This is a genomic window from Njordella aestuarii (assembly GCF_056494165.1).
This window is the reverse complement of the sequence record NZ_CM151397.1, coordinates 3,344,939-3,459,113: the sequence shown is the minus strand read 5'-3', so window position 1 is coordinate 3,459,113 and position 114,175 is coordinate 3,344,939. Positions and strand designations below refer to the sequence as shown.

Below are 114,175 nucleotides of genomic sequence, written 5' to 3'. Positions count from 1 at the left end.
GCCGATAAGTTCCAGGCAAAACGTGACCACTGGAAGGAGCTGGCCGGAATCACGAACGACTGAGAGGCGAGGATAATGCCCGCGATACACAATACCATTCCACCAATGCCGAAGACACCGAAGCCAGGTATTACAAAAATCTCCATTGCGATACAAATCAGTCCGGCAATAAACAAAATGATTTCCAGTGATTCGACTGTTCCGTTCAAGAATTGAAGCCAGAAGAACGTCGTAAAACATAGCAAGGAAATGAACAAAAAAATGATGCTGCCGGGCGCCGTAAGCTCGGTCGTGAACGTCGCGATCCCAACTATCAAAAGAATCGACGTAAACAATTGATTTGAGGCGAGAGCTGTCGCCCATTTTTCAATCTGCGTTAGCTTGCGGGGCGGAGGTAACGCTTCGATATTGAGTTTTGTTACGATCTCGGAACGTTCACGTATCTCGCCGTTAATCCACCTACGCGACAAAGCACTGTTTAAATCCATCTCATTTAAGGGTTTAAACTGTTCGTTCTCGGTCCATCTACCGTTGTTGTCCATCCGATCGAACAGTTCCGGGTTGGCCAGCAGAACGCGACCGTTTCGATCAATATATTCGTGTAGTGGGATTGAGGAACTTATGACCCCGTAAAAGTGCGCCGGAGTCTTATTACTTCTTGCAGCCAGGTTTTCCCAAAGAGTTTTGAGGTCTCGAATTTCGTCGGGTGTAATGTTGACTTGTCCGTCACCTCCGAAGCGAGCGCCTTCAACGGCATAGATAATCTGGCAAGACATCGCAATCATCGCTGCGTCTCCCGATGCCTTCTTGTCAATTATAGCCACCGTTTGAACGCCAGATTTTTGCAAATCGATCAAAAATGTCGCAAGGCGGTTGCTCTGTTCCAAGTTTCCTCCCAACGAATCAATGGCAATGAGACAGACGTTTATATTGTCAAGCCTTCGCGCTTCCCGCAGCGTGCGGATGCACCGGTTTACTTGCACTTGAGTGACTTCGCCTTGCAGCTCGAACAACACCGGAATAGGGTTTTCGATCACGGCCACGGAACTTGAATCCTGAATCCGGTCCAAGTTAAACAGCTCAAGGAGTTCTAATTCGTTGGCCGGCGAAGCATCAGACCATTTGAGGGAACGCAACTGCTGACCGTTGATCGATCCAAGCTGTCCTGTCAGAGTCAGACGCTCCTCTCGTAAGATTTTGCCCAAACGTTGGAGCTCCTGGAGCATATCTGCGTTAACATACAGCGTCTCGGAATCCGTAGTTTGTACTTCAAAGAGTTGCGCTTCGCTCTCCAGCATCGACGCGATCGCCGCCTCAGGGATTTTGCCACGCTGCTTTGCGATTTGGGTATATGTCTGTCGCATCGATTCGTCGACGGACGCTTCGTCAACCGAGGCCAGTCCAATTTCCGCTTGCGGAGCGACAGCCAGTGTTTGGCAGGCGAGAGCAACCAGTACCGCATGTCCTACAACCGACTGCTCGATATAAGCGATGGAGTTAAACTGCCCACCAAGTGGGCCAGTCAGTGTGCGTGCGATTGAAAGCGAAGGTTCGAACTCGGATCCACGGCCGATCAGATTGTCTTCCGATGCCGAGGAAATTTCACGAGACTGAAACTGAATCACCAAGTCAATTTGTTTGTTTCCAGCCTGCTGGCTCAGCTGCTCGAGCGAGTTCCGAAAGCTTAAACTCTCCGCGTAATTGATCGGAGTCTGCACCACGAGTCGATACGCGGTTTTATCAGCGACAACTGGCTCAAGATCGGCATCGATCTCAGTTTGGTTGGCAACCTCCGACGCCTTCGGCAACTCCGTCGCTGCAACATCCGGAGTACTTTTACGCTCGCTGTTAGGAGTGGGTACGTCCGTTTGAGTTGCGGGGTTAGCTGCCCTTCCGTTAGACAACTGCTCGAAATCGCTCAGCAAATCATCTTGCGCCAACGCCATGAAAGTGGCCGACGACGCTTCGAGGAAACACCAAATCAAAAGAACGCTCAAAAACAGGCGTATCCGTGGACGGCCATCTGTCATTTCGTGAACTTCTCTCTTGGTTCGCTCTAGTTAGTGCTCTGTGTGCTGCACCACCATTATGAGCAATTACGAGGCCTGCGTCGAATGCAGCTTGAAAGTCATTCAACAATCTTTGCAGATTAAGTGAGCCAATCGAGAGACTTTTGAACCGAAGCCTTCATTTTCTCCAAGCCAGTTCGGGCAATCTCATTGCGATCTCGTTTCCAATACTCGCGGTTGAAGAGCTCTAGCGACAGAACACCACTAAAACCGTTTTTTATCATTGTCCCCAAAACTAGTGGGATCGGTGCAACCCCATCCCCTGGGAAAACTCGGGCAGCGTCATTAATTTCCGCGCGACTCGGTTCGGCCGGATAGTCGTTCATATGCAACACTTTTACGACGCTACCTGACAAGGCACCGATGTTCGAAAAATCGGAGCCGCCTTTATACATGTGATAGATATCTGGCAAAATGCAAGCGTCTGGATCGTTTGCCGCTGCCCACACGTAGAGCACTTCCGAAAGCTTCGAGAAGTTAGCAGAAAATCCCCACACTTCGAGCTGTGGAAAACAATCACGAGCACGACCAATTTCCATCAGTTGTCGGTATCGCTCCGCTGCCGCATCCAAGTCCAGCCGTTGTCCTTCCGTAGCACCCGTCGGCGGAGCGGCAATCAATCGACCGCCCAATTCTCGAACGATTTCCATATCTCGTCCACAGTCGTCCATGCCTTTCTTCCGTGCTGCGTCATCATTAGTCACCCACTGGCCAAACGCAATCGCGCTTTCAACCCGCAGTCCTGCATCAGCTATCCGTTTCCGCAGGTCGGGCAGCTTGCCACCAGAGCGCGTAAACTTTTCAACGTCCCGTAACCAAATTTCAATTCCATCGTATCCGGCATCCGCCGCTGTCTGAATCTGATCAACAATGTCGACTTCGCTATTGTTGATCGTGCTAACGTTCAGGCAGTAACGAATGTTTTTGGCACGAAGCGAAACTTCATCTTGAGCTGGCGATTCCGACTGTGCGAGCAGATTGGTCGAAGAAACTGCGGTGGCTCCTGCCAAGACTGCGGAAGAGGTACATAAGAAGTTACGCCGATTTGACATTATTCCCTCGAAATTCGTTCGTGCGGTAAGCTGAATTAACTACAGATCATTTGCGTTGCAGCTCTTTACGTCAACTGGTCATCACAAAAGCTGCAAGAGTTGAAACGACGGTGCTTCAACAAAAAATGGGCGATCCTGCGAGCTGTTCTACGTTGGTGAGCCAATGAACTGGACGCAGACGCTATAATTACGATTCCTTCCCACCAAAGTTCTCAGGATTATGACCATGCAACATGATTATAAGCGACGCAAATTCTTCTCTACTAGTTTGATGTCCGCCGCCGCCGCGACAGCTGCCAGTTCCCTACTTATAAATCCTTCAAAACTGTTTGCTGCCCTGCAAGAACCAGATCCGCTACCGATCTTGAAGACGCTCAAAATTGGGATGGTTCGCGAGGGAAAAAACTTGTCGGAAAAGTTCGCCGTGGCCAAAGCGGCTGGATTTCAAGGAATCGAAATCGACTCCCCAGGCTATGAAACCGAAGAAGTTATCCAAGCAGTGCGTGATTCTGGGCTACCCGTGGATGGAAGCGTTTGTTCAACGCATTGGAATGTAAGGCATACAGACCCCGATCCAAAAGTTCGTGAGCAAGCGCTAGCTGACTTGGTCTTTGCGATTCGGCAGACGCGTGCCGTTGGGGGTCACACGACTTTGCTGGTCATTGGGCACGGCAAAGATGGTTCGCTTTCGGAAATTAACGAACGTTCAGTCGAGAATATCCGCAAAGCAATTCCGATCGCGGCGGAGAATGGAATCGTCATTGCCATCGAAAACGTATGGAACCAGTACTTGTACACGCATGACGGACCAAATGACCAGACCGCCGACGCCTTCGCAGCTTACGTCGACCAATTCAATTCGCCGTGGGTCGGCATGCAGTTCGATATTGGCAACCATTGGAAATATGGCCAGCCTGGCGACTGGATTCGCACTCTCGGCAAACGTATCGTTAAGCTCGACATCAAAGGTTTCTCGCGGGCTGACGATAAATTCACTGCGATTACGGAGGGAGATCTTCCGTGGGGCGATGTTCGCGCGGCTTTGCGCGAGATCAACTTTACGGGCTGGTGTGCTGCAGAAGTCGACGGCGGAAATCAAGCTCAACTGACGAAGATTGCCGCCGAGATGGACGAAGCACTTGGCCTAGCCCGCGCTCTTCCGTAGCGGCGTTCGCCTAGAACGCGGGTGAATCTTCTGAAAATTTTCGAGGGCCCATTCCCTAAAAGGGTGCCACTGCTGGCTTGCCCAGCAGTGCTCGTGGCGTAACAGCAACGCTTCCCAACACGACCCCGGCTTCTAGGCAAAGCCAGCTACGATGCCCGTGCCAGGTTGAAACGTCAAAAATCTCAATCGTTTTCTTGCCAAGGATCTTCGTCGTGGTCCATGGCGGCGGCGGTAACCTTAGCTGCCGGTGTGTCCCAACCTTCCTCACGTCGAATACGATTCTTTTTAGGCTGTTCTGCGGCTGGCTCAACAGCAGCACCACCGGTACGCATCGTTTCCCACTGAGCGATCGAGATCGTAACGTCGCGGGCTTGCGAACCATTGTACTGCCCGACAATTCCGTCTTCAGCCATGAAATCGATCAGTCGAGCCGCTCGGCCGTAACCAATTCCTAACGCTCGCTGCAGCAATGAACAGCTGCCACGTCCCTCACGTACGACGACATCGACGGCGGCTTCGTACAAATCGTCCCGTTTGCGGAAGTTGCTCGGCGCTTCCTTCTCTGCTTCAGCACCGCCTGCTTCGACTTGCATCTGCATCAGCTCATGCACAAAACTCTGTTCGCCTTGGCTGCAGTGATCAACTACGCGGTTGATTTCTTCGTCGCTCAAGTACGTTCCCTGACCACGCAGCAGCGTTGACGTGCCCGGCCACAAGAACAGCATATCACCGTTGCCTAACAATTTATCTGCGCCCATTTCGTCAAGCACAACGCGTGAGTCGGTACGGCTGGCTACCTGGAAGCTGATTCGAGCGGGCAGGTTACTCTTGATCAACCCGGTGATAACATCAACAGTTGGTTTTTGAGTCGCAAGAATAAGATGGATGCCGACCGCACGGCTCTTTTGTGCAAGCCGAATGATGTGCTGTTCGACTTCTTTTCCGGCCGTCATCATCATGTCGGCAATTTCGTCCGCGACGATCACGATGTACGGCAAGTGTTCAGGGATATTCTCTTCTTCTTCGGCCGTTTCTGGTTTAATGCGTTCGATCAACTCACCGCGATCCAACTGATTATAGCTTGCCAAGTGACGAACGCCTGCCCGTGCTAACAATCCATAGCGCTCTTCCATCTTATCGACGGCCCAAGCCAAGATCGCTTCGGCTTTCTGCATGTCCGTAACAACCGGATGCATTAGATGTGGGAGTCGGCCGTAACCGCTCAGCTCAACCATTTTAGGGTCGATCATTAACATGCGGACTTCGTCAGGACGACGCGTCATCAAAATTGAAGTGATAATCGTGTTCAAGCAGACCGACTTACCCGTACCGGTCCGGCCAGCGATCAACAAGTGCGGCATCGAAGCAAGATCAACCGCCAAGGATTTCCCGGAGACGTCTTTACCCAGGAAGAGCGGAATCTTCATCTTCTTGATTTCGTCGCCGGTCTCTTCGACTACTTCTCGCAAGCGAACAATCTGCCGCGTCTCATTGGGGACTTCGATTCCGACCGTGTTTTTGCCAGGAATCGGGGCAACGATACGAACGCTCGGTACACGCAACGCAATGGCCATATCGTCCGCCAACGACGTGATCTTGCTCAGCCGTAGTCCTGCCTCGAGTTCAATTTCGTATTGGGCAATAACCGGTCCGGTTTCAATCTCAACGACGCGTACATTGAATCCAAAGTCGGCGAATGTTTGTTCAAGTATTTTGGCTTTACGGCGAATCTCAACCATCTGCTCTTCGTACGAGAAATCTTCTCCAGGAGTCAGCAGGTCTACGCCTGGTAGGACGTACTCATCAGCGCCTTCTGGCAACGTCGTATCATCTAGCGTCTCAAGAAAATTCTTCGCGCCTTCACGTTCTTTGTCACGCGACTTCCGCGTTCGAATTGCAGGACCGCTAAGTGCATGGGGTTCGTCGGCACGAGCGTGAATAACGTCGCCGTCGACTTCAAAGTCATGCGTAATGCTTTCTAGTTCTTCTTCGAAGTCGTCAATTGGCGTTTCGTCTTCGATTTCCTTCGTCTTGCCACTTCCAAGGCCCGTAAGCTTACTTGCGATCTTCGAGACCGCTGAAGCGGTTATGCTGCGACTACGCGTTGCCGATTGCTTAGGTTTCTCTTCAAGCTTTGTCTCAACTTCCGCATCTTTGACGGCGTGTGGCGACTCCACTAGTGGCTGAGTTTTCGCATCCCCATTCTGACGCCCCCCGATTTTGATAGTTGGCCCCGGGATATCACCCAAGTACGGCTCTTTCTCAACTGCTTGTAACTCGACGTCCGTTGCCGCTGCCGCATGTCGCACAGTTACTGACGGTGTGTTAATCGGAGCTAAACGCCTGGTGCCGTAAGTAGCGGTACTCTTGATCGCTTGGGCTACGGGCAGGCCAAGCCGTTTTCCGATGACAATCATGCCAATGGTCATAAAGCTGACTCCTTGGAAGATCGCATACTCAGTGCTTAACATCAAGCCGGCAGTGAGGCAACATAAAGTGATGATGATCCCACCACCCAAAGCAAACTGGGCACGCATCCAATGAGCTCCCATCGCTCCGATCGCTCCGCCCGGCCCCATCGGTACCGAAACCGGGACTGGCATATGTGTCAATTCCATGAGAGTAAGGATCGACGTTAAAACGATCGTCCAGCCCAACGACCTCCCCAGCGGTGATGCGAGCGGCTTTTGGCGGACTGTGACGATTACACCTAACGTAAGCAGTGCAGCTACCAAGAACGAACCGGCTCCAAAAGCATGACGCAGTGCTTGCGAAACGTAAGCTCCGAAGTATCCGCAACGGTTGGTAATCGTTTGGTTGGGCGGAAACGAGATCTGTTCTGCCGGATATGGCTCATACACCATTGCCAATACCGACGGAACTGGCGTCAGAGGGTCGGCGGGATCGTAAGTGATTAAAGAAGTCCAGACAAAGAGCGCGAATGCGGCTAGGATTAGTGCCGCAATATCCAGACGGATGTTTCGCTGATCGGACATAATGCCTTTTTCGCTGCGAAATAGTACGGCTCACCGCCGGCACTGCTCAAATAGAAGATGGTCACCATCGAGTCGTATCGAGCATTCGCAGTGGATCAGTTGAACTATTCCGCATCGATTTAGCTGCCTTAACCATTCTCCGCCCTCCCAAACAGATTCGTCATTAAAATCCTCAATGTTCGGCTTTATAAACTTGAACAAGCCCGTAGGCATGACCAGTCGAGACTGCGTCAACATTGTGTCGAAGAATCTGAATTCGCGACGTGTGGGGCATGCCGGAACACTTGACCCGCTTGCTCAAGGCGTGTTGGTGATCGCCGTAGGTTTCGCAACGAGACTAATCGAGTATGTGCAAGAGATGGAAAAATCGTATCGCGGTACCTTTCGACTCGGACTTGAAAGCCCATCGGTTGACACCGAAACGCCTGCGACAACGATCAATCCTGACGTTGTGCCGACGTTAGAACAATTACAAGCGGCTTGTCAAACACAGTGCGGCACTATTTCACAACAACCTCCGATGTATAGCGCCGTTAAAATTTCAGGCGTCCGCGCTTTCGATTTGGCTCGACGCGGTGTAAGTGTAGACATGCCAGCTCGACAAGTAGAAGTGTACTCTTGCGAAGTACTGCGTTACGATTTTCCCGATGTAGAACTCGCCGTCAGATGCGGTTCAGGGACTTATATTCGTTCGATTGGCCGAGACATTGCAAGTTGGCTTGGGACAGGAGCGATCATGACCGAACTAACGCGTGAAGCGGTCGGGCCGTTTCGAATCGCTGATGCAATAGAAATCGATGCTTTCAGGACGGCAACGCCTTTCTTGGAGTCCATACTGCCAGCAGTTTTGGCTGTGAACAACATTCCAAACATAACCGTTGAACCGAAAATTTTAACAGAACTGCATCAAGGGAAAATTGTCGCCATTTCGAATAGTCCCGACGCACAACGCATTGCGATTCGCGATAACTTTGGTACGCTCCGAGCGATTGTGAAACGGCTAGGTGATCAATGGAAGTCCGAGAAGAACTTCGTAGAATAATTGTCCACAACGCGTCAAGCAGCTCCAGACCAAGAAATTGTAATGCCTGAATTAATTGAAAACTCTGATGACGACCAGTATTGGATGATGCATGCGATCAAGCAAGCCGTGCATGCCGCAGAACTCGACGAAGTGCCAGTTGGTGCGATCATCGTGCATAAAGGCAAGATTGTTGGCACTGGCTATAACCAGCGAGAGCAGCTGAACGATCCGACTGCGCATGCTGAGATGATTGCCATCACACAAGCCGCATCGCAGTTGCAGAGCTGGCGGCTTTCAGACTGTACGATTTACGTTACGCTGGAACCATGTCCAATGTGCGCCGGAGCGATCTTGCAATCGCGATTGACACGCTTGGTTTACGGGGCGTTTGATCAGAAGGCAGGAGCCGTCCAAACGTTGTACAAGCTGCTGGAAGATCCGCGGTTGAATCATCAAACGATGTCGACGGGCGGAGTTTACGGAAAAGAGTGCGGGCAGTTGCTGTCGGACTTCTTCCAAATGAAAAGGGAGCAAGGAAAGAAGTAGGCGCACGTCTACGGATTGGAGTGGCCGTACAGAGGCAGGTGCCGATAGTAGACTTCGAGGCAGTAGATCGCAAAGCAAGTTGAGTAAAGCCGACCACCGCTGCTGCCATGTGCATCGCCTTGTGGAGGCCAGCTTCCTGACTCGCGTCCAGCCTTTTGCTGTAACGCCGGTAGCTGCTCTTTCATTGCAGCGTTCCAATCGTCCCACTGCGGATTTCCGATATGGTGCATCGTTTGAGTCGCATAGTACCAGTAATAGTAGTCGCGTTGATTGATGTCGGTTGTAATGAGAGCTCTCGATAACTCGCCAGCGCCACGACGGATGCGAGGATCAGTCGCCGTCCAGCCTTGGTACATGCGGCATAACAAACCTTCAGCGGTCATGCTTAAGACTGGACGCGAATAGTCGGTATATGCATACGTAGCGCCGCCGTCATGTTGCACGACATCCAAATAAGAGAAACCTCGCTTAAGTACAGCGTCATCGGTGGAGAGCCCCGCCATACGAGCGCTCATGATTGCCATAATATACCAGCCAGTTACGGAAAGATCCGAGCCATCTCGAGGGCTATAGCGCCAACCCCCTAGCGAAGGGTCTTGCCAACTCTGACAATAGTCGAGAGCCCGTTGGGCAGGAGCACGAATGCTTGTATCACCCGTCATCCCATAGAGTTCACACAGTGCAATCGTCGCTTGCGCTTGAGCGTATGCCGTAAATGTAGGATTGTTGCTTTCGTCGTAAAAAGCACCATCCTCCGATTGCAGTTTAAGCAAGCTCTGTAAGCCATTTGTTACGACTTGTAGGTATTCGCCCGACTTATGTGTATGTCCAGCTCCGGCAAATGCAATCAGCGCCATAGCTGTAGCAGCAGGTTTGCATGCGGAAGTCCCGTTGTCGGAAAATTTCCCTTGCAATGACCAGGTTCCATCTTTGCCTTGATTCCGAACCAACCATTCCAGACCAAGCTTTACGGCGTTCTCTGTTTCGGCCGAACCACCGTATGCGCCCAAAAGAATATTTTTCATGTCTCCGCTGCGACCGGAAAGGCCCATCGTGATCGCCGGCTTAAAATCGCTCATCATGGAGGTCACTTCAAGCTTCGACGAATCCAAAGCGGGTTCGATCATGGCGATCTCAAGCGTTTCGCTAGACAACAGCGATTCAGCGGCGAATGCGTCGTCTTCATTAATTTCTCCTGCGCTCAATTCGAACGTCGGGTCTTGGCTATCGCCGTCAAGTCCATCGCCTGTTTGCAGGAACAGATTGAACACTGACTTGGGTTCCGTTAGCACTGGGATCAAGGCGAGGATAAGCAATATGCCGACGTGCACGCACATGGACACGAGCCACGATGGTAGTCGCCGAGTATCGCTTTCGAGGTAGTCGCGGACTTTGAGGCGAAGCTTTTGCCAAAGGCCGCTGAGCGAAAAGTCCCGAGGAGCTTGGTGTTGCTCTGATTGGTCGGAAAGTCTGTCTGTACCTAAATTGAAAGTTCGCGCAGAAATTTGCGGTGGCGCGATGACCGGTGGAGGGACGGGCGAAGCGGCATGACGCCGAGCTTGAAGTGGGGGAGGAACTTGGACGTTTTGGCTGCGAGCTACGTTTGAGGAAGTGGACTGTTTGGGGGCGTTTTTGGCTAAATCGTTTTTGGTTAAATCATTGGGCTTCGGCTTTGGTTTGGACGGGTGGGAATTTGGTGGCGAAGCAGGGAAACTTGGGGGTACCGCAGCGAGGAAATCGGGCGGTTGAATCGATGACGACGATTGCGACGAATTCGACGATGAATTATTGCTAGGTCGCATGGGAAAGCCTAATCAGGCGTTGGCAAGGCTAAGAAGAGGAGCTCAGAACGCAATGAGTTCCCTTAGTTTAGCATTTTGGAAAGGCACGACGGCAGATTCTTGCACGTTAAGTGCCGAGAAAAGGCGGATTAGGGAAAAGAAGATAACGAAATGTAGGTTTGCACTGGACACTGCGGGAGCGATCTGGCATATTTCTTGTGCGGGATGGAGCAGCCCGGTAGCTCGCGAGGCTCATAACCTCGAGGTCGTCAGTTCAAATCTGGCTCCCGCAACTTCTCTGTTTGGTTAGGAAACTGACCGCAGTAGGTTATTCGAAGAAGCCGACGTTTAGCAAACAAGCAAAACGTCGGCTTTTTTCGTATTTTCCTGCAATCTCCCGGGTCTCGACTACTCTCCAGAGACTCGTTTTCCGGTCGCGATTCTCGCCAAATCGGCCGCTCTCTGGGGGCCAAACAGAGACAAGTACTCTCAGAGTCTCTGGGTTATGAAAACCGCCGGGTTAACGACTCTGGGTTATGAACCGTTTGACTGACTCGGGTTTCTTTTTGGTTCATTGATCTGGCTCACTGGGTGGTCCCAAGTTGCGAAATTTCCCAAGGGGTAATGGGACGTGCGTCGGCTGAATTGCATAGATAGATCTGGGAGGGATGCCACTTTGGTTCCCACCAAGGTCTTTCCATGGAGGCAGAACAATCGACACTTATTCTCTCAACTCTCTTCCCACCGACGACGAACTTGCCAGCCATCCGGCGTCCGTTCGCTTTCGATCCATCGCCGAGATATTGCTTCGCGGCATTCGCCGATGTGTGGCAGCAGACCGCGAATTGGAAGACGAATCAAGCCAAATTTCGGCGCAGGAAAAACCTGTTTTGGGCAATCTCGGAGACTCTTTACCCGAGCCGCTTGATTTCGTTTCCGATAAACCCCTCTCTGTGACCGACGTCTCCAAAACGCTGGGTTTTGGAAAAGATCGAGACATTCAGATCGGAGGTAATTCGTGAGTAGCGTAGCGAGAAACAGAGACATTGCAGCTCTGCTAGCTAGAGGGGTCATACGAGTAAAAAAACAACCATTGGTCGCAAAGGCAATCGAGTCCCATATTCCGGATGCCAACGCGTATCCCGCCGACCAGCAATCTCAAGCCGAGCGCTTGCGAGCGAATGACGAAAGCCATGACCAGATTGAGTCAATGACTCCGATTCAGGACGGAGGTGAACAATGAGTCCAAACGTAACAATTGAGATCGCCGGACTGCAGGACAAGACAGTCAGCCAGTTGGTTCAACGCTACGAACAAGTTTTCGAAGAGGAATGTCGTAGCCGCAACAAGCAATATTTAGTCCGGCGCATCGCGTGGCGGTTGCAAGCGAACGATGAAGGTGGACTTTCTAGAGCAGCGATCCAGAAAGCTGAGGAATTGGCTGTCGACGCCGATACACGCGTGACGGCTCCACGAAAATACAGCTCCGACGGTGTGAAGTTGGTTTTGCCCGAGCCTGACTCCTTCGTTGATTGGGACCCGCGACTGCCACCGCCTGGCAACATCGTCGAGCGGCAATACAAAGGCAACATGATCCGCGCGATCGTCTTGAAGGATGGCTTTGAGTATGAGGGGCGGCGTTACAAGTCGCTCACAGCGATCGCGAAAGAAGTTACCGGCTCGCACTGCAATGGATTCTTATTCTTTCGACTCGGGAGGAGAGCATGAGTAACAAACCCACACCACGCCCCAAAACAATCCGCTGCGCGATCTACACTCGAAAGTCGACTGAAGAGGGACTCGATCAACAGTTCAACTCGCTCGACGCCCAGCGTGAAGCAGCCGAAGCGTACATTCGCAGCCAGAAGTGCGAAGGTTGGGAAATCGTTTACGATCGATACGACGACGGCGGATTCCCTGGCGGCAACATCGAACGGCCGGCGCTAAAACGTCTGATGGAAGACATCCAGGCCGGCAAGATCGACTGTGTGGTCGTCTACAAGGTCGATCGACTGAGCCGCTCGCTACTGGATTTCGCGCGAGTGATGGGGACATTTGATAAGTTCAACGTCTCCTTCGTCTCTGTGACACAGCATTTCAACACGACGCATTCAATGGGTCGTTTGACGCTGAACATCCTGCTTTCATTTGCACAGTTCGAACGCGAGATCATTGGCGAACGCATCCGCGACAAACTGGCCGCCCAATGCCGGCGCGGACAATGGACTGGTGGTTATCCGGTTCTGGGCTACGACGTCGATCGGAGCGAACGAACACCGAAGCTGGTAATAAATCCTGAGGAAGCCACCAAGGTTCGTCGAATTTTCTCACTCTACCTCGAGATGAAGAACTTGCTGCCGGTCGTCGAAGAGCTCGACAAGCGTGGCTGGAAAAACAAGCTTTGGCGTTCGAAGAAAGGGCTTCCGAAAGGCGGCAGAATGTTCGATAAGTGCAGTGTGCATGCCTTGCTGACCAACCCAATCTACTGCGGGAAAATCAAACACAAGACCGACCTTTATCCAGGCCAACATCAAGCGATCGTCGACGAAGATATCTTCCAACGTGTGCAGGCGCAGCTAAAGGAAAACAGTTTCAACCGTGGAAATCGGCTGCCAAGTAAACATGGTGGACTTCTGAAAGGGTTGATTCGATGCCCCGCCTGCAATGTTGCGATGGTCCACAATATGACCAAGCGCAACTCGATCGTCTATCGCTATTACACCTGCGTACGTGCGATCAAACGCGGACGGCAATCGTGTAAACACCCGTCTCTCCCTGCCAGTGAAATCGAAGCGGCCGTGGTTGATCAAGTTCGAGCGATCTCGCGAGACACGCGGCTTCGCGACGAGATCATTCGTCAGGCGATGGAGGCCACTGATCAAGGCAGAAAAGAATTAGAGTCCCAACAGACTCAGCTCACTCGCCAACTCAACCGCGACCATGGTGAAGTTCAGCAACTGGCCCTCGACCAACGACCTAATAATTCGATCGTGTATCGAATTGCCGACGTTCAAGAACGGATCGAAGAAGCTGAGCACCAGCTCGCCAAGGTAAATCGACAACTGGTGGATCTTGAGAATCAAGAGTTATCGACGCAGGAGATCGAAGAGGCTTTCATCGATTTTGATCGTATCTGGGACTCTTTGACCACGCGTGAGAAATCACAACTGTTGGCACTACTAGTCTCGAAGGTCGAGTTCGATCAAAGCGACTACACCATTGCAATTTCATTCCACGCAAGCGGCATCGAGTCGCTTGAACAACAAGCCGAGGAGGTTTAATGGTTACCATCAAACGAAAATTGAACGTCAGCGTCGCCTCGCGGGGTCGCATCGCGATTCGGCCTATCGATCCCAACGCTGAACCGCCTCGCCCAAGACCAACGAGTAAGGTACCTCGCATATCACGGCTGATGGCCCTCGCGATTCGCTTCAACGAGATGATTCGAACCGGCGAGGTGTCAGACATGATCGAGTTAGCTCGGCGCGGACACGTGACGCAGCCACGTATGAGCCAGATCATGGCGCTCAATCAACTCGCGCCCGACATTCAGGAAACGTTACTCAATCTGCCGAGTACCAAGGGCAAGCCCATAATCCACGAAAAGCGACTTCGCCCGATTGCCGCCATGCTCAACTGGGATGACCAGCGATTGGCGTGGCGTGAATTGATCAGGGTTGCGTCGATCGATGATGGAAAATCTCTGAAGTAAACTGCCAAAAGGCGAGTTGGTTAGCGCTGCTATAAGCTGGTAATGAAGAAGGAAATTTACCAATCTCTCTCCTAACGATACGTGCAACACAAATGATGGTTCGACCTGGGTCAAGAAAGGCAACTGCAATCGGGCCCGAATTCAAGTCCTTCGCGCATTAGGAGTTCTTAACCGAAGCGCGAAAAACTATCCGGATTCGACGCACCGGTGTGCCAACGTGTTCAAAAGCGTTGTGAAGTAGCGTTTTGAAGAAATCACATCGGTCTCGACAGATCTGGAGATTCTTAGTTCTACGCTACACGCATCGGTCACCCAAACACAGTTAGTAACTTTCTTCAGTCCTAACTAATGTTTTTTAGCAATTCACGTATCACATTAATGTTTGCCGGTTTGACTAAATGGTGGTCAAAACCTGCGTCCCGCGACCGCTGACGATCTTCCTCGTCACCATGTCCAGTTAGAGCGACCAGGGTGACGCCCTTAAGCTTGGGCTCAAGTCGCATTTGCTTTGCCACTTCAAGACCACTCATCCCCGGCATGCTGTTGTCCATCAAAACAACATTAGGCTGAAAGTCTAACGCCAATGAAATTGCAGTGAGGCCGTCAGCCGCAGTTTGCACATCATGGCCGGATGCCTTTAACAACGTCGAGAGCATATGCCTCGCATCACGCATGTCGTCTACAATGAGCACTCGTAATGGACCGCTTTTTCCCGTCGGCGTATATGATAACTTTGGATCACCGAGCAAGAGATTACAAAGATTACTTAGGTCAACTGGCTTGACTAAGTGGTGATCGAACCCTGCTTCCTCCGACTTCTGCCGGTCGTCGTCTTGCCCCCACCCCGTTACAGCGATAAGGACCATTTTCTTGTCCCACGCTTGTTCCTTCATCTGGCGGCACGCCTCATAACCGTTCAGTTTTGGCAGGCCGATGTCGCAGAGCACCACATCGGGCTGAAACTTCTCTGCCGCTGCCACGCCCTCTTCGCCGTCGTGCGCGGTGTGGACGTTGTTGCCCATCGCCGAGAGGAGCATCGCCAAGCTCTGGGCGGCGTCCCGATTGTCGTCCACCACCAAGATGCGGAGGTTGGAGATCGACTTGGCCTTTTCGCCGTCTTTGCTCGCGGGGTGCGGGTAGGTCCGTTCCACGACGATCGGCAGGCGGACCACGAACTCGCTGCCCCGCCCCGGCCCATCGCTCTTGGCCTCGATGCTTCCGCCGTGCATCTCGACAAGCCGCTTCACCAGACACAAGCCGATTCCCAGCCCTCCCTGAGAACGCGACAACGCCCCCTCGACCTGCGAGAACATCTCGAAGAGACTTGGCAACTTGTCGGCGGGAATTCCGATGCCCGTGTCCGTTACCGATACTACAATGTCACTGCCTTGTAGCTCTGCACGCAGGTCGATTCGCCCGCCCCGCTCCGTGTACTTGGCAGCGTTGTTGAGCAGGTTTAGGATCACCTGCGATAGACGAGTCAGATCGGCGTCCACGATCACGGTGCGCGGCGGTAACGTCACCGTCAGCTCGTGGTCCATCTGTTCGATGAGCGGCTGGCTGGTCTCGACAGCCCCCTGCACGATTTTCGCAAATTCGACTTGCTCCCGCTTGAGTGTGACCTTGCCCTGGTTGATGCGGCTAACGTCCATCAAGTCGTCGACGAGCCGTGTCATCGCCTGCGTCTGCCGGTCGATGACATCCCTCGCCCATTGCAACTCCGGAATGTCCGGGCCTTTCATGCGCAGGAGTTCGACGGCGGTCCTAATCGGGGCAAGCGGGTTGCGGAGTTCATGTGCGAGCGTCGCCAGGAACTCGTCCTTGCGGCGGTCGACCTTGGACAACTCGTCAGCCAGTCGCCGCAACGCTTTGTCGGTGCGAAGACGTTCCGAGATGTCCAGAACCACCGAGATCAGCCCGAGGAACTCGCCAGTTAACGATCGGATCGCAGCAACGTTGCTCTGCGCGTGAAGTGTCGAGCCGTCCTTGCGGCAGTAGGCCTTCTCGATTTGGAAGTCCGGCCCGCCCGCAACTAGGCTGCCAACTGCCGTACGGGTCTCATCCACGAACGAGGGGTGCGTGACATCGATGATGCTCCGACCAAGCAGTTCCGCCTCGTCGTATCCTAACATTTCACACCAGCGCGGGTTGACCAGAGTCATGCAGCCTGCGGCGTCGGTTTGGACAATGCCAGCCGGTGATCGCCGCAAAATGCCGCCCAGTTGGGCTTCGCTCTCACGCAGCTTTGCCTCGGACTTCTTGTTCTCGGTGATGTCGAAGTTGACCCCGAACATCCGCTCGGGCCGGCCGTCAGCATCGAATTGAGTTCTCCCCACAGCCGCCAGCCATCGCAGCACGCCATCGGCACGGAAAATCCGGAATTCATTGTTCCAATCCGGCCGCTCAGGCCTGACCTCATCGAGCGAGCGCCGCACGAGCGCGAGATCTTCCGGGTGCACGTGGCGGAAGAATAACTCCGCCGACGCACTGCTATCGCCCTCTTTTAAACCGAGCAGTTGATACTCCATTGCGTTCCAGACGGACTGGCCGCTGCGCACGTCCCACACCCACATACCCATTTTCCCGCCGTTCAACGCCAGGGCGAGCCGCTCCTCGCTCGCCTGGACAGCCGCCTCGGCCACGCGAGCGTCGGTCACGTCACGCGTAACTCCGAGTACGAATTCCACATCCCCGTCCAAACTGAATTCTGGCACCAACCGGGCTGAATAGTGTTGGGTGCCACTGGGAGTGACGTAGGTGAAGTCGAGGGTTTTTTGGTTACCGGACTCAAGTACATCGCGTATGGCCGCGTCCCAAAGATCACAAAGTTCCGTAGGCATGTCGAGTTCGCGGTTGGTCTTACCAATAAACTCCTCCGGCTTACGTCCGGTCCCCCTCTCGACTGCAGCGTTTACGAACACGTGCCGCAAACTCTTGTCGAAGCGGGTTAGAATGTCGGGGGTGTTGTCGGTGATGGTCCGGAGGTCCTGCTCCTTGGCCAGCAAAGCGGCCTCCAATCGCTTCCGCTCGCTTAGGTCGTAGAAGTAGCAGACGACGCCGTACCGGCCCTCGGGAAGCGCAACACGCTCTATCCGCCAGTCGTATGCCTCCACCTCGCCAACGTCGGCTCGTTGTTTGACGGTACTAGGGGCCAAGTACGGCTCGCCAGTCGTCAGCGTGTGACGGAAGAGGGCGGAGACTTCGCGCGCAAACGGCTCTGGCCAAATTATTCGGAGCACTTCATCAAAATCTCGGCCAAGCAGTGGATGGACATTAGCGAATACCATTTGCGTTCCGCGACTTACTTGTCGGAGCCGAAAGTCGGCATCCACCACATACATGCCGAAAGGATTGTTTTCGATGAGGCGGGCAAATGTCTCGTGGTTCTGGCGGAGTAGGTCTTCGGCGACTTTGCGTTCGGTAATGTCAACGACCGTACCAACGATCCTAAGTAGCTTTCCGTCGGAGTCGTGCACAGGCGCGGCATTATCTTCCACCCAAAGCGTACGACCATCTTTGTGGCGAACACGATATTGGAGCGTGTGAACGCCAGGGTTGTTGCACATTTGCTTAAACGCCGTATGACACTTCGCCAAGTCAACTGGGTCGATCTGTTCGTCCCACCACTCAAGAGTTCGGCGGGTTTCACTTTCAACGTACCCAACCAGGTGATCCAGTCCGTGGAACGAATTGACTTTCATCGATTGGACGTCGAGTTCGTAAACCATTGCGTGTGTCGTAGCGGCAGCAAGTCGGAACCTCGACTCGCTGGCTCTTAGTGCCCTCTCGCGGTCGTTTAGTTCTTGGGTCATTGCCCAACGTTCAGCAGCGTTCTCGATTGCCCTAGTCATGCTCTCCGGAGTCATCCATCCTTTGCCCAAGTAATCTTGCGCGCCGGCTCGGAGAACTTCACGAGTATGTTCATGCCCGTCGGTACCGGTAAGAACGACAACCGGACATGCCAGCAAGCCGTCAAGCCCTCGCAAGGCTTCGAGTACCTCGACCGCGTCCATGTCCGGCAGGTGATAGTCAAGTACTACGCAGTCAGGGAGGCCCTCAGCAGCATCGAGGATTATCCTAATCCCATCTGCTCCAGTTTCGGCTTCAACCAACTTGTACCGCCGCTCAGACCCCTTAAGGAGCAGCCGCCGGACCTCTGACCTATCATCTGGGCTATCGTCGATGATGATCACGCGCCAAACATGTGTTAGAACAGAAGTTGAGACAAGAGTCATTGGTTTGTGCCTCCTGGGTCCGGTAGCGCGACCCGTCCAAGCCAATAAGTAAGTAGGTCGATAACGATTTGAAGATGTTCCGGGTACCTGACAGGTTTTACGTGATAGGCGTTTGCTCCAGCCGCGTAGCAGAAGGTCAAGTCTTTCGGATTTGACGACGTGCTAAACACAACAACGGGATAAATTTTGAGCGCTGGGTCGGTCTTAATCGCGGCGAGCGCTTCCCGGCCGTCGGTACCTGGTGTGTTCAGATCCATTAGCACGACCGCCGGACGGATCGCTGCGGCACCACGGAGCAAATCTAAACATCCGCCGCCAGTGGTGGCCCGGCGTATCTCGGCGACGATACCGGCTTTCTTGATCGCCTGCTGAACGGTATCAAAATCCTCGTCTGAGTCCTCGACGATAACGATGGGTGGAAGCTTATGGATGCTCATGATCGGCCCTCCTGGCCAGAAAGGGTGAAATAAAACGTTGAGCCCTCCCCGTAAACCGACTCAACCCACATATGGCCACCATGCCTCTCAACTATTTTGCGAGCAAGGGCGAGTCCGGCCCCGGTCCCTCCGCCAAACTCATCTCGACTGTGCAACCGACGGAACATTTGGAATACCGTCTCTCGGTGTCCCTCGGCAATGCCGATGCCATTATCGCGGACGAACACACACACAACTTCAGGGGACTCACCCGCATTCGCCCCGATCTCGATTCGCTTGTCAAGTTTGTCATTATATTTCACAGCGTTAGTGAGAAGATTCACCAACACCTCGCGAATCCAGGCCTGATCGCACCGAGCTGTCGGAAGCGGCCCGACAGTTACCACCGCACCGGCTTCGCGGAGGCGTAAGCCAGCGACCTCGACAGCATCAGCCGCTACCTCGCCCAGGTCGGCATCGGCCAAAGTCAGATCCATTCGTCCGACACGCGAGTAATGAAGTAGGGCCTCGATCAGTCCTCCCATCCGGTCTGTCAGGCGGATCAGTCCATCGAGCCTAGCTCGCTCACCCGCATCGAGCTTTGCGCCAGCTTCTTCAATTAATTGGTGAGCATATTTGTGAATTCCTCGGATCGGTTCCTTAAGGTCATGGCTAGCCACATAAACGAACGCATCGAGTTCTTTTCTGTCTGCAGCCAGCTCTGCCCGCAGCCTATCAACTTGTGCCGCCTGAGACCGGACTCGAGTTAGGATGGCACGTCGCAGCCCTGTCGCCGCCGCCAATTCGGCTTGTCGCCACGGAAGGCTTTTTCCCTGTACCGTCTCAACCCATCTCTCGAATGACTTTCGCGGTGATAAATATTCTCCCAAGGGGCCGGTGACGACTGGCTTACGTGGATCGCCGGCCCAGGTTACAGTTTGGGCCTCTTCTTGCCGAAACCAGAGAATGCTCGCATTTAGGGCTGGTCCGAAAGCGACAGCCAGTACGCTGGCGGCTGCGTCAGTAAATCCCGTTGCCGGGGAATACTCTTCGGCCAGTCGGTCGGTTGCAAATACTTCATCGCCATGATTTTTCTCTAGCCATTCGAGTAACCCCTGGATCTCCGCATCGGACGGCGTCTGTCCGTGTTGCACGATTCGACCTGCTCCGCATATTGCAACTCCGTCCGCCGGAAGGAATGTTTCAAGCTCGGCTGCGTGCTCAACCAGCCAGAGGACTGGTTCGTTCGTGCCGTCTAGTCCCGCCAGCAACTCGTCGCGGTCGGCGAGAAGCCGGTCCCGCTCCAATGCCGCCTCCCGGTCCTCTGCTGCGGCAACCTGCAGCGACGCGACCTGCGCGAACACTTCACACGCTGCACGCACTGCGAACGGTACGTAACGCGGCTCGGTGTGGTGGCAACTCACCAGTCCCCAAAGCACGCCGTTACGCAGCAACGGCATAACCATTTGACTAGCAGTGCCCATGTTCTTCAGGTAGGTTGTGCACATGGGAGACGCATGCCGCAGCAAGCAATGGCTCATGTCCAGCGCGCGGCCAGTTTCCGGGTTGAGTTCCGGTATAACAGGTACTGGTTCGTACTCGACATTCGAGACAAGACGAAGCCAGTTTCGAGCCATCAGATCACGCGCAGGTTTTGGCACATCCCCAGCCGGAAAGTGCTTGTCGAGGTAGGATGTGAGGTCCTCCCTTTTTGACTCGGCAATCACGTGACCAGTCCAGTCCGGTGCAAACCGATAAGCCATTACGCGGTCAAACCCAGTTAGGCATCGCACTTCATCGGCGACTGTTTGGCAAAAGGCTCGAACGTCAGTGGCCGATTGCAGACGGGCGACCGCGTCCCGAACTAACGCATAGGGATCGACGGCATCCGGGTTCGAACGACCAGCGGCCTCAAATTCAAGTACTAAAAGTCCTTCAGCTGCATGGACTGTAACGTCAAGCGGCGGTATGTCTCCTCGGGATGGTAGGGTCAGAGCAAACCGAGGCCCTGCGTCGAGCCGCTCCCTTGCCAAAGTCGAACGCAGTCGGCCGGCTCCGTCGGGCCCGATAACGTCTGCCACTGGCCGGCCGAGCAGGGCTTCTATAGGAATACCAAGCCAGTGGTCGGTATTGCCGCTAGCTTGTACCATCACTTCTCCGTCAGCGCGCAGCACAATCAAGGCTCCATGCGGTTGAATGAGGCTCGGCGTGTGGATGGACATGCGGTCGCAATCTGCAGGATCGAATCTCAACTTGATGTTCGGGGAGTTAGTTTCCATGCCGTTCTCCCTCGGAGACTATCTCGTCGACGCGCGGTAAGGTGAAGTAAAAAACAGTGCCGATTCCGGGCGTGGATTCGAGCCAGACTCGGCCGCGGTGTCGTTCTACTAACTTCTTAACAATGGTGAGGCCAGCTCCAGTCCCACCACCATACTCATCTCTACCATGCAGCCGCTTGAACATCTTGAAAACTTGCTCGTGGTGCTTCGGTTGAATTCCAATCCCGTTGTCCCGGATGTAATAGATCGTGTGGCCGATAGTCTCTTGGGGGCGTACTAGCTGAGGTTCGTGGGGTTCAATCCACCCTATTTCTATTCTCTTCACTGGCTTATCACTATACTTCAGAGCGTTGGACAACAGGTTGACGAACACTTCACGAACCCGCACTCGATCGCAATGGGTATGGGGAAGGACCCTGGGAACAACGAATTCGACCTGACCCTCAGTTGTTCGGGAACCGACCATCTCTTGGGCCTCGGCCAGCAGGTCGTTCAGATCTGTTTCCTCCAACTGCAAAGCGGCCCGTCCGACGCGAGAGAAATGCAAGAGCGAGTCGAGCAGGCTATCCATGCGGATTGTTAACCGCATCAACCCCTCAAGTTTGTTGCGTTGCTCTTTGTCCGCGATGGCCGCGTCATTAAGTAGTTGGTGCGCGTATTTGTGAATGCCGCGAAGAGGCTCTTTAAGGTCATGAGAAGCAACGTATGCAAATGCGTCAAGTTCCTCGTTCGAACGCTCCAAGTCGGCATTCAGATCGGCAAGCCGCTCGGCACGACTTATGACTAAGTCCATTATCAGTAGCCGCAACCTAGCAACAGCTTCGACTTCGACAACATGCCAAGGTAGAGCTCGCCCACGAACCGACTCTGCGAATAGTTCGAAACTGGCTCGCGGGGTAAGCCGAGGGCCATGCGGACCAGGCACCGTTGGCTTCTCGTATGGGTTGCCTCCCCAGTTAACCGTCTGGATGGTCTCCGGACGGAACCAAAGCAGAAGGTTACGATGTCCCCGCGACAAAGACACTGCCAGCAGTCCGCTTGCAACGTCGGCGAAGTCGACCGCAGGCGTGTAGTCACGCCCGAGTGCATCGGTTGTGTAAATAGGGAGCGAGGTGGATTCGAATTCGGGCCGAGCTACGAGCCACTCTCCAAGCGATTCAAGCTGGGCGTCTGTCGGTGTTTTCCCGACCCGCCACCAACGATCTCGGTGGTACAGGGCGGCACCGCCGGCGGCCAAACCGTCTATGAGGGCAGGCTTGCCGTCAGTCATTGCGGCGAGTCCACCTTCTTGCGCCGCTTGAGCAACGAGTTGTTGGTGAATGCCGTCCAGCCTGAGACGGTAGTGAACGTGTTCCCGTTCCTCCGCAGCTTGATATTGCAACGACACGACCTGGGCCAAAAACTCGCACGCGGCCCGGACTTGGTATGGGACGGGCTTCGCCCCGGAGTAGTGGTGGCAAGCGATCAATCCCCACAATTCCTCACCCCTACGGATCGGCATGGTCAGTCCGGCTGTCACTGTCATGTTCCGCAGGTACTCGGTGTACATGACGGACGGACCACGCAGAGCGCAGTATGTCATGTTGAGTGGCTTGCCAGTGTCCGGGTTCACGAGCGGAATAAGTTCGGCCAAGCCCCCTTCAACATCGGGCATCGGGCGTACCCAAATTTTCGTAAAGATGTCGCGGGCTGGCTTTGGGATATCCTCCGCAGGATAATGCAGACCGAGCCATGGCGACAGATCATCGCGCTTGTTCTCCGCAACCACTTCGCCGTGATTGTCTGAATGGAATCGGTAAATCATCACCCGGTCGAACTCCGTAAGCGCACGGAATTCGTCGACAACGACGTCGCAGAAGCTTTGCAAACTTGCGGCCGTCTGGAGTCGTGCTACGGTCTTTTTGACGAGGGCGTAATAATCCGGTTCGACAACATCGCTTCGCCGCGTCGCGTCGAACTCAACGACAACCAACCCGTCGACCGTGTGTACGATCAGGTCTAGCGGAGACATGTCGCCGCGAGGGGGAAGAGTAAATACGTAAAGCGGGTTGCGTTCGGTTGGTTCATTAGAAAGAAAAGTTCGAAGTCGCGTCTCACCATCATTACCGACGGTTACGCTAACACTCTTCCCAAGGACACTATGAGGCTCGATCCCCAGCAAAGCTTCTAAGTTCTCGCTTGCTTGCAAAATGATTAGATCGTTCGGTCTTAGAACCAGCAACGCCCCATGGGCCTGGATGCAGCCAGGCGTCTGAATGGGTTCGGAATCACAATTAGTAATGGTCACTCCATGCCGCTTCACGCTATATGGCTGACGGTCCCAGGGTCCTGATGTATCAACTGATGCATCACTCACACGGATTTTCCTTGTACGAACCAATTGCGAAGCGTGCTGAAAGTCTCAAGTGCCGCACTAATGACCTGATCTTGAGTTTCTGGCGTCGAAGCGAAAGCATCCAAGGTGGCTCGAAAAGTTTGCCACATTTCGCCCGTACGCTGACCGTAGCAGTGAAAAAAACGTCCGCCAGTCTCTTGAGTTACATTGAGGACTTGTTGAATGTGACGACTGATATGTTGGCCACCGAGGGTTGCTCCTTCCATGACGTAAAGGCTACCGAACACCGACTCTGCGGAAATAATCTGCGGACTTTGATCACAAAGTGGCAAGGATTCGGGCGAAGCAATGCCGAGTGAGCACAAATCCTGCTCGAGCAGCGAAGTCTTGCGTCGCCCTTCAAGTACGACCCATTCCGCTTCTCCATCTCGTTCCGCAAAAACCGCTTGTTCTAGAGGGCGGTAGTATCCGTAGAAACGCTCCAAGATCTTCTGATAAGTATCCCGTGTGAGTGTATCGCTCATCAAATCTAGCACTCCTTCGACAGCATTGTGTTCCGCTCGCGTCTCGAATTTAAGACGCGCGAGTATGGAAGTTGTCGGTTTGGAGCTTGCACCCCCCGTATAGGATTCTGAAGTCATTTTCGTTAGCATTCGAGTCGAAGAAGCCCGTAGCAACCAGGAATGAGTTGTCAACACCCAAAAAAACAGATGTGACATAATAGCACAATCACTTTGGGAAGTGGACTGCGTTAACGAAATTCTTGCTGCCTCATCGCGCAGTCTGGTACTTTGTCATCCGCCGCTGCACAAACAAGCGAGAAATGGCAGGTCAGTCGATAAATGCGCTCTGTACGCAACAATGGATACGTCGCCAATTTCTCAAGAGCTCCCAGCCGTTTCTGCTCCTACACTCGAGCTTTTACTCAAGCGAGCTGTTCTTCTGGTGATCCACCTGGACCTGAATACTTGATAAAGTAGATATTTGAGCGAGTCCAACATCCTAATCTGGCTGACGACGAAACGTTTGCCAACATTGCGACAGCTGCAACTTCATGAGTCGTTGGATGACGATTATCCCTTTTAAAGGGCCATCCACGATGGCTGCGCGTTCTACTTGTAAAGGCAGTCTAAAGCTCTCGCTCGTCTCGGTTCCAGCAAAAGCGTTCACCGTGGCAGACAGTACCAAGAGCGATATTACGCTACACCATTTACATTTTGAATGTCATCGCCACGTCCAGAACAAAAGGCTTATTCGGACCATGGTGAATTGCCTTACGACGAACTCAGTTTGGGCTACCAAATCGGCGAACGTTCAGTTCGTGCCTGTCGACAAAGACGAACTGTCGGCAATTGGCAACGACCAGTCAGATGGTGCTTATGAATGCAGAAACGTAAATCTGCGTTGGACTGGTCGCCCTGAGCGTTCAGGACTTTGAAGAAAGTCCCGCTTGCTTTGATAGTCTTCAAGCGATCATAGGTAATTAAGAATCCCTTTTCCGAATGGCCCAACATCGCAACTGCAAGTTCAGGGACACGCTGGCCGGAGTAGGTTGCACAGTCCAGTGCTTTGAAGGTCATGACTTTGCCGATTGCTTGGCTTCGTCAAGAAGTCTTTTGGTTGAAACGTGAGGCGTGTTGCGGTAACGCGTGCGTGGGGTCGGCGGTTTCTTGGGTCCTCGTTTATGCTTGCGGAATTTGCGGATGTCTAAATGGTGAGCAATCGCCTTCAGGTCAATTGCTAACTCCGCTGCGTTTTGGCCACTGTAATGCTTCACCCAGAATGTGTCGTCAACCAGCATGGTTCCTTCCCAGCCACTGGCCAAGCTATGGGCCACATAATACGAAGACAGATTCTCGGGCGATGCTGCCTCCCCATGGGCTGATCGAAGGGACGCCTGAACCACGGCCAGCGCGTTGTAAGCGACCAGCGAGATGCAAAACGCAAACAATGTCGCTGGCGGATGCCCTAACGCCTTCTGTTCGCTCGCAAAATGCTTGACGAGTTCCAAGTTCACGTTCTCGACTTTCCAACGGTCACGGTAGCTTGCGGCGATGATGGCCGCACTGACTATCGACGGAAGGTTGCTCAAAATCTGAATCTGGCGATCTCCGTCTCGAGTCGGATTGGTGAGCTCAATCGTGATCAGACGACAGGTCAGTTGCCCACCGCTAGAATCCGTGATGACGGCTTGTTGCTCATAGATGTGGCCCGTTTCACAACATCCACGATCGATGACGGGCCCTTGCCGATCAAGAGTCAATTGCGAATGGTGCCGGATCACAAAGAAGGCATGATGCAATGCGAGTTCAAACAGCACGGTGCAGGTGCAAAAATTGCGATCAGCAATCCACACCAGTCCCGGCGTGACGGGATCAAGCAGTTCCGTGACGATGGCACGTTCCTGAGTGTGTCCATCTTCACACGGGACACAATCGACCACCAATCGACGAATGGGATCAAAAACGACGAGTGTCTGTCCTGGTAACGGCCCCGCTGCCACGTCGCGTAACACTTTCAAACGATGGTGGCTCGCCGGATGGTGATTGCCGTCGAGAATTCGGACTTCGTACCCAGGAATGGGCGAAGTTTCGAAGACCTGCAACTCGTTGATGATGTCGCTGATTTTTTGTGCGGTTTCCATCACGAGCCCTCGTGAAACCTGGGGTTCGACTAGGTTGAGCTTGTTGTAAAGGGACTTCGCTGACACGCCGAGTGATTCACTCAAATGCGTGAAGGCCGAGAAAACAGATGGTTTTAGCCGGCAAACGACCAGCAACATGACTTCGACGACGCTGGAGAAAAGCAACACACGTTGCGACTGCGAGACCGCGTGTTCCACAAAGATACGATTGACGGCCTCGGGTGAGAGAACGTTCTCGAGCGTGGCCCGTACCATGACAGGAATCGGTGAAACGTGACTCAAGCGATTGAGCAAGGCTTGCATGATGAGGCTCTGGGCAACTGCAATCTGACAAGCCATTCACTAGCGTCCGGCGTACCGGCGATCCCTGGTAACCGCAAAATGATTGACAAGCACTCGACCAAAGGCAATCCCGGCGTACTATTTCCCAACAACTTCAACGACCTTCAAAGCACTGGTTGCACAGTCTTCATGCGGTTCTTTCAGTTGCCTATTCGATATCGGGATAAAAATCGTAGGCGGTGCAGAAAACGCCGAACTTATTTCTTCTTCGCAACCTTTTTCTTCGCCTCAACTAATGCGTCAGCTAATTTGGCTAACTCAGGGTCGAGTCCAGGCGCAAACTCCTCTGGTCGCTCCGGGGCGTTGGGGATCGGATACTTCTCTGCGGGCTCTGCTAACGTGGTTAGTTCTGTGCCATCGTTTGCCGGGGCTGATCCGCTAAATATCTTATCCATTTGAGACTCGTCTAGCCGGAAGTGATACTGCTCTCGGTTGATCCCGGCCTTGATAAGCTTTTCAACCTCTGGATATTGCGATGCATCGAATTTTGGTATCGGCAAAAGCTTATTCCAGTCTACTCCTAAGGTCTCCAGAGCTTTAGCAAATGCCATTTCATGCGCTTCGTCTCTGGCAATCAGAAATGCAACGGTCGCCCTAAGGGTTTTATTCTCGGACATTTGATAGATTCGGCACTTCTGAAGCCGACCGGTCGATTCCAATACCAGATTATCTAAAAGGTCCAGAACGAGGTTTCCGTTGCAATGGACATAGCTACCAGACCAGGGATTACCCGCCGCATCAACTGGCATCGAGCCCTGTGCGCCCACGATAAAATGATGTGGATTCTGTTGCTCTTTGGCCATTTCCATTGTTGCTTTGCCACCCTTGCCGGGAGTATCAAATCGCTTGCCGTGGTATTCTGGGGCTCCATCTAGGAGCTTTGATATTGTTTTCGAGATTAGTTCCACATGGCTAATTTCTTCAATGGCAATGCCTTGAATTAAATCCATATAGGGCTTTCCATCGCCTCGAAAATTGAAGCTCTGAAAGAGATACTGCATCATCGTTCGCATTTCACCGAACTGCCCGCCTAGTCCTTCTTGCAGGGCATTTGCAGCAGACGGATCTGGTTCATCGTCGACAATAGGATTTATCAAAGTTTGATAATGATAGAACATTCGGACCGACTCCTGAATACTGTTAGCAAGTTAGTGCTTAAAACTGGAGTTCGCACATCGACAGCAATAATCGTGCCTTTTAGGTTCGATTTCTTGGAATGGGATGAGGCGCAAGCAAATTGCTCGCTGTAGCGAACCAAAGAGAATATCTTTAAAAACCCCGGTTGCGAACGCATCCCCAACTTTAAATCGTCACTCCTATTTGACGCGAAAATCTGCATTCCCGTCCGACGTCTTTTTAGCGGAATTTCGTTCAGCCAGCGTGACTCAATCTACCGGCCACCTAATGCAGGCCGACTGGGGAGACCAGCGGGGAGGCCTGTCAGTGGATTTGCCACGACGGCCAGCTTCGAATCAATCAACTGAAAAAGTCCGTCCACGAGGTTTAGGAATATGTTTGTCCCGAGTTTTACGTAGCAAATTGCGGACAGCTGAAATATTTTTTCCCAAGATGACCAAAGGTGTCACGCCGGTAGAATTCAATACTCCCACTACATTAGTCAAAGCTAGCAATTCGGAGACGCTGGTCTTAAACGATTCTCAAGGATGCGTTTCAACATGAGTGGAAGTGTGATCGCCTATGCCTATTTACAGCCCCAAATTACTCGGTGAACCAGAGGTCATCCGAGAAATCAACCCAACTTTTCTCTTTGCATTTTTGCAGCCATTCGAAGGCTATCTTCGAACGCGCGGACTTGTGATCAAACAGGAGGGTCGAATCGACAACGCTGCCATCGAGAAGTTGGTAGATATCTTGACCAACCCAACGATGAAAACACCACAAGCACTGCTGAATGCAGTTTTCTATGTGGAAGAGATGGCGACGCCTTCGGCCGCAGACTTGCTGTTGAACGCAGCGCTGCAAGCCGGAATGCCTTTCGACGAAGAGGGTAAGCATTCGCTCGCTGACATCGTCATGCAGGTGTGGCTGTTTGATTCGAAGCTGGTCGAAGCCCAACATGCCTGGCACACGTGGAAAATGCCCAGGCGAATGGAATGTTTCCAACCCGCGAATCTCAGCGGCATCGCACCAATCGCAATTACGGAAGATCGATTGGCCCAAGCAATCAAGGATGCCGGCGACTGGTTTGCCAAGCATAATCGTGGACGGAAGCTATTCATGACTCCTCGTGTTGTGGATAACGAAATTCAAATCAGTATTCGGCGCGGCGATCCGTTCAGCCGCAAATCGACGATTGATGACGATGGCATTGACACGATCACGTTTCGCGAGGCTCGCAAGGACTCGATGGTCTACTGCCTGAACGACGAAGTGTTGATGCTCAACTCAAGCCTCAAGAGCGCCTATCCAATCTACTGTCGGATCTTCAGCAAGTTGCTCTATGACGATCCCAATCATTTTGGGCTCGTCACACGTTATACATTGGCACCGCTGTCGGAGCTCGGCGAGGACGCTTTGTCTCCAGGTGAGATTGATGCAATCGAAGAGATCGTTCTGCTGAATTATCGAGTCCGGCTGGGCGGGCCGTTCAATAGTTACATCATCCATGGAGCGGATGATTACTTCGCAGACCTCAAGTGGCGTGGTGGGTCATTTCAGGCAGAAGGTTCATTGGATCGGGCAACCTTTCGAATCAAGTATCGTCACGTGAAAGCACCTCGGACGCTGACACTGTTTGCAGGCAGTTCATCGTCATATACACGCGATGAGAATGCGCATTACGCAGAGCAATGGATGGTTCTGCGTGATTTCGTCATGAAGACTGGTGCAAGAGCGGCAAAAGGAGTGAACAAGGATGACCAAGCTGTGGCGAGCTATTGAGGAATCGCCATTGCTCATGGATGTCAAGGAGGTTTGGCGTGAGCGGTTCGAGAAGGATTTCGAGCCGCTAAGCCGCTTTCTCGAGGCGACCAATGTTGTCGCGACGAGATTGCCAGGTCGCACTCCATGGTGCTCATTGAAGGTCGTTGAAAACGACGACGGCTTCGTGGCGTTCTGTGAAAGTACCGGTGAATCGAAAGAGGTTCCCCGCGCCGATGTGATTTGCCATCAGCTCAACAGCAGGCAACTCGCAGCAGAGTTGAACGCTGCGCTTAGCCTGGGGCGAAAGCCGGAATGGCTCGACAGAAATCGTCGAGTCTGGTTCCTCGGCAACTTATCGCTGGAGCTTCAGTCGAGGCCGGTCTACATGTCGCTGCACATTGCGAGCGACTTGATCACTGAAGCACTACACGCCGCAGCTGCCCACGCGGGATCCACGTTTCTATTGTTGGATCTCAACAGCAAACGACGCGACCAAAAGTTTGACGCGAGTGCCAAGATCGTCGATTGCAAACCCGTGGAGATCGAGCAACTCATCAGCGTGACCGCAGACGGTCGCCTGCTGGCCAAGTCGAAATCTCGAGAACTCATCGCATCGATTCTTGGCATGACACTCGAAAGTCGCTTGTCTGGCTACGTGTTCCAACGCAAAGGCAAACATCGGATGCTCGCGTTCAACAGCGAGATCGAGATTACATCTGAAACGAATGGCAACTGGTACATCGAGCAACTGCTCGCAAAGCCCAACGTTGCGTTTCGTTGCACGCACCTTGAATCGTTGCTGGCCGGTTTTGCTGAGGAGACGTCCACTGGGTCAATCGGCGAAGTGGTCGACATGGAGACTCTCAAAGGCTACCGCGATCGCATGTTGGAGATCGACGAAGAACTTGAGGAAGCAGTCAGCTACAACGATCCAGCTCGTCAGGAGAAGCTTGGCAGTGAACGTGAAGCCATTCTAAATCAGATCAGATCTGCCCAAGGGCTCGGTGGACGCGTTCGGCAAAAGTTCGATGCCGAGCGTTCGCGGAAGACGGTTTGTAAAGCGATCTCGCGATCGATCGAAGCGATTGAAAAGGTGCATCCGGAAATGGGACTGCATCTTCACAAGTCCATCAATCTCGGCCTTGAGGTCAGCTACAGCCCTGACGTCGTCATCGACTGGTTGTTTTGAAGTCGAGATGAAAACGCGTATTGATCGCTAGAACTAACGGCCTGCTTTCGCGTTTCTGGCAGTTTTCCCACTTGGGAAAACTTGGCTTAGTACGCAAACAGCTTGAGCTGACTTCATCTTCCAAAAAGCTCCTCACGCACGGCGTCCCATGCTTCGCCCTTGTCCGGATCAGCAAAGAACGCTTGCTCACGCCGCAAGAATTCCGTCTTGAGCTGCTCAATCGAACCGTGTCCACCCGCCCGGGTGACACTCGGATTTGCAGAAAACTCAGGCAAATTCAGGTTATCCAAGTTGCGACACGTTCTGTCGCGATGCGTCACGACTTGTCGCGGCTCGTCCTCGGTTGAGAGGACGTGAATCGCCCGACTGACCGTTACCTGCGTTTTCCGCGAGCCGGTCTCCGGCGCATTTCTGGTAACGGTCTGAGCGGCTGTGGTCATGCCATTCCTCCAGCCGGAGGAAGAAAATTGACTGCATCTGATTACCAAAGCCAGATGGTTCCCTTCGCAATGGAGCTGGCAAGTCGCATTTCGCTGCGGCTCGAACATCACAACTCGCTGACGTCATTTGAGACCGAGGACATCGAACAAGAACTGATCACCTACGTTCTTGAACGAGCGTCGCAATTCGACCCGATCAAGGGAAGTGTCGAAGCGTTTGTCACGCGACTCATGCGAACGGCTGCCGCAGGTCTTATTCGCGGATCGAATCGACAGCGAAGCAATCCGCCAGCCGGCTCTGGAATCGAATCACTTTCGAAGATGGTTGAAAGCCCTGATCGCAAATCCGAGGAGCTCAATCGCGGGCTCACCTCCTCGGACGGCAATCGACGCCGGCAGACTGAGCATCGAGATCCGCTTCGTGACGTCGAACTGGCTGATGCCGTCGAGCATCAGATCAACACTCTGCCTCGCCGCTACCGTCGCATTGCGAGGCTTCTGCGAACGCACAACCAAAACGAGATCGCAAACAAACTCGGTTTATCGAAGCGAAAAGTTTCGCAGGTTTTAGCAGGGATTCGTGAACATTTTGCGAGTGTCGACTGGAGTGAATCCGGATTTTCTTGGGACGTCGTTTCTCCAAATTGCATAGCTAGTTCTGGAGAGGACAACGATTTTCAAACCACCCAAGAATCTGAAATGGAGAAATCAGCATGAGCGCACCCGCCATGAATATCGAACAGCGCGTCACTGTCTCGCTCGCTTTGCAGCGATACCTGCGAGCGGTCGAACGCTTCGAAGCCGCTTCCAACGAATTCAACGAATCCTGCCAAACGATCCGGCAGGCACTTCCTCGTGAAAGCCGCTTCGTCGCCAACATCATGCATCAGCACTATCTGGTGACAAGCGACAACGAAGGCAACTTCGAGGTCGAGTCTGTCGACACGGTTTGATTTGCAACCCTTCATCCCCCTCTTCACCACCTCGCTGAAAGATCCGCAGGCGATGTCAACACGACTTTTACCTCATGAACCCGGAGATCGGAAGTGCCTGAAGTGCAACGAAACGTTTCGTTCTAAGAGTGCAGCCAATCGCATTTGCAAGAAGTGCTCGCAAGTCAACGCTTCACTGAAATTGAGTGAAGCACAAATCGCTCGCGAACGCGGCGCGAAACGCCTCAATGGCATTCCGATCGAGGAGCAAGACACCTACGAGATGAAATTCTTCTAGGCATCGATTTTCAGAGCAAAGCACCCCAAGACTGTAACCCCAAGCACCCATGTCCCAAGTAATTGCACAAACCGAAGCGAACGATAAGACGCTGCTGACCTACTCGGCCCTGAATACATTTCGCAATTGTCCGCGAAAGTACAAGAACCGCTATCTCGATAACCTGCGCCCGCGTGAGCGTGCAGAGGCGTTGTCGTTCGGCAGCGTGATCCATACAGCGATCGAACTATGGTATCGATCGTCAAATACAGAGTCGCGGCTTCGCGATGTACTCGCCTACATTGACGATGCCTTTGAGAATCGCGTCGTCGATTCAAATCTAATGGTCCAGTGGCATTTGGCAACGGCGATGATCCGTGGTTACGCCGAACGCTACGCAACTGAAGATTTCGAAGTCGTCGAAGTTGAAAAGGAGTTCGTCGGCGAGATCCGCAATCCAGATACTGGTCGGCAGAGTCAAACATTCCGAATCGCGGGCAAGGTCGATGGCATCGTTCGCTGCCACGATGGTTTGTATCTGATAGAGCATAAGACGGCATCAACCGTTGATGCGAATTATCTAGACAAGCTGTGGACCGACACGCAAATCGCCTTGTACTGCTACTACCTACGGGAACTTGGCTATCCGATCGTTGGCGTGATCTACAACGTGCTGCTCAAGAGCCGCCTTAAGCAAGGCAAAGGCGAAACGCAGGAAGAGTATGAAGTTCGCCACGCGGAACTCGCGGCCAAAAACAAAAGCGGTAAGTCGACTGCGAAACGACAGATGCCAGAGACGGATGATGAGTTCCAAGCTCGGCTGACTGAATGGTATTCACGTCCCGAAGCATTCCATCGCGAATTCATTTATCTCTCCGAGGATCGTCTGGCCATGTTGCAAGACGAGGTGTGGGAAATCACGCAGCAGTACCTCGATGCCCGTCGCCGTGGCAAATGGCTGCTGAATACATCGAACTGTTTCTCGTACCAACGCCCATGCGAGTACTTGGCATATTGCCAGTCGGGATTCAATCCAAACGTCGCTGACAACCTGTACGAGATCGCTCTCCCTAACGAAGAGCTATCTCCGTGTTGATTCTGAAGCACCCCCGTTCTGATTTTAAAGGAAACCTTATTTATGACAGTGACACTACCAACCACTAAGACCAAACCGACCACCGACTTGGCAAAGCAATCAATCTTGCTCTATGGCGTTCCTAAGCTCGGCAAGAGCTCGTTCGCTTCCCAGTTCCCCGAGGCCATGTTCTTTGAATGCGAACCAGGGCTCAATCACTTGGAAGTGTTCAAGGTGCCGACCTACTCGTGGGAAGCATTCTTGGAAGCTTGCAAGTTGCTTGCCAAGGGCGATCACAACTTCAAGACGCTGGTGATCGACACGGTTGACAACGCGTTCAAGATGTGCTCGGACTATGTCTGTGCCAAGCATGGCATCGAGTACGAAGGGGACATGGGCCACGGCAAAGGCTGGGCTCTCGTGAAAAACGAATGGCATCGCGTGCTGACTCGTTTGGCCAGCTTGCCCTATGGCTTGATCCTCATCTCGCACGCGGTCGATAAGACGATCGAAACGCGAACGGGCGAGTACACCAAGACCACGCCGAGCTTACCCGATCGTGCTCGAAACGTTGTATTAGGCCTGGTCGACATCATCCTCTACGGCGACTCGGTATCTCGTAAAGACGCTGCCGGCAATCTCGTCGTCGATCGAGTACTCCGAACCAAACCTCATCCAACATACGAGGCCGGCGATCGAACAGGTCGCTTGCCCGAGATGCTGCCACTGGATTACTCCGCCTTCAATTCGGCATTCAGCGGCACCGCTTCGAATTCACCCGCACAGAGCCCTGCGCCCGGCAAAGGCACTGCTGCGTCTTCTTCCACTCCGGGCAGCACCCCAGCAGGAAAGGCTGTTAAGCAATGAGCGATTACGAAGAATACGAAACCACCAACCAATCCGTTGATCTCACGTCGTTCGATGATGATTTCGCAACCGCGGAAGCACCAGAGTATGACGAGGTCCCCGACGGCAAGTATCAGGCTCGTATCGAGTCAGTGAAACTTGAGAGCAGTCAAAAAGGCGACCCGATGATCAAGTTCGATTTGGAGGTGCTGTCTGGCTCACATGCCGGCCGTCACATCTTCAAGAACTCGGTCATCACACAAGCATCGATCCCTTATGTGAAGGGCGATCTGAAGACGTTGGGTCTGGAACTTTCCAAATTCAGCGAACTGTCCGGGCGACTTGAAGAACTGCTCGATGTGACCTTGGAAGTCACGAAGCGGACTCGCGGTGACTACACCAACGTCTACTTCAATCGACGCATTCGTCTCGCGGCCACTTCGAACGGTGAAGTTCCATCATCACCGGACATGCCGTTCTGATCGTTTGCCGCTTGATGTCGCACGGGTGCGGCTGGGACGGAACAAGCGAATGAGTCGGTGTTAATTGGCCATTCGCTCCGTCCCGGCTTTCTTTGTTTCGATTTCCCACTGAGGCGATTTGGATGTCGTTGATTGTTCTTGTCATCTGCGTATGGATGCTTCGATTGCTATTGATCGCAGTCTCCCTGCTACTCGTTGTACAGATCATCGGCATGCTCTTGTCCCGAGGTCACTGATAGGAAAGAGACAGCCATGATCGAATTGGCGTTGCCATATCCACCTAGTGTCAATCACTACTTCAGCTATTACCAGGGGCGTCCCGTTCTCTCCAAGGATGCACGTACCTATCGGCACCAAGTTCGCCGCATTGCGATCGCCAAAAGCATCAAGCCACTGATGGGTCCACTTGCGATTCGCATAGACATCGCACCGCCCGATGATCGTCGTCGTGATTGTGACAACGTGCAAAAGGCTGTTCTCGACGCCTTGCAACACGCCGGTGCGTTCTGGGACGACTCGCAAGTCGTCTGGCTTTTGTCGATCAAGCACGAATCGCGACCAAGCGGCAGCATCCGAGTGCGGCTCGACGACGCGGCTTCTCAGACGCTTTCTCCTGCCATGGAGATCGCTTAGCCATGTCGCAGCTCACCCGTTTCAGTCGCCCCATCGTTCGGCATATTCCAAGTCTCAATCTCGTTGTCCGGTTTGACGATTCGGGCATCGCAATTCGTGCGTATCGTTGTCGTAAATGGAAAAGAGTCACATGGGCTCAGCTCGCCTCTCTAGCTGATGACAACGAACCGGTAGTCCAGTTTTGTGAGACTGATCACGGGTCAAGAGTTTTGAAGGCGATGGGAGTGCGTCTACCGTTGGGTGAGGAACCAAATAAAGGTGGCGCAGCTTGAGTCACCCAGCTATCACTTTATTGACGACTCTGTTCGAGCCGTCAGACCTCATTCTCTTTCGTCCTGTAGAAGCATGGACTGAAGGTGGACGGAAACGCAGCCGTGTCGACTATAGCAACGTATGCTACCGGCCCGCCAAGTCGACGACACTCGAACAAACGCTGGCTCGGCTAAAAGCAAGTTCCGAGTCTGAACGCACGAACTTGTTTTTCGGCGTCTGTCCACGAGTTGGTAACAAGGGACGGTTCGACCTAGCTTGGCAGATTCGTATTGTCCGATGTCTCTGGGCTGATCTCGATGGATGCAATGTTGCTCAAGCTATTGAACGTTGTAATTCACAGGCGATCCCTGCGCCCACTGCTATCGTCAATAGCGGAAACGGCGTGCATCTGTATTGGCGTTTGGATCGCCCACTGCTGATCGACGATGTTGGCGATCCACCACCCGTCGAAACGGAATGGTCAATTGGAAGCGACGGACGCAAAAAGCCAAGGCGATACATCCTTAATGGCAAAGATCGCGTTTTCTTAGATCGACGCCATCATTTGACCAAAACAAGCCCGAAAGCGCTGCAGGCCCAAGACCTACTTATGGGCATCGCAGCAGCGATCAACGCTGACCATACAACTGACCTCACTCGGTTACTCCGACTGCCCGGCACATTGAATCGAAAAGATCAACGCAATGGTCGCGATCCAGTCAAGGCAGAGTTGATCGAATGCGATAGCAACCGGCGTTATTCCCTTGATGCCTTTCAGAAGTTCGCAAAGTCATGTGAAGCCACCAAACGCCAGAGGCAGATTGAGGCGATGCCGTTGCCGGCCGTTCGTAAGTTATCGGCTGGAAAGTCCGACAAGCTCTCGGAGCTAATCGCCGCTAGTACGATCGCTTCGGAAGGAACTCGTTCTGAGGCCGACTTCGCTGTTTGCTGCTACGCGATTCGAAGTGGGATTGCGAAGGATGAAGTTTGGACACGGCTGCAATCTGTCGGCAAGTTCGCAGAGCAAGGTCGCCGGTATTTCGACTTAACCTGGGAAAGTGGCGAGTACGATGTGCGGGCTACTTTGTGCGATCGCTTGCAGAAGCGTTTGCCAAATGAGCCTACAACGGTAGCTGCCCCTTCCGGTGACCAACAGGCAGAGGAGTCGGAAGAACGGCGAACCATTACGATCGACTCGCGATCAACGCCAGTGGCCTCAACCATGGGCCAGATCACGGATCGATTGCTTGCCACTGGCTCTTGTTTCAATCGGGTGGAGCAATTGGTTGTGGTGCGAGAGCAATCGATCTCGCCGGTGCTCTCATCTGCGGAATTGACGGGACTGCTCAATCAGCACGTCGAATTCTACTTCGTCAACGAAGATGGAGGCGAGTACAAGCCGTTGCCAACTTCATATGCGAACACATGGCTTAACAACGTTGGCCAACGTGAACGTTTGCCCGCAATCCGACTGTTTAGCCACAATCCGATCTACACGGAGGACTGGCGGATGGTCAGTCCGGGTTTCGATCACCAGTCCGGTTTCTACTACGCTGGTCCACATATTGAGCCAGTCGAAGGGACCAAGCATCTCGACGCGTTGTTGCGAGATTTCTGTTGGCGGAAGCCGGCAGACCGCACCAATTACATAGGCATCTTGTTAACGGGGCTACTGGTCTCACGTTTCATTGGCTCCAAGCCGGCTGCACTGTTCAACGGGAATCAACCTGAGCTTGGCAAATCGGTTCTTGCACAGATTCTGGCAATTCTTCGGGATGGTCATCATGTGGAAACCGCATCGTACAACGCGAACGACGAAGAGTTCGAGAAGCGTCTGGGAACAATCGTCAGGCGTGGCGTAACGACAATCATCATCGATAACGCCAAGGCCCGAGGCCGCAATCCAAAGATTGATTCCGCCTGTCTTGAGCGATCCATCACCGATCCGATTCTATCTTTTCGTTTATTAGGCTTCTCACAAGAGATTCGGGCTGAGAACTCGCATCTATTTTGCATCACCGCCAATTCGCCCGATGTGAGTCGCGACCTTATCACTCGCTGTGTGGTCATCAATCTGCATCACGAGGGCGATCCACGGAAGCGATCGTTTTCGATGGACGATCCAGAGGCGTACGTTCAGACGCATCGGCTGCAACTGCTTGGTGAGCTGGTAAACATGGTCGAACGCTGGAAAGCCAGCGGCATGCCCCTAGCCAAGATTCAAACTCGGTTCAACAAGAAGGGCTGGGGCAACATCATTGGTGGCATTCTTGCAGCCAACGGTGAACCGGACTTCATGGCCAATGCCGAGGATGCTGCCAGCGAGATGGACGATACCCGCCGCGAGTTCGAAGAACTCGTCACGGCGCTCGCAAAGCATCCTCAAGGGATCTGGTCGGGCTCTGAGTTAACTGACCTCGCAAACAAAAACTTTGTGCTTCAATCCGAACTTGGCGACGGGACTCCACGATCTCAAACCACGCGCATGGGCAAACTCGCAGGTCGCTTCGTCGGCGAGCGATTCAGTCTCGATGACGGCACCTACGCAGTATTCAAACGAATCTCTGGAGGGCGTCACACCCAGTATCAGGTCTTTCTAGAGTCGTCGCAAAGCGAACGCTCCGGACATGCAGACGTCGAGAATCACACGTCTGCAACGTCTGCAGAAATGGAGCTGTTTTCATGATCAATATCAAGAATGCAAATACTGCCGGTCGTTTGTATCGCTTTGGCTGCTTCCACGCTGGAGTCATGACTTTGGCCTGCAGACGTTTCGGACGTTTTGCAGACATAAAGATTTTCAAACGTCTGCAAATTTCATCCTGCAATTTCGTTGGTGGAAGCAGACGTTGCAGACGTTTCAGACGTTTATCCCCAGTTAGTTATTGGGAGGGTAAACAACGTGTTTTTCCCCGTATGTAGATCGTATAGGGAAACACGTCCGCAACGTCTGCAACGTCTGCAAGCCAACTAATCCACCGTTTTCAACCGCTCAAAAATCAAAAGGCACCTACGCTATGAATCACGCATTTGCATCTCGCCCAACCGTCTACAACGGCGTCCAGTTCCGTTCCCGCTTAGAAGCTCAATGGGCGTGCTTCTTCGATCTAGCGAAATGGAAGTGGGACTATGAGCCTATGGACCTCCTAGGATGGACGCCAACCTTCCGTGTGGAGTTTCCATGCAGTCACACCGAGTGCTCTGACACCCATGTGCTTTTGATCGATGTGCAACCGTTCGATTGTCTCGCCGCGTTTGCTGGCCATCGTTGCATGGACTTCGCATTCGGCGCTAGTAACAAGCCAAACGGAGAAGAGGAAACGATTCCTGCCGACGCATCAGCGGCATTCGGTATCAATCCTGATGTGACCTACTGGCAGATGTCTCATGGTGCCGGCGGTGGTGAAGAGAACATCCGCAATTGGACGCCTACGAATGCCCACCAACTTTGGAAGCAAGCGGGCAACATCATCCGAGGCTGCTCATGAGTAACCAATCGCAATCGAAAGTCATCGCACACGTTAGCGCACGTCGCAACCGTTGCACTGCGTTCGAGTGCAACGCCCAGCACACTACAGAACGCGTCAGTGGGCCAACAGTGGCCCAACGTTGCGTCTGCCACTATGGCACTCGCAAGCCCCAAACGATGGGTCCTCCCCCAAAAACCAACGCGTTCTTGGGCCGCGGGAACAGCCGCGCGATTAGACACAGTTTGTTTGTTTTGTCCGACCCCCAGCTCCCTAGCCAAAGGATTGCATTATGACCACCACTGCCCTGCAGATTGAAATGTGGACGCTCGATCGCGTTCGTCCCTATGAAAACAACCCTCGCAACAACGACAAAGCGGTCGACGCGGTTGCGGCTTCGATCAAGGAATTTGGCTTCTCGCAGCCAATTGTTGTCGACACCGACAGCGTCATCATCGTCGGCCACACGCGTTTGAAGGCGGCGCAGAAGCTTGGGCTTGATCGCGTACCAGTCGTGGTCGCTTCGCATCTCACGCCCGAGCAGGTGCGTGCGTACCGGATCGCCGACAACAAGACTGCTGAGATCGCGGAATGGAATTACGATCTGTTGCCCATCGAACTGTCTGCCTTGCAAGAAGCGAACTACGATCTAGGGCTCCTCGGCTTCAACGCTGAGGAACTCGCGAAGCTGATGGATACCGGCGTCAACGAAGGTTTGACCGATCCGGATGACATTCCCGAGCCGCCGGACGAAGCGGTCACTCAACCGGGCGACCTTTGGATCCTCGGCAACCATCGTTTGCTATGTGGTGACTCGTCGTCGCCGGCAGACCTGGATCGTTTGCTGGCCGGCGCTGCCATCCACCTCGTCAACACAGATCCGCCTTACAACGTGAAGGTTGAACCACGATCGAACAATGCGATCGCTGCTGGCCTCTCTTCGTTCACCAACGATGGGGCAGCTTCGAGGCTTAAAGGTGGCCAAGGAAACGCTGCTTCCTTCGGTGTCGATCACGAGACCGGCAAACCGAAGCATGCGGCGACGCACAAAAAGCTTCGTGCGAAAGATCGTCCGTTAGCAAACGACTTCGTCAGCGATGAGGCATTCGATCAATTGCTCGAAGATTGGTTCGGAAACATTGCCCGAGTATTGCTTCCTGGTCGTTGCTTCTACATCTGGGGTGGTTACGCCAACTGTGGCAATTATCCACCAGTGCTGAAGAAGCATGGTTTGTACTTCTCACAGTCGATCATTTGGGACAAGCAGCATCCTGTTCTAACGCGCAAAGATTTTATGGGTGCCCATGAATGGGCGTTCTACGGCTGGAAAGAAGGAGCCGGGCATAAGTACTACGGTCCCAAGAATGCGACGGACCTATGGCAGGTCAAGAAGATCAATCCGCAGTCCATGTCGCATTTGACTCAGAAGCCTGCGGAGCTCGCCGTTCGCGCGATGCAGTACTCGTCAGTGCAAGGTGAGAACGTGCTCGACCTCTTCGGTGGAAGTGGCTCGACGATGATCGGTGCCGAGCAATGTGGTCGCAATTCGTTCTTGATGGAACTCGACACGCTGTATTGCGATGTCATTGTGGATCGCTTCCAGCGTTTCACAGGTATCCCAGCTGTCTTGGAACGAACGGGCGCATCTCCAATCCCCATGAAGGCGCGAGAGGAGAACATGCGATGAGCATGTCAGTTCGATTGATGCGTCCCAAAAAACTGTGCTATCTCTGGTTTGCCGGCGCTGCCCATCGAGACAGCGAGGGTGAGATCGGAGAGCTCGCCATTTTTGGCTTCAATCGAAATGCCATTGATGTCAAGAAAGACCAATGCTGCTGCAGTACCAGTCCGTTTATTCCCATCAACGAATGGATGGTTCATCACTATGTGGAACAGGTACGCGGCAGCCATCTCAAAGGGAAACGCGTGAAGATAAACACCATCGAAGCTTGCTCGAGGTTGCTCGATTGCCGACTCCAAAAGGTTCACATCGCGAATCTCACTCGCGCCGCCATAGATCGCGGTTTGATTCGCGTGAATCTGCATTACGTCGCTGAGTTCAAGAAAGTCGACGTCTGCCATCTATTGAGCCAGCCTGCGCAAGTCGTCTTCAAACTTCGCGTTGATCTTTTCGAGACTCGCTTCGATTTTCTTTTGACGTGTTTTATCACGGCATGGAGTAACAAGGAGCTGGTCGCCATTCGTGCTTATTTCGAGCGGGGTATCGGCGGAAATTTGGAGCATATCCAGGATTGGCTTGTCTATCACGAGAGCCAAACTGTTCCCGTGTTTGATCAACATTTTTTGCATCGTTTTGTCCCCTTTTGTATGGTATCACAAAGTGTATACCGTAATTCGGGGGAAGTCAAGCTGAGCCTAAATCCGCATGCAATCCCAACTGCCGTTCTCGAACAAATACACATACTCGGTGCCGCAGTTCCTCGCGAACTCGTGGAGAGCTGCACGCGTCGGCATGACAACCGTGCGATTACCGTCGGTGAATCGTTCCGGCGTTCCGTCGTTGGCGAGCGAACGAATATCGCCGCCTGCGACCAACGTTCGTGCCGACTCGATCGATGTGTAATGTTCTTTGAGGACTCTGCCGGCATGGTCTTGGTAGCCGTCGAAGTGAAGATAGATCGCTGCGTAGCGACCATCCTCTTGCTTGCAGGCAATCGTTGCTCTTGTGGACATAGGATGGTTTCCTTACTTCGATGGTTCGTGGTGGTTGGGTTCGACGATGGCGACACAATCGTCGGGCATCGTCAGCATGAGCGAGCGGCCGTTGTCCCAGTCGACATCGACCTGCGTCCAATCGTGATGCTCGTGAACGTCAACGACGGTACCGAGCGATCCAACAGGTATCGGGTCTGGATCTTGTGGCATCGATACCAAGCGGATGCGATCGCCTTTCTTCAATCGTGTTTGCATAGTTATTGGTTCCTTGTCTCATTTCGTAGGTGCGGTGTGCTTGTCGAGCACAACGAGGTGAAGGTTCTCGTAGGGAGCTGCCGGCTCAAGGGTTGGTTTGGCAATGGTTGGTTCCTAGTTGTTGGAGAAACGAAAGACGATCGCCAACAGTCAGCCAGCAAGTCCCGAAAACATCAAGCCAACATGCGAGCATGTTTTGCGAAATTTCTGGAAACATGTGGATGCGCCGGCGAATCGCAGTTTCGCGACGTGTCGCGTTGTGTTGCTCTTTGGGCTTATATTCGCATCAACGAGAAAACGCCCACACGGTATAAACGTGGGGCGATTGGTGGGAAGCTTTCCGTGCTTCGGTCTTGTCTACAAGTCGTGCGGTACCAAGATGGCAGCGCCGTGGTCGAAGACGGGAATCGAGTCTCCGTTAGTCGTTCGGGCGAACAGGGTTGGACCTTGGCGGATCACATCCACCACGCTGCTGACGTCGAGCTTGCGATTGTTGATCGTTCGCAGGTCGTAGGTGATGCCTGGCTCTGGCGTTGCGGTCTCGCCGTCGGCCAGGTCATCCACCGTTCGCAAATCGTAAAAGTATTTCACCGGCTTGGTCTCCTAGCCTCGAACCGTGAATCGTCCGCGTTCGGTCTTTACGAACTTGCTGTCGTCGCCCTTGGCCAAGTCGCGAAGGATCGCGCTGTACAGCGTCGCGTGTGGAGTCTTGCCTCCAGGGCTTGTCCAATAGCCCTTCGATTCCATCGCCGTGATCAACTCTTGTGCGTTCATCGGTTCACTCGATTCGCCAAGGACTTTCAAGGCCGCAGCGACGCAGCTCAAACGCTTCTCACCGGCGTCGCCCGTTTCCGTCGTCGCTGCTTTTGCCTTGCGTGGCTTCTTGAGGACCGCAACCGCTGTGGACGAATCGCCCCCGATCGTTTCGACCGTGGCCGGCTCGTTCTCAACCACCGTTACGTTGCCTTCGGTGGTGACCTTCGCGCGTCCGCGCTTCGCACCCACTTCGCCCAGAAGGCGTTGAGCGCTCTTAATGAGAATCTTCTTGCCGGTTGCGAGGTTGGTTGCATCCCAGCCACCGCGAGGTTTCTCGGCATCGATTTGAATCTCGCATCGGTTGCCCGAAACGTTCGCGTAGTACTTGCCACCAATCTTTACTTCTGCCTTCTTCATCTTCGTTTCTCCAAATCTGTGTTCGTGGTTGGCTGCCATCGTCAGGCCGATCGAACCACCGATCGGCTACGCGCGTCCGTGCTGCGTTTCGGCTTATTGACCAAAGACCAAGTCCGACAATCCCTCGCAGAGAAAGTCGACTATCACTTGGACCTCCGTAGCGACCGCCGGCACATCCAAGCCACGGTCGAAGTTGAACATCACTTTGCGGTCGGCCAGGCGTTGAACCCAAAGCTTCGAAATCTTGCTTTGGTTCAACTCGTACGATTCGTGTTCTGCGTGCTCGGCGAAGACCAACGCGTCGAAACGGTATTCGTCGTTGATCTGGCCTTGCACCCAAGATCCGCCAGCGCCGCGGTTGCGATTGCTGATCTTGGTGATCTTCAGGTCGAGGTCGTGTTGGGTCATCTGCTGGTCTCCGTTGCTTGGTTGGTGAATCGTTCTCGCGTTAACACACATGAGCCATGCGGTTTGAACCGCATCAAGCCGGATTCAAAAGGAATTCGAAATCTTTTCTTCGGTGCATACCTGCGTTCGGAAGTGTTGGGCGAGCTTCGCTGCGGTGGCTTGCACATCAGCCAATTCGTCGAAAAAGCGCTTCATGGTCGCTGGGTCGGAAGCGGCGAGGATCGGCATCTCTTCATCTGCTGCATACAAGTCGCTGATCGTCTCGAGCGCTCGTCGGTGTGCGCTGAGGAACTGGGCCGAGGTCAGGCGTGGTCGGTTGGTCATGGTTCGCATCGTGTTGGTCTCCGGTTATTCGTGTTTGATGTGTCGTATGCGATGACACACATGAGCCATGCGGTTCAAACCGCATCAAGCCGACGGGGAAAAGATTCTGAAGGTTTTCCAGAATCTTTCCCCCGGCGCATCGGCGTGTCGCGATCAGCTATCGCGACATGTTTCCCAAGCCCGTTTGCTGCCGTAGCAGATCTGCCCGCCTTCGACGATGTAGACTGTGTTGTCGTCGGCAACGTCTTGGGCGTCGTCGTCTTCATCCTCATCGTCGGACGCTTCGTTCATGTCGCGGCCGCTGGTAACGCCGCAGATCCGGTTTTCGAAGGGCCAGTTCTGCTGGGTCATCAGCCGCACTTCGGCGTCGCCTCCGAACTCTTCGCGGTAGTCGTTGAGGATTTCGATCAGGGTGTCGAGATTCATGTTTGGTTCTCCGTTTGGGTGAATGAAAATTGGTTATGCGATAACACACATGAGCCATGCGGTTTGAATAACCTCAAGCCGATTCCAGCAGCTTTTTTCCATGTTCTTCCATGTTTTTCGGGAGGCCTCACGGGGCCCGACGATGGCCCGTGTTGCGATGCTTTGAAAGTTGGGTACTTGGTCGAAGGTGCTAAGAAGAACGCGACTGTGAACGAGTGTCGCGATCAAGCGGAAGAACGCCGCGATTCCGTTCGCGGCGTCCGTGGCATTCCGCTGGTCTGTGGTTTAGAGGATCTTTCCAAGGCGGCTGTTCTTCATCGCGTCCAGGGCTTGGACCGCGTTGAAGTGTTCGGTGAGAAGCGGGCCGGCGCTGGGTGTTTGTTGTGCGTCGGCGATCTCAAGGGTTTCTGCCAAGGTCATCAAACCCTCGATTGCCTTGTAGTAGGCTTCGCGGATCTCTTGGGCTTGGTGGGCATCCATCGCCTTGAAGATCTGGCGAAGAAATGCGTCGGTCGCTGCGTGTGGGTTGTTTGCGTTGGTCATGTTTGTGTCTCCGTTTCGGAAAGAGGTTTGAATCGTTTACGCGATGACACACATGAGCCATGCGGTTTCGAAAACCTCAAGCCGAGCATGCGAGAATTCGGGAAAGATCCTGCAGCTTTCTTTCCCGATTGTCCGCCGTCGCGAATGTTCGCGTATTGGGAGGACACATATGCAGGCCCTCTACTAACTATCTATGCAAAAGAGGTTGAACGAGGTCCCAAAGAAAATCGCGAGCACGTCGCCGGCAGCGCTTGGCCGCCGGCGAATCCGCGTTGTTCGTTAGTCTTTCCGCAAGAAGAACTCGAGCAGTTTCTGTTGCTCGAGAAGTTTTGCAAGTTCCGCTTTGGCCTCGCGTGCGGCGCGGAGGTCACCCTCGGCGAAATCGACCCAGGACATGCTGCATGGTTGGTCGGCCAGCAATGCCTCGGTGTCTTTGACCGCACCTTGAGCGCGACGAAGCATGCATTGAGCCGCCTCGTCCATGCGGCGCATTGCATCGGGGATCATCCATTTGAGCCGTCGCAGTTGGTCCTGGATCGCTTGTTCGGCGCTCGTTTGATTCGTGTCGTTCATCTGTGTTTCTCCGTTTGGGAAAGGGAATGGAATCGATTACGTGATGACACACATGAGCCATGCGGTTGGCGAATGCTCAAGCCGATTCCAGCAGCATTTTCGAATGTTTTTCCATGTTTTTGCGAACGTCCCACGGTTCGCAACGTTGGCCCGTGTCGCGTCATTCTGGTTGTTGGGTACTTGGTCGAAGATGCTCACAAGAACGTGACACCGCGCAAATGTCGCGACGAAACGAAAGAACGCCTCGATTCCGTTCGCGGCGCTCTATGTGGTTGCGGCTCAGGCCGCGCGGTCGTATTTGCGGGCGAGGTCGAGGAGTTTTGTTTTGATCGTCTTCCATTCCGGTTTGGTTTCGCAGGCGACCTCTCCGTAGACCTTATCGCGAAGGGCACCCTTGTACCAACCTTTGGTCCATCCGAGTCGGTAGAACAATCGGTTGAGTTCGGTTTCGCCAAGGCCGGCACCAGGGCGATCCCAGCAACTCTTAGTTCCTTCCTTCTTGATGTAATCCCATTCGCTGCATCGTTTGGTATTGAGGGCGAGTTCAACCAAACCCAAAACCATCATCAGGTATCCGACCACCTTGGTCTTGTTGAGCGTTCCGCCGAAGGCTCGGAATTCGATTCGGTTTTTGCCGCGGGTCAGGTGGGTCAAGTTCAGCAGGTGGTAGCGATCCGATTCGCATCGGCTCTTGGCGTTGTCTTTGTTGCCGTATTGTTTGATTCGCTTGGCGTACATCATCTGTTCGCGTTTGCGGGTTCCGGTCGAAGCGTAGATCGCTCGTTCGTGGTTGCCGACCAAGGAGATCAATCTTGCCAAGGCGGCTGCGTCTCCGTTCCAGCTAACCGTTATGTGCAGGCCGCAGCTCGAATTTACTCGGCCCCCGCGAGCGTTGATTTGGTCGATCGCGTTCTCGATCTGGCGTACGCCTTCAGCCCCTTTGAGTATCGGGCTCACAAACTCGCATCCTTTGCGAGAGGTGTTCTCGGGTCGGATACTTCCATCGCGTTCTGCTTTCCATCCGGTTGGCAGCCAAGGTACTTGGTATCCGCTGTGGTAAGGTCCGATCGGTGTGTTGTCGGTGCTTGGGAGTGTGGTTTCGAATTCAATTCCGAAGGCGATTGCGTTTGCGTTCATCGTTCTGTTCCTTTGTGGTTCGAGGAGTGTTTTGCGTCGCGTTTTCTGCGTCGCGATGACACACATGAGCCATGCGTTTCGAGGAACATCCAGCCGATTCCTGCATGTTTTTCCAGTAATTCTGCATGTTTTCTGGGAGGCCATCGGTGCCCCAACATTACGCCACCGTCGCGTCCAAACATGCTCCGCATAACGAGGCGAACATGCGGCTAGAACGCGACAGTGCGAAAACGGTGGCCCCACGTTTCGAGATGCCAAACCATGGAGGAATGCGATGAGTGAAGGAAACAACCAGGTCGATCCGACGAGGCTCTCGGTAGAACAAGCAGCGAAGCTTTTGTCAGCCGCTTACCGAGAACGCATCGAGCCAGAGAAGATCCGACTAGACCTACAAGACGGTGCGCCGGTGAACGTTGATGGAACGATCAACCTCGTGCACTACAGCGCATGGCAAGCAAAGGAGATGGGACGTGGCGAGTGATCCAAGGAAACTAAAACCAAGCGAGCTATGCCGACTGCTCAACTCGACGCCACTGGGCGAGGTGATCAGCGAACGACAACTCTATCGGCATCGTCAACGCGCCGGCGCACGCATCGGCGACAACAAGACCGTTGACTTGCTTCGCTATTGTGCATGGATGCATGTCGTACGACATACGCCTCGCACGACAAACGGTGTCGATCCATATGATGCGATGAAGGAACGAGCGCGTGCGAGAAATGCAGCGCTCGCACTTGCCGGCCGCGACATTGGTGAACTACCTGAGGTCGATAACCCAGATCGCAAGGATCGTGCATCGCGTGACTTCAGGTACTTTTGTGAGACATACTTTCCGCTCACGTTTCATCTTGCCTGGTCGCCGGACCATATCAAGGTCATCAATAAGATTGAGCAAGCCGTTGTGCATGGAGGTTTATTTGCACTAGCGATGGCCCGCGGCAGTGGTAAAAGCTCGATTGCTGAAGTCGCATGTATTTGGGCAGTGCTCTATGGTCATCGCAACTTCGTATGTTTGATCGGCAGCGATGAAGGGCACGCATGTGATATGCTCGACTCAATCAAAACCGAACTTGACAGCAACGAACTGCTCTTAGCCGACTTCCCCGAGGTCTGCTTCCCGATTCAAGCCCTCGATGGAATCTCGAATCGCGCAAATGGTCAGCTCTACAAAGGCAAACGCACGCAGATCGGATGGACCGCAAAAGAAGTCGTACTGCCAACGATCGAAGGCAGCAGCGCCAGCGGAGCGATTATCAAGGTCGCCGGCCTAACTGGCCGCATCCGAGGTATGAAGTTCAAACGTCCCGACGGCAGAACAGTTCGTCCGAGTCTCGTGGTACTCGATGACCCGCAAACGGATGAGAGTGCTCGTTCGCTTTCGCAATGCGCGAATCGCGAAAGTATCCTCGCCGGCGCGGTGCTTGGCCTAGCTGGTCCTGGCAAGAAGATCTCTGGCATCATGCCCTGCACGGTTATTCGCCCAGGTGACATGGCAGACAATATCCTCGATAGAAATCGACACCCGGAGTGGAATGGCGAACGCACCAAGATGGTATATGCGTTTCCCAAGAATGAATTGTTATGGGAACGCTATGCCGAGATCCGCGCAGAAGGGATGCGTGGCGGTGATGGTGGTGAAGCTGCCACCGAGTTCTATCGTCAGAACCAAGCCGCGATGGACGATGGGGCTGTAGTCGCTTGGCAGGAGCGATTCAACTACGACGAACTCTCGGCGATTCAGCACGCGATGAATCTCAAATTGCAAGACGAAGCAGCGTTCTTCGCCGAATATCAAAACCAACCTCTTCCGGCGGAGACCGTTGTCGATGGGATGCTCAAACCAGAAGAGGTCGCCAGCAAGATCAACCGCATGGATCGTGGCTTGGTATCGATCGGCGCGAATCATCTCACTGCCTTCATCGACGTCCAGCAGAAGTTGCTCTTCTATGTGGTCACCGCTTGGGAAGACGATTTCACGGGTTATGTGATCGACTACGGTTGCTACCCCGACCAGCAACGTCCGTACTTCACGCTACGTGAGGCTCGGCAGACGTTGAGCTCCGAAGCGACTGGAACCGGACTCGAGGGATCGATCTACGCTGGCCTCGAATCGCTGACATCGAAACTGCTCGAACACGAGTGGCAACGCGATGATGGTGCTGCGATGCGTATCGGTCGCTGTTTGATCGATGCCAACTGGGGGCAATCGACAGATGTGGTCTACCAATTCTGCCGGCAGTCCAAGCACGCCGCTGTGATCATTCCCAGCCACGGTCGGTTCGTCGGCGCTTCGAGCTTGCCGTTTAGCGAGTATCGTCGCCGGCCAGGTGATCGCGTAGGACTCAACTGGCGTATCCCGAACGTACATGGCAAACGAGCTATACGACACGTGGTCTACGATACCAACTGGTGGAAGTCGTTTATCAATGCTCGCCTTCGTGTCTCTATGGGAGATCGCGGCTGCCTGTCGCTCTTTGGCACAAACGCTGAAACGCATCGTATGTTCGCCGAGCATTTAACCTCAGAGTACTTCATCAAGACCGAGGCCCGCGGACGGAACGTTGATGAATGGAAGCAGCGACCGGAGCAGCCGGACAACCACTGGTTCGACTGCCTTGTGGGTTCCGCAGTTGCGGCATCGATGCAAGGAGCAATTTTATTTGGAATTGATTCAACACGCGAAATAGCCCCAAAACGCTTGAGTTTTAAGGACATCCAGCAGAACCGACGCAAATAGTTTTGGGACGTCGTTCGGACAAATTGCATAGTTAGTACTGGAAGAGGCAATCGAGTTTCTTTTTCACTCGAAGAGGGTTTCCAGATGTCAGACAACTTGCAAGAGACGATTCGCGAAAGTGCGAAAGCACCTGCAAAGGCATCTGGAGATGCCGGTAGCGTCGAGCAGCACAAGCTCACTGAGCAGATCGCTGCTGACAAGTATCTGGCATCCAAGGCGGCCGCCTCTCAACCGAAGCGTGGCCTTCGATTTAACAAGCTCGTGCCACCGGGTGCGGACTAATCGGTTCGCAACTGATCGAGCTTGATTCTATAGGCAGGGGTGTCGGGTTTAACAGAAGGGATTGATTCACGGATGTTTAAGTTGTTGTCAGGGATTCTGAGCAAGAACGGCGATCGCAAAGATCGATCGCTCGTCCGTGGACGCTCGGCCCGACACCCCTGGTCGTTGGTGAGAATGCTTGGACGCTACGACGCTGCGACCACTACGGTCGACAACGTTCGCCACTGGGCGGCCGCTGACGGACTATCGGCCAATGCGGCCAATAGCCCTGAAGTGCGCCGCACGCTACGCAACCGTTCGCGATACGAGATCGCGAACAACTCTTATGCCCGAGGCATTTCGCTGACTCTGGCCAACGACTGTGTTGGTACCGGACCTCGATTGCAAATGCTGACTGCGGATGCGTTTGCCAACCGCTTCGTTGAACAGGAGTTCTTTGCTTGGGCTGATGCAGTTGGCCTCGCAGAGAAGCTACGCACGATGCGGCTCGCTCGCGTATCAGATGGTGAATCATTTGGGTTGCTGACCAGTAACCCGAGAATCGATTCGCCTGTTCAACTTGATTTGAAGCTGGTCGAAGCCGAACAAGTTACTTCGCCAATCTTGGCTCTCGACAGTTATCGCTACCTCGATGGCATTCGCTTCGATGAGCATGGCAACGCGATCTCTTATGATGTCCTTCGAGAACATCCAGGAGACGACGCTTTCTCGTTAACCGAGAACTTTGACACCATCGATGCCAGTTCAATCCTTCACTACTTCCGGAGCGATCGATCAGGGCAGATCCGTGGTATTCCCGATATCACTCCGGCGCTGCCACTGTTTGCCCAACTGCGTCGATTCACCCTTGCCGTTTTAGCGGCTGCGGAAACGGCGGCTGACTTTGCTGGGATTCTTTACACCGATGCGCCGGCAGGTGGCGAAGCCGATGCGGCTGAACCGTTCGAGCCGATCGAACTGGAGAAGCGAGCTCTACTGACGATGCCAGGCGGTTGGAAGATGGCTCAGATGCACGCTGAGCAGCCAGCGTGCGCTGAGCTATTGCGTTTTCCAATGTAGCAAGTGAACGCAAAACCCCCAGTAAAATTTTCCGGTGCTAGCTCCGTCAATTTTCGCGGCATTGGGGTATTTATAAGAATAGGCAAGTCGGATTCACCATGCCTGCGAAATCAAGAACATGATTCCACAGGTACTTTTTTGTAAATTCTCGGATTGCTGACCGTCATTTCGATGACCTTCGGTGTAACCCTACAGATAGGGAAACATTACTTTGCATGTTCGGCCGTCCGGCGCTTCACGCGATCTCATAAATTTTCAATCGGATTTCACCACTTAATCGAAGTTCTTTGGGACGCAGATATTGCAAATTGCATAGTTATTAATGGGGGGGGCGTTTGATCATAGACCCTAGATTTCAATTCGACACTTTAGGAAGCGAGAGGACATGGAAGCTACGAAAGTGGAGATATCCGATGATGCGAGCATTCCAGAAGAGATCGCGTCGGCTTGGGCAGCCGTACTCATCAACCTGTACGATCGAACGAAATCGGACGTAGGCGCTAGAGCAGACCGTGAATCAACTTCAATGAATCTTTATAGATGCAAAGGCAGTCCTCAATTTGATCAGGATTCAACGAACGGAATGGCATTGGAAGATCATTAACCTCAATGTGCTCTCGTCCCGACCCTAATCCAATGTATTTCGCGCCAGTTCTTACTCCCGCGTGGAGATAGATACGCGTTGGACGAAGCTTTAAGTAACTACCAAGTCGATTTGCAGTGTCGTAGATCATCAGTGTGCCAATTCCAATTATGTCGCCAATCGAATCGTTCACCAAGTCAAACAGTTGATCGAATGTCTCACACGAATGAAATTCAAGACGTTTTAGACGCAAGTAAACCTTGTCAAGTGCAACTTTTTGTAACCGCCTTTGGTGCGGATGACGTTTTCCATCAGGAGCTTTTGCATAGGCAACGCATCGCAACATATCATCGAAATTTTGAAAGGAAGCATAGTAGGCCCATTCCTCGCGCGAAAGGTGACTGAAGTTGTCCAAGTAGTGCTTCACAATTGTCTTGTAGTTTGTCAGGTTCTTTCGATCTGTACTCGACTCGGCGCAAGCGATTTGTAGCGGCTTCGTTTTCTTAGTGGCGCGGACAGTCATCAAATACCTCGTATTCAAAGATTGAAAAAAGTCGCTGTGATTATAACCGACAAGATCCCTCGATGCTTACTCGAAAAAAACCAGTGGGTTTGCTGGAAGTATGCGAAACGTAACGGTGTGATTACGAAAATACCGCTGTCTGCGGATACCGGAGAAGCGATCGATGGTACGAAGTTGTCATCATGCACTTCTTCCGAAAACGTTTTAAAGGCGACCGAGCGCAACAAACAGATCTCTGGTATTGCTTTTGTATTTTCCGTTGACGATCCCTATGCGGGCGTAGATCTCGACGATTGTCTCGACGGCGAAGGCAAGTTTATCTGGGGTGAAGACATCGTCCGAAGCCTCAATACTTATTGCGAAATCTCCCCGTCAGGGACTGGCGTGAAACTGTTCCTTCGTGGTAGGAAGCCTGAGTGGGCCTCGTGCCGATCTGATGGTCATGGTCCAGATGGCATTGGCAAGTTGGAAGTCTATGACCGCGCTCGCTGTTTTGCAGTAACGGGAAGGCGACTCGAAGGCTATCCGAGCGACGTGATGGATCGCCAGGACGAACTGATCGCTTTGTGCGAACAACTTTGGCCCTCAAAGGCGTCCACGCTCACGAGTCGGCAAAATGCACCGCAAAGTGCGTCAACGCCACCACAAGCGAACGTTGCCAAGATTGAAGCGTGCTGGAAATCGATACTTGCTATGACCTTAACAGATCATGGCGATGGGTCGCATCGCTTGTTTTCGGCTTGCTGTCGCTGTATCGAGCATGATCTTAACGACGACGAAGCTGTGCGGCTTATTCATAAGTATGCAGTAGCCGAACCGTTTCCTAGATTTTGGTCGGCCAATCAAATTGTTAAACGGCTACGAGACGCCGAACGTCGAGTTGAACGAGGAACTGCTGCTAGTTCTGATGCCAAGCCATCCATGTCGAGTATCGGCCAACTATTAAAGGACCATCCACAAATGCGATCGCCAGTGATTCATGGTTTGCTTCGATCAGGCGAAACGATGAACATTATTGCGCCGCCCAAGTACGGTAAAAGCTGGCTGGTAACAGATCTGGCACTATCAGTTGCTTCGGGCCGTCGATGGCTGGACACCTTTGAAATTGAAAAAGGAAACGCGCTGATACTTGACAACGAATTGCATCCGGAAACTTCGGCGAATAGAATTCCAAAAGTAGCATTTTCGCGCGGCATTACGCTGCCCATGATTGCCGACTCTTTGTTCATCGACAACTTGCGTGGTCGACTGCAAGACGTGCACTCTCTGCAATCATACTTTCAAGCACTGGAGAAGGATTTCTTCAAAGTCATCGTGATGGATGCGTTCTATCGCTTTCTGCCAAAAGACAGCGACGAAAACAGCAACTCTAACATGACGGACGTTTATAACCGCTTGGATTCGTACGCTGCTATGCTCGGATGCTGCTTTGTTTTGGTGCATCATGCGAGCAAGGGAAATCAATCAAGCAAAGCCGTGACGGATGTCGGTGCTGGCGCAGGAAGTCAAGCTAGGGCCACCGATACGCATCTCATTCTTCGACAGCACCAAGAGGACGATTGCGTAGTGATGGACGCGTCTGTTCGCTCCTGGCATCCGATCGACCCAATCTGCTTGCGGTGGTCATTTCCTGTTTGGAATGTCGACGAATCACTTGACCCTGCCGAGTTACGACCAGAACGAGCTCGGAAGAAGCCAAAACCAACGGATGTAGCTGAACCGAAGCCAGCATGGACACCAGAGCGTTTCGTTGATGAATTTGCATCGGCCGAACCGCAGATGACACAATCAATCCTAGCCAAAGCCGCCCAAGCGGGCATGTCTCAACGGCAAGCGAAAGATTATTTGGCGCTAGCAGAAGATGTGGGACTCATTTTTCGCTGGTCGTTTGGCGCAAACAAGCCTGTCCGATTCGCTACGACGCGACAGCCTGAACTGGCATATCCATGATCGAGTCGGCGTGCTGTGTGTGTGTGTGCGCGCCCCCCTATAACCCCCCAGGTCCAGTGCGCTCACGCACGGCCTGGGGCTGGGGGTTCCTAGATGGGACACACGCAAAAATTTACAAGGTCGATTACACGCGTACGAATTCATCAGCCCCGCTGAGCGTCGATGTCCAAAGTCGTCCAGGTTCTTGTTGGTCAGGAACATCTGTGACGAGATGCCAGAGTGTCTTGATCGTGGGATTTGTCATCTCATCTACAAGCTGCCCTGTCCATGCTGTGATTGACCCTTTGGGCCATAGAACCATGAACGAAATCAAATCGCCAGTTACAAATCCGATCAATCGCCCTCTTATAGGTCCGCCACCTGAGCTATTAGCACTCATGTATTCCCCGGAAATGTCATTTCCGGAAATTTCGAACGTCATTTCAGACCCCATTTGATTCCGCCAACTACCACGCCAAAAGGCCAGTTCCGGACCAACGTTGTTTGCTGAACTATTTGCTAACGCGACTGCTTCTTCCAATGCCATTTCAATATCTCCTTCACAACACACCATCATAAAAACTGGTCCGAAAAAACACATGCATTCATTCACTACTGCTTTCGCCAGCGAAAGCGGATTGTATCAAGTACCAAAGGTTGGAACACAGTATAGGTACTACAAAAAGTTTTGTCCTGTTCCAGGGCCCCCGGAGAAGCCCCCAATATAGAGTCAGTTTGTTACCGGTGCGAAAAACATTCAACATCTTACCCTACAACAACTTACGTCAGGAGATCGGACAGTGAGTCGGACAATCGACATGGATCAGTTTTTGAAGAACGCAAAAGAGATGTGCTACCGAGTAGCCCCTCTTGAGCTGAGCGGCCAAAGCCTACGGATTGTGCCGCAGACGCAGTTACCACCGCTTCTCGGCGGTGAAACGAATTGCTACGGGTACACGTCTCCAAGCCTCGATTTGCACCTGCATCATACGTTTAAGGATTGGGACGGTCAGCGCGGGCCAGTGATTGTACTTGGCCATTTGAACATCCGTCGCGACTACCCAACGCGATATACGAACAAGATGCAGGGTACTATTCTGCACGAACTGGCGCACTGTCTTGAGCGGCCGAGTCTTTTCCAGCCGCGTGCATACAACCATCAACAGATGCGCATGGAAGCAATCAAGATTGCGGAAGCGGTGTCGACAACAGTCGAGGGCGATGGTTCGACTCCGCCATGGACAACGCACGAAGCGCGTTTCATGCGGATTGCTTACCACCTGCGTTATCGAGCCGCCCGGCTTCACTACGACATTCGGCCGAACGAAGTCTACTTCCCCGAAAAGTTCGGCATGACGGCGGCCAAAGATTATGCAGCCACGTTTCAAGCTGAAGCGGAAGTAATGATCGACATGACGTTTCGCGAAATCTGCCAGCGTCCATATCCGCTTCGCTTCGAGCAAATTTATGCTCGCGATAAATCCACCTGGTTCCGATCCCAATCCCTTAGCCAAAGGAATGATTATGAGTCTGATATCGTTACTTGAGAAGATCTCTCGTCGGCAACAAGAACGCCAATCGACAAAGTGGTCTGAATATCGACAACTAGTTGCAGACATCTGTGACGGCCGTGAGCCCGAGGCCGATCGGATCGCGCAGCTACTGGCAGACAATGAGCGAACTCTTGAGGAGTTAGAGCACGATGTGAAGCTGCTTGCCAAGCGGCGCAAGCTCCGAGCTGAAATGGACGCTGCGCCGCCACTCGAAAACGAGCGACAGAAGGTCGAGCAACTCATTGTGGATGGCGAGAAGCAGATCGAAATGACCATCGAAGCACATCGAGAGAAAATGTCGCCGCATTACGCACGTCGTTTCGAGCTCAATCAGATTCGCAAGCTGGCTCTGCAGTCGCAAGACGAATTGCGTGATACATGTGAAGACCGCGAAGTCATCGCTCGATTCCAAGCCGTGAATGAAGAGTTAACGCAGCTATCAAATGAGCGAGCCAAGCTGCAAGCTGATTTAAAACAGATGCAGATTTGGATGGATGGCGATAGGCATGAGTCGAAAATAACTGCCTATCCAAGTGAATCGATGCGGTTGACAGAACGCGCAGATGATTACGACCAGCGAATCGCTCGAGTGCAGGAAAAGCTTCCAGTAATCAATGCTCGCATCGACGAACTGAACAAGCAGATGAACCAGATCGAACTAGAGATACTCGAGCCGTAGTGGCTTCACGCTGTCGTCGATCTTTGTTCTTTGACAATATGGTTGACTCATCCATGAGCCGTCGGGCGTCGCGCACTCGGCGGCTCTTTGGAGCATTTAAGGATCAACTTGTCTGTTGCCCCCAGATTCGCTTCAGCCCATTGTAATTGAGCGGACCAAGATCTACATCCGCATGAAAGAACGCACTTGTTCGCATCATCCTTGATATCGGCTCCGAATCCATTCGCTCAACCAATTCTTTGGGCGACTTCATTGATAACATTTCGGCAAGTGGCTTAAAACCCTCGACGGTCTGTGCTCGCAAGAAAAGTTCGAGTTTTCCAATACCTCGTGAATAAATCATACTCCTCGGGTACCAACGACTTCCGCCTGCGGCAAGGCAAAGAACAGCCTCGGCTTGGAATAAGTCGCTGTATCTTATGTCTTTGCGTGTCGCGCGATCGTGAAGCAGATCCGCCATCACGCTCAAGCGGCGACTATTACCTTGTTGTGAGCAAAACTCTTCAAGCGATTTCGCAAACTGGTTGAATGACGTAAAGCTATGGGATTCCAAATACTCGCCACCGTAGGTGTTCGCCGACACATACTGATGTGTCATGAGCTGCTTTACACCGGTATAATTTTTCGACTTAATCAGCGACGCAACTGTATACAAGAACATTTCGTATACGAGGAACTTGTAGTTGTCTTGAGAAATCTCGTAAGGTGTTCCAAGTCCTTCGGGTTTCTCGGTAAGTGAGAGAATCTTCTCAAAGAAATCAACAACTAGTGGGACAAGATTGCTTGCGACAGAGCTGCTCGCCGCCACCAACACCGCATCTACAAAAACGTCTCGATGTAATATCGCCGAATCGATGTTCTGCTTGATCACCTCGCACCAAGTATCCTTGAGCTCGTGAGAGTATGTAAGGCGTAGCTCTTCCAGGTTGGCGATGAACTCTTCGGCGAAATCATTCAATGCTATCTTCGGCTCGCCTTTTCCTAACGAGACAATCTCACGGAATCGCTTTGCCTTCTGAGCGGACGAAACGGAAACTGCCGAATCGTCGAAGATGTGTGCAGGTGGTTTACCCAGAGCTGGCTTTCGAAGCTTTGGACGCTCAAAAATGTTGCGGATTAGCTGATCGTAAGCATCGGATTCTTGATCCGCGTCTGAGAAATCAATGTACTTCCGCGACTTCAGATATATTGGCAAGCACGCTTTGCCATGCTCGTCGCGTTCTATTACGACAGGTATGAACTTGTTCTGGTCAACAGAGTCGTAAACCTCCTTGGATATGATCTGTGTTTCGGTACCGACGCCACCTGTCCGACCATCTGCTTTGGACGCGTAGGCAGAGTCAGAGATGATCACAACTCGCTTGATTGATGGATCACTGACCATCTTCTCCATAAAGGCATTCACATCGTGACCGTCTTCAAGCGACCATTGATCTAGTACGACATCGATCCCATCGCTCAAAAGTTGCTTGCCAAGGTCCGCGACCCAAACTGTGTGCTCCTCGCTCGACCAAGAATACGAGATAAAGATTTTCGGTGTTGAGCTAGTCATAAGATACTCTCCAACCCTTCGTTTTAATGTGTCTTCGAATTCTACGCCATCAACGATTCTGGCAATCTACTCAGTGAGTCTGTTTCATAACGTGGTAGGCTCCCAGACTTCAATACCACCGCAAACTCGCACCTTTCAAAGCTTTGCGGGCCACGGTCGATTTTCGGCCGATATCAGTGCTTGGTAGATGCTGTCCGCAAGTGTTCCTTCTCGCAAGTCGAATCGCTTGAGGGCGAAATTCAAATTAATTCGAACGCAGACTGCTAACCTCGCGTTGGCTAAATTGTGCTGCAAGGTACAATATGCTAGAGTGACAAAATCTGAATTTCTTTCAGTGGTTCATCGTATCGACTACAGTGAATCCGTGGGATTTGCTCCCGTCAGCTTCTGTAACCATTGCCCAACGGTATAGGTAGTACTTCCCGAATGGATTCCGTCAAGATCAAGGAACTGAAATCAAAATCTCCTGTGCATTTCGTGAAATACATGGGATCGAAATCAAAGATCATTGATCAAGTGATCGCCGCGATTGCTGGTATCGAGCCGCTAGGAACAATTTGCGACTTGTTCGCTGGCTCATGCACCCTTTCTGGAGTACTCGGTTCGAAGTATCCAATCGCTTCGAATGATATTCAGCACTACTCGGCAACACTCGCCCGAGCGTACCTAACAGACTGGCGGTTGGAATCGGAAAGCGTAGCTGTCAGTAAAGTTATTTCTGGCGCCAAGCGGTATTTTGATCGTAACTATGCGGAACTAGTCGCGCCATTCACTTACGAAAAGGGGATGTCGTTAAGAAGATTCCAAAGAGTTGATAAAGCAAACCTCGATCTAATAGATATGGAGTTCGATAACGACTGGCATTTATTCACAAAGAACTACTCCGGAACATGGTGGAGTGCTGAGCAGTGCGCATGGATCGATTCCCTCCGCCAGGAGATTGAAAAGCACGTTGAGACTCCCTACTATTCGACGATGTTAGCTTCTCTTATGTACGCTATGGCTTACGCGAGTCAAGGTACCGGCCATTTTGCGCAATACCGCGACGCAAAAACAGAGTCTGCTAAGAATGATATCGAAATCTACAGGACGCGTAACTTGGTCGCGTATTTTGAACGGAAACTAATCGAGGCATTTACTGCTCTTCCAACAGAACCGCCAAAGTTCAATCACCGTGTAACGATCCTGGACTATGAAGAATGTCTGAGAACGGTTCAGGCATCTGTTGTCTATGCGGACCCACCTTACTGTTTTGTGCATTACAGTCGCTTTTACCACGCGTTAGAAACTCTTGTTCTTTACGACTACCCGGAACTGCAGATCAAGAGCGGGAAGATTGTGAAAGGGAGATATCGCGAAGTACGCCATCAATCGCCCTTCTGTATTCGAACTCAGGTCGCAGATTCATTCTCTCGACTCTTTGACGGAATCAACCGCAATGAGAATTCTCTTGTCTTAAGCTATAGCAATACAGGGATGATTGCACTCCCGGACTTGATGAGGCTTGCACACCAACATCTTCCGAAATACGAAATCTCAACGCAAACCATTGAGCACTTGCACATGACTATGGGACGACGACAAGACCGGGACAGAGACGTAAACGAAATGCTCATTTCAATGAGGCGAAAATAAATGACGGATGGTATTGAAAACCACAATGTTTCGCTTACCAAGCAAAACTACATACAGCTAATTAATTTGATTCAGAAATACCCAAAGCACGAGATTCTGGCAAACGTCGATGAAGTGAGCGCAGATAGAACTCAAGCTGTAAAAATGCTCGCCGGCAACGTTTCAACAGAGGAACTTCCCGACGCATGGGATCAAATTAAGCAATATTCAAAGGAAAGTCAGTGGTCTTTATTCTTTATTTCAATCCTATTTAGTCATCACGAATTGATCAATGCTTTCGTAAAATCTACCAATGCAGAAATGAGAGGAATAATAAAGCGATCTGAATTAGGAGAAAAGCCATTCACAAATCTCGCTAATTCGCTCAATCAGGCTGGAATAGTAGAGAAGTTGGAAAGGGGGATGACTGAACTTAGATATAACCTAACACCCGTCTTCCGCGACATGTCGATTGGTCCCCTAGCAAAACAAATTATTGAAGGGCAGCTTCGTCGAATGGGTTGGGCCCCCCCAACCGAAAGCGAAATTTGGAAACGAACGTTTTATGAACAATGTGAAAACTACAATTTCCACCGAGCATTAGGTCTAACCAATGCGCAGTTCAGGGATTGGCTTGAAGGAAAGAGAGTTCAACTTTTCGAATTACCAGACGCTCATCCAGTAGTCGGAAACATTGAGACCAGCGCTCGACTAGTTGCAGCACTGGCTGCCAAGAAATTTGTCTTACTCGCGGGGAGCACTGGAACGGGCAAAACGCAGACCGTCCTTCGATTGGTTGAATCCCTCAATCCATGTCGGAATGAAGATGCTGAATTCAACTCAGCTTTTATTCCTGTCGGAGCTGGCTGGACCGACGCCCGACATTTACTAGGGTATCGAAATCCCTTTGGTGAGGCAGGAGCATCATACGCTGTTACGCCAGTGATTAAACTCTTGCTACGGGCAAATTGTTCGAAGTACCGAGAAATTCCCTTTTTTCTGATACTCGACGAAATGAACCTTTCGTACGTTGAACTTTATTTCTCGAAGTTCTTGTCACTAATGGAGTCAAACGTCGACGGCACTGCCCAACCCATTGTCGACGCAGTGGATCTGGAATTGATGGCAAAGACTTCAGGTTTGTCGGCGTTGGAATTAACTTTGGTAGATGAGGCAATATCCAAAGGCGGCATATTTTTATCTGACAATGTGTCTATCGTTGGAACGGTCAATGTAGATGAAACAACGCACAATTTCTCGCCGAAAGTTCTTGATCGTGCATTTGTTCTTGAATATTCACCAGTGAAACCATCTGCCGTTTCAAAGACATTCCAAATCGCTGACAACGATAGACTGAATGCGGAAGCAACTTTAATCGGATCGATATTAAGGGGATGCTCTACAATGAGTATAGATACCGCTGAAATAGATTCGTATCTCGATGAAGTCTTTGTTTTGCTCGGACGTTTTAAGTTTGGTCCACGAGTTACGCATGAAGCTAGAAGATATTGGCAAGTTATTAATGAGTCGTTTGATGGGCAGGTACTCACATGTCCGGATAGCATAAGTGGTAACGCCGCAATCTTGGACAACATTATTTTTCAGAAGATTCTTCCCAAGTTGCATGGCAATAAATCGCAGCTATCCGAAACGCTTGCCCAGCTCTATAAGTATGCAGAAACTAATGTGCTTCCACAATGCGTGGCAAAAATCAAAGCCATGCAGTCAGACACTAATCTTCTTGGTTTTGCTAATTTCTTTTCGATGCAATGATAATTTTACAGCAAGTTGAAATAGGCAACTTCAACAAAACTTTGCTGACGATTCGTCCTTCTCAAGTCGAAGGCGTCTCAGACTCAGTCAGCAGAGTTGTGCTAACTCCCGGAATCGAAGGAATTCAGATCTCGACCGGACCTGCAGTTGAAATCTGGCCGTTAGTCTGGAGTCCTGACGACGAATTATTCCAACCTTTGCAACTCTTGGAAGAAAGCAATTACGATTTTTCAATTGAAGTTCCGCAGACGATTGAACAGATTGCTCAGTTACGTAGGACCAAGAACAATCGGCTTTATCCATTTTTAAATGATCAACTAATTGGGAAAGTCGCATTCAACGAGATTGCAACAAGAGATTCCGACGGAACGTCGACGTTGTTTGGAACACTACGCATTGCAAGTGACTCAGGCGCCATGGATCTTCGGATCGAAGGTATCGACCTCGATATGGTCGTTGAAGTCAGGACAAGAAAGATTGACTATCGGGACGAGTTTCAAGAGCTACTTAGCCGGCTCGCGACATACCACGAAGAGCTAATCTTGAACTTAGACGGTGCTACGGAAGCACGGCTCAAATCTTGTGACCTGCATCAGGTGACGATGCAAAGCAGAATTCTTCATCTACGTCGTTTGATGCGAGATGGTCGACTCACTTCCGCCTTGGCAACGATAACAAACCAGCCAGCTTTTCGTTTCACCGCAAAGACAGTTGCCGAAGACCTTGCATTCGCTATCAATGTCGATCTTGCTGAGTTGGCTACTAACGCGTCGACTTACGACTGGATGAATCGTGGGCTCTTAAGCTCGCAATTTTGTGGATTTTCGCCGCTAACCGTTCCTGAGAACGTAACCATATCAAGCTTTGACATCCCAGAGAATAGATTTGTAAAAGCAAAACTTCTGTGGCTCACATCCATAATCATAGATGTAGAGGATTGGTTACCAAAATCTGGATGGGAATCTGTTCGTGCGTCCGTCTACCGTTGGGCGGCAGAACTGCAGCAATTCCGACATAGTGTTTTTTTTGAAGAAATTGGCGAAGACATTGGAGCATTTAATTCGGTATTAATGCAACGACGGCACGGTTACCGTGAGTTCTACGAAGCAATAACGCTCTTTGAACTGGGACTTTTGCTAGATACTGACCTTGGGGAATTGACAGACTCTGGAAGCTTAAAGCGAGTCTCAGAACTATATGAGATCTGGTGTTTCTTTGAGATCCACCATCTGCTGACAACCATTTGCGGGCCATCGAGCGACAAAATTGAACACGCGATAAAGGATCAACGATATCATGTTACGCTGAAGTGCGAGAATAAGTCTGGTTTTGAGTTCGTGTGGAATGACCTTCGCCTGAAGCTGTACTATACACGACATTTCAACCCTCCAACGAGCGAAGATGACTACTGGATCGAGTCATATTCTACGATTTTCAAACCAGACATCACGGTAGAAATTTTTCTCAAAGATGGAAAACAATTGTTTCTGTTTTTTGATGCAAAATATCGGCTAGACTCAAAGCGATGGGCAGAGCAGTTCGCCGACAATGATAAAGACGACGCTAGGTATAAGAATGCTGACCTCCATGTGATGCATTGCTATCGCGATGCGATCCTAAATTCGTCAGGAAGCTATGTTCTCTTCCCTGGCAACTCATTGTCCGATCTTTTTACGCGTAGTCGTAAACGTGAAGATCGCGTTGTAAACTCACTGCCGAGCGTGGGTGCCTTTCCGCTTAAACCTCAATCAGACGGCATCGAGAGCCAACGAAAACATATTGCAGATTTTCTCATTAAAGCCTTTCGCGAAATTAACATTTAAACTTTCTTTAACCAGACAACTCGCATCAATCACAATATGGGCGGACGATTGTGTCGTTTGCACTCATTTTACTGATTTCGTACAACAACGCTTGCGAGTTAATCAGACTGGATGGCGGTACAGTCGTCGAAGGGTGTTCACTTCAATTCAACACCAACAGCGAGGCTAGTCGCGTTCAATGCATTTATCTGGCGTTGCTTGGCTGGATATGTTTCTCAATCCGAGGTAACTGTGTGTTCAATGTTAGCGATTGTCGCTAACGCGAACAAACAGGTATCCAAGAGCTAAAAGGAACACGAACATGGCTACAAAGAAAACCGCCACAGCGACTAAGACCGCCGCAGCAAAGAACGCCAAGGTCGCAACCACCACAAAAGTCAAGAAAACGGCCGCGACGAACGCCAAGGTCCCGGCGATGACGCGAGTCGCAACGAAGCCGTCGAAAACTACAACGACGGAGAAGGACGCGACTGACGCCAAAACGGTGGACAAGAAACGTACGAGCCAAATAGATGCAGCATTGATAATTTTGGCTAGATCTAAAGGACCATTGACCTGCAAAGAAATGGTCGAGGCGATGTCAACGCAAGGTCTGTGGACTTCACCAGGGGGCAAGACGCCAGAAGCAACTCTTTACGCTGCAATTCTACGCGACCTCCGCAAAGGCAACGACGCTCGCTTTACGAAGTCCGCGCCTGGTCGCTTCACCGTCGCCTAGCTAGCACCAACGGCTGCACCTAACTCCGCGAGGTATCCAACGCCTCGCGGTTTTCTTTTCGTTATGCCGCACAAACAAGGAAACCGGTCCATGCAAACGTATTTTGTTGCAACGTTCGCTCGCTACATCCTCGTCGATGCACACGTCGAATCCGAAGCGCGACAACTTGGCTACGACGCCTTGTACGAACTCTATGCCGACTTGCGATCCAAGTTCGGGCGTGAGCACCCAATAGAAATCTTAACCATCCGCCTTGCCACGGATAGCGAAATCGAACTCCGGCAATTCCACCAACGCATGATTCGTGAAGAAGGAGAAAAAAATTGATCAGATCAGAACGAAATGAAAAACCTGCAGTCGGATATATTCGCATGAGTACTGACCGCCAAGAGAATAGCCCCGAGCGGCAGCGCAGGGAAATACAGTCTTTGGCTGATCGCGAAGGCTATCGTATTAGCAAATGGTACGAAGATCATGGCATGACTGGTACCGAATCCGCTAATCGACCGGAGTTCCAGTCGCTGCTGCGCGATGCAGAACGAGGTCGATTCGAGGCGATCCTGTTGCACGAACAGAGCCGTTTCTCCCGCGAAGACATTTTCGACGTAATGGCGCACTGGAGATTGCTGCGTGAGGCCGGTGTCGAGATTGTTACATGCCAACGCGGTCGTCTACGCTTCGATGATCTCGGTGGTATCATCACGGCGATCATCGATCAGCATGGTGCTCGCGAGGAATCGATCAAGCTAGCTAGCCGGGTAGTGAGCGGACAGCGAACTCGAGCGTTGCAAGGCCGACGTATCGGTGGAACCGTGTTCGGTTACGATCGCCAGCTCTATGATGATTCTGATAAGCCGGTACAACGCGTAAGTTTCCGACAGAAATTTCGCAAACCCGCGACTTGGCGATCTGAACTCGTACCAAGTGATGAACATACGGCAGTTGAAGCAGTGCGATGGATATTTGATTCGATTCATTCGGGTGAATCGATTGGCTATGTCGTGCGTGGCTTGAAGGAACGTGGTATCCAGCCAGTTGCAAGTAACGCATTCACGTTCAATTCGGTTAAAAGCATGCTCCGTAATCCTGCCTATGCCGGTATCTTAAGAGCCGGTAAATACTCGCGAGCTAAATTCTGCCGCTTGGACGATGAAGGACTGATTTTTGTAGAAGACGCACACGAAGCAATCATCGAACCTGATGTATTTCAAGCGGTACAGAAGATTCTTGATCGACGAAACAGGAAGCATCGTCGCGCCCAAGCCGGAAAGTACTTGTTAAGCGGATTAGTCCGTTGCAGCCATTGCGGCAATAAAATGCATGGAGTAGATCGCGAACAGCGGGGTAAGTCCCCGCAGCGATTCTATCAGTGCATGAATTCACCGCTCACACCCGGTTATGATGCTAGTTGCCCGCACCCCGCCGTCCGCGTTGATAGGCTCGAGGCTTTTGTCCTGCTAACGATGCGTGATTATTTGCTTTCGTCAAATGTTGCAGAACGCATTAGGGCCACCATAAATCGTACCCAGTCCAAACGAAGCAAACAGACATCGAGCGACGAACGCAAGCTGGCGACTGTACGCCAGAAAATCGAGCGGGGCAGCGAGAATTTAGCTTTGGCGGATCGTGCGGACTTTGCGGCTATCTCAAAGCTTCTCAATCAATGGCGTGAAGAAGAAGCCAGGTTAATCGAACTTATCGAGAATGCTAACAAGCATTTGGAACCGTTACCCGAAGCAATCAATGTGATTCAGCAATATGGTGCATTGGTTGGCAATTTGCAAAACGCCGACCGTGTGAAGCTTGCGCACGCTATATCGCTGACTGTGTCATCGATTGAAATCAAAACCCGCAAAGCGACGACCGGACAAATTGAGCATCGCGAGTTGCTAGGTGAATTACATTTGAACGAATCGATTTCTTCGAGAACGATCCAGATACCTGATGAAGCTATTGGCACTCGCAAAATCTGGCGTGAGATCGCAGAGCTCGCTCGGCAATCGAAAACTCCCATTCACCTTAAAGACGTCTGTCAGCTAATCGGCAGCAAAGATGCGTCACGCGCCGCACATAACATCCGCCGCGCCGAAGCGGCGGAGTTAGTCAAGAAGATCGGCCATCAGGGAGGCTGGGTGGCGAAATACGCAGCTCGCGGCAAATGAGTCTTTGTATTTTCGAAAACTCTAATGCAATAAATAAAGATTCAATTGTTAGTATCACAATGCCAAAGACAATGATTGGCGAGATTCCGCTGCAATAGCCCAGCCAAAATGCAGTAGCTAGAGGAAACAATATCGCTATGAGCAAAAAAGTGATCCGCGATGCCCAGTCAGTGTATAGCCCGAACCAAGGAACATCGTTTACGACGCTATTTGCGTCTAATTCACGTCGAAGCCTAGATAAATGTATAAGCAAGTACCAGTTCATCGCACAGATCAAAAGAATGCCGAAACGACTGACAAACAAGCCTGGAAATGAAAGTCCGAAAATGGAAAGTTCTTTATCTGCGAAAGTTACATATAGCTCGAGCTTTCGTTCCAAATCATTAATCGGAAGATGACGATCTTCCTTGGAAATCTCCCATAGGTTTCGAAAAGTGGAGTCAAATGTCTTTTCGCCGTATATGAACGGGTGGAGTCGCTCTGGCAGATTTGCAATTAAAATGGGCTTTAGATCAACAAAGTGTTCGTCAAACGCGAACTCTGATTCCAAATAGGGGGGGGGGGGCACCTCCTTTTTTATGTCGAAATGATCTATATCGAACCCTATTAATTTTAACACATTAGGCTCAGTCGAGTTGAATGTAAAGTAGTGCCTGCCGTAGTGACTAAGCTTTGCAAAGCTGGTTCCCAGTGCTACGTTACTTCCGTCTGGACTTACCTTGAGCTGGGAGAATCGGAGAGACGATCTTTGCTGCCGGACGACATTCAAATGCTCATCAAAAAGATTTACCAGTCCATCGGACCCGCAAGAGATGATGGAAGAAGATGCTGAAGGTGTCGCTAGGCCTGTTACAGAATCGGCATGAAGATTCGCACTTTGCACAGGAACAACTTTCGAACTATCATTTTGGATGTCCCAGCTTTCAACATGGCCATCTAGATGTCCAGTGATAATCTGTGATTCTTTCGGGCCAAAGCATATGGAAGTAATTCGCGCGAAGTTGTTTCGCGTGTCTTGATAACGTGCAATCTCACTGCCAGTTTTGAAGCTGAAAACGGCGATCTGAAACGTTATTGGGGAAAATAGTCCGCTTTCGATGGTGCTTCCCACAGCAAGTCTTTCGCCCTTCGGGTCAACGGCAAATGCTTCTATTCCGTTTGAATCTCCGAACCCGAAGCTCTCAGAATCTGAAAGGCCATCTATATCAAATCTCCCTACGACCGTTTCGTAATTTGCAATTCTTTCAAACGATGTTGATCGTTGAATAACCAGTTCTGAGTTGGTAGGTCTGAAAAAAATATCGCCGACTGGATATCGAAAAAATTCGAATTCCGATCTTTCAAAATGTGCTTTGGCTTGGCCATTCGAATCAAAAATGCGTACCCCTTTGTCGTGTACGACTGCGAACGCGTTGTCAGCTTTATTGTAGGCAATTGCCCGAGGCTTTAATGACGTGAGAGGTCTTGGTGCTGGGTCGTAATCACTGTTTATGTCAAGTGTAACAATCTCACTCTTGTCGTCTCGGTCAACAAGTATGGCAAGCCGTTGACTATCGTCGAGAAATGTTATGTCTCTCAGCATTCCACTTGTTTGTAAGTACTTTGTGATAATTTCCAGACGAAGCTCTGAGTCGACGGCCGCAAGTGCGATCCGACCATCTATCGGGGACATTCGATTACGGCTTATATTCTGGTTTTTGTCCAGCTCGACAAGCCAGGAGTTGATTCTTTTACTAGGGATGGCAACTTTGAGAGGCTTGATATGAGTATCCCATACTATTTTCGCCTCATCTAGAGAAGCGATTGCATCAATAGATTTGGGCGCTGGAAGCTTGTTGCTAAGTTCGAATTTTGAGCGCAGTGTTGGGAACAGTTCTTTAAACTCTTGGGTAACCACGGGATAAATAGAGTAGTCCACGCGGAATGTCTGCGTTTTGTCTGGTCTCTCCGCCAAAACAAACGCTGGTGAATCTTGTGGTGGTGCTACAAGCGAATTTAATTTATCAGCAATTGCACTTTGGTTCCAAGTTGCATAGAGCTTGCGTAGGTCTCGAAGTTCGTCAAGAGCAAGACGTACAGTACTCTTCTGAATTAATAAACTAAAAGCTAGTAGTGCCGTGCAAAAGATCAACAGCGTGATTTGCGATTTCTGTGTATGTCCAGCAAGTGCCGACGCGTCATGCCGATGCTGAGCTGCGACGGCCGACGCTTCGATCGAAATGTACTGATTGGGCTTGTTTAACACTATTCCTGAATTGGTTTCTAAAGAGGCTGAGGATTGATCACGCTGTATCCGTTCGTTGGTTTGTACAGTCTCGCAATTGGCTAATGCGTTCTCAGATTCTTTGCTGCCGGTTCTTCGACGTTTTGAGTTCCTTTTTGAAACCATTAGTTACTCATGAATCTAAGAACCTCAGCGAATCCGAAAAACTTGTCGCGAACCTTGTTCTTTTCCGCAAGCGTCAAGGTTCCATTTCATCCACATCTCGAGGGTGCATGTTTATGTCGAACGCTCGGAAGTTGGAGACGTCAAAAGCCATGCGGGGCCTGCCGCGCACGGCCGGGTCGGGTCTTTGCATTAAACCATGCAATGGAGAGGCGGACAAGGTTAGAGATCGTCTTCATGCCTCTTTCGAATTGCTATTTCCATCGCGAAGAGTAGTTCAGAGAATAGAGTTGAGTGGTTGTTTCCCGATAGAGAACGGACATTTTGAGTTGAAACCGATTGAAAAGCGGTCGTCATATGGTATGTCGTGACGAGTACATCAATGCACTGATTGAGCTAGATTCAATCTGACCCAGGTTTCTGCATGCAGAACAACCGGCGACCACGTACGCCGAGTTCAAACGCGAAATTCTCAATGAAATCGCACGTTGTTTGAACATGCCGTTCAATGTCGCTGCTGGTAATTCGTCGGGTTACAACTATGCCTCCGGGCGACTCGACCACCAAACCTACTTCAAGTCGATCCGTGTCGAGCAGTCTCAAATGGCTCGCACCGTTCTGGATCGCATTCTGTATGCATGGCTTAGCGAAGCGATTCTCATCGAAGGCTATCTGCCTCATTCGCTTCGCACGCTCGATTCTACCTTCGAGCACCAATGGTTCTGGGACGGACATGAACATGTCGACCCGGCCAAAGAAGCCAATGCCCAGAAAATCCGCCTCGCCAATCATACGACAACTCTGGCCCATGAATACGCGAGGCAGGGGCGTGATTGGGAGGCGGAACTTAAACAACGCGCGAAAGCGATCTCGCTCATGCGTGAGCTCGGACTCTCGACCGATTCAACTTCACTTTCTCCAGGAGATGTAACGGATGACGAAGACATTGCAGTCGAACCAGCAGAGTGAGGTGGATGCCGAATCGGTACCCAGTTCGCTGCGAATCGTTTGTGACGATGCCAGTTCGATCAATTTACAAGCCGCTGAGGCTGCCGAAGAAGGCAAGCCGGCGTTGCGAAAGTTTTCAATGGTCGCTTACACCGGTGGCGCGATGCGTCTTGGTGGCTGGCCATATCCCGTAGTCGTTGACTTAGCGGGCATGCGAGTGACTCGCAAGTCGCGCCCTATTCTCAAGGACCATGATCGTGCCAGTATCGTTGGTCATACCGATGACATCATGGTCGGCGATTCGCGGCTCGAAGTCGCAGGCGTGATCTCAGGCGTGGGCAACACCGCTCAGGAAGTCATCGCAACCAGCGAGAACGGTTTCCCTTGGCAAGCATCACTTGGTGCGAACGCCGACAAGGTTGTCTTCATTCCTGAAGGCAAGACCGCAACCGCCAATAGTCGCGAGTTCAAGGGTCCTGTCTACATCGCACGCAAGTCAACGCTGGGTGAAGTCTCGTTCGTAGCCCTTGGTGCCGACGATGACACCACCGCCAGGCTTGAGGCGGGAGGCGTGAGGCCTGAGGAAGAGGACGCAGACGAAGCAGAGGATGACACGGACGAGCTCGAACCAGTGAATGCATCGCTGGATCTCAACAAAAACCTCAAGTCTCAAGCCTCAGGCCTCTCGCCTGTTCAAAAGATGCGTATCGAAGCCGCTGCTGAATCCAAACGTATCGCCGGCATTCGCAAAGTGTGTGCTGGCAAGCATCCAGAGATCGAAGCTCGCGCCATTGAAGAAGGCTGGAGCGTTACCAAAACGGAGTTGGCAGTGCTACGAATCGAACGACCTAAGGCCCCTGACCAACAGGCAAGCCAACCGATGTACCGACGCGAAGTCCTCGAGGCAGCTTGCTGCTTATCGGTAGGACTCGACGAAACCAAGTTGCTCAAGGCCTACGGAGAGCGAACGCTCAACGCTGCCGATCCGCTTCGGCACATTGGCTTGCGTGAGCTCGTCGCCGAGTGCGCGCGGCTCGAAGGCTTCGATGTTCCGCGCGTCTTCGGCGATGGAACGGCAACGATTCGTGCCGGATTCTCGACGATGTCGCTTCCTGGCATCCTCGAGAATGTCATGAACAAGACGCTCCTGTCTGCCTATGAATCGACGCCGATCGCCGCGTTTGATTTGTGCAGCATCGGAACTGTGAGCGACTTCAAGGAGATCTCTCGTTATCGACTGCTCGGTACCGGTGGTTTCGAAAAGGTTGCGCCCGATGGTGAATTGAAGCATGGCAAGCTCTCCGACCAAAAGTACAGCAACAAGGCTGATACTTACGGTCAGATCCTTGCACTGACTCGCCACGACATCATCAACGATGACCTCAACGCGTTCATGGACATCCCACGTCAAATGGGACGTAGCGGAGCGGAGTCGATTGACGAGCTGTTCTTCACGCTGCTGCTCAAGAACACCGCGTTCTTTTCCTCAGCCAATGGCAACTTGCTCACAGGTCCAGACACCAAGTTCGGTCCCGAGTCTCTCACCGTGGCCAAGACCACCTTCCGCAAACAGAAGGTTGGGCCAGGCAACAAAGCCAAGGATCAAAAGCCGATCAACATTCGGCCTGAGTTCCTGGTCGTTCCCGTCGAGATCGAAACCGATGCGGAACTGCTCATGGGGTCGGCACAGCTCATGATGGACGCGCAGGGGACGCCGACCAAGATTCCGGTCGACAACCCTCACCGCAACAAGTATCGCGTCATTTCAACGCCGCACTTGTCGGACAGCTACTACCAGGGAGCCAGCGGCTCGGCCTGGTATCTGTTCGCCAATCCGAATGTGCTGCCCGCGTTTGAGATCGTGTTCCTCAATGGTCGACGCACGCCTGTCATCGAACGCGTTGAGATGCCGGCCAACACGCTCGGCATGGGCTTCCGTTCTTACATCGACTTCGGTGTGAACTCGCAAGACCCACGCGCCGCTGTGAAGGTCACTGGCGAGTAAGCCTCGTCTACTGACCGCTCTGAAACCAACCCTTCTTTGTCCTCAAGGATTCCATAATCCATGCAAGCTCAATTCGTTCATGACGGTAAGGCCGTCGATTTCACTCCCACCGTTGATGTTGCCGTTGGATCAATCGTGATCCAAGGCGACTTGGTGGGGATCACCAAACGCGACATCAAAGCCGGCTCGCTTGGCTCAATCGCTGTGGAAGGCGTCTTTGACATTCCCAAAGACCCGGCGGATGCCGAGGTCTATGCGGCTGGCCAGAAGATCTACGCGACGACCGACGGAATCGTCACCGACGTCGATGCGGGAACCGTATACCTCGGCAAAGTCGTCAATGACGCTGCCGCCACTGATTCCTTCGTCCGCGTTCGCCTGAGCCAGTGATGAGACGCCGTGAGCAACAACGCACAAATCATAAATGCAGGAGCCATCTTCGTCGCGGATGGTAACACCTTGCCGATCGTCCCCGAGTCCGACGTGGCCGCTGGCTCAGTGGTTGTCGTCGACCGGCTCGTGGGCATCGCAAAGTTTGGGATTAGTGCGGGCTCACGTGGCAGCATCACGATGCGGGGCGTCTTCGATGTCGTGAAAGATCCAACCACTAACATTCCCGCTGGCACGATCCTTTACTGGTCGGAGATCAGTTGGCATGTGGTCAAGAACGCTTACGCCCATCCGATGATGGGCAAAGCCATCGAATCCGCGCCGCCAGGAACCCGCTGTGTCCGTTTACGACTGAGTCAATAAGCCATGGGATCAATCGCAAAAGTAACTGTCGATCGCGCACGCTCTGTTCAGCCACTGCGTCTGGCAAACGGCCAAGTCAGCCAGTGGATCTCGGTGGGCGAGTTCCGCAGTTGCTTTTGTATTGCCAAGCAATCGACGCCATCGCAGTGGACCATCGAGGGCTGGCTTCCCAACGGAGAGGTCGCAGAACTCGCCAAGTATGAGAGCGAGTTATTCGATCCAACCAATCCGCGCTACGTCACGATGAAGGCGATGTGCGGACTGCCCATTCGCTTCGTGGCTTCGACGCCTCAGTTGAATCCGCAGCTGTGGGTGGTGTTCAAGAGTTAGCGACGCCTACCGCTGGCCCGCACCAGGGGCACGAGTTGCACCTCGGTGCTCCAAACGATCCCTGCGTTTGCGGTCCAGCGTTAGTCGTCACCGTCAATAGTTTTAGCAACGAGCTCAATATGATTCATAAACAATTGATTTCAGCCTGTGCACTGATGCTGCTCGTATTGGCTGGCTGCGATTCGGGCGTCGTCAACGTTCGTGCATTGCCAACGCCTGAACCGGAGCAACCACCAGCGAACCTGCCAGTGCAATTGCATCAGCGCAATTGGACAGGATCACTTGGTCAGGGGAGCTGCGTTCACGCCTCGCTTGTGAACCACTTGCGTTGGCTCAATAGATTCGAGCTTGGCGAACGCTGGCGAGCGACCTATGCCGACGGCGAGTGGGACTCACGTCTGCGTGATCGCTTGGATGCTGCCGGCATTGACTACAGCTACACGCTCAAAGCCGATCCGCGATTCCTCGATTGGGCCAGCGCAACTAGGCGAGGAGCCATCCTCTGGTGGAAGCCTTCGCACTGTTGCACTTTCGTCGGTTGGGTCGAGCGCGACGGTCAGCAGTACGCAGCGATCCTCGACAACAACTATCCGGGACGATTTGAGTTAACTCCACGCGAACAGTTTATCCGTCTGTGGGCAGGTTACGGTGGCTTTGCCCTGACCGTCCTGAACGATCCCAACAGTTCACTTCCCTATCGCAGTTACGAGGTTCTTTAACAATGAATGATTCGATTCGCATCCGCCTTAGTTTAGGACTCATCATCGTGGCCATAGTTCATGCGGTTCTCTTGGGCGCTGTGTTCACCGCTTTGCATAGGCCGACCGATGTACATACAGCGAACCAGAGTTGGACAGTACCAGACTATCAACTGCCAGCGCCAAGTATTGGAACCATTGAAAAGCTGCAGCAACCTCAGTCGGTGAATCTTCAAGCACAGGGCGAAATTAAACAACAGTCTGCCGCGTGTACTCCCAATTGCCTGCCGAGTCGCGTAGTAAATCAGCCAGTCGTCATTGTGCCACCGAGCGCCGTACCAGTTCAACCAGCACCTAGCTTCATCAATGCCCCTGCTGTGAACAGACCTGCTGTAACACCACCAGTGGCCGCTCCAGCATCACCGCCTCAGAAGAAGAGCTACCAGATTGCACTATTCGTAGGCACCGATGCAACTAGCCGAAGTTTACAGAATTGGTTTACTCAGAACAAGCAACTTGCGTCCCTCAAAGAAAGCTGTGAATTCCAAGTCTACACTGCAGCAAATCCCATCTATAAGACGCGTTACGCGGACATTGTCCCGGTCGATCAGTTCCCAGTTGTTCTCTTCCAAGATGCAACTGGTGGACACATCCACGCCGCCGGTCGCACTATGATCCCCAGCTCACCGGAAGAACTTTACTCGGACCTAAAGCATGGTCATACACTCTACAAACAAGCCAAGGAAGCTCAGAAAACTGGCGCAGTCAAAACACGCGGTTACTCTTGGGACGATGCAATTTCGCCCAAGCTCTACTTGGCCGCTGAAGACTGCAACGATGAATACTGTCCCACGCCAGCTCCAGACGCTCAGCGTCCGCTAGATCGTGTTCGGGATTTGTTTGACGGTGCTGAAGATACTCGTAATGCGCTCATGTGGCTATCTGCGGGTGAGATTGCCACTGTTGGGCTATTCGTCATCGCAATTTTCTTAGTTGGCTTCATTCTCATCAAACGAGGTTTATAACAACCATGCTATTAACAGTTGCCGTTTTCGTGGTGGTGGTTCTCTTGGTGGTTGCTCTACTGCCAACGCGAAGACCAGAGCCACAACTGAAGCAAAGTCTTGCTTCGCAGTCGATCCTTCCCCTCGTCAGTTCTGCAGCGCCACAGCGTACTCTTCGTCAGCAGCAGCTGAATGAAGAAGCTACGGCTGTATCGGACGAGTACCAGCGCCGCGCTACCGAAGTGTGGCTCGACGAAGTTCGTTCTAAAGCGACTACGCTGCTCGGTACCGACAAGAAGACCACGAAATAGAGATGGACATTCTGCGGGCTGGTCAGCAGTGGCTTTCCGAACAACTAACGCAGTTCGTCTCGCGCGAGGTCACCTACAAGCGAGATGAACATGCGGTTGTACTCCAAGCCACGCTCGGAAAAACCCAGGGCGAGCAAGATGTGGGCGATGGACTCGTACTCCGGATGGAAATCCGAGACTACCTGATCAACGCTGATGCCCTGATCCTCAATGGTCAGCGTACTCTCCCGGAGCGTGGCGACCTAATCCTCGAACTCCAAGACGGTTTGTTGTTTACCTACGAGGTGCTGCCCATTGGTAATCAAAAACCTTGGCGGTACAGCGACCCGTATCGCTTAAAACTCCGCATTCATACCAAATTGATCAACACCGAAGAGGTTTAACTTAAGCGTGTCAACTGTCATCCAAATCGCCGATGCCGTCGTGGCCGAACTCAATGCAGCGTCCATGACTTTAACTGTGCAAGCGGTGCGGCTCTACGTACCGAACTTTGACATCAAAGAGATGAAAGAGTTGCACGTGAGTGTGGTGCCTTGCGAGTTGCATGTTCGCGGCCTTGATCGTCATCGTAATAGCTTCGATGCCGCGATTGATCTGGCTGTCCAGAAGAAGTTTAAAAAGGGCGATGCGGCAGAAATTGATCCACTCGTATCCTTAGTCGAAGAAATCTCGGACCATTTTCGATTGAAGCGCCTTGCAAGCTTCCCGAATGCGATCTGGACGACAACCCAGCACCGCGTGCTCTATTCCCAGGAGCACTGGGCACAGATGAATCAGTTTACAAGTTTGCTCACGTTGAACTTCCGTGTGGCTAAATGACCATCGCTCTGCTGCAAGCCAGAGTTCGCTTTGATGATCGCAAGCTGAAAGACAAACTTCAGAAGGCAAGCTTCAAGAGCTTGAAACACGCTAGTGGAGCGATTCGCTTGACGGCAGTTCGAAGTATCCGTAGATCAAAGAAACCATCCCGGCCGGGAACTGCGCCCCACACACCCACAGGGCACTTGAAACGGGTCGTTACCTACGATGTCAATGAACGTAATAGCGAAGCCGTCATTGGCCCGACGAACGAATACGCGCAAACGATTTGGAACTTGCACGAGTTTGGTGGCACGACCAGGTCCAAGCTCAAGCTACTCAAAGCCCACAAGTTCCAGGTTGGTGAGTACGGACCAATACGCCGCAGCGGTAACATGCTGCGTGATAAACGGGGCAGGTACGCACGGCGAAGTAAAACCTTTGCTCGAATTCAACTTCGTACTCAAGCCCAGGCCAAGCGAGCATCGGCCATCGTAGAAAACGAAAATCAGTTGCGGCAGGCTGACGCAAAGAAAACAAAACACTATCCAAAGCGACCATTTATGGGGCCTGCTTTAGAGAAGATGCGCGACCGTTTGCCCAAGCATTGGGCTGACTCGGTTCATGATTAACTTGGAAGGAGTAGCTGGTTATGTCAGTTCGACTCGGTTTAGATGCGAGACTCTACTATGGTCCTGCCGGAGGCGGTGCGCCCACGGAATTAACCAACGTCAAGGACGTGACGTTGAACTTGGAGAAGGCCGAGGCGGATGTCACTACACGTGCTAACAACGGCTGGCGCGCGACGGTAGGTACGCTAAAAGATGCGTCGATCGAGTTCCAGATGGTCTGGGATACTGAGGATCCAGGCTTTACGTCAATTCGGGAATCGTTCTTAACCGACACGCCACTCGATTTCAAGATCTTGTCAGGCCCAGCGACGGATCCACTGGCGGAAGGCTTACTTGCGACCTGTGAAGTGTTTTCATTCACCCGCACCGAAGCGCTCGAAGAGGCCATCACGGTGGACGTAACGATCAAACCAACCTATGCAGCCACTCCACCGCAGTGGGTTAATGGAGGACCTCCGTAATGCGTACCTTTACCGACAATGCGGGACGCAGTTGGACCATCACTGTGAATGTTGATTGTATTCGACGACTTCGTGCAATCTTAAGCATCGATCTCTTGGAAGCCGTCGAAGGCAAGTTGATAGAACGCTTGGTCGGAGATCCCATTCTACTTTGCGACTGCATCTACGTGATATGCAAACCGGAAGCTGATCAACGCAATGTAAGCGACGAAGACTTTGGACGAGCCATGGCCGGCGATGCAATTGACCATGCAACAACCAGCTTGTTGGAGGAGCTGGTCGATTTTTTCCCCAGGAACCGGCGCGAGCTACTGGGAAAAGCGCTGCAGAAGTTTCGCAACCTGGAAACCAAAGCGATCGAGCTAGCAGACCAAGAGCTCGACAATCCACAACTCGAGAGCAAACTGATGAACCTACTGCGTCAAAAAATCTCAACGCACGCGATATCTGGAAGCTGATCTGGCAACTCGCAGGCGTTGTCGGTGTGCATCCAGGTCCACTTACGCTGCGCGAATTGGTTTGGATGGCAGAGGCGCATCGCAAAGAAGCATGGCAGCATACTTCCACGATCATTGCCACGCTGGCAAATATCCATCGCGATCCCAAGAAAAAACCGAAACCGTTCACGCCAGCGGATTTTCAGCCTGTGCCGGTGAGTAAGTCTGAAGCCAAGCATCCGAAAACTGACATCAACGTGCTTAAACAGGTTTTCATTCCCAAGCGTTAGTTCCACATGGCCACAACTCGACAAGTCAAAGCAGGAGCTGCCTACGTCGAGCTAACGACCAAGGATGCGGCATTCCTTAAAGGCCTAGCAGCCGCCAAGAAACGGCTGGAAGCCTTCGGAGCTGCCACGCGAGCTGTGGGCATGCGGATGTTAAGTGTCGGGGCGACCTCCGCTGTACCACTCGCTGCAAGCGTTGCTGTCTATGCATCATTCGATGACCAGATGCTGGCTGTCAAAGGCGTGACTCAGGCGACTGCTGAAGAGTTTGACCGTCTGCGTGATAAAGCTAAACTCCTCGGTGCCACGACTAGCTATACCGCATCGCAAGTTGGATCATTAATGACGGAACTGGGGCGGGCAGGCTTTAAGCCCGACCAGATCATCGAAATGACCGGCGCTGTGATGGACATGGCTCGTGCAACAGGCACCGATGCCACGCTAGCCTCGGGGATCATGGCCGCAACGATTCGCCAGTTCGGGCTCGAGGCAACCGATGCAACGCGTGTGGCCGATGGTTTTACCGCCGCTGCCAATAAGACCTTCAACAGTGTGGAAGCGCTGGGTGAAGCCTTCCAATACGCTGGACCCGTGGCAGCCGACGCTGGACTCAGTCTGGAAGAAACGCTGGCAGTACTAGGTGCGCTTGGCAATGTGGGCATCCAAGGGAGTGAAGCGGGCACGGCGCTGCGTCGTCTACTAACATTGAGCGCAGCGGAAGCCAAGAAGTTCGCCGATGTCTTCGGTGTGCAAACGGCAGATGCAGCCGGTAACACTCGCAAACTCGTCGATGTACTGGCTGATGTGGCGGAAGCAACTAAGAACCTTCCAACGGGTCAGCGCATGGCCAAGTTCAACGAAGTCTTTGGTCTGCTCGGTATTACTGCCGCTAGCGCGATCGGTAAATCTGTTGCCAACACACGTCAGCTTTTTGACGAATTGCAGAATGCTCAAGGAACTGCTGCGAAGACAGCCAAAGAAATGGACTCTGGTCTAGGCGGATCGTTTCGCATCTTGCTGAGTAGCATCGAAGGAGTCGCCATCGCTCTTGGCGAGGCGCTCGCAGGTTCGCTGCAGAAATTCTCGGCCGCCGTTTCTGGAACACTTGGCACCATCATCCAGTGGATCGAAGCGAACCACAAAGTCATTCGCACCATGGCGCTCGTACTGGCTGGCATTGCCGCAGCAGGAGCAACGCTGATCGCGGTGGGTATTGCATTTAGTTTCATTGGCTTGGCACTCGGTGGATTCGGAACAGTCATGGGCATCGTCGCTGGTGCTATCACCGTGGTTGGAAGTTTGCTCGGTGCACTGCTCACTCCGATCGGTCTGTTGCTCATTTCGGTTTTAAGCCTGGGTGCGTATTTGCTTTACGCCAGCGACGTCGGCACGCAAGCTCTCTCGTGGCTCGCTGCAAAGTTTACAATCCTCAAGGAGGATGCACTAGCATCATGGAATGCGATTGCCACGGCTCTGGCTTCCGGGAACATTGCACTGGCTGCAAAGGTCCTGTGGGCACTGCTCAAGCTGGAGTGGCAGCGTGGTGTCAACTTTCTCACCGGCGTGTGGCTTAACTTCAAAAAAGCATTTCTGGACATAGCTAGTTCCGCATCCTTTGGCGTGGCTCGGGTGCTCACTGATGCTACGTCCGGTCTGGAAGCAACCTGGATCGAGTCGATTGCGTTCTTAGCCGACTCTTGGTCTTTGTTCCAGAACATGCTCACGAAGACTTGGCATACCACCGTCGGCTTTATTCGTAAAGCCTGGACGCGTCTCAAGTCACTCTTCGATGCCGACATTGACCTGGAAGCCGAAATCAAGGAGATCGACGCTGAGACGGAGGCTAAGAATCAAGCCAGTAAAACGGCGATGCTCGAATCGATCGGCAAACGCGACAGCGAGCGTCAACAATCGCGCCAGCAGATCGAGGACCGACGGACCGGCGTCCAGCAGGGGCTCGATCAACTGCAGGACATTGATCAAAAGAAACGCGACCAACAATTCCAAAGCGATATGCAGGCCAGCCAGCGTGAAGTCGACGAAGCAAGACGAGCCTGGCAGGCGTCTGTCGATGAAGTAGCAAACGGCGCGAAGGAAGGAAATAAAGACGAAGATGGCAAACCCAAACGTCCCTCTGTACCTGAGATCCAGTCGACCTTGGCTGCCAGCCGCAGTCTTCTAGGCGACCAGCAAGCGAAAGTGGAAAGCAAGGGTGGCTTTAACGCTCTTGCTCTAGCAGGCCTCGGATCCGATTCTCTTTCGCAGCGCACCGCCAAAGCAACCGAACAAGTCGCATTCAATACCAAGATGCTGGCCGATCAGGCTAAACGCGGGCGACTTGTTTTCACAGAGTAATTTTATAACATGCCGATTACGATCGATGAAACCTACCGCAGTCGCGAAGGCAGTGAAGGGGACCAGCCTTCGGCCGAACTGCGTTATGTCATCCAAGGCACCGACGATGATGCCGTGGTTCGTGCGTTGCTGCTGGCTACATCACCGGCCGCATATCTTGGCCTACGCCGAAGCGATGTAACCTTCGATCCGATTGGCGGTGACGTTTGGGAATGTGCGGCACGCTATGAAACCAAAGGCGAACCGCAGTTTACGTTCGACACCGGCGGCGGAACACAGCATGTCTCTCAGAGTCTCACTACGGTTGGTCGACACGCAGCACCAGGTTTTACGGCGCCAAATTTCCAGGGTGCGATTGGTGTTAACGACGACCAAGTGGTCGGAACCGATATTACAGTTCCGGTCTATAACTTTACCGAGACACACTTCATTGACAATCTGCTCGTCAGTCAAGCTTACAAGCTGCAATTGTTTCGCTTGACTGGCCGCGTAAACGGAGCCCCGTTCAAAGGCTTTGCCAAGGGTGAGCTTCTCTTCTTAGGAGCCAGCGGTTCCAAACGAGGTAAGGACGATTGGGAGATCACGTTCCGCTTTGCAGCTAGTCCGAATGCGGCCAACTTGCAACTAGGGAATATTACCGGCATTGTCAAAGAAGGCTGGCACTACCTGTGGGTACGCTTCGTTGACGATACCGATACTAGTTCGCAGACGCTGGTGAAAAAGCCGATTGCGGCCTATGTGGAGCAAGTTTACCACTATGGAGACTTCTCCTTGTTAGGACTGGCAGGTTAGCCATGGCAGGCGATAAGTTTAAAAAGGTCCAGGCAGGCAAACCACTAGAGATCCCTGCCAATACTTGGAACTCGATGGTCGATGCTGCCCGCAGCTTTAGTGAAGGCCAGCATAATCAATCGGGCGAAGCAGCTAACGTCTTCCGCCAAGGCGATATAGTAAAGGTTCGCAACAAAACCGGCCTAGACATCGCACGTTTCGGCATCGTGGGTTTAAACGATGTGATCATCAAGCCCAGCGATAACTTGCTGGAGTTCTCCAACCGCCCGGCCTTTGATGGGGTCGTACCAACTGACACCTCTGCTGGCCGTTTCGCTGTTGCACTTTCGCCTGCCAAGCCCGATGCAATTATCCCGTGCATGGTTAGTGGCGTAACTCCGGTCCGCGTCAATGTTCTTCATGCGGAAGCTCCGAATTGGTTTGCGGATGTAAGCGCTGGATCTTCCCAACATCTACAAGTCAACGACCAGGTCGGTTCCGCTCGCATCTTATGGCGCGCACATCAAAACGCAGGTGTGCAGTGGGCCGTCATCCGACTTAGCAACAACCGCTTACCACTCACTCTTACCGCAGAACTACAGCAAGACCTGTATAGTTCCCAGTTCATGGCCAATGTAAAGCCGTACGATCTATCAGGTTTGGCTCTTCCCGTAATCCCCGCGTGGAATGCTTTTCGCTTGGCTGCCAACCAGCTTGAACGCGTTGCGATCTATTGGGACGACTCGCCCCAAGTCAAGAACTGGGTGATTGTGCAAGTTGTTCACAAGTCGCAATACGTGGTGGAATCACTGCGTCTTAGCGGTGGAGCCTACGGAGGCTCCAGTTCGGGATGCGATTGCCAGACGCTGATTGCAATGCGTCGTAAAGTTCAAGTCGCTTTCTGTGACAACGAGTCGAAGTTAGAACCCTTCGCAGTCGGACAAGTCTGCGCGTGTGGCTCATACTCCAGTGGCGGGAATGGCAATCTCGAGATGATGCAGATCGAAATGCCAGAGTGAGAAAGGATTCCATGAAGCGATTGTGCGTGTGTGATATCGTGGGCGTCCGTCATGGTCAGCCTAATGCCGAACATGAGCTAACTCGTGAGAACCATCGGCGATACGCGGACTGGGTGGGAGCTGATTATCGCGCCGAGATCGTGGAGATCGGTGATGACCTGCGCTGCTGCTGGTGGAAGTGGCGAGCAGGAGAAGTTGCAGCGGAATACGATATCACCTTGCATCTGGACAACGACACGATCGTGACTCGGAAATGTCCGACATTTGAAAACGTTGTTCCACCGGGACATTGGGGCGTTGTCGACGAGTATTACCGCTTGCGCAAAGACTGTCGCGAGTTTGTGGCCCAGTGTGCTGATGTTAGCGCCGACGAATTAGCGCTGAGTACCAACAACGGCGTGTTGATCATGCCGACCGATGCGCAGCGGATCTACTACCCAGATTATGATTCGGTATCGTTGAATTGGCTCACCGATCAATCGCTGCTGAGTCGCAAGCTATACGCAGGCGAAGCGCCCTATCGAGCGATCGATCGCCGCTGGAACTGGAGCTTCATGAGCCATGTAGACTTTATTGCAGGGCGTGACCAAGCGTTTGTGATCCACCATGCCGGCCGCAGCTTTTGGGAAACGCCTGCCAAGAAGTTAAAAGCCATCGAGCGTGATCTACGGGAGCTCGGTCTATGAAGCGAGCGCTGTTAAACATTGTGGCTGGTGATAAAGCCCGCGCCGAACACGCTGTCACCGGTGACAATCACCGCGAATACGCCGAGCGCTGCAGTGCTGAGTATGTGATAATTGAACGTGAACACGCACCGCCATACACTCCAGCAATCAAGTACTTGGCCAACACGGTCACACCGCAATACGATCAGACTCTGTTTTTGGATCTGGACTGTGTGGTTACCCCACAATGTCCAAACATCTTCGACGAAGTTCCCCTAGGATCCTGGGGCGTCATCGATGAGAACGGTCTGGCTCGCTTCCACGAGCTTGAGAACGACCAGACTCAGCGCCACGCCAACGCACTTTGCGATGCACTTCATCTGCCCTACGTCTACCTGACCCGGCACATCAACTCCGGTGTGATGGTTATGCCGCCCAACAGCGCCGAGTACTATTTTCCGCCGAAGTATCCAGTCCCGGCAAACTACTGGGCCGTCGAACAGTTGTATCTATCGCTCAACTTACAACTCCACGAAGCACCGCTGAAAGAGTTAGACCGCCGCTTCAACTGGTGCTGGTGCCATAAGCGATTTGAGCAAGACATGCACCGCGCCTTCATTATTCACTATGCTGGGAAACACGATCGACTTGCTGATCTCAGAAACTCGCTTCTACTTTTGAACGAGTTAAGCCCTCATTTGTGATTTCGACTACGACGAATATTGTCGAGTACATTTCAATCGCTTCAGGGTTTATAGATATGCAAGTTTGAAAAGTTTTAATCTTTTTGCGAACCAGGTTGCGTTGCTCGCGTCTATTACCACGCACAAGCAAACAACAAGTGCGACGGACACCGAGTTTAGGAGTTAGAAAAATGGTTTATCAATTGCCAAGTAATCAACGGTTTGAGTGTAACGGACGTCAAATAGCGCCCAATGGCGGTAATGCGATCGACTTACATTCGCTCTGTACGTAACACTTGGCAAGAACCATCAGCAACGTTGGCCAGCCCGGTGTTACCCCAAAGTGACACCGGGTTTTTTCGTGCCTTTTTCCAACGTTTTACATGCAGATGGACTGGTAGCTGAGACGGTATAGCGGCGGTCTGAAGAACCGCAGAGGAGGGTTCGAGCACTTCCCAGTCCACTGGACGCGCACCTGGTAAAAACTCACATGAGAACAACTGCGCTAGAGGTGCGCACCTACATAACCAAAAACGGCTCGTTCGACTTCTGGTGAGGTCATTGGTCTTTCAAGCCAGCTAGGTCGGGTTCGAATCCCACACGAGTCACTGACATAACTAATGGGCTTGCCGACGGGTCGGCGCTTTGACTTGCAGTCAAGGCTACAGGGTTCAACTCCCTGCTTGTCCACTGGCGGCAAAGCCGCAGAGCAGTAGATAGGAGAAAGTAGATAGTAGAGAAAACCATTCATCTACTGCGGTCTACTTTCTACTCACTACTCTCTTACAACAACTATCGGGCGTGAGGTGTAATGGCTGGCACAGGTCGTTTGGGGCGATCGAGAGCGGTTCGATTCCGACACACCCGACTTTACGAGATGGTAGTCGAGGGCTGGAGCCCATATCCGTCTGATAAGCGGATCGCGCTGAGTTCAATTCTCAGGGCTACCACTGAAGAACAAACAACACAAAGGAGAACACGATGCAAACGCTTAATCGCTTGAAACGCATACCCATAACCATTCATGAGGTTGTGGTGTAGCGGTAGCACAGCGGACTTTTAATCCGCAAAGCGTGGGTTCGAATCCCACCGGCCTCACTTGTTCGGCGTGCAGTTCGATGGTCCGAGCAGCGTCCTTATAAGACGAAGGTCGAAGGTTCGATTCCTTCCATGCCGACTGGGAAGACAAAACAAAAATGGGATTGTGGCAGACAAGGTAATGCACCGGTCTCTTAAACCGGCCGATGTGGGTTCGATACCCACCGATCCCACTGAAACGAGGTATGAGCATTGAGGGATGAGTTTTGAGGTGAAAACCTCGCGACTCACAACTCAATCCTCACCCCTCAACTGATCTTTGACAATTTGGTTGAGCCAACAAAAGGCGTCCATGGTGTAGTGGTAACCCATCTCCTTGCCAAGGAGAAATTGCGAGTTCGATTCTCGCTGGACGCTTTGAATTTATAGGGTGCGAAGGCTACGGCTTTTCGTCAGCAAGAAAATCGACGAGCTCCGCTTCTAGCTGCTCGCCGCTTTCAAATCCAACCACATAACGCACAACTTTACCAAGTTGATTAACCCAGAATGTTGTTGGGTACGCTGCAACACCATAGCTTGACCGTGCCACAGAATTGCCACCAACGACGATCTGATGCCCAAGCTTCTCTTTTGCGACATAGGCAGAAACTTCTTCATCAGTTTCAGGATAGGCATTAATTCCAATGATTGCGATTTGATGGCCATACTTGTGGTGCAATCGTGATAGATGAGGAGCTTCTAAGCGGCATGGCCCACAAGCAACTCCCCAAAAAGTTATGAGGGCGGGCCTCCCGTTACGCCATTCCTCCCATTTGACCAGATTGCCATCTAAACTTTTCAACTCGAAGTCAGGAGCCTGTTTTTCCAGCAGTAACTCAGGTTCTCCGCCGTTGGAAGAATGAGAATAACTGATATCCTGAAAGCCTAGCTCCTGGGCAAGTTCAAGGGCAGGAGACTTCTTGAAGCTTTCGAGTTCCTTTGACAGAAGTTCCTTTATGACTTTTGGTGCGTCCTCGGGAATTGCTGGAGGTTGGCGATTTGAAAAAAGCTCGTCAACGGCTCCTGCTCCAGCGCTAGTGCTATCTAGTTGGAAGTGGATTTTACTCCTTGAACTCAATTCCATCGATTGAACTGCGTTCCTTATGGCATCTTTAGTTTGGTCGGACAAGTTCAGATTGTAAGCGTCAAAAGGTTGTCTAAGTTTGATGCAGACATCAGCCATTCCCGCGTGCAATTTAGATATACGTGTTCGTACCGGTACGGCAACCAATTCTTTGCTAATATACAGATTCTCTTCTCCTGAATCGTCCAACAATCCTGTCCCCAAGGAACCCATGCTTGACATCCAGTCACTGGAAGTCCATCCCTCCGAAAATTTCAGTTCGAGATAATCACATTTGTTAGCAAGTTGCTTGAGTTGATCTTTCAGTCGAACGATTACGTCTTTCTCCAACTGTGTGCCTAAAGAGTATTGAATGCGAATCAGTAGCACCGTCCCGGTCTTCTGAGAAAGCCCTTGCAAGTCAGCGTCTAATTGTGTGCGACACGTTTCCAACAAGTCGTCACCGCGAATTGCCGCAGTTGAGTTGGCATTCCAAATAAGGATCGCAGAAGCACTTGAAGAAATCTCGGACCGATGGAACTCTGTCTGAAGCGGAGCCAAAACATAACCCAGCTCGTCATCGCCAAGTGATCCAGGTAAACGCAAGGATAGAACTAGAAGCAGACCTGCAATCTGCATAATTCGTTGAATGGCTTTCATAGATCCACGCGAGTTAATAGTACGGTGCTAAAGTCAAGCTCATCAATTTATGCGTTGATAGACAGAATTACAATTGATTTGGATAGAAGGACATAACCAAAACGCGTCAAACGGCATCACTTCAACACATGCAAAAGCTCCGCTAGCTCGAAAACGGCATTTTGGAAGTCTTGAAACATATTCCGGTGTAGCCAACCTGGTAAGGCGCCTCCCTGTTAAGGAGATCAATGTGGGTTCGAATCCTACCACCGGAGCCTTTAATTGTGGAAGGCCGATTGGCGACGGCACTCCGTTCGAAGCGGAATGAGCGTAAATGCCTTGCGAGTTCAACTCTCGCTCCTTCCGCCTTGTGTTAGATGAATGTGCCGTTGGCCGAGCGGTAAAGGTACTGGACTTCCAATCCGGTGAGGTCGGTTCGACTCCGACATGGCACTCTGTTTCGAGTAGTAATTTACAGGTGTAGGCCAACGGTAAGCCAGCTGCCTTTGAAGCAGTTCATTGGAGGTTCGAATCCTTCCGCCTGTGCTGCATCAACAGATCAATACTCCGGAGTAGCAACTGTTGGTCGTTGCGTCTGGCTCTGAACCAGAAGCTCGCAGGTTCGATTCCTGCCTCCGGTGCTGTGGCCGTCCTGTATTGGTTCAGGAACTTGGCTGTGAACCAAGTTTATGTCGGTTCAATTCCGATCGGTCACCTTTGAATGGAAGACATCCGGCTGGATGAGGGCGCTGTCTTGAAAACAGCTGGCGTTAACGCGCTTCGGGGTTCGAGTCCCTGGTCTTCCGCTTCAGAAGCTTTGAGGAGTAAGGAATAAGCGTTAAGCAAGTCACTTAATCCTTACACCTTACTGCTCACCGCTTTTTACAGTCCTGTGGCCCAGCGGCGAAGGCACCTGTCTTACAAACAGTCGATCGACGGTTCGAGTCCGTCCAGGACTACTCATTGGAATGGCGCTAATCCGCTTGGTGCGGGGCATGCCTGCAAAACATGCTGACTTGAGTTCGAATCTCACTAGCGCCTCTTTCGTTAATGGCCCATCGGTCCAGCCAGGAGTGGACGCTGCCCTGTCACGGCAGAGATCACCGGTTCAAATCCGGTATGGGTCGCTTGAATCAAATGGTGTGGTACGCCAACGGCTGAGCGGCTTGTTTTAGAAGCAAGTGTTTGTGGGTTCGAATCCCACCTGCACCACTGTGAATATGTCTGTGAAGTGTAGTGGATACGCACGCGACCCTGCGAAGGTCGAAGATCAGGTTCGATTCCTGACATGGACACTGACGAACAACATGGCTTGCGAGTGTGATGGAGCGCACGACAGTCTTCGAAACTGTTAGACAAGGTTCGATTCCTTGGCGAGCTACTTTCTGTAAATGGTGCGGTGCGCGAATTGGCATAGCGACTGAGCTCAAACCTCAGTGTTTGTGGGTTCGAGTCCCACTCGCACCACTAGTGCATGACGTGGTACGCGAACTGGTACAGCGGCGAAGCTTAAACCTTCGCGATTGCGGGTTCGAATCCCGCCTGCGTCACTCGGTTATTTCATGGGTCGATTGGACTTGGGAGTCCAAGCTGTCTGTAAAACAGTCGCTCGTCGATGAGCAATGTAGGTTCGATTCCTTCTCGGCCCACTGATGTAACCATGGCTCGGTGCGATGTTGGTATGTGCAGTCAGCCCCTCAAGCTGGCGCTCGCCGGTTCGATCCCGGTCCGAGTCACTCCTTAATCACGATGTGGTGGAACTGGTAGACACACGACGCTCAGAATATCGTGCCATCAAGGCGTAGGAGTTCGACTCTCCTCTTCGTGACTTTTATTGCAGGCTAGTTGGGACTGAGCTGACTTTCATAAGGTCGGTAACCCGGTTCGATTCCGGGGCTTGCAACTTGCGGCCAGAAAACGACATAGATCAGTGCGCATCGGCGAGCCTCATAAGCTCGGACTGCCAGGTGCGACTCCTGGACCCGCCATTTTCCAAATTGGTTGAGTACGCAAACCGGAAAAGCGACTTGGTCGAGAGCCAAGTGATTTTGCAGGTTCGACTCCTGTCTCAACCACCTTGTTTGACGATCGCGTGGTCCAGCGGCTAAGACACCTGCATGACGCGCAGGAAATCGAAGGTTCGATTCCTTCCGCGATCACTGGTAGTAATGGTTTGTAAGTGTTCCGGGAGCACGCGTTCTTGGTAAGAACGAAGATCGAGTTCGATTCTCGAACGAACCTCTGTATGAAATGGGGTCATGGTCCAGCGGGAAGACATCGTCATGGCATGGCGAAAACCCGAGTTCGAATCTCGGTGACTCCACTCAATAGCTTGGAAGGTAGCCAGATACGGTTTGCTGGGCTGCACTGCTAACGCAGTTCTCGAATAGAGATGAGGGTTCGACTCCCTTGCCTTCCGCTAAGTTGACTCAATCAACATTCAAAGGCCATATGGCTCGATGGTGAAGCGGATATCACCTCTCGCTTCTAACGAGAAGTTCCAGGTTCGATTCCTGGTCGAGCTACTTTGGTGACTGTGAAGTTGGACTACATATGGGCCGGTCAAATGAGAATTGAAGGCGATATAATTCGTCGTTGGGTTCGATTCCCTTCCGGAGCTAGTCTGGCTTAAATACCTCGTCGCCAATAATACAACGATCGACTGCCGAGTTGGAGTACATGCTTAGGGAGCCGGATGTCGTGGGTTCGAATCCCACCGGCGCGACTTTGATGCAAATCATTGCGCCGTAGCTCAGTGGTAGAGCGCCGTAAATCCTCTGACACATAACTTCGTCGATCGTTTTTTCGTACAACACTTGACTGCCGGTTCAGAGTACATGGCTTAGCAGGTTCGAATCCCGCCCGGCCCGCTCGTATAGATTAAGATTACGGGCCGGATCTCTGGCCCCAACTTCGTTAGGTGTTTTTCGCTTTCAAAGGAGATAACCATGATCGCTTGCATCGACGTCGGATATCAAGAAAAATCCGCACTGGCTGCTTGCGTCACCATCTCCGACTGGAAGGCCAGTGCGCCCGTTGCTAGCCATTCTGTGGTAATCCAGAACGTAGAGGAATATGTGCCTGGTTTGTTCTACAAACGGGAGCTGCCTTGCATCGAAGCGGTGCTAAATGATCTTGTAGCTAAGCCGGATATGATCGTAATCGATGGTTATGTTTGGTTGGATGCTCAAGGAAAGAAAGGGCTGGGTGCTCATCTATTCGAACTTTTGAATGGTGAAATCCCTGTAATTGGTGTTGCCAAGACATCGTTTGCGACTGCAAGTAACGCGATCGAAGTTTTTCGAGGCCAAAGCTCGCGACCGCTTTGGGTCACAGCCATTGAAACCAACGAATTCGACGCCGCTAAACTTGTTAGGTCCATGCATGGAAATCACAGAATCCCAACAATTCTGACGCTTGTTGACCGCCTAAGTAAAAGCAGTAGCAAAACTTCCCCGCAAACTAGGTAAACGGGATGAACCAAAGCCAACTGAGACTGTTCTTGTAACTGACGTTTCGAAAACCTTTTTTAACGGACGCCGTCCATGGACTAAACATGAGCACTATCGCAGCAACCCTCGACAACTACATAACGCCTATCGGACTGAGCCCAACGCTTCAGCGTCCAACGTTGGTGCTGAACCGTAACTGGCAGCCGATCAACGTGGCGACGGTTGCGCGTGCTTTGATCATGCTGTGGAACGACTCGGCCAAGATCGTCGATCCAGTGGATTACCAATTGTATGACTGGAGCGACTGGAGCCGGCTTGTACCGGATCGCGACGAGCCGTTCATTCAGTCGGTACGCCAACGCATCCGCATCCCGGAAGTCATCACCTTGACGAAATTCGATGCGATGCCGACGCAGACGGTTACCTTCAGCCGCAGAAACGTATTCAAGCGTGACAAGATGACCTGCCAATACTGTGGAAAGCAGCCTGGCAGCGAAGAACTCACGATTGACCACGTTGTGCCGCGTGCCCAAGGTGGTCTGTCGAGTTGGACGAACTGCGTGTTGGCTTGTATCGATTGCAATTCGAAGAAGGCTGACCGAAGTCCGGCTCAGGCGCACATGAAGCTTCGCAAGGAGCCAGTGCGTCCAGCTTGGAAGCCGATCTACGCCGATCGAATGAATCGCGAGAAGAGCTGGTCCAAGTTCATTAGCGAGGCCTACTGGACGGTCGAATTGGAGAAGTAAGAAGTGTGAAGTTTGAAAAAGACCAGCGTCATGTGTCGCGTCCCTCTTTCAAACTTCTAACCTCATAATTCAAACTTCTGAGGGCCTCCAAAGCCGATGGACAGTGTTCGAATCACTGCGTTCCTGCTGACCTGCCGAACTGCTTTAGCTGCAGAGTTGGGAGAAAACACGGCCGGTCAGGATCAACCCGTGATGTTTCTGGTATTGAACAAAACGCCAGACTTTTGGGTGCTTTGTAGCGTTTCGGGTGGTTTTTTCGCGTCATTCGTCGCAGGTTTAGGCTTGATTCGTGAAAAGAAAATGACGATACTTGACTTGCGAGGCGTGAGAGATATCATTTCTTGCGCCACCTGAAAACATTCCCCGGAGATCGGGGTGATCAATATATCCGGGCTTCAGAGTTCAGTTTAATGTTGTTCGCAACCTCTTACTTCTGAATCTAAGCCCTAAGTACAGAGCGACGTCAGTTAAAAGCTGACGTCGTTTTTTTTGCGATGTGGACACCCGAAGTATCCCAACTTGTTCCTGGAAATGATGCTAGCAATTTTCTGATTGCTGCTTGGCATGAGCTATTTGATGCGTTAACTCCAGACACATTTCAACCTCGCATTCACAATATCCCCTCTCTCGTCTCTGAACTTGAGAATTTGTCTTCCCGCCTTTGTGGGGAACTAGGCGACACAAGATGGAAACAGCATATTCAGCTAGTTAAGGAAGAGTGCAGAGAGTTAGTTACCGAATCTCAGCATGTATTGCAGCAACTTCCTGAGTACAATTGGCATTTGCATCGATTACTATCGGACGATGACCCGCGACAGATTCAACTCAACGCGGCTATTTTGCAGCAACACCAAGTTCTCTTTGAAAATCAACTTTTCGAGCAACTTGAATCAACCATTTCTACCATGCCGAAAACAAAGGAGGCATGCCACAAGGCTCTGAGGTCGGTCGCAACGCTTGCACTACAGCAGGGAAAGGAAGACGACGATTTACTTGAGGACGAGAGTTTTGAAACCAGCTCGCCAGTGTCTGAAATAGCATGTAGGATGAGACTGATTGTCGAGAGAAACGATCGTGATTTTGATTGTGTGTTTGTGGTTATTGGCAAGAGTGTTCCGTTCCTATCACAAGTTGGATTCCACAGCTTCAAACGCAGACTGCTACCGCAGGAAGAAATCAACCACTTCAAAACCATTTACGGTAATGATGGCTTTCACTGCCTTTCATTTACTGCGAAGGCAAGATCGTATCGCAACGCCCAATCCAACGCTGCGACACGACTGGCAACCGTACTTAATGTCTTCAACTTACACGCAAACGCCAAAGAGTTGTGGATTTGCCCTAAGTCCTTTGTCCGAGTTTCTAACGCGCCTAAGTTTCGCATTTTCAATCAAGAGGAACCAGCGTATCGAAGACTAAACCGTAGAAATCGCGTGATCGAAGATACCGAAGAATCGCTTGACTTGTTTTTTCGGAAGCAAGTTGATGAACGAATTCTTAATGCGCTCGAATTGCACGCAACCGCACTCGGTAGCTCAGAGTACCGAGTGCGCCTCGTCAACCTTTGGTCGGCTTTGGAATGTTTGTCTGCAACCTGTAAAGGTAGCTCAGTTATTGAGAGGGTGTGTGAACTCGTCACGCCAATACTTGTGTGGAGAAGGCCAGACAAGTTGGTACGCTACTTGGCAATTGAAACACAAAGATTTGCTGATTTCTCGGGGAATCACAAATATGGCGTTGGATTTCCGCGATCAAAACCTGATTTTGTTCACCCCTGGGACCTTATGTTGACACTCGCGAAACCTAATGGGAATTCTGGCCTTAACGAGTATTTTGATTTAATAGGATCACACCCATATTTGCGATTTCGCGCAAAGAGGCTTTGGGATTTACTGAGCGATCCCAATGAACTATTGAAGTCCCAGGAAGCGTCATCGAAACGCGTTCGTTGGCAGCTCTATCGGATCTATCGGGCGAGAAACATCTTAGTTCATCAGGGGGAGGAAGCTCCGCAGTTTAATGCACTACTTGACAGCTTGATGTATTACACTTCAGTGGTCATATCTCGAGTACTTCACGGACTTAAAGTCAACAAATCTTGGCACGTACGAGAGGCATGGGAGTACTGGAGGCTAAAAAGCGAATACGTCAGCGATTCGCTGAAGAACCAAGCTTCAGTTCTTACAGTCGGGGACTTCTTCCCCCGATCATACGACAAAGGACACACAGAGCCACTTTGGCCCAAGACGTGAACAACATCTGAACTTCGATGCGACTAGATTTTCTTTCGCACACATTCTGCGCATCCCAACTGCATTGTTTTGCGTCAACTATAACCTCGCCCTTGCGGGGATACTCGGCGCGATCAAATGAAGCACGTCGTCATGGCGATCTGGTAACACTTCTTCGGTTGCTTTCTAGTGAACCTTGGATATTGATCCGGGTCTTTAAACGCAATCAAGAAACAAATGAATGAACAAGGGGAAGCGGATTGAGCGATGTGCTTAATCTGCTTTGCGATTCTCGTTCGACTGCCAGTTGGGATTACATCGTCTGTTAAACGATGGCGAAAGCTATATTCTCAACAACCCTTCGTCGAACAGTTTTAATTGAGGAGGTCACACGGATGGCCAACAAGTCTCTATTCGCAAGTCTTACCAACCGATTGCCGCGAGCGAATGCAGTCAACGAAGCGGGTGGCCGCGCGTACAAACTCGAGCCGAAGCACGCGCTGGCTCAAGTTGCCGCAACGGGTACGTTCGGTAACGCGTTCTACAGCACGGCTGAGATGCAGCTCGACGAAGTCCTGAAGTTGATCGACGAAGTCGACGACAACCAGTACTTGGCGAAGCTGGCGCTGTACGCTCGTGAGAAGGCGTTCATGAAGGACATGCCGGCTGCTTTGCTGGTCGCGCTGTCGGTTCGTGATACCGAGCTGATGCACCGAGTGTTCGATCGCGTGGTCGACAATGGTCGCGTTCTGCGAACTGTGTTCCAGATGATTCGATCTGGCCAGTTCAAGAACAAGGCTGGTAAGGGCCGCGTTGGCTTGTCAAGCTCTGTGCAGCGAGCATTCCAGCGTTGGTTGAACACCGCTTCGGTTGGAAAGCTGTTGAGCGCGTCGATCGGTAACGATCCGAGCTTGCGGGATATCCTGCGTATGGCTCGGCCGACTCCGAAAGATAACGCTCGCCGAGCAATGTTCGGTTGGTTGACTGATAAGAGTATCGACAAGTGGGCACCGGCAACGGAAGCCGACTTGCCGGTTGAAGTTCAGTCGCTGATCGCATACCGCAACTCGGAAAGCGAAGAAGCACAAGCGTTGATTGCTGGTGGACTCGACAGCGTCCGATGGGACTTGTTGTCCGATGCTGCCAAGGGACCGACGGTTTGGGCTGCACTGGCTCGTAAGATGGGTCCGCAGGCACTGCGTATGAACTTGAACACTTTGCTGCGACACGATGTGTTGGCGACAAGTGCGATGGTCGATTACGTCGCTGACCGGATCGCTGACGAGTCGGAGATTCGACGATCGAAGCAGTTCCCGTACCAGTACTTTGCTGCGTACTTGAACGCGGATGACAATGTGCCGCAGAAGATCAAGACTGCACTGCATAAGGCAGCCGAGATCGCCTGTGGAAACGTACCGGAGTTACCGGGACCGGTTGTGATTGGTTTAGATACGTCTGGATCGATGAGCAGCGCGGTAACGGGTAATCGTGGCCCCAGAAAAGGAACACAGTGTGCAACTTCGAAGATGCGATGCATCGACGTGGCTGCACTTTTCGCGGCAGCAATCCTGCGACGCAACCCGGACAGCGTTGTAGTTCCGTTCGATACGTCGGCTTACGATGCCAAGATCGATCCGAACGATTCGATCCTGAGCATTGCTGAGCGATTGGCAAAGTACGGTGGTGGTGGAACAGATTGTTCGCTGCCGCTGGTAGCTGCCAACCAGAAGTATGCGAAGCGAAAGTTCGCCGGCATTGTTCTCGTTAGCGATAACGAGAGCTGGGTCGGAACAGGACGGCACGGTTCGACCGGTGTGATGACGGCTTGGGAAGCTTTTACATCGAACCAGCGAAAGCTGAACGGTGGAGCCGCTTCACCAAAGCTAATCAACATCGATCTGCAACCGTACCAGACGGTTCAGGCTTGCGAGCGAGCTGACATCATGAACATCGGTGGCTTCAGTGACTCCGTGTTCAACGTAATCAGTGCGTTCCTGGCGGACAACAACCAGCGATTCGTCGCTGAAGTCGAAGCGATCGAACTGTAAACGCGAGTTGGACTCCGGTCCAACTGCGGTACACTTGACACCATACACCCGCGGGTCGTATTTCCGGCTCGCGGGTGTTTGTTCGATTCGATCTTAAACTTTTCTATAAGCATTGGTGGCAATGAATCCATGATTGCATAAGAATGCGATCAGGATTCAAGGTCTTCAGCGGTCACAACATCCTGGCTCGCTCGCCTTACAGTCAAGACAAGAACGTCACGCGATTTGATCGTAAAGACGGCGCGATAGCTTGGACGACTACTAACGCCAAGCGGCATTTCTCGAATTTCGACCTCGACTGAACTATTCTCAGGTGCGAGAGGAAATCGCTCCGGCATCATGCGGAGGCTTTCAAGTTGCTCATAGATCGAGTCGAACCAAGCGATCGCCTTATTGGGTGAATGATTTTCCGCCCACCATTCTGCATTACGAAGAATATCAGCTCTCGCCCGAGCTGTTAGGACCAAACCATAGTTCATTGAGTAAAACGCTCAACCAGCAAAGCTCGATCGGTCGTTTTCGCCTGATCGATGGGAACGGAACGTCCCGCCTGCATGTCAGCGACACCTTCTCGAATAGCATCCAAATCGGAGCGGCGTTCCAATTCGGCTAACAAACCGCTGTCGATCACGTAATAAACGCGACTTGTTGTTGGATCGACAATTTGCATCGGGGCGTTGCCGCTTGCCTGCAGTGCTGACACTTGTTCTGGAGTTAGGTAAGAAATCATGCAACTAAGTTTAAAGGAACATGAGATCAGATGCAACTATCTCAGTCATAGGTCAAACCAAGGACCTGACGCGAAAATTCGCCGGCATCGTTCTCGTTAGCGACATTGAGAGCTGGGTCGGAACAGGATGGCACCGCTGAAGCTTGAAGTTTGAATGGCGAAGTTTGAAAACAAGAGGTTTCATCGTGATCGCTTTTGCAACCTTCGAACTTCTCAATTCAAACTTTTCCTGACTCCGCGTTCGCTCGTGTCAGTGCGTTCCTCGCCGACAACAACCAGCGATTCGTCGCTGAAGTCGAAGCGATCGAACTGTAAACGTGAGCTGGACTCCGGTCTAACCGCGGTATACTTGAAACTCAACACCCGTGGGTCGCATCGGCTCGCGGGTGTTGTTATTTGCAAGCATGACCTTCAGGATTGAATAAGATCGCGGCTGGCGTTAGTAATGCCGCTTGGCTACTGAGGCCTACTCGACGAGAACGGCTTGGCTCGATTCCTTGAGCGTGCCGACGATAAAACCCGGCAGCATGTCAACGCCCTCTGCGATGCCTTGCACTTGCCACCTATTTTCTCAACCCAACAAGTCGACTCCGGCGTGATGATCATGCCGCTAAACAGTGGCGAGTATTACATCCTAACGAAGTACCCAGTTCCGTCAAACTAATGGGTCGTCGAGCAAATCTACTTATCTATCAACGGGCACTGCACGACGCGCACTTCAAGCAACTCGAGCGTCGACGTGCGGAATCTTTGTTCTGAATTGCTGCAATTGGAAGTGGATTGTGTACAATCTCAAGCTTTCCGCATTCGCAGCACATATTAGTTGTGATGAATTCCACATCTGTCAATCTTCTGGAACGTTTGCGCACATCGTCGATCGACTCCGACTGGAAATTGTTTGTTGAGATCTACTCGCCATTACTTTTCAAATGGGCCAGGAGTAAGGGACTCTCTAGCGAGGATAGCGTCGATCTCGTCCAAGATGTCCTTCTAACGCTCGTCAACAAAATGAAGGACTTCGAGTATGATCCCGGGAAGAGTTTCCGAGCGTGGCTAAAGACCATTGTTGTAAATCGTGCCATCGATCTGCAAAGAAGGAAATCACGCGAGAAACGTGAATCGTCACTGGATAGCTATGGATTGAATTGCATCGCAGAGAATACAACGTTCATTGATGAAAATGAATATCGTCAATTGCTAGTTTACAGATCGCTTGAACTTCTGCGACAGTCAATGTCGGCGGTTCCTTTTGAAGCAGCATGGCTGCAGCTTGTTGAAGGTGTTAGTGCGGAGGAAGTTTCTAAAAGGCTAGGCATTTCCCTAAACTCCGTCTATTTGGCAAAATCCAGGCTTCTAAATCGCCTTAGGCTGCAACTCGATCATTTGCTTGACTGACGGAAAAATCAATTCTTGGATTCTTGCATGACAGGAAATGACAAAGCCTTCGTATTAATCTCAGAGTTGAGTCTGTTCCACTGTGAAAACCATTACTTGCCGAGGTTTTTCGTGATAGTGTCGCGCCACTCGTCCGACTGTCCATCGCCGGAAGTTTTGCAGAATCTGCTACTTGGTAAGCACTTCGCTTCTGATCTAGATGTTTTAGAGGTTCACCTTGAGCATTGCGGGACGTGCCTTGATAAGGCGAGACAACTTACGTGCGAGGATGCACTTGTGAGGTATTGCAAACGGGAATCAACTACGTGTCAGTTTGCACTCAAAACCAGCCAGTAGTTTGCAGGTGAAAACCGGCCACTTGGGAGCGATTTTGTGGGGGCCTCCAAGCACGATTAGTGCTGGAGGTACCCAGCATGTCGAATCACACGTCTATGGCCAATATCAACGCAATTGCAAGCCTGCATCGTAGCGGGCATTCCAATCGCCAAATCGCAAAAATTCTACAGCTCAATCGCGAAACGGTCGGCAAGTTTGTTCATCAATTAATAGCCGACGTAACCCAAAACCAGCCAAACTCGCAAACCGGCTCAGGCGATTGGGCTCAGCCCCAATCGCACAACCTCGGCGGCGCTCAAAGCGGACCGCGAAGTTCGTGCATACAGTTCGCCGATACGATTAAAGCAAAGCTCGAAGTAGGGCTTTCCGTGCAACGGATTCTCCAAGATCTGAAAGCCGAACATGGCTTTACAGGCAGCTATCATTGCGTGTATCGCTTTGTTAAAACGCTTGCCCTCACAACACCGCTTCCGCATCGACGCATGGAAGTCGAACCAGGCGAAGAAGCTCAGATCGACTTTGGTACTGGCGCACTGATCTTCAACTCCGAAGGTAAGAAGCGGCGACCGTGGATGTTTCGCATCGTACTGAGCCATTCGCGCAAGGCCTACAGTGAAGTAGTCTATCGCCAAACAACCGACAATTTCATCAGTGCCATCGAGAATGCGTTGCATTACTTTGGAGGTGTCCCTAAACGCTTAGTGATCGACAACTTGAAAGCGGCAGTCAAGCAAGCCGATTGGTACGATCCGGAGATTCATCCTAAGTTGCAATCGTTTGCCGCTCACTATGGGACCGTGATTGTTCCGACCAAGCCCTACACGCCACAGCACAAGGGCAAGGTAGAAAGCAGCGTCAAGTTCGCCAAGAACAACGCACTCAAGGCGCGGCGGTTCAGTAGTATTGTAGAGCAGAACAACTTCCTTTTAGAGTGGGAAGCCAAAGTTGCTGATACACGCATCCACGGTACCACCAAAGAACAAGTCAAGAAACGTTTCGATGAAGCTGAACAAGCGGCTTTGATTCCGCTTCCAAGTGAACGATTCGTCAACTTCAAGGAAGCTCGTCGCAGCGTTTCGCGCGATGGTCATTTAGAAGTCGATAAAGCGTATTACTCCACACCACCGGAGTATGTCGGTCGTCGCTTGTGGGTGCGTTGGGATGCTCGCTTGGTACGCATTTTTAATGAGCGTTTTGCATTGATCGCCACACATAGCAAGTGTGAACCAGGTCGTTTTCGCACCGATAATGCTCATATTCCCAGGGAAAAAGTCTCTTCAGTCGAACGTGGCACCGATGCGCTACTGCGTCAAACGGCAGCCATTGGCCCCCATACAAAGGCTTGGAGTGAAGCGATGATGGCCGCTCGCGGTGTCGAGGGCGTGCGTGTGCTCGTAGGGCTTAAGCGGCTGGCGGGAACACACCGCAGTTGCGAATTGGAAACTGCTTGCAAGATCGCTTTATCGCATGGCGCTTTTCGACTGCGGTCGCTTCGCAACTTGCTCAAGCAGAAGGTGGCAGCGGAGGAACAGTTGCAGATGGACTTCATCGAAGAACATCCGATCATTCGTCCGCTGTCGGATTATTCACTTAGTTCTTTAGAAAGTTTCAGGAGGGAACGATGAACGGAAGATTGCGTGAACAGTTGAAAGAGTTACGCTTGAGCGGTCTCGCGACATCATTGGATGTACGGCTAGAGGAAGCGAAGTCGACAAGACTAGATCATAGTGAGTTCTTGGAGACGATTCTACAAGATGAACTGGTGGTGCGACGTGACCGCCAGATCGAACGCTGGACCAAACAAGCTTGCTTTCGAGATTTGAAATCGCTGGATGATTTTGATTTCGAATTCAATCCTGCCACCAAAAAGAAGGAGTTCTATGATCTAGCTGCCGGTGATTTCATTCGCAAGGCGCAAGATGCGTTGTTGCTCGGACCACCCGGAGTTGGCAAGAGCCATTTAGTTCAAGCGATTGGTCGTCAACTGATTCGCGATGGGTACACGGTATATTACCGAAGTATCTTTGATTGTACACGAGACTTCTTACATGACGAAGCTTTTGAGGGACATGATCGCATTCTGAATCGTTATCTGAAACCAGACCTATTGATCTTGGATGACATGGGGATGAAGCATTTGCCCAAGGGTAGTGGCGAGTACTTGTTCGAGATAGTGATGCGTCGCCACGAGCTCCGCAGCACGATGATGACGAGCAATCGGCCTTTGGAGGATTGGGGAAAATTGCTAGGAGATGTACCGAGCGCGACAGCGATCCTAGATCGCTTTTTGCAAAGTGCCAAAGTGATCGAAATCACGGGGCGAAGCTACAGACTTCGAGGCCAAGCAGCCGATAAGTTCAGTAAGGCTGATTCTTCCAAAACCAGCCAAACTCGCAAACCGGCTGGAGCTACGGCAACCGCAAAAACAGAGAATCCATCGAGTTAAAAACAGCGTCCAAAGTCCACTTAATTAACCACCTTCATTGGCTGGTTTTGACTCGCAAACAAGTGGCTGGTTTTAACCTGCAAAATGACACTCAACTTCATCGATCGGTTGAAGACTCCAGATGCGAGTACTATGCAACATCGGCCACCTCCTGAATTTCAGTCGATGTCGCTTCAAGTTCCGTTAGGATCTTTGATGCAACGTTACGAATGAGCTCAAGCGATTGCATGAGCACTTTGTCATCGCCGTTCCACAATTGGATATAGTCACTTGCTTTCGTTGAGCAATCGAGCCCAACAGATCGGCAAACGACATATGCAACTGCTTCAGCTTCCGTTTCTCGGATGACCTTCGTCGTCGATTCACGTCGATCTCCCCAATGCAGAAGTTCATGAGCAAGCTCGTGAACCATCGTTGAGAACATCTGAGGCCGTGGTCGCGTCGAGTTGATCGAAATCTTCCCTCCAGCCGACATCCCATTAGAGTCGAATGGAAGACTATCAACGTACTCAAGCTCAATACCCTTGCTGCGAATAATCGCATCAAGTCTTTCAAGCTTGTCACCTGGATCACCATCAAGGCTTGCGAACTTAGGAAGTTCTTGGCCCTCGGTTTGGGTAACATCAAAGACGTAAACAACGCGGAATCCGTAAAGAACTTTCGCAGACTCGCCCTCGACCTTCTCACTAGAAGACTTGGTCGCTGGATCGTCCTTTGAGTCCTCTTTTCGTCGCTTGCTTACAAGTGGAGCTAGGATCGCAATCCCCTTCTCCCCTTTCTTAACGAAGCGATTCAACTCTTTCCATCTTCCGAATCCAGCTACCAGTGTTGCATCCGGCTTTTGCATCGAAATAAGAATGCAATTACCGAACGAGTACTGATAGAATTTCGCCATGGTGCCAAGATACTCAAGAAGTTTCTCGCTCTTACCTTGTTTCAAGGATTCAGCAAGCTCCTTAAGCGCATCATCACTCTTCTTCAACGCATCATCTCTATTCATGATCAATTCCTCCATTGGTGATCGATCCGACTGAATCGATCTAAGGGGTAAACGTGGAGCCCGTCGGCGGCTTTCAGGGGCATTGGTAAACACACGAAGACAAGGTGGAGCCTTTGTTCGACTAAAGAACAAAGCCGCTCAGATCGATGCTCCGAATAGGAGGCATCGAGTGGACCTTGGATCGTGTGTTATGCTCCAGAGAAGAGCCGCAGACAGATATAAATGAACAATGGAAAACCTTTGGATGCACGCCACCGGTCTCCGCTGATTGCTCGATGCGTGTTGATACGTTGCACTGAGTCAATCAAAGGAGCCGAAGGCGCAGGTCTTCTACCCGCTTGAAGAATGGACGAGAGGCAGGTGATGCGTGTAACCGAAAACTGAACGTAAAATGTTCAGAGAACCTCTCGCCTTGATGAACAGTGTAAGCAGAACACAAACCATGCGTTCGCTTAACGTATCGACTGCCTGAAGTAGCTAACTACCCAGGACTATCGAGTGCTCGCCTTCTCACGTCGCCCTGTAGAACTCTTCTGCGGTTGATTTGCAGATTTATCCTGTTGGGCTTCGCTCTTATCGTTTTGTTGGTAGATCCAGGTATGGGCCATATCGGCAACCTTTCCCACCAACGGCAACTCATCTCGACCGAAAGACGTGCTGGAATCCCAACCTTCATCGGTCTTATAAATCCGGGAAATTGTCACACTAAAGCGAACGCCACTTTCCGTGTCATTGCGCCATATAGCAGCTTTAATTTTCCCTAAACGCACTTCGTGAACAGGACGACTTTGGGCCATGGTACGGCTCCTCGACTTTCTTTGTTTTTGAGAAGAAACAAACCGTTCACGCATCACCATTTCTCTCGGTCATGGGATCTGAGGAACTTCCAATCACCGAGTTCATGAGCGATAAGCAAAAAATACCACGATTAGAATCCTTAAGGAAATCTAGCGTTGCGACAGTGACCAGAGGGCTAAACGAAGAAGTTCTGTGCGTTATTGAGTGCCGCGTACTCGTGCCGCGCATTGGAGTCAGTTGATCGACCGTTTAGCCTTGCCCAGCTCAAGAAGTCATCGATCGTGATCTTTACGCGGATAACCTGGAGTGCAGATTGCGATTGAATGCGGAGTTTTTGTTGTTGGTCCCAAGTCTTGAACGACGGCGCGAAGAACTCAGGGCCGTCAATAGTGCTGTAGCGCCACCTGCTCCACTCTGATTCGTGATAAGAAGCAACAACAATTTGTTCTTTAGAATTCAAAGCCATGGGGCCAGAATAGCGCGACTTATATGGTTGAATCAAGTTTCAACGAGAGCTTGTTAGAAACAAAAAGTTCTTGACTTTGTCCACGGAACGCGCGCAGTAGCCGACCTTTTGGTAAGTCAGTCACTTTGATTAGCATTTCAGAATGTGGGAATATTATCCAGCTTGATGAAACAGAGTTGGCTCTGCTGGGAAGCAACCAACGAGGGATAGTCAAGCCGAAGGGGTCGAAGAGTTTCTCTTTGGTCTTTGCGAGCGGTGGGGGAATGCTTTTTATCCTTCCCTCACCGCTCGGTTTTTGCTGTGGTTTATTGATAGCGGTTCTTTGTTTGAGTGCGGTCCAAACACTAGAAGGTATCAATTAAGAGGCCGCACATTCTTCTGTCATGCGAAACGTCAAATAGTCCATGATGTCCACCGCGTGCGCAATGTATTTCATGCAGCCACCGGCTATTGCTTCAGCGGTTGTGCATCGGTAGCGAGATGCCGTCTCCCGCCATGCTTGACTGTCATGTGCTTCCAAGAAATTTGTCAAAACATGGCAAATGTATTTCCAGTCTTTTTGCATTTCAAACGAGAAATCAAGCTCCTGCTGGGCAACTTGCGTCAGCCTTGCAGCGAGGTACTCATTCTTAGTGAGTCCTTTCTCTTCGGATAACTCCCTCCATCTTTTCGGAGTCTTCCGGACCGATTCAATCTCTCCAGCCATGGAGTCATACAAAACATCCCATCGATAACGAGTCGTCATAGTTTCCCTCAGGCTTTGATAAGAAAAACACTTTGATCCAGAGCATATGCCTTAGAAAATCCCGGGGGTTCTGGGGGCAGAGCCTCCGGGTTTGGCAGTCGCAATCGACAGTTCGAAGGAGTGAAAAAACGACATCGAGGTCGCTCCCGACAAGCAATTAAACGGAGTTGGTAGCTTTAGCAATGTATTCATTTGCAAGCTGGTGCCGAAGGTAGGCAACTTGAAACAACAATCGAAAAGTCGTTTCCAGTTGGCTGGCTTTCGGCGGGCCCTGATTAAATAGAACCGCCGTCAACTCTTCTCGTTGTTGTTCAAAGCGAAGAGTCTCCTGGATGCTTTGGATTAGTTCTGAGTCAAAGCCCTTTCGCTTTTTTTGCCACCGATTGAATGATGCTAGGAGAGTTGCAAGAAAGGCTGATTTGATTGGATCGGTGTTCTGTTCTGAACGCAAAATATCGCACGTACTTGCAAATTTAAAGAGCTCGAGAAACTCTTCGGGGCTGGTTGTTGAGAAGTCGTGAGAGTGATCGCTATAAGTGTTCATGTTGATTAGGCGGTACCTGTATAGAAGTCGTGAGATGAATAAGGCCTTTTCGATTCGAACTGCCGCTAAGAGATAGTCGCGATCGGCGCAAGGAAAAGCAGTCGTGGGTCAGAAATTTGCAAAGATTTTCTGGCGACGTACGCAAATGGCGCAATCTGTCCAGGCAGATAGCTTGTTGGGTTTGCTCCGATAAAAGAGTGGCGTGGCGGATGTATTGCCAACAGTTAAGCGGTGGCAAGCACCTTAGGGCTTATTACCGGTGGAGCCCGCTATTGGCAATTCGGGTGCAGGAGCGAAATCGTGGCTCGCTAGCAAGTAGATTGTCATCTGCCTCAGCGTGAAATATCGCTTTTCTAGCTTAAGAATTTCACATCATGTAAAGTCTGTCACAGCATTAGCTGAGCACTCAGTGCTTACTTCATTGGAGAGACTCATGATAAAGGCCAACAACCCAACCGATTCACGCGCTGAAGCGATCAGAGATCTGATGGACTCTTCAATGCCAAACCTTGAACTCAATTCTGCTCTAATTGGAGTGATCGTATCGGCGGATTTAAAAGTCGAGGATCGCCGTCAATTACTTAAGCAGTCCATTGGCGACGCCACGGCTAACATAAATGCAATCAAGGAGTGGGATTCTGAGTTGTCTTTTAGCAAACATGCATTGTCGGACAAAGTGACATCCATTGCTAATCTAGTGTACTATCCAGGCTTGGTGCTTGATGTTTTTGACTTCATGGTGAGCACAAAGCAGTATCACGTAGAGAACAGTTTTTACGGAATTACTGACTTCAATCCCCACACTCCAGGACGCAAGCTCCTCACAGCATTCGCCGCATGCATGCCTGACGGCGCGCCAGAAATAGTCCACCTACTAAAGCAGGAAAGTAAGGAAGCGAACTATGTGAGCCTTTGGTTTTTGGCTGCTGAGTCGGAGCGGTACCAAGAAATATTCCCTCAACAGAAAGATCGTGATGAAGTTGAACAGCTCATCCTAGGTAAGGCTTTCTCGAAGGATGACACTACGAGTTCGCTGGCAATCAGAGCGGCTCTTGAAATCAAAATGTCGGCTGATAAGCTTTTGCCCCACTTACTGGAGCTCGGTGAAAGGGTTTCTATTCGCAATTTATGGTTTGTGGCAAAACAGTATGGCATTGAGGCTCAGATACTAGTCCCTCGGCTGCAAGCCCACCTAAGTAGGCTCGCACCAGAGGTTCTTGCAATTACTCGCAAAGTCGTTCGCGAAGAGAAACCGAGAGAGGCAATTATCGACACGGGTGACGTCGCGAAATCCTTGAAAGAAGTCGGAGGATTAACCCGTACCAATCGACAATTGATAGACAAAATGCTGCGTCACCTCGATAAGTTTCAAACTAGTTTTAGCTTCTATTAGTCACTGTCTGCTTGCGCCTCGTGAAGATCGAAATTCCGGCCCGCTCGCTAAAGTTGAAGCTGTTCACACGTCAATTTTCAATTGTGTACGCAGTGCGTATACAATTCTCTCCACAGTGCGGAGACAAAGTGACTCTCCCAAGAATTGTATTATTTTCGCTACATGTTGTGACGAATGTTCAAATCGCATGAAGTCGAACAAGTGAGAGGATGGTCGCACGAACAGGTTCGGGCAATTGCTTCCACGACTGAACCAGGATTCGCAAATCCGTGTCGTCAACTAGTGTCATGCAGGGACAAGTCTGGTCAGCGAGATACTCCCCATTTACTCCCAACTTGGAGGTATCAAATAGCAAACCATTGCAGATACATGAGTTAGGGCAATGTTCATTCGGTCTCCAAAGCCGATGGACAGTGTTCGAATCACTGCGTTCCTGCTGACCTGCCGATGTGGCTCGACTGAGAAAGGCTCCTGTCTTGTAAACAGGTCCATGCTGGCGCGAATCCAGTCATCGGCTCTGGCAACTGAACTGCATGTTTGGAATACATCTTTACCAAAACGAAGGATCTAAACCAATTCCTCGCTCAGTTCCATTTTTCTGACATGTCGCAATCGGAAACCGTTGCGGCAAGTCTTTTGACTGACTGCCAAATCGGAGTACATAGATGAAGTTTGAGGTAGGAAGTTCGAAGTTTGAAATCCAGATTACAAATATCTTTCAGCTTCACACTTCGAACCTCAAACTTCAAACAATCGACTGCCGATTCGGAGTACATCCACCACCCTTGCCGCGATAGTGGGAACTATCGAATGACGCATGTCGTCATGGCGCTCTGGTCACACTTCGTCGGTTGTTTTTTTATGATAAGAGGCGGACTGTTCACACGAAGTTTGTAGCTGAATGTCTGAGGTTGCAGGAATCGCCAATGGTGCTCCAATCGGCCCATTTCGCGTCGCATCACGAAGTTCACGTGCAAACTCACGAAGTTCATCAACTACATCTAGTCTACGACTGATCGCATCAGGAGTCATCTCTCGACTTGCGCCGCGCGATATTGATTTCGACGTATCAGCTTTAGTATCAAGAGGGTTATTCATTACTCGTCTTCCAGCGTTCGCAAGGCATCGATATCCGCGAGATCTTGTGGTCGTCCAGCAACATCCTTCATTCTAATGAGTCCTTTCTTAGAAACAACCTTGATAACGCTTGCACCAATCGAGACAGATTCTCGATCACTCCAAACTGGCTCAAAAACTGGTGCGACTAGCATCAAATCCAAAGTTACCAATTCAGTGCCTTCTGCTCGTGAAACCCGATACATCTGACTTTCTTTGTCGGTATTCGGATTGAATCGAAAAAGACCTGACTCAAGGTCATACTGTATAGTAGCCAACGCCGCTTTGGCTTCTTCGAGCGATTCAAAACGTATAAGGATGTCAATATCCTTTGTCATACGAGGATGACCATGGACTGCAACAGCCAGTCCTCCGCACAATGCATAATCAATTCCCGCTTTATCAAGACATGCAACGATTCTTATTAACTCGTCTTTAAGCTTCATTCGAAAAACCTTTCCATCGATTTCGCGAACCTACGATCCGCCCTCGTATCTTATACCTCAATAAAGAACAAAAACAAACAAGGGGAAGCGAATGAAGTTTGAAGTCTGAAAGGAGAAGTGTGAAAGCTATTCCCGAGACTTCTTCACAATAGTCGTCAGGATAGCAACTAGCTCGTTAGCTTCATCCGTCAGCGGGACTAGTCGTTCAGATGGAACAAGCTCAATGGCCACGAGTAAACGAAGCCAATAATGAGATTCGCGAGCCTCTTTTCAGGCAATCGAATACTTATGAACAAAATCCTTTCGACTTTCAGAGGCAATTCCCTCCTCGACGTTTGCACCAATGGACGTGCCAGCGCGCAGCAACTGCGTTGCCAATGGTGTTGAGACTCGTCCATGCTGTTCCAGGTAGGTGCAGAGCCTAACAATCCTCTCCGCAAAAGCAAAGGTTCGATCTGGAAGATCACTTTTCATTTACATTCCCCTTTCAAACTTCACCCTTCAAATTTCACAATTCTACCATGGCAAATAGGTCTCTATTCGCAAGCATGCTTGGCCGAGTACCGAATGCTAATGCAACCGACGAAGCGGGTGGCCGCGCGTACAAGCTTGAGCCGAAGCACGCGCTGGCGCAAGTTGCCGCTACGTGTACGTTGGCGAAGTTGGAAGTTTGAATTTAGAAGTTTGAAATAGCGCTTTTCAAACTTCAAACTTCTCAATTCAAACTTCTTCTGACTCCGTGTTCAACGTGATCAGTGCGTTCCTCGCCGACAACAACCAGCGATTCGTCGCTGAAGTCGAAGCGATCGAACTGTAAACGCGATTTGGACTCCGGTCCAACTGCTGTATACTTGAAACTCAACACCTGCGGGTCGCATTTCCGGCTCGCGGGTGTCTGTTGAATAAGCATTGGAATTGCTTCGTTTACATAATGAGAGTGATTACGTCGCTGCATATCTTAATCACCAAGGCGAACGTCAATCCAAGCATACACGTCTTACGATTTCAGCAGGCAAGACCAGCACCCACCCTTGTTGTCGACCTGCAATTGCGATTCCGATTGCTCGGCCATCAAAGTTTATAACTGGACCGCCGAAGAGATTAACGTCTGAGTTTGCTGAGAAACTGGCAACTGCAGCAAAGTTTGAACATCGTGCACTTTGCCCCTTATTTATCGGAAACTGTCGCGGGCCGAGCGTGAGATGCAATTCTTGCTGCTTTCCTGCTCGCTGCACGAGCAATCTCATTTTGTCTCCCGCCACTGCAATCGGCATCTTCTCGTCATCGAGCAGTGCATCCAACTCAGCTAAAGTGGCAATTGATCGATCGTCGACACCTAATAGAATGTCACCCTTCTGAAGCGGTTGAGGACCAAACCGAGCGAGGTCTGTATCGAAAATGGCTTCGTCAATCACTTGATCTACGACAAGCCCATTTTGGGACTCAATAAAGCTTGCCCTGAGATGCCCAAGTCTTGGCGCGAATGGTTGCAAGGGCAACGCGATTGTTCCCAAGGCAGGCTTTGGTCCAGCAGCCACCGCAAGCATACCGGGCACGTAAGCCGTCTCGTCAGCCCAAGCAACCGGCTTCAATTCAGACGACTGAACCTTAAGCACCGCTAGGTCGTGCTCCCGTGCAATCTTGGTTACTTTCGCTTGCACGACGCTACCGCTGGGCAACTTGCATGGAATGAGACTGGCTGCAGGCAAAACGCTTGCCTTGGTAACGATCGTGCCAGAGGCATCCACAATTGTTCCTAATGCAATGGTTTCGTCGGCATGTTGCAACTCGACAATGCAATCGTGAATTTCATCGGCTTCTACAACACCTTTTTCTAAATCAGCAAACAACTCGGACTTTTCGGCTTGATGAAACTCAGCATGCAGACTGTCCCACTGTGTGCGGAAGACTTCAATGCGAGGACTCTCGTACGGACGAGCAACCCCCTGATTCGGACTCGCAACTGCCACCAAATTCCCACTAACATCGAACACTCCACTGCCGCAATCACCGCCAACAAACGCTTCTTCCTGTTCGAAAGGTAGGGTGTACGACCAACGTCCTTCGAACGGCTCGACAATCGTCGGCCGCCGGATCTGAGGAATTCGTGATTCAGCCGCCACTGGTCCATAGCCAATGACGATACATGGATCTCCGACTTGCAATTTTGTAGAGTGTCCCATATCGACAAACGGGAACTCGACATCTGCTTCAATGCGTACTAATCCAATGTCGCTCGGAAAACTGCTACCGATTACCTTACCTCGAAAGTCACGGCCGTCCGGCAAAGAGACGTTAACGATGCCACCGGGCATTACGAAGTGATGCGCAACCGTTGCCACAATTCCATCTTTGGAAACGATGGTGCCGCTAAAACCTGTATTGCCAGTCAGAGATCGAACACGCACACTCGCGGCCACCGCACGTTGAAGCGACGCTTTTGAAATTTCTGAAACCTTGGCTCGCGACTCTTCCGTTAATTGCAAGTTGTCCGCTCTCTCGCGATCAATGTTCTTTCCTGCTAAAAGATCATTCCACAACGTATGTACTAATATTGTGTCAGCGAACACGGTACCCTCATAGGGATACCCTGCACTTTCAATGCCTAGAAGATTTCCATTGAGATCGAAAGCAACGCTCCCTTGCTTCCAAAACAGTTTTGTTCCGTTTGGGTGCATAAACCACAAGCTCGGAGCAGCTCTGTGAACCCATTGCAAGTCCATCAACGGGATCGTCGCATCCGCATCATTAATGGAATATGCGAAGGTCAGTATGTCCTGGCCCGCTCGAACACTTTTGGAAGCGTCAATCTTGACATGAGGCCAAGGTCCTTCGCCTTCAAGCTTCGCTAAAGCGATTCCCCATTCTCTTGACCATCCAAGTGCATTCGCCGTAGTTTGACTGCCATCTGGAAGATGAACCGTTAGAGTTTGATTTGCGACTTGCGATGAAACAAGGACGTGTCCTTGCTCCGTGACGATTACTCCCGTGCAAGCATTCAAACCTCGTTCCGTAGATTGTCCGTACACTCGCACTAGGGCAGGGAATGCAACGGAATGGGCCTTCGCAAGTCGCCTTTCAAGCGAGTCGAACCGTTCTTTGACTGTGTCCGTTGTCTCGGCAACAGTTGTGATTGGATTTCCACTTACCGATTCTTGTGCCAGCAAAGTTGCGGCAAAGTTTATTGATAACAGGCTTACCAGTACAAATTGTAATGGTATAACGCAATTGAATTTCCTACACATTTCTATCCTATTGGCTCCCGGCCAAGCAATTGTATGTTTTCGCGATCAATGACTGTCGAGCACATATAGCACATTCGAAATGTCGATACCAGCATAGAACTATTTCTCAATTGGGCTCCGTTTGAGGCATTGCCTCTTGTTCCCGCATAACTCCAGAACCACGCTGATTCGACGATGCATCCGGTAAGAACAATGCTCCAGTCGGCCCGGATCGCTTTGGCGCTGGAATTCCATCACCCCAGCCGAGGCCATCGGCTTCCTGAATCAAATAGTCGATACGTTTTTTGACGATCTCAGACTTCGTTGCGGCACGTTGCTCGAGAGTCGCTTTAAGTTTCTGCACTCGAGCTTCTAATTCACGCAGTTCATTGACTCGCTGTTGATGTCGGAGGTCAAAGATCGTGTTAAGTCCTTTGGCAATCTCCTCTCGCTGCTGAACGCGTGATTCTTGGTCGGCGGTTTGAGCGTAGATGCTCAAAGCTCGGCTGATCCAGGTTTCTAAGTGTTCTTCTTCGGGAACACCCACCTCGCCCTCTATCATGATCCCCAGAACGTCGCGCCCCTCGCTACCTCCAGTCGTTGTCAGAGCAATATTCGCCGAGTTGTTTAATTCTTCGTTCGTTTGCAGTCTGAGGCGATCAGTCGGAAGACGTAAAAACTCTGCCGGCACCGTGCGTGCATTTGCATCGTCTGCTTGTTGAGCAAGCGCTATAGTTGGCATCGCACCCGTCAAAACCAGTGTTACAAGTAACGAACTGGTAGCGGTAATTTTTCGAATTTGCATAAGACTCTCCTAAATGGGGTTAAAACTGAAACTTAAAACTCTGATGAATTTGGAGCCAACTTCAGCTCCAGGTCACGCGCAGCCTTGCGGGCTGCATTCCATGGATCCTCGATTTCAGAAAGATCAATGGATCGAGGCGTTACCATTTGACGCTCTAATGCTTCGACTGCGGTTCGCAGCTCTGAGATTTCCATCGCTGTGGGATCGTTTGGCAAAATGCTTCCAGCAGAGCGCATGAATTCCGGCGTTTCTGATGAGGAGTTGGCCACATGCAGTCTTAATGGGTTTTCGGCAGTTCCATTAGTAACTTCAAAATTTTCGATCCCGGTTAATTCATATTCCTGTGAAGGAAATAACTCCGCTGGCGACCACACCCTGTTCGCAAACAACAGTAAACTAACGGCCGCGATTCCCGCCACTACAGCGAATCGTGCAGCGTTCAACTTCCACTTCTTTCTCGCCCATGTACGATCTGGACGCATAACACCGACAGGATTCTGTAAGTGAGCTAACTCTTTCTCCAGAATCTGAGCCACCTCCGCAGCGGACTGAAATCTGCAGACCAAGTCTTTTGACATTAGTCTCGCAATAAACGCGTCAAGCCATTCTGGTACTGATGCGTTGATCTCCCTCAGCGTCCGCGGCATATCGTTGCATATCCGAGTCAACAGACCCAAGACAGACTCAGCTCGAAACGGCGGATGCCCAGCACACATCGTATACATGACACTGCCAAGACTAAACAAGTCGCTTCGATGGTCGATCATATCACCACGGGCTTGTTCTGGTGACATAAATTGCGGCGTACCTGCCACCATGCCACTGTGCGTTAGACTCGCATCATCCGCTGCCCGAGCTAGCCCAAAGTCTGTGACAAGTACTCGCTCAATGCCATTCTCAAGAAGTATATTGCCTGGCTTAACATCACGATGCACTAAACCTTGGGCGTGAGCTGCATCAAGAGCCGTTGCGATCTGACGTCCGATTCGCAACACTTGTTCAACAGACAGTGCTCCATCGCGCGATATTCGTTCCTGCAACGAACGACCTGGCACGTATTGCATGACGATGTAGGGAATGCCTTGAAATTCATCCACTGCATAAATCGGTACAACATGTTCGTGTACGACCGCAGCGGCAGCTCGTGCTTCACGTGCAAAACGTTGGCGAGCTGCACCATTTACGGCCAAATGCGGCCACAAGATCTTCAAGGCAACGTAGCGATTGAGTGACGGTTCGAGTGCCTTCAGTATGACTCCCATACCGCCGTATCCGACAACACCGGACACTTCGTAAACACCCATGCGACCAATCATGCGAGGATCGTCCGTGGGGGCGAGGAACGTCAATCGATTCGCAACTAGAAACGAATCGACAGGCAACCGGATATTCTCGACTTGTTCATCCGCCGTCGGATCACACTCAGCGTCCGACAGTAAGTCTTGCACCTGCCCGAGCCATTTCACTCCGCCAGCATTCTCCTCTAATGCAGTTCGACAAACCTCGCACAGATCCAAGTGTGCAACGACAGCGTGGTCTTCATCGAGCGTCGATTGACCGTCGAGGAAAGTGCGAATATCGTCAAATGAAAGGCAGTGTTGAGTTCTGTTCATTGTGTTAAGCCCATTGCGAGTCATCCAGTTCCTCAATCGTTTTTTTCAGCCTTGCCAGGATTCGGCAGCGAGCGGCATAGGCAGCACCGATGGACAGCCTAAGTTCTCTTGCCACTTCTGCAATCTCTTCACCATCAACGCTCGTTCTCCAGAAAAGACTCCACGACGATGTCTGAAACTCGGGACGGATCTTGCGAGCGGCCCAGTGGAAAAGCTCGCGTCGAAATTCCAGTATGTATGCGCTGTTTTCCTGCGGACTTATATCTGGTTGTTGTTCAAGTTGCTGGCAAATATCAGTGTCGCCGTTCCCGATCACGATGCGCTGTCGTTTCTCGATTGCGTTGACGATCAGATTGCGCGAAATCCGAAACAGCCAGCCTCGGAAGCGACCTTTATCAGCGCCGATTTCAAATCGATCGATGCCTTTCGAAACCGCCACCAGAACGTCCTGTAGCAAGTCTTGAGCGTCGGCATGTTGCATCCCTTTGCGAGCGGCAAGTCTGTAAATCAGCGGTTCGTACAGCGACGCAAATTCCTGCCACGCTTCCTGATTTCCAGGCTGACGCAGACGAACAATCAGGCTGTTTCGTGTTTCCGGTATTTCTTGCATAGGCTTTCTCCACCAGGTTACACAATTGATAATGCGAGATCTTACGCGAGTCGTCCGAAATTTCTTATGTATTGCTTTAATCGCCGTTCTTGCGACTATGTTCTCTCCAGTATATTGCCAGATGAGGGTTGAGTTCTGCTACACCCAAGGCGTGGGAAAGAGGATCCCCAAAAACCGTCAGCTTTGCGGGCCAAATCTCAGGTGATTGAGGGATTAACGAAGGCTCGTGCCTCCCCAAGATTTTCGGTTGTATGCTCGGCCCGCTTCTTAATGACGATCGATTTGAAAGTGATGGTGACTCTTCCAGATTCGCCGTCGTAGTCGACTTGATTGACGACAACATGTACCCAGCGGATCTGATCGCGGAGCGTCATCGATTCCCAGATTGGATCGAAGGTGCTCATCGCGATCTCGATGTATTGCTGGGTAAGTAGGTTGTTATTGATCTTGTTGATGTCGCTTAGTACGGTGTCGATCCCGGGTTCGTCGTGACCGATTCGTTCCTGCAAGTCAGCCAATCTGGCGATCGCCGGCGAGTCGGTTTTGTTGGGACGGACCATTACGGAGGTCGTGCGATCTGGTTTGGAATAGGACGGCACCGCTGAAGCTTGAAGTTTGAATGGCGAAGTTTGAAAACAAGAGGTTTCATCGTGATCGCTTTTACAACCTTGGAACTTCTCGATTCAAACTTTTCCTGACTCCGCGTTCGCTCGTGTCAGTGCGTTCCTAGCTGACAACAACCAGCGATTCGTCGCTGAAATTGAAGCGATCGAACTGTAAACGCGAGTTAGACTCCGGTCCAACTGCGGTATACTTGAAACTCAACACCCGCGGGTCGCGTTTCCGGCTCGCGGGTGTTGTTATTTGGCCATTTTTTCACGACAAGTAATCCTCGCCGAGGTTTACGAGAACTCTTCAGCATTCACGTTTGTTCCAACCAAAAACTTTGGAATGGAAAATTCCTTCTAACGGTTTTGAGGGCGTTGGTCGTCTGAATCCATTTTCTTGCTCTCGGATTGAACAGTGCCTTCTTCACGGACTTCTACAGTTGGCGGGGCTGGGCGTTTCGCATTGGATTCTGAACCAATTTTGAACAGGAGGCTAAATAGCCCGAGCACCGACAAAACGGTGACGATCAGCACTGTAAAGCTTCGAGTCGAAAGTCGAGCCTGAGGGCCGGTGATGTTTCGCACTCCTCGCAAAGTTTCCGGGTTCTTAATGATCTCAAGGTATACCCAACTGCAGTACATCAAGAAGATCAACGTGGGGATGATTGCCGCCCCCATCAGCGATCGTGACGAAATCTCGTTTAGGTTTCCATCAAAGGGCATCCGAGCAACCGTGGTCCAGAAATAGCCGAAAGCCATACAGCCAAAGATCGAAGAACTCAGCAATGCCCACGTTCGCAATGGTACGCTGCTTGGTGTAAAGATTTTTGTACCCAGCATCATCATTACCCAAATACCAAGCAGTGAAGCGGGAAATTGAAATGCTTGCGCGATGCGCTGTGTCGAGTTCGCTGCCAAACTGAGAGTGGGGTGAAGGACCAATGAAAGGACAACTCCTCCCAGCGTCAACAGAATCCAGGTGCGACCGATCGACTTGACGGTTGTGTAGTGAAGTGCATTTTCCAATGGAACGGGCATGCTAATGTTGCCAAACTGCATCAAAACGTTTTCTGGAGCGACGCTGGACAGTCTGTCGCCGAATTCGCGAGACCTTTCGTTCGAAACTTGTTGATTGATTTTCGCGTGCGATCCAGATTCGCTTGGATGCTGAATCCGCGAGAGATGCTGATCTAGAATCGTCGCCAAGTCTTCGGCGGATTGAAAACGATGCTCAGCCTTCTTCTGAAGAAGCGAGCTGATGATCTCAATCAGCCACTGCGGAATTTCTGGATTTTGATCGGCGATGGATCGTGGCTCGTCTTGGGTGACTCGTTTGATAACATGAGCGACACTATCGCCGCGAAAGGGACTGTGGCCAGTACACATCGCGTACATCACACACCCCAGACTGAATAGATCGCTGCGATGATCAACACGATCACCACAGGCCTGCTCAGGCGACATGTACTGAGGAGTGCCACAGACTTCACCCGTGCGAGTCACGGTGATATCGTCGATTGCTCGAGCCAAACCAAAGTCAGTAATTTTGACACGTTCGACACCGTTCTCGAGCAAGATATTCGCGGGCTTGATATCGCGATGCACCAACCCTTGCTTGTGAGCTGCGGCGAGTCCTTCGCTGATCTGTCGACTGATGCGCAGGATTTCTGTTAGGCGGAGCGGGCCCACCTTATCGAGTTTCTGCTGCAACGATTGACCGACGATACACTCCATGACAAGGAAGGGTGGTACCGGAGCGCCACGATGATCCTGATCGCTATCATCAACCGCGTGGATCGAGACAACATGCGGATGACTGATAGCGGCTGCCGCTTGCGCTTCTCGCAGAAAGCGGCGTCGAGAAGTTGGATTCGAAGCCAATTCTGGCAACAGAGCTTTCACGGCAACAATGCGATTTAGTTTTGGATCACAGGCCCGTAGGACAACCCCCATACCGCCCCGACCGATGGCTTCCAGCACTTCGTAAGGCCCGATAGTGCCCAGCACCCCTTCTTTATCAGTAGGTTTCAGGAATCCGAGCGAGATTGGGGCATTTGTCGGCCGATCCACCGCTGGGGTTTCGAGAAAATCGCCCGCGTCAGCATGTGCCCTCAGAAGCGCCAGTACTCGCTTGCGGTTTTCTGGTTCGTTCTGACAATTGCAATCGAGGAAAGCATCTCGATCCGAAGCGGAAGGAAGTTGCAGTGCCTGTAGGAACAAGCCTTCGATTGAATTCGGGGCGACGGATAACTCCGGCTTCAATGGACCCTCGCTCGAGGCCGCACCGGCTGGCGCTGCTTCAGGTTTTCCAGTTGATTCATTGCGGTTTTGTGTTTCTTCAGGTTCCGTCATGGTAGGTCGCTTCTTAGGGTAGTCGCCAAAGTAATCGTCTCAACCTGCTATGCGACATCGCTGAGTGGAGCGCCTCATCAAATTCTTAAATCTCAAAATACTCCTTCGAACTACTCGTAAGACGCTCACGATTCTGCCTCACTACCCTGCATTCGTTGGAAAAGCCAAGCTCGG

At 51.6% G+C, this 114,175-nt stretch carries 109 protein-coding genes, 28 tRNA genes, 1 other RNA gene and 1 pseudogene (2 of these 139 cut by a window edge); 92 read left to right on the top strand and 47 right to left on the bottom strand.

Features of this window, described 5'->3' with window-relative positions:
- Together SH451x_RS13890 and SH451x_RS13885 are read right to left on the bottom strand one after the other, a co-directional pair.
- Positions 1-2,030 carry the 5' portion of an NfeD family protein gene (locus tag SH451x_RS13890; RefSeq protein ID WP_479357576.1) on the bottom strand. The gene continues 310 nt to the left of window position 1, outside the view, so the window shows 2,030 of its 2,340 coding nt (coding positions 1-2,030); it begins with the start codon at positions 2,028-2,030; the stop codon falls past the left edge of the window.
- Positions 2,031-2,149: 119 nt separating this feature from the next.
- Entirely contained in the window at positions 2,150-3,121 is a 972-nt protein-coding gene (locus SH451x_RS13885) for a sugar phosphate isomerase/epimerase family protein (RefSeq protein WP_479357574.1), read from the bottom strand.
- A 226-nt stretch (positions 3,122-3,347) separates the two neighbouring features.
- Between SH451x_RS13885 and SH451x_RS13880 the strand changes: the two genes are divergently transcribed.
- The gene (locus SH451x_RS13880) at positions 3,348-4,286 is read left to right on the top strand and encodes a sugar phosphate isomerase/epimerase family protein (RefSeq protein ID WP_479357572.1); all 939 of its coding nucleotides are present in this window, start codon (positions 3,348-3,350) and stop codon (positions 4,284-4,286) included.
- Positions 4,287-4,468: 182 nt separating this feature from the next.
- Here SH451x_RS13880 and SH451x_RS13875 read toward each other — a convergent pair whose 3' ends face one another.
- Positions 4,469-7,282 (bottom strand): FtsK/SpoIIIE family DNA translocase, encoded by a 2,814-nt coding sequence (locus SH451x_RS13875; RefSeq protein ID WP_479357571.1) that lies wholly within the window; start codon positions 7,280-7,282, stop codon positions 4,469-4,471.
- A 175-nt stretch (positions 7,283-7,457) separates the two neighbouring features.
- Between SH451x_RS13875 and truB the strand changes: the two genes are divergently transcribed.
- Together truB and tadA are read left to right on the top strand one after the other, a co-directional pair.
- Positions 7,458-8,324 (top strand): tRNA pseudouridine(55) synthase TruB, encoded by an 867-nt coding sequence (gene truB, locus SH451x_RS13870; RefSeq protein ID WP_479357569.1) that lies wholly within the window; start codon positions 7,458-7,460, stop codon positions 8,322-8,324.
- A gap of 42 nt (positions 8,325-8,366) precedes the next feature.
- A complete protein-coding gene (gene tadA, locus SH451x_RS13865) occupies positions 8,367-8,852 on the top strand; it encodes a tRNA adenosine(34) deaminase TadA (RefSeq protein WP_479357567.1) in 486 nt (161 codons plus the stop codon).
- A gap of 8 nt (positions 8,853-8,860) precedes the next feature.
- Here the strand turns inward: tadA and SH451x_RS13860 are convergent, their stop codons facing one another.
- Positions 8,861-10,654: a prenyltransferase/squalene oxidase repeat-containing protein gene (locus SH451x_RS13860; protein WP_479357565.1), complete on the bottom strand. Its 1,794-nt coding sequence runs from the start codon at positions 10,652-10,654 to the stop codon at positions 8,861-8,863.
- A 198-nt stretch (positions 10,655-10,852) separates the two neighbouring features.
- Between SH451x_RS13860 and SH451x_RS13855 the strand changes: the two genes are divergently transcribed.
- The 6 genes from SH451x_RS13855 to SH451x_RS13830 all read left to right on the top strand — a co-directional run bounded on the left by SH451x_RS13855 (position 10,853) and on the right by SH451x_RS13830 (position 14,345).
- Positions 10,853-10,926, top strand: a tRNA-Met gene (locus SH451x_RS13855).
- Between the two features lie 375 nt (positions 10,927-11,301).
- Entirely contained in the window at positions 11,302-11,655 is a 354-nt protein-coding gene (locus SH451x_RS13850) for a hypothetical protein (protein WP_479357563.1), read from the top strand.
- Entirely contained in the window at positions 11,652-11,876 is a 225-nt protein-coding gene (locus tag SH451x_RS13845; RefSeq protein ID WP_479357561.1) for a hypothetical protein, read from the top strand. Before SH451x_RS13850 ends, SH451x_RS13845 begins: the two co-directional genes overlap by 4 nt.
- Positions 11,873-12,361 carry a DUF2924 domain-containing protein gene (locus tag SH451x_RS13840; protein ID WP_479357559.1) on the top strand — a complete coding sequence of 163 codons (489 nt, stop codon included), beginning with the start codon at positions 11,873-11,875 and terminating at the stop codon, positions 12,359-12,361. The genes SH451x_RS13845 and SH451x_RS13840 overlap by 4 nt, the downstream gene beginning before the upstream one ends.
- Positions 12,358-13,914 carry a recombinase family protein gene (locus SH451x_RS13835; RefSeq protein WP_479357558.1) on the top strand — a complete coding sequence of 519 codons (1,557 nt, stop codon included), beginning with the start codon at positions 12,358-12,360 and terminating at the stop codon, positions 13,912-13,914. Before SH451x_RS13840 ends, SH451x_RS13835 begins: the two co-directional genes overlap by 4 nt.
- The gene (locus tag SH451x_RS13830) at positions 13,914-14,345 is read left to right on the top strand and encodes a hypothetical protein (RefSeq protein WP_479357556.1); all 432 of its coding nucleotides are present in this window, start codon (positions 13,914-13,916) and stop codon (positions 14,343-14,345) included. The genes SH451x_RS13835 and SH451x_RS13830 overlap by 1 nt, the downstream gene beginning before the upstream one ends.
- A gap of 341 nt (positions 14,346-14,686) precedes the next feature.
- On the opposite strand, the gene SH451x_RS13825 is transcribed toward SH451x_RS13830, so the two are convergent.
- From SH451x_RS13825 to SH451x_RS13805, 5 genes are read right to left on the bottom strand one after another with little or no spacing between them, the layout of a single operon-like run.
- A complete protein-coding gene (locus tag SH451x_RS13825) occupies positions 14,687-18,580 on the bottom strand; it encodes a PAS domain S-box protein (protein ID WP_479357554.1) in 3,894 nt (1,297 codons plus the stop codon).
- Positions 18,577-19,017: a response regulator gene (locus SH451x_RS13820; protein WP_479357552.1), complete on the bottom strand. Its 441-nt coding sequence runs from the start codon at positions 19,015-19,017 to the stop codon at positions 18,577-18,579. The genes SH451x_RS13825 and SH451x_RS13820 overlap by 4 nt, the downstream gene beginning before the upstream one ends.
- A complete protein-coding gene (locus tag SH451x_RS13815) occupies positions 19,014-21,275 on the bottom strand; it encodes an ATP-binding protein (RefSeq protein WP_479357551.1) in 2,262 nt (753 codons plus the stop codon). The genes SH451x_RS13820 and SH451x_RS13815 overlap by 4 nt, the downstream gene beginning before the upstream one ends.
- Entirely contained in the window at positions 21,265-23,631 is a 2,367-nt protein-coding gene (locus SH451x_RS13810) for an ATP-binding protein (RefSeq protein ID WP_479357549.1), read from the bottom strand. Before SH451x_RS13810 ends, SH451x_RS13815 begins: the two co-directional genes overlap by 11 nt.
- On the bottom strand, positions 23,628-24,251 hold the full coding sequence (locus SH451x_RS13805; RefSeq protein WP_479357547.1) for a biliverdin-producing heme oxygenase: 624 nt from the start codon (positions 24,249-24,251) through the stop codon (positions 23,628-23,630). Before SH451x_RS13805 ends, SH451x_RS13810 begins: the two co-directional genes overlap by 4 nt.
- A 425-nt stretch (positions 24,252-24,676) precedes the next feature.
- On the opposite strand from SH451x_RS13805, the gene SH451x_RS13800 reads away from it, so the two are divergent.
- Positions 24,677-25,048, top strand: coding sequence for a Ku family protein (locus SH451x_RS13800; protein ID WP_479357545.1), 372 nt, complete (start codon positions 24,677-24,679; stop codon positions 25,046-25,048).
- A 138-nt stretch (positions 25,049-25,186) separates the two neighbouring features.
- On the opposite strand, the gene SH451x_RS13795 is transcribed toward SH451x_RS13800, so the two are convergent.
- Positions 25,187-26,593 (bottom strand): transposase, encoded by a 1,407-nt coding sequence (locus SH451x_RS13795; RefSeq protein WP_479357543.1) that lies wholly within the window; start codon positions 26,591-26,593, stop codon positions 25,187-25,189.
- Between the two features lie 200 nt (positions 26,594-26,793).
- Positions 26,794-27,714, bottom strand: coding sequence for a manganese catalase family protein (locus SH451x_RS13790; RefSeq protein ID WP_479357542.1), 921 nt, complete (start codon positions 27,712-27,714; stop codon positions 26,794-26,796).
- Positions 27,715-28,294: 580 nt separating this feature from the next.
- On the opposite strand from SH451x_RS13790, the gene SH451x_RS13785 reads away from it, so the two are divergent.
- On the top strand, positions 28,295-29,497 hold the full coding sequence (locus SH451x_RS13785; RefSeq protein ID WP_479357540.1) for a hypothetical protein: 1,203 nt from the start codon (positions 28,295-28,297) through the stop codon (positions 29,495-29,497).
- On the top strand, positions 29,472-30,668 hold the full coding sequence (locus tag SH451x_RS13780) for a hypothetical protein (RefSeq protein WP_479357538.1): 1,197 nt from the start codon (positions 29,472-29,474) through the stop codon (positions 30,666-30,668). Before SH451x_RS13785 ends, SH451x_RS13780 begins: the two co-directional genes overlap by 26 nt.
- A 113-nt stretch (positions 30,669-30,781) precedes the next feature.
- Here SH451x_RS13780 and SH451x_RS13775 read toward each other — a convergent pair whose 3' ends face one another.
- The gene (locus tag SH451x_RS13775; RefSeq protein ID WP_479357537.1) at positions 30,782-31,108 is read right to left on the bottom strand and encodes a hypothetical protein; all 327 of its coding nucleotides are present in this window, start codon (positions 31,106-31,108) and stop codon (positions 30,782-30,784) included.
- A 27-nt stretch (positions 31,109-31,135) separates the two neighbouring features.
- Between SH451x_RS13775 and SH451x_RS13770 the strand changes: the two genes are divergently transcribed.
- From SH451x_RS13770 to SH451x_RS13720, 11 genes are all read left to right on the top strand, one after another.
- Positions 31,136-31,825 carry a sigma-70 family RNA polymerase sigma factor gene (locus SH451x_RS13770; protein ID WP_479357535.1) on the top strand — a complete coding sequence of 230 codons (690 nt, stop codon included), beginning with the start codon at positions 31,136-31,138 and terminating at the stop codon, positions 31,823-31,825.
- The gene (locus SH451x_RS13765) at positions 31,822-32,061 is read left to right on the top strand and encodes a hypothetical protein (RefSeq protein ID WP_479357533.1); all 240 of its coding nucleotides are present in this window, start codon (positions 31,822-31,824) and stop codon (positions 32,059-32,061) included. Before SH451x_RS13770 ends, SH451x_RS13765 begins: the two co-directional genes overlap by 4 nt.
- A 52-nt stretch (positions 32,062-32,113) precedes the next feature.
- A complete protein-coding gene (locus SH451x_RS13760) occupies positions 32,114-32,338 on the top strand; it encodes a hypothetical protein (protein WP_479357531.1) in 225 nt (74 codons plus the stop codon).
- 49 nt (positions 32,339-32,387) lie between these two features.
- On the top strand, positions 32,388-33,413 hold the full coding sequence (locus SH451x_RS13755) for a PD-(D/E)XK nuclease family protein (protein ID WP_479357530.1): 1,026 nt from the start codon (positions 32,388-32,390) through the stop codon (positions 33,411-33,413).
- A gap of 42 nt (positions 33,414-33,455) precedes the next feature.
- Entirely contained in the window at positions 33,456-34,259 is an 804-nt protein-coding gene (locus SH451x_RS13750) for an ATP-binding protein (protein ID WP_479357528.1), read from the top strand.
- On the top strand, positions 34,256-34,720 hold the full coding sequence (locus tag SH451x_RS13745; protein ID WP_479357526.1) for a DUF669 domain-containing protein: 465 nt from the start codon (positions 34,256-34,258) through the stop codon (positions 34,718-34,720). Before SH451x_RS13750 ends, SH451x_RS13745 begins: the two co-directional genes overlap by 4 nt.
- A 252-nt stretch (positions 34,721-34,972) precedes the next feature.
- Positions 34,973-35,353, top strand: coding sequence for a RusA family crossover junction endodeoxyribonuclease (locus tag SH451x_RS13740; RefSeq protein ID WP_479357524.1), 381 nt, complete (start codon positions 34,973-34,975; stop codon positions 35,351-35,353).
- A gap of 2 nt (positions 35,354-35,355) precedes the next feature.
- Positions 35,356-35,625 carry a hypothetical protein gene (locus tag SH451x_RS13735; RefSeq protein WP_479357522.1) on the top strand — a complete coding sequence of 90 codons (270 nt, stop codon included), beginning with the start codon at positions 35,356-35,358 and terminating at the stop codon, positions 35,623-35,625.
- Complete coding sequence (locus tag SH451x_RS13730; RefSeq protein ID WP_479357520.1) at positions 35,622-38,291, top strand: hypothetical protein; 2,670 nt, start codon at positions 35,622-35,624, stop codon at positions 38,289-38,291. The genes SH451x_RS13735 and SH451x_RS13730 overlap by 4 nt, the downstream gene beginning before the upstream one ends.
- A 331-nt stretch (positions 38,292-38,622) precedes the next feature.
- Positions 38,623-39,093, top strand: a complete 471-nt coding sequence (locus tag SH451x_RS13725) for a hypothetical protein (protein ID WP_479357518.1) — start codon at positions 38,623-38,625, stop codon at positions 39,091-39,093.
- 271 nt (positions 39,094-39,364) lie between these two features.
- Positions 39,365-40,759: a DNA modification methylase gene (locus tag SH451x_RS13720; RefSeq protein WP_479357516.1), complete on the top strand. Its 1,395-nt coding sequence runs from the start codon at positions 39,365-39,367 to the stop codon at positions 40,757-40,759.
- 5 nt (positions 40,760-40,764) lie between these two features.
- Here the strand turns inward: SH451x_RS13720 and SH451x_RS13715 are convergent, their stop codons facing one another.
- The 13 genes from SH451x_RS13715 to SH451x_RS13655 all read right to left on the bottom strand — a co-directional run bounded on the left by SH451x_RS13715 (position 40,765) and on the right by SH451x_RS13655 (position 46,587).
- Positions 40,765-41,154: a type II toxin-antitoxin system death-on-curing family toxin gene (locus SH451x_RS13715; RefSeq protein WP_479357514.1), complete on the bottom strand. Its 390-nt coding sequence runs from the start codon at positions 41,152-41,154 to the stop codon at positions 40,765-40,767.
- A complete protein-coding gene (locus tag SH451x_RS13710) occupies positions 41,155-41,382 on the bottom strand; it encodes an AbrB/MazE/SpoVT family DNA-binding domain-containing protein (protein ID WP_479357512.1) in 228 nt (75 codons plus the stop codon). It lies immediately after the preceding gene.
- A gap of 66 nt (positions 41,383-41,448) precedes the next feature.
- The gene (locus SH451x_RS13705) at positions 41,449-41,766 is read right to left on the bottom strand and encodes a hypothetical protein (protein WP_479357510.1); all 318 of its coding nucleotides are present in this window, start codon (positions 41,764-41,766) and stop codon (positions 41,449-41,451) included.
- Between the two features lie 12 nt (positions 41,767-41,778).
- Positions 41,779-42,003 (bottom strand): DUF4314 domain-containing protein, encoded by a 225-nt coding sequence (locus tag SH451x_RS13700; protein ID WP_479357508.1) that lies wholly within the window; start codon positions 42,001-42,003, stop codon positions 41,779-41,781.
- 357 nt (positions 42,004-42,360) lie between these two features.
- Complete coding sequence (locus SH451x_RS13695; RefSeq protein ID WP_479357506.1) at positions 42,361-42,594, bottom strand: hypothetical protein; 234 nt, start codon at positions 42,592-42,594, stop codon at positions 42,361-42,363.
- 12 nt (positions 42,595-42,606) lie between these two features.
- Complete coding sequence (locus tag SH451x_RS13690; protein ID WP_479357505.1) at positions 42,607-43,176, bottom strand: winged helix-turn-helix domain-containing protein; 570 nt, start codon at positions 43,174-43,176, stop codon at positions 42,607-42,609.
- 26 nt (positions 43,177-43,202) lie between these two features.
- Positions 43,203-43,270, bottom strand: an RNA gene (locus SH451x_RS13685) — hammerhead ribozyme type II.
- Complete coding sequence (locus tag SH451x_RS13680) at positions 43,270-43,584, bottom strand: DUF7678 domain-containing protein (protein ID WP_479357503.1); 315 nt, start codon at positions 43,582-43,584, stop codon at positions 43,270-43,272. The genes SH451x_RS13685 and SH451x_RS13680 overlap by 1 nt, the downstream gene beginning before the upstream one ends.
- An 84-nt stretch (positions 43,585-43,668) precedes the next feature.
- Entirely contained in the window at positions 43,669-43,908 is a 240-nt protein-coding gene (locus SH451x_RS13675) for a hypothetical protein (protein ID WP_479357501.1), read from the bottom strand.
- Positions 43,909-44,061: 153 nt separating this feature from the next.
- Entirely contained in the window at positions 44,062-44,334 is a 273-nt protein-coding gene (locus tag SH451x_RS13670) for a hypothetical protein (protein ID WP_479357499.1), read from the bottom strand.
- Positions 44,335-44,619: 285 nt separating this feature from the next.
- On the bottom strand, positions 44,620-44,877 hold the full coding sequence (locus SH451x_RS13665; protein WP_479357497.1) for a hypothetical protein: 258 nt from the start codon (positions 44,875-44,877) through the stop codon (positions 44,620-44,622).
- Between the two features lie 279 nt (positions 44,878-45,156).
- Positions 45,157-45,450 (bottom strand): hypothetical protein, encoded by a 294-nt coding sequence (locus tag SH451x_RS13660; RefSeq protein WP_479357496.1) that lies wholly within the window; start codon positions 45,448-45,450, stop codon positions 45,157-45,159.
- A 279-nt stretch (positions 45,451-45,729) separates the two neighbouring features.
- On the bottom strand, positions 45,730-46,587 hold the full coding sequence (locus SH451x_RS13655) for an amidoligase family protein (RefSeq protein ID WP_479357494.1): 858 nt from the start codon (positions 46,585-46,587) through the stop codon (positions 45,730-45,732).
- Positions 46,588-46,861: 274 nt separating this feature from the next.
- Between SH451x_RS13655 and SH451x_RS13650 the strand changes: the two genes are divergently transcribed.
- The 4 genes from SH451x_RS13650 (at position 46,862) to SH451x_RS13635 (ending at position 50,666) form a co-directional block, all read left to right on the top strand.
- The gene (locus SH451x_RS13650; protein WP_479357493.1) at positions 46,862-47,068 is read left to right on the top strand and encodes a hypothetical protein; all 207 of its coding nucleotides are present in this window, start codon (positions 46,862-46,864) and stop codon (positions 47,066-47,068) included.
- The gene (locus SH451x_RS13645; RefSeq protein WP_479357491.1) at positions 47,058-49,325 is read left to right on the top strand and encodes a terminase gpA endonuclease subunit; all 2,268 of its coding nucleotides are present in this window, start codon (positions 47,058-47,060) and stop codon (positions 49,323-49,325) included. The genes SH451x_RS13650 and SH451x_RS13645 overlap by 11 nt, the downstream gene beginning before the upstream one ends.
- An 84-nt stretch (positions 49,326-49,409) precedes the next feature.
- Positions 49,410-49,607 (top strand): hypothetical protein, encoded by a 198-nt coding sequence (locus SH451x_RS13640; RefSeq protein WP_479357489.1) that lies wholly within the window; start codon positions 49,410-49,412, stop codon positions 49,605-49,607.
- A 72-nt stretch (positions 49,608-49,679) separates the two neighbouring features.
- Positions 49,680-50,666: a phage portal protein gene (locus tag SH451x_RS13635; RefSeq protein WP_479357487.1), complete on the top strand. Its 987-nt coding sequence runs from the start codon at positions 49,680-49,682 to the stop codon at positions 50,664-50,666.
- Between the two features lie 500 nt (positions 50,667-51,166).
- Here SH451x_RS13635 and SH451x_RS13630 read toward each other — a convergent pair whose 3' ends face one another.
- On the bottom strand, positions 51,167-51,772 hold the full coding sequence (locus SH451x_RS13630; protein WP_479357485.1) for a hypothetical protein: 606 nt from the start codon (positions 51,770-51,772) through the stop codon (positions 51,167-51,169).
- A 117-nt stretch (positions 51,773-51,889) separates the two neighbouring features.
- On the opposite strand from SH451x_RS13630, the gene SH451x_RS13625 reads away from it, so the two are divergent.
- Positions 51,890-53,722 carry an AAA family ATPase gene (locus SH451x_RS13625; RefSeq protein WP_479357483.1) on the top strand — a complete coding sequence of 611 codons (1,833 nt, stop codon included), beginning with the start codon at positions 51,890-51,892 and terminating at the stop codon, positions 53,720-53,722.
- 124 nt (positions 53,723-53,846) lie between these two features.
- Here the strand turns inward: SH451x_RS13625 and SH451x_RS13620 are convergent, their stop codons facing one another.
- Entirely contained in the window at positions 53,847-54,248 is a 402-nt protein-coding gene (locus tag SH451x_RS13620; protein WP_479357481.1) for an avidin/streptavidin family protein, read from the bottom strand.
- A 253-nt stretch (positions 54,249-54,501) separates the two neighbouring features.
- On the opposite strand from SH451x_RS13620, the gene SH451x_RS13615 reads away from it, so the two are divergent.
- Together SH451x_RS13615 and SH451x_RS13610 are read left to right on the top strand one after the other, a co-directional pair.
- Positions 54,502-55,248 (top strand): hypothetical protein, encoded by a 747-nt coding sequence (locus SH451x_RS13615; RefSeq protein WP_479357480.1) that lies wholly within the window; start codon positions 54,502-54,504, stop codon positions 55,246-55,248.
- Complete coding sequence (locus tag SH451x_RS13610) at positions 55,226-55,933, top strand: hypothetical protein (RefSeq protein WP_479357478.1); 708 nt, start codon at positions 55,226-55,228, stop codon at positions 55,931-55,933. The genes SH451x_RS13615 and SH451x_RS13610 overlap by 23 nt, the downstream gene beginning before the upstream one ends.
- Before the next feature lie 103 nt (positions 55,934-56,036).
- Here the strand turns inward: SH451x_RS13610 and SH451x_RS13605 are convergent, their stop codons facing one another.
- Complete coding sequence (locus SH451x_RS13605) at positions 56,037-57,485, bottom strand: toll/interleukin-1 receptor domain-containing protein (protein ID WP_479357476.1); 1,449 nt, start codon at positions 57,483-57,485, stop codon at positions 56,037-56,039.
- Between the two features lie 426 nt (positions 57,486-57,911).
- Here SH451x_RS13605 and SH451x_RS13600 point away from each other — a divergent pair, with 426 nt between their 5' ends.
- The 6 genes from SH451x_RS13600 (at position 57,912) to SH451x_RS13575 (ending at position 65,575) form a co-directional block, all read left to right on the top strand.
- Positions 57,912-59,120: a DNA adenine methylase gene (locus SH451x_RS13600; RefSeq protein WP_479357474.1), complete on the top strand. Its 1,209-nt coding sequence runs from the start codon at positions 57,912-57,914 to the stop codon at positions 59,118-59,120.
- Positions 59,121-60,872, top strand: coding sequence for an McrB family protein (locus SH451x_RS13595; protein WP_479357472.1), 1,752 nt, complete (start codon positions 59,121-59,123; stop codon positions 60,870-60,872). It abuts the gene before it with no gap.
- Entirely contained in the window at positions 60,869-62,695 is a 1,827-nt protein-coding gene (locus SH451x_RS13590; RefSeq protein WP_479357470.1) for a DUF2357 domain-containing protein, read from the top strand. Before SH451x_RS13595 ends, SH451x_RS13590 begins: the two co-directional genes overlap by 4 nt.
- A 301-nt stretch (positions 62,696-62,996) precedes the next feature.
- Entirely contained in the window at positions 62,997-63,413 is a 417-nt protein-coding gene (locus tag SH451x_RS13585; protein WP_479357468.1) for a winged helix-turn-helix domain-containing protein, read from the top strand.
- A gap of 90 nt (positions 63,414-63,503) precedes the next feature.
- Positions 63,504-63,740, top strand: a complete 237-nt coding sequence (locus SH451x_RS13580; protein ID WP_479357466.1) for a hypothetical protein — start codon at positions 63,504-63,506, stop codon at positions 63,738-63,740.
- A complete protein-coding gene (locus SH451x_RS13575) occupies positions 63,737-65,575 on the top strand; it encodes a recombinase family protein (RefSeq protein ID WP_479357464.1) in 1,839 nt (612 codons plus the stop codon). The genes SH451x_RS13580 and SH451x_RS13575 overlap by 4 nt, the downstream gene beginning before the upstream one ends.
- Here SH451x_RS13575 and SH451x_RS13570 read toward each other — a convergent pair.
- On the bottom strand, positions 65,517-67,820 hold the full coding sequence (locus SH451x_RS13570; RefSeq protein ID WP_479357462.1) for a WD40 repeat domain-containing protein: 2,304 nt from the start codon (positions 67,818-67,820) through the stop codon (positions 65,517-65,519). The genes SH451x_RS13575 and SH451x_RS13570 overlap by 59 nt on opposite strands.
- A gap of 561 nt (positions 67,821-68,381) precedes the next feature.
- On the opposite strand from SH451x_RS13570, the gene SH451x_RS13565 reads away from it, so the two are divergent.
- The 25 genes from SH451x_RS13565 to SH451x_RS13445 all read left to right on the top strand — a co-directional run bounded on the left by SH451x_RS13565 (position 68,382) and on the right by SH451x_RS13445 (position 83,573).
- Positions 68,382-68,930 carry a hypothetical protein gene (locus SH451x_RS13565; RefSeq protein WP_479362911.1) on the top strand — a complete coding sequence of 183 codons (549 nt, stop codon included), beginning with the start codon at positions 68,382-68,384 and terminating at the stop codon, positions 68,928-68,930.
- Complete coding sequence (locus SH451x_RS13560; protein WP_479357460.1) at positions 68,896-70,914, top strand: phage major capsid protein; 2,019 nt, start codon at positions 68,896-68,898, stop codon at positions 70,912-70,914. The genes SH451x_RS13565 and SH451x_RS13560 overlap by 35 nt, the downstream gene beginning before the upstream one ends.
- 60 nt (positions 70,915-70,974) lie before the next feature.
- Positions 70,975-71,304, top strand: coding sequence for a DUF2190 family protein (locus tag SH451x_RS13555; protein ID WP_479357458.1), 330 nt, complete (start codon positions 70,975-70,977; stop codon positions 71,302-71,304).
- Between the two features lie 9 nt (positions 71,305-71,313).
- Positions 71,314-71,667 (top strand): DUF2190 family protein, encoded by a 354-nt coding sequence (locus SH451x_RS13550; RefSeq protein WP_146675903.1) that lies wholly within the window; start codon positions 71,314-71,316, stop codon positions 71,665-71,667.
- 3 nt (positions 71,668-71,670) lie between these two features.
- Positions 71,671-71,997: a hypothetical protein gene (locus SH451x_RS13545; RefSeq protein WP_479357457.1), complete on the top strand. Its 327-nt coding sequence runs from the start codon at positions 71,671-71,673 to the stop codon at positions 71,995-71,997.
- Between the two features lie 119 nt (positions 71,998-72,116).
- Positions 72,117-72,716, top strand: a complete 600-nt coding sequence (locus SH451x_RS13540; RefSeq protein ID WP_479357455.1) for a hypothetical protein — start codon at positions 72,117-72,119, stop codon at positions 72,714-72,716.
- 2 nt (positions 72,717-72,718) lie between these two features.
- Positions 72,719-73,720, top strand: a complete 1,002-nt coding sequence (locus tag SH451x_RS13535) for a hypothetical protein (protein ID WP_479357453.1) — start codon at positions 72,719-72,721, stop codon at positions 73,718-73,720.
- Between the two features lie 5 nt (positions 73,721-73,725).
- On the top strand, positions 73,726-74,010 hold the full coding sequence (locus tag SH451x_RS13530) for a hypothetical protein (protein WP_479357452.1): 285 nt from the start codon (positions 73,726-73,728) through the stop codon (positions 74,008-74,010).
- 2 nt (positions 74,011-74,012) lie between these two features.
- Entirely contained in the window at positions 74,013-74,393 is a 381-nt protein-coding gene (locus tag SH451x_RS13525) for a hypothetical protein (protein WP_479357450.1), read from the top strand.
- Between the two features lie 7 nt (positions 74,394-74,400).
- The gene (locus SH451x_RS13520) at positions 74,401-74,829 is read left to right on the top strand and encodes a hypothetical protein (protein ID WP_479357448.1); all 429 of its coding nucleotides are present in this window, start codon (positions 74,401-74,403) and stop codon (positions 74,827-74,829) included.
- Positions 74,826-75,440, top strand: coding sequence for a hypothetical protein (locus SH451x_RS13515; protein ID WP_479357446.1), 615 nt, complete (start codon positions 74,826-74,828; stop codon positions 75,438-75,440). Before SH451x_RS13520 ends, SH451x_RS13515 begins: the two co-directional genes overlap by 4 nt.
- Before the next feature lie 20 nt (positions 75,441-75,460).
- Positions 75,461-75,901, top strand: a complete 441-nt coding sequence (locus tag SH451x_RS13510; RefSeq protein WP_479357444.1) for a hypothetical protein — start codon at positions 75,461-75,463, stop codon at positions 75,899-75,901.
- Complete coding sequence (locus SH451x_RS13505) at positions 75,901-76,359, top strand: hypothetical protein (protein ID WP_479357443.1); 459 nt, start codon at positions 75,901-75,903, stop codon at positions 76,357-76,359. Before SH451x_RS13510 ends, SH451x_RS13505 begins: the two co-directional genes overlap by 1 nt.
- A gap of 26 nt (positions 76,360-76,385) precedes the next feature.
- A complete protein-coding gene (locus SH451x_RS13500; protein WP_479357441.1) occupies positions 76,386-76,628 on the top strand; it encodes a hypothetical protein in 243 nt (80 codons plus the stop codon).
- A gap of 6 nt (positions 76,629-76,634) precedes the next feature.
- Positions 76,635-78,980 (top strand): phage tail tape measure protein, encoded by a 2,346-nt coding sequence (locus SH451x_RS13495; RefSeq protein ID WP_479357440.1) that lies wholly within the window; start codon positions 76,635-76,637, stop codon positions 78,978-78,980.
- Between the two features lie 9 nt (positions 78,981-78,989).
- Positions 78,990-79,772, top strand: coding sequence for a hypothetical protein (locus SH451x_RS13490; protein ID WP_479357438.1), 783 nt, complete (start codon positions 78,990-78,992; stop codon positions 79,770-79,772).
- Positions 79,773-79,774: 2 nt separating this feature from the next.
- The gene (locus SH451x_RS13485; protein WP_479357436.1) at positions 79,775-80,770 is read left to right on the top strand and encodes a hypothetical protein; all 996 of its coding nucleotides are present in this window, start codon (positions 79,775-79,777) and stop codon (positions 80,768-80,770) included.
- 11 nt (positions 80,771-80,781) lie between these two features.
- Positions 80,782-81,456: a hypothetical protein gene (locus tag SH451x_RS13480; protein ID WP_479357434.1), complete on the top strand. Its 675-nt coding sequence runs from the start codon at positions 80,782-80,784 to the stop codon at positions 81,454-81,456.
- Entirely contained in the window at positions 81,453-82,139 is a 687-nt protein-coding gene (locus SH451x_RS13475; protein WP_479357432.1) for a glycosyltransferase family protein, read from the top strand. Before SH451x_RS13480 ends, SH451x_RS13475 begins: the two co-directional genes overlap by 4 nt.
- A 370-nt stretch (positions 82,140-82,509) precedes the next feature.
- Positions 82,510-82,581, top strand: a tRNA-Phe gene (locus tag SH451x_RS13470).
- Between the two features lie 72 nt (positions 82,582-82,653).
- Positions 82,654-82,726: transfer RNA gene (locus SH451x_RS13465), tRNA-Glu, on the top strand.
- Between the two features lie 418 nt (positions 82,727-83,144).
- Positions 83,145-83,216 (top strand) — tRNA-Lys (locus SH451x_RS13460).
- 6 nt (positions 83,217-83,222) lie between these two features.
- Positions 83,223-83,295 (top strand) — tRNA-Ile (locus SH451x_RS13455).
- Positions 83,296-83,316: 21 nt separating this feature from the next.
- Positions 83,317-83,389: transfer RNA gene (locus SH451x_RS13450), tRNA-Lys, on the top strand.
- A 113-nt stretch (positions 83,390-83,502) separates the two neighbouring features.
- Positions 83,503-83,573: transfer RNA gene (locus SH451x_RS13445), tRNA-Gly, on the top strand.
- Between the two features lie 22 nt (positions 83,574-83,595).
- Here the strand turns inward: SH451x_RS13445 and SH451x_RS13440 are convergent.
- Positions 83,596-84,918: a TlpA family protein disulfide reductase gene (locus SH451x_RS13440; RefSeq protein ID WP_479357430.1), complete on the bottom strand. Its 1,323-nt coding sequence runs from the start codon at positions 84,916-84,918 to the stop codon at positions 83,596-83,598.
- Between the two features lie 181 nt (positions 84,919-85,099).
- Between SH451x_RS13440 and SH451x_RS13435 the strand changes: the two genes are divergently transcribed.
- The 25 genes from SH451x_RS13435 to SH451x_RS13315 all read left to right on the top strand — a co-directional run bounded on the left by SH451x_RS13435 (position 85,100) and on the right by SH451x_RS13315 (position 93,374).
- Positions 85,100-85,172: transfer RNA gene (locus SH451x_RS13435), tRNA-Asn, on the top strand.
- 108 nt (positions 85,173-85,280) lie between these two features.
- Positions 85,281-85,352: transfer RNA gene (locus tag SH451x_RS13430), tRNA-Gly, on the top strand.
- Positions 85,353-85,371: 19 nt separating this feature from the next.
- Positions 85,372-85,443, top strand: a tRNA-Gln gene (locus SH451x_RS13425).
- A gap of 21 nt (positions 85,444-85,464) precedes the next feature.
- Positions 85,465-85,538: transfer RNA gene (locus SH451x_RS13420), tRNA-Gln, on the top strand.
- A gap of 2 nt (positions 85,539-85,540) precedes the next feature.
- Positions 85,541-85,613: transfer RNA gene (locus SH451x_RS13415), tRNA-His, on the top strand.
- 7 nt (positions 85,614-85,620) lie between these two features.
- Positions 85,621-85,703 (top strand) — tRNA-Ser (locus SH451x_RS13410).
- Positions 85,704-85,783: 80 nt separating this feature from the next.
- Positions 85,784-85,856 (top strand) — tRNA-Val (locus SH451x_RS13405).
- Positions 85,857-85,867: 11 nt separating this feature from the next.
- Positions 85,868-85,938, top strand: a tRNA-Cys gene (locus SH451x_RS13400).
- A gap of 11 nt (positions 85,939-85,949) precedes the next feature.
- A tRNA-Asp gene (locus SH451x_RS13395) sits at positions 85,950-86,024 on the top strand.
- A 12-nt stretch (positions 86,025-86,036) separates the two neighbouring features.
- Positions 86,037-86,109, top strand: a tRNA-Leu gene (locus SH451x_RS13390).
- Positions 86,110-86,290: 181 nt separating this feature from the next.
- Positions 86,291-86,364, top strand: a tRNA-Leu gene (locus SH451x_RS13385).
- A gap of 9 nt (positions 86,365-86,373) precedes the next feature.
- A tRNA-Leu gene (locus SH451x_RS13380) sits at positions 86,374-86,447 on the top strand.
- Between the two features lie 14 nt (positions 86,448-86,461).
- Positions 86,462-86,546 (top strand) — tRNA-Tyr (locus SH451x_RS13375).
- 13 nt (positions 86,547-86,559) lie between these two features.
- Positions 86,560-86,633, top strand: a tRNA-OTHER gene (locus tag SH451x_RS13370).
- Positions 86,634-86,642: 9 nt separating this feature from the next.
- A tRNA-Leu gene (locus SH451x_RS13365) sits at positions 86,643-86,725 on the top strand.
- Positions 86,726-86,896: 171 nt separating this feature from the next.
- Positions 86,897-86,972, top strand: a tRNA-Leu gene (locus SH451x_RS13360).
- A gap of 11 nt (positions 86,973-86,983) precedes the next feature.
- Positions 86,984-87,056, top strand: a tRNA-Val gene (locus tag SH451x_RS13355).
- Between the two features lie 93 nt (positions 87,057-87,149).
- Positions 87,150-87,220 (top strand) — tRNA-Ala (locus SH451x_RS13350).
- Positions 87,221-87,231: 11 nt separating this feature from the next.
- Positions 87,232-87,316, top strand: a tRNA-Ser gene (locus SH451x_RS13345).
- Between the two features lie 34 nt (positions 87,317-87,350).
- Positions 87,351-87,422, top strand: a tRNA-Arg gene (locus SH451x_RS13340).
- 360 nt (positions 87,423-87,782) lie between these two features.
- The gene (locus SH451x_RS13335; protein WP_479362910.1) at positions 87,783-88,367 is read left to right on the top strand and encodes an endonuclease V; all 585 of its coding nucleotides are present in this window, start codon (positions 87,783-87,785) and stop codon (positions 88,365-88,367) included.
- Positions 88,368-88,453: 86 nt separating this feature from the next.
- Positions 88,454-89,095, top strand: coding sequence for an HNH endonuclease (locus SH451x_RS13330; protein ID WP_479357428.1), 642 nt, complete (start codon positions 88,454-88,456; stop codon positions 89,093-89,095).
- A gap of 96 nt (positions 89,096-89,191) precedes the next feature.
- Positions 89,192-89,449: a hypothetical protein gene (locus tag SH451x_RS13325; RefSeq protein WP_479357426.1), complete on the top strand. Its 258-nt coding sequence runs from the start codon at positions 89,192-89,194 to the stop codon at positions 89,447-89,449.
- A 140-nt stretch (positions 89,450-89,589) separates the two neighbouring features.
- Positions 89,590-91,347 (top strand): hypothetical protein, encoded by a 1,758-nt coding sequence (locus tag SH451x_RS13320; RefSeq protein WP_479357424.1) that lies wholly within the window; start codon positions 89,590-89,592, stop codon positions 91,345-91,347.
- A gap of 374 nt (positions 91,348-91,721) precedes the next feature.
- Positions 91,722-93,374, top strand: coding sequence for a TROVE domain-containing protein (locus SH451x_RS13315; RefSeq protein ID WP_479357422.1), 1,653 nt, complete (start codon positions 91,722-91,724; stop codon positions 93,372-93,374).
- Positions 93,375-93,523: 149 nt separating this feature from the next.
- Here the strand turns inward: SH451x_RS13315 and SH451x_RS13310 are convergent, their stop codons facing one another.
- Both SH451x_RS13310 and SH451x_RS13305 read right to left on the bottom strand, forming a co-directional pair.
- Positions 93,524-93,853: a type II toxin-antitoxin system RelE/ParE family toxin gene (locus SH451x_RS13310; RefSeq protein WP_479357420.1), complete on the bottom strand. Its 330-nt coding sequence runs from the start codon at positions 93,851-93,853 to the stop codon at positions 93,524-93,526.
- Complete coding sequence (locus SH451x_RS13305; protein ID WP_479357419.1) at positions 93,850-94,104, bottom strand: hypothetical protein; 255 nt, start codon at positions 94,102-94,104, stop codon at positions 93,850-93,852. Before SH451x_RS13305 ends, SH451x_RS13310 begins: the two co-directional genes overlap by 4 nt.
- A gap of 484 nt (positions 94,105-94,588) precedes the next feature.
- Here SH451x_RS13305 and SH451x_RS13300 point away from each other — a divergent pair, with 484 nt between their 5' ends.
- The 4 genes from SH451x_RS13300 (at position 94,589) to istB (ending at position 98,281) form a co-directional block, all read left to right on the top strand.
- Positions 94,589-94,768, top strand: a complete 180-nt coding sequence (locus tag SH451x_RS13300; RefSeq protein WP_479357418.1) for a hypothetical protein — start codon at positions 94,589-94,591, stop codon at positions 94,766-94,768.
- Positions 94,769-94,932: 164 nt separating this feature from the next.
- A complete protein-coding gene (locus SH451x_RS13295; protein WP_479357416.1) occupies positions 94,933-95,499 on the top strand; it encodes an RNA polymerase sigma factor in 567 nt (188 codons plus the stop codon).
- Between the two features lie 413 nt (positions 95,500-95,912).
- Positions 95,913-97,460 (top strand): IS21 family transposase, encoded by a 1,548-nt coding sequence (istA, locus tag SH451x_RS13290; RefSeq protein ID WP_479357414.1) that lies wholly within the window; start codon positions 95,913-95,915, stop codon positions 97,458-97,460.
- Positions 97,457-98,281 carry an IS21-like element helper ATPase IstB gene (gene istB / locus SH451x_RS13285; RefSeq protein WP_479357412.1) on the top strand — a complete coding sequence of 275 codons (825 nt, stop codon included), beginning with the start codon at positions 97,457-97,459 and terminating at the stop codon, positions 98,279-98,281. The genes istA and istB overlap by 4 nt, the downstream gene beginning before the upstream one ends.
- 130 nt (positions 98,282-98,411) lie before the next feature.
- On the opposite strand, the gene SH451x_RS13280 is transcribed toward istB, so the two are convergent.
- The 5 genes from SH451x_RS13280 to SH451x_RS13260 all read right to left on the bottom strand — a co-directional run bounded on the left by SH451x_RS13280 (position 98,412) and on the right by SH451x_RS13260 (position 101,834).
- Positions 98,412-99,281 (bottom strand): ArdC-like ssDNA-binding domain-containing protein, encoded by an 870-nt coding sequence (locus SH451x_RS13280; protein ID WP_479357411.1) that lies wholly within the window; start codon positions 99,279-99,281, stop codon positions 98,412-98,414.
- A gap of 491 nt (positions 99,282-99,772) precedes the next feature.
- Positions 99,773-100,078 (bottom strand): hypothetical protein, encoded by a 306-nt coding sequence (locus SH451x_RS13275; RefSeq protein ID WP_479357410.1) that lies wholly within the window; start codon positions 100,076-100,078, stop codon positions 99,773-99,775.
- Positions 100,079-100,254: 176 nt separating this feature from the next.
- Positions 100,255-100,545 carry a hypothetical protein gene (locus SH451x_RS13270; RefSeq protein ID WP_479357409.1) on the bottom strand — a complete coding sequence of 97 codons (291 nt, stop codon included), beginning with the start codon at positions 100,543-100,545 and terminating at the stop codon, positions 100,255-100,257.
- Between the two features lie 358 nt (positions 100,546-100,903).
- A complete protein-coding gene (locus SH451x_RS13265; RefSeq protein ID WP_479357407.1) occupies positions 100,904-101,290 on the bottom strand; it encodes a hypothetical protein in 387 nt (128 codons plus the stop codon).
- Between the two features lie 157 nt (positions 101,291-101,447).
- Complete coding sequence (locus SH451x_RS13260) at positions 101,448-101,834, bottom strand: hypothetical protein (RefSeq protein WP_479357406.1); 387 nt, start codon at positions 101,832-101,834, stop codon at positions 101,448-101,450.
- A gap of 337 nt (positions 101,835-102,171) precedes the next feature.
- Between SH451x_RS13260 and SH451x_RS13255 the strand changes: the two genes are divergently transcribed.
- Together SH451x_RS13255 and SH451x_RS13250 are read left to right on the top strand one after the other, a co-directional pair.
- Positions 102,172-103,227 (top strand): hypothetical protein, encoded by a 1,056-nt coding sequence (locus SH451x_RS13255; RefSeq protein ID WP_479357405.1) that lies wholly within the window; start codon positions 102,172-102,174, stop codon positions 103,225-103,227.
- 443 nt (positions 103,228-103,670) lie between these two features.
- A tRNA-Thr gene (locus tag SH451x_RS13250) sits at positions 103,671-103,744 on the top strand.
- A 320-nt stretch (positions 103,745-104,064) separates the two neighbouring features.
- Here SH451x_RS13250 and SH451x_RS13245 read toward each other — a convergent pair.
- The 10 genes and pseudogenes from SH451x_RS13245 to SH451x_RS13200 all read right to left on the bottom strand — a co-directional run.
- Positions 104,065-104,325, bottom strand: coding sequence for a hypothetical protein (locus tag SH451x_RS13245; protein WP_479357404.1), 261 nt, complete (start codon positions 104,323-104,325; stop codon positions 104,065-104,067).
- Positions 104,325-104,789 carry a nucleotidyl transferase AbiEii/AbiGii toxin family protein gene (locus SH451x_RS13240; RefSeq protein ID WP_479357403.1) on the bottom strand — a complete coding sequence of 155 codons (465 nt, stop codon included), beginning with the start codon at positions 104,787-104,789 and terminating at the stop codon, positions 104,325-104,327. The genes SH451x_RS13245 and SH451x_RS13240 overlap by 1 nt, the downstream gene beginning before the upstream one ends.
- A 126-nt stretch (positions 104,790-104,915) precedes the next feature.
- Positions 104,916-105,263, bottom strand: a pseudogene (locus tag SH451x_RS13235) (four helix bundle protein).
- A gap of 503 nt (positions 105,264-105,766) precedes the next feature.
- The gene (locus SH451x_RS13230; protein ID WP_479357402.1) at positions 105,767-108,034 is read right to left on the bottom strand and encodes a trypsin-like peptidase domain-containing protein; all 2,268 of its coding nucleotides are present in this window, start codon (positions 108,032-108,034) and stop codon (positions 105,767-105,769) included.
- A gap of 106 nt (positions 108,035-108,140) precedes the next feature.
- On the bottom strand, positions 108,141-108,818 hold the full coding sequence (locus SH451x_RS13225; RefSeq protein ID WP_479357400.1) for a hypothetical protein: 678 nt from the start codon (positions 108,816-108,818) through the stop codon (positions 108,141-108,143).
- Positions 108,819-108,850: 32 nt separating this feature from the next.
- On the bottom strand, positions 108,851-110,431 hold the full coding sequence (locus SH451x_RS13220; RefSeq protein ID WP_479357398.1) for a serine/threonine-protein kinase: 1,581 nt from the start codon (positions 110,429-110,431) through the stop codon (positions 108,851-108,853).
- A gap of 4 nt (positions 110,432-110,435) precedes the next feature.
- On the bottom strand, positions 110,436-111,041 hold the full coding sequence (locus tag SH451x_RS13215) for an RNA polymerase sigma factor (protein WP_479357396.1): 606 nt from the start codon (positions 111,039-111,041) through the stop codon (positions 110,436-110,438).
- Positions 111,042-111,238: 197 nt separating this feature from the next.
- Positions 111,239-111,640 (bottom strand): hypothetical protein, encoded by a 402-nt coding sequence (locus SH451x_RS13210; protein ID WP_479357394.1) that lies wholly within the window; start codon positions 111,638-111,640, stop codon positions 111,239-111,241.
- A gap of 366 nt (positions 111,641-112,006) precedes the next feature.
- Positions 112,007-114,001, bottom strand: coding sequence for a serine/threonine-protein kinase (locus tag SH451x_RS13205; RefSeq protein ID WP_479357393.1), 1,995 nt, complete (start codon positions 113,999-114,001; stop codon positions 112,007-112,009).
- Positions 114,002-114,126: 125 nt separating this feature from the next.
- A protein-coding gene (locus tag SH451x_RS13200) for an ECF-type sigma factor (protein WP_479357391.1) crosses the window boundary here: on the bottom strand, positions 114,127-114,175 show its final stretch. Its footprint extends 674 nt past the window's final position; the window shows 49 of its 723 coding nt (coding positions 675-723); its start codon lies off the right edge, out of view — the gene reads right to left on this strand; it ends in the stop codon at positions 114,127-114,129.

What these genes read in the sequence shown, in the direction of transcription:
- SH451x_RS13885 (WP_479357574.1), bottom strand. Translation starts at nt 3,121, where the DNA reads ATGTCAAATCGGCGTAACTTCTTATGTACCTCTTCCGCAGTCTTGGCA.
- SH451x_RS13880 (WP_479357572.1), top strand. Translation starts at nt 3,348, where the DNA reads ATGCAACATGATTATAAGCGACGCAAATTCTTCTCTACTAGTTTGATG.
- SH451x_RS13875 (WP_479357571.1), bottom strand. Translation starts at nt 7,282, where the DNA reads ATGTCCGATCAGCGAAACATCCGTCTGGATATTGCGGCACTAATCCTA.
- truB (WP_479357569.1), top strand. Translation starts at nt 7,458, where the DNA reads ATGTTCGGCTTTATAAACTTGAACAAGCCCGTAGGCATGACCAGTCGA.
- tadA (WP_479357567.1), top strand. Translation starts at nt 8,367, where the DNA reads ATGCCTGAATTAATTGAAAACTCTGATGACGACCAGTATTGGATGATG.
- SH451x_RS13860 (WP_479357565.1), bottom strand. Translation starts at nt 10,654, where the DNA reads ATGCGACCTAGCAATAATTCATCGTCGAATTCGTCGCAATCGTCGTCA.
- SH451x_RS13850 (WP_479357563.1), top strand. Translation starts at nt 11,302, where the DNA reads ATGCCACTTTGGTTCCCACCAAGGTCTTTCCATGGAGGCAGAACAATC.
- SH451x_RS13840 (WP_479357559.1), top strand. Translation starts at nt 11,873, where the DNA reads ATGAGTCCAAACGTAACAATTGAGATCGCCGGACTGCAGGACAAGACA.
- SH451x_RS13835 (WP_479357558.1), top strand. Translation starts at nt 12,358, where the DNA reads ATGAGTAACAAACCCACACCACGCCCCAAAACAATCCGCTGCGCGATC.
- SH451x_RS13830 (WP_479357556.1), top strand. Translation starts at nt 13,914, where the DNA reads ATGGTTACCATCAAACGAAAATTGAACGTCAGCGTCGCCTCGCGGGGT.
- SH451x_RS13825 (WP_479357554.1), bottom strand. Translation starts at nt 18,580, where the DNA reads ATGACTCTTGTCTCAACTTCTGTTCTAACACATGTTTGGCGCGTGATC.
- SH451x_RS13820 (WP_479357552.1), bottom strand. Translation starts at nt 19,017, where the DNA reads ATGAGCATCCATAAGCTTCCACCCATCGTTATCGTCGAGGACTCAGAC.
- SH451x_RS13815 (WP_479357551.1), bottom strand. Translation starts at nt 21,275, where the DNA reads ATGGAAACTAACTCCCCGAACATCAAGTTGAGATTCGATCCTGCAGAT.
- SH451x_RS13805 (WP_479357547.1), bottom strand. Translation starts at nt 24,251, where the DNA reads ATGACTTCAGAATCCTATACGGGGGGTGCAAGCTCCAAACCGACAACT.
- SH451x_RS13800 (WP_479357545.1), top strand. Translation starts at nt 24,677, where the DNA reads ATGACGATTATCCCTTTTAAAGGGCCATCCACGATGGCTGCGCGTTCT.
- SH451x_RS13795 (WP_479357543.1), bottom strand. Translation starts at nt 26,593, where the DNA reads ATGGCTTGTCAGATTGCAGTTGCCCAGAGCCTCATCATGCAAGCCTTG.
- SH451x_RS13790 (WP_479357542.1), bottom strand. Translation starts at nt 27,714, where the DNA reads ATGTTCTATCATTATCAAACTTTGATAAATCCTATTGTCGACGATGAA.
- SH451x_RS13785 (WP_479357540.1), top strand. Translation starts at nt 28,295, where the DNA reads ATGCCTATTTACAGCCCCAAATTACTCGGTGAACCAGAGGTCATCCGA.
- SH451x_RS13780 (WP_479357538.1), top strand. Translation starts at nt 29,472, where the DNA reads ATGACCAAGCTGTGGCGAGCTATTGAGGAATCGCCATTGCTCATGGAT.
- SH451x_RS13775 (WP_479357537.1), bottom strand. Translation starts at nt 31,108, where the DNA reads ATGACCACAGCCGCTCAGACCGTTACCAGAAATGCGCCGGAGACCGGC.
- SH451x_RS13765 (WP_479357533.1), top strand. Translation starts at nt 31,822, where the DNA reads ATGAGCGCACCCGCCATGAATATCGAACAGCGCGTCACTGTCTCGCTC.
- SH451x_RS13760 (WP_479357531.1), top strand. Translation starts at nt 32,114, where the DNA reads ATGTCAACACGACTTTTACCTCATGAACCCGGAGATCGGAAGTGCCTG.
- SH451x_RS13755 (WP_479357530.1), top strand. Translation starts at nt 32,388, where the DNA reads ATGTCCCAAGTAATTGCACAAACCGAAGCGAACGATAAGACGCTGCTG.
- SH451x_RS13750 (WP_479357528.1), top strand. Translation starts at nt 33,456, where the DNA reads ATGACAGTGACACTACCAACCACTAAGACCAAACCGACCACCGACTTG.
- SH451x_RS13745 (WP_479357526.1), top strand. Translation starts at nt 34,256, where the DNA reads ATGAGCGATTACGAAGAATACGAAACCACCAACCAATCCGTTGATCTC.
- SH451x_RS13740 (WP_479357524.1), top strand. Translation starts at nt 34,973, where the DNA reads ATGATCGAATTGGCGTTGCCATATCCACCTAGTGTCAATCACTACTTC.
- SH451x_RS13735 (WP_479357522.1), top strand. Translation starts at nt 35,356, where the DNA reads ATGTCGCAGCTCACCCGTTTCAGTCGCCCCATCGTTCGGCATATTCCA.
- SH451x_RS13725 (WP_479357518.1), top strand. Translation starts at nt 38,623, where the DNA reads ATGAATCACGCATTTGCATCTCGCCCAACCGTCTACAACGGCGTCCAG.
- SH451x_RS13720 (WP_479357516.1), top strand. Translation starts at nt 39,365, where the DNA reads ATGACCACCACTGCCCTGCAGATTGAAATGTGGACGCTCGATCGCGTT.
- SH451x_RS13715 (WP_479357514.1), bottom strand. Translation starts at nt 41,154, where the DNA reads ATGGCAGACGTCGACTTTCTTGAACTCAGCGACGTAATGCAGATTCAC.
- SH451x_RS13710 (WP_479357512.1), bottom strand. Translation starts at nt 41,382, where the DNA reads ATGCAAAAAATGTTGATCAAACACGGGAACAGTTTGGCTCTCGTGATA.
- SH451x_RS13705 (WP_479357510.1), bottom strand. Translation starts at nt 41,766, where the DNA reads ATGTCCACAAGAGCAACGATTGCCTGCAAGCAAGAGGATGGTCGCTAC.
- SH451x_RS13700 (WP_479357508.1), bottom strand. Translation starts at nt 42,003, where the DNA reads ATGCAAACACGATTGAAGAAAGGCGATCGCATCCGCTTGGTATCGATG.
- SH451x_RS13690 (WP_479357505.1), bottom strand. Translation starts at nt 43,176, where the DNA reads ATGAAGAAGGCAGAAGTAAAGATTGGTGGCAAGTACTACGCGAACGTT.
- SH451x_RS13680 (WP_479357503.1), bottom strand. Translation starts at nt 43,584, where the DNA reads ATGACCCAACACGACCTCGACCTGAAGATCACCAAGATCAGCAATCGC.
- SH451x_RS13675 (WP_479357501.1), bottom strand. Translation starts at nt 43,908, where the DNA reads ATGACCAACCGACCACGCCTGACCTCGGCCCAGTTCCTCAGCGCACAC.
- SH451x_RS13670 (WP_479357499.1), bottom strand. Translation starts at nt 44,334, where the DNA reads ATGAATCTCGACACCCTGATCGAAATCCTCAACGACTACCGCGAAGAG.
- SH451x_RS13665 (WP_479357497.1), bottom strand. Translation starts at nt 44,877, where the DNA reads ATGACCAACGCAAACAACCCACACGCAGCGACCGACGCATTTCTTCGC.
- SH451x_RS13660 (WP_479357496.1), bottom strand. Translation starts at nt 45,450, where the DNA reads ATGAACGACACGAATCAAACGAGCGCCGAACAAGCGATCCAGGACCAA.
- SH451x_RS13655 (WP_479357494.1), bottom strand. Translation starts at nt 46,587, where the DNA reads ATGAACGCAAACGCAATCGCCTTCGGAATTGAATTCGAAACCACACTC.
- SH451x_RS13650 (WP_479357493.1), top strand. Translation starts at nt 46,862, where the DNA reads ATGAGTGAAGGAAACAACCAGGTCGATCCGACGAGGCTCTCGGTAGAA.
- SH451x_RS13640 (WP_479357489.1), top strand. Translation starts at nt 49,410, where the DNA reads ATGTCAGACAACTTGCAAGAGACGATTCGCGAAAGTGCGAAAGCACCT.
- SH451x_RS13635 (WP_479357487.1), top strand. Translation starts at nt 49,680, where the DNA reads ATGTTTAAGTTGTTGTCAGGGATTCTGAGCAAGAACGGCGATCGCAAA.
- SH451x_RS13630 (WP_479357485.1), bottom strand. Translation starts at nt 51,772, where the DNA reads ATGACTGTCCGCGCCACTAAGAAAACGAAGCCGCTACAAATCGCTTGC.
- SH451x_RS13620 (WP_479357481.1), bottom strand. Translation starts at nt 54,248, where the DNA reads ATGGCATTGGAAGAAGCAGTCGCGTTAGCAAATAGTTCAGCAAACAAC.
- SH451x_RS13610 (WP_479357478.1), top strand. Translation starts at nt 55,226, where the DNA reads ATGAGTCTGATATCGTTACTTGAGAAGATCTCTCGTCGGCAACAAGAA.
- SH451x_RS13605 (WP_479357476.1), bottom strand. Translation starts at nt 57,485, where the DNA reads ATGACTAGCTCAACACCGAAAATCTTTATCTCGTATTCTTGGTCGAGC.
- SH451x_RS13600 (WP_479357474.1), top strand. Translation starts at nt 57,912, where the DNA reads ATGGATTCCGTCAAGATCAAGGAACTGAAATCAAAATCTCCTGTGCAT.
- SH451x_RS13595 (WP_479357472.1), top strand. Translation starts at nt 59,121, where the DNA reads ATGACGGATGGTATTGAAAACCACAATGTTTCGCTTACCAAGCAAAAC.
- SH451x_RS13590 (WP_479357470.1), top strand. Translation starts at nt 60,869, where the DNA reads ATGATAATTTTACAGCAAGTTGAAATAGGCAACTTCAACAAAACTTTG.
- SH451x_RS13585 (WP_479357468.1), top strand. Translation starts at nt 62,997, where the DNA reads ATGGCTACAAAGAAAACCGCCACAGCGACTAAGACCGCCGCAGCAAAG.
- SH451x_RS13580 (WP_479357466.1), top strand. Translation starts at nt 63,504, where the DNA reads ATGCAAACGTATTTTGTTGCAACGTTCGCTCGCTACATCCTCGTCGAT.
- SH451x_RS13560 (WP_479357460.1), top strand. Translation starts at nt 68,896, where the DNA reads ATGACGAAGACATTGCAGTCGAACCAGCAGAGTGAGGTGGATGCCGAA.
- SH451x_RS13555 (WP_479357458.1), top strand. Translation starts at nt 70,975, where the DNA reads ATGCAAGCTCAATTCGTTCATGACGGTAAGGCCGTCGATTTCACTCCC.
- SH451x_RS13545 (WP_479357457.1), top strand. Translation starts at nt 71,671, where the DNA reads ATGGGATCAATCGCAAAAGTAACTGTCGATCGCGCACGCTCTGTTCAG.
- SH451x_RS13540 (WP_479357455.1), top strand. Translation starts at nt 72,117, where the DNA reads ATGATTCATAAACAATTGATTTCAGCCTGTGCACTGATGCTGCTCGTA.
- SH451x_RS13535 (WP_479357453.1), top strand. Translation starts at nt 72,719, where the DNA reads ATGAATGATTCGATTCGCATCCGCCTTAGTTTAGGACTCATCATCGTG.
- SH451x_RS13530 (WP_479357452.1), top strand. Translation starts at nt 73,726, where the DNA reads ATGCTATTAACAGTTGCCGTTTTCGTGGTGGTGGTTCTCTTGGTGGTT.
- SH451x_RS13525 (WP_479357450.1), top strand. Translation starts at nt 74,013, where the DNA reads ATGGACATTCTGCGGGCTGGTCAGCAGTGGCTTTCCGAACAACTAACG.
- SH451x_RS13515 (WP_479357446.1), top strand. Translation starts at nt 74,826, where the DNA reads ATGACCATCGCTCTGCTGCAAGCCAGAGTTCGCTTTGATGATCGCAAG.
- SH451x_RS13510 (WP_479357444.1), top strand. Translation starts at nt 75,461, where the DNA reads ATGTCAGTTCGACTCGGTTTAGATGCGAGACTCTACTATGGTCCTGCC.
- SH451x_RS13505 (WP_479357443.1), top strand. Translation starts at nt 75,901, where the DNA reads ATGCGTACCTTTACCGACAATGCGGGACGCAGTTGGACCATCACTGTG.
- SH451x_RS13495 (WP_479357440.1), top strand. Translation starts at nt 76,635, where the DNA reads ATGGCCACAACTCGACAAGTCAAAGCAGGAGCTGCCTACGTCGAGCTA.
- SH451x_RS13490 (WP_479357438.1), top strand. Translation starts at nt 78,990, where the DNA reads ATGCCGATTACGATCGATGAAACCTACCGCAGTCGCGAAGGCAGTGAA.
- SH451x_RS13485 (WP_479357436.1), top strand. Translation starts at nt 79,775, where the DNA reads ATGGCAGGCGATAAGTTTAAAAAGGTCCAGGCAGGCAAACCACTAGAG.
- SH451x_RS13480 (WP_479357434.1), top strand. Translation starts at nt 80,782, where the DNA reads ATGAAGCGATTGTGCGTGTGTGATATCGTGGGCGTCCGTCATGGTCAG.
- SH451x_RS13475 (WP_479357432.1), top strand. Translation starts at nt 81,453, where the DNA reads ATGAAGCGAGCGCTGTTAAACATTGTGGCTGGTGATAAAGCCCGCGCC.
- SH451x_RS13440 (WP_479357430.1), bottom strand. Translation starts at nt 84,918, where the DNA reads ATGAAAGCCATTCAACGAATTATGCAGATTGCAGGTCTGCTTCTAGTT.
- SH451x_RS13330 (WP_479357428.1), top strand. Translation starts at nt 88,454, where the DNA reads ATGAGCACTATCGCAGCAACCCTCGACAACTACATAACGCCTATCGGA.
- SH451x_RS13325 (WP_479357426.1), top strand. Translation starts at nt 89,192, where the DNA reads ATGGACAGTGTTCGAATCACTGCGTTCCTGCTGACCTGCCGAACTGCT.
- SH451x_RS13320 (WP_479357424.1), top strand. Translation starts at nt 89,590, where the DNA reads ATGTGGACACCCGAAGTATCCCAACTTGTTCCTGGAAATGATGCTAGC.
- SH451x_RS13315 (WP_479357422.1), top strand. Translation starts at nt 91,722, where the DNA reads ATGGCCAACAAGTCTCTATTCGCAAGTCTTACCAACCGATTGCCGCGA.
- SH451x_RS13310 (WP_479357420.1), bottom strand. Translation starts at nt 93,853, where the DNA reads ATGAACTATGGTTTGGTCCTAACAGCTCGGGCGAGAGCTGATATTCTT.
- SH451x_RS13305 (WP_479357419.1), bottom strand. Translation starts at nt 94,104, where the DNA reads ATGATTTCTTACCTAACTCCAGAACAAGTGTCAGCACTGCAGGCAAGC.
- SH451x_RS13295 (WP_479357416.1), top strand. Translation starts at nt 94,933, where the DNA reads ATGAATTCCACATCTGTCAATCTTCTGGAACGTTTGCGCACATCGTCG.
- istA (WP_479357414.1), top strand. Translation starts at nt 95,913, where the DNA reads ATGTCGAATCACACGTCTATGGCCAATATCAACGCAATTGCAAGCCTG.
- istB (WP_479357412.1), top strand. Translation starts at nt 97,457, where the DNA reads ATGAACGGAAGATTGCGTGAACAGTTGAAAGAGTTACGCTTGAGCGGT.
- SH451x_RS13280 (WP_479357411.1), bottom strand. Translation starts at nt 99,281, where the DNA reads ATGAATAGAGATGATGCGTTGAAGAAGAGTGATGATGCGCTTAAGGAG.
- SH451x_RS13275 (WP_479357410.1), bottom strand. Translation starts at nt 100,078, where the DNA reads ATGGCCCAAAGTCGTCCTGTTCACGAAGTGCGTTTAGGGAAAATTAAA.
- SH451x_RS13270 (WP_479357409.1), bottom strand. Translation starts at nt 100,545, where the DNA reads ATGGCTTTGAATTCTAAAGAACAAATTGTTGTTGCTTCTTATCACGAA.
- SH451x_RS13265 (WP_479357407.1), bottom strand. Translation starts at nt 101,290, where the DNA reads ATGACGACTCGTTATCGATGGGATGTTTTGTATGACTCCATGGCTGGA.
- SH451x_RS13260 (WP_479357406.1), bottom strand. Translation starts at nt 101,834, where the DNA reads ATGAACACTTATAGCGATCACTCTCACGACTTCTCAACAACCAGCCCC.
- SH451x_RS13245 (WP_479357404.1), bottom strand. Translation starts at nt 104,325, where the DNA reads ATGAATAACCCTCTTGATACTAAAGCTGATACGTCGAAATCAATATCG.
- SH451x_RS13240 (WP_479357403.1), bottom strand. Translation starts at nt 104,789, where the DNA reads ATGAAGCTTAAAGACGAGTTAATAAGAATCGTTGCATGTCTTGATAAA.
- SH451x_RS13230 (WP_479357402.1), bottom strand. Translation starts at nt 108,034, where the DNA reads ATGTGTAGGAAATTCAATTGCGTTATACCATTACAATTTGTACTGGTA.
- SH451x_RS13225 (WP_479357400.1), bottom strand. Translation starts at nt 108,818, where the DNA reads ATGCAAATTCGAAAAATTACCGCTACCAGTTCGTTACTTGTAACACTG.
- SH451x_RS13220 (WP_479357398.1), bottom strand. Translation starts at nt 110,431, where the DNA reads ATGAACAGAACTCAACACTGCCTTTCATTTGACGATATTCGCACTTTC.
- SH451x_RS13215 (WP_479357396.1), bottom strand. Translation starts at nt 111,041, where the DNA reads ATGCAAGAAATACCGGAAACACGAAACAGCCTGATTGTTCGTCTGCGT.
- SH451x_RS13205 (WP_479357393.1), bottom strand. Translation starts at nt 114,001, where the DNA reads ATGACGGAACCTGAAGAAACACAAAACCGCAATGAATCAACTGGAAAA.